Genomic DNA, 112,203 nt, shown 5'->3' with positions numbered 1-112,203 from the left:
GCTGCTGACCTTTTCTGCGGTGGCACCTGTCGCCGCAGTGTCGCAGCCCACGCATGGCATAGCTATGTATGGCGAGCCAGCCCTGCCCCAAGATTTTGCGCATCTGCCCCATACCAACCCCGACGCGCCCAAGGGTGGACGCATCGTGCAGGGCGAGGTTGGCAGCTTCGATTCGCTCAACCCGCATATCCTGAAAGGCAACACGCCATGGCAGTTGCAGTATCTTGCCTATGAAGGGCTGATGGGCCGGTCATGGGATGAACCTTTCACGCTCTATGGGCTTCTGGCCGAATCGATAGAGGTGGACGAGGCGCGCTCTTGGGTGGAATTCACCCTGCGACCAGAGGCCCGATTCTCGGATGGCAGCCCGGTCACGGTAGAGGATGTGCTGTGGTCATTCGAAACTCTCGGCACCATCGGTCATCCGCGCTACCATGGCACTTGGGCGCGTGTCGCCAAGGCCGAAGCGGTGGGCGCGCGCACCGTGCGTTTCACATTCACCGCACCCGACCGCGAATTGCCCCTGATCTTGGGCCTGCGCCCGGTGCTGAAGAAGGCACAATGGGAGGGCGTGGATTTCGCCGAATCGGGCACCTCTGTAATTCCCATCGCGTCCGCCCCCTATGTCGTGGACCGGTTCGAAGCCGGGCGCTCTGTCGTGCTGAAACGCAACCCCGACTATTGGGGCCGCGATCTGCCCTTCATGCGCGGTCAGGCCAATCTGGATGAAATCCGCATGGAGTTTTTCGGCGATTCCACCGCCATGTTCGAGGCTTTCACCGCGGGGCTTTTGACCACCATGCGCGAAACCAGCGCCAATGCATGGAACACGCGCTACGATTTTCCCGCCGTGCAAGCGGGCGAGGTCGTGAAATCCGAAATCCCGCATCGCCGCCCATCGGGCATTACCGGCTTCGTGATGAACCAACGCAACCCGCTTTTCGCCGATTGGCGCGTGCGCGAGGCGATGATCCACGCCTTCAATTTCGAATATATCGCGCAGGTGGTGAATGACGGGCAAGAGCCGCGCATCACATCGTATTTCTCGAATTCCGAACTGGCCATGCAACCGGGTGCCGCCACCGGGCGCGAGGCAGAGTTCCTTGCCCCCTTTGCCGACAGCCTGACGCCCGGCACGCTTGAAGGCTACACGCTGCCCGCCTCGGACGGATCGGTCGCCAACCGCCGCAATATGCGCGCGGCCATGGCCCTTTTGGCCGATGCCGGCTGGCAGGTGGATGATGGGGGCGTGCTGCGCAATGCCGAAGGTGTGCCCTTCGAATTTACCATCCTGATTCGCCAGGGGGCTAGGAATATTCCTGCCATCACCGAAATCTATGCCGAGGCCCTGAACCGCCTTGGAATGCAGGTCACGATCACCCAGATCGACAGCGCGCAATATACCGAACGCACCAATGCGTTCGATTTCGACGTCACGCATTACACGCGCGGCTTGTCGCTTAGCCCCGGCGCGGAACAGCGGCTTTACTGGGGCTCTGACGCGGCCGAAACGCCCGGATCGCGTAACTGGATGGGGGTGCAAAGCCCCGCCATAGACGCGCTGATCGAACGGCTGCTGACCTCGACAGAGCGCGCCGATTTCGTCGCCGCCACCCGCGCGCTGGACCGCGTGCTGACCGCCGGGCGGCATGTCGTGCCCTTCTGGTTCACCGACCGGGCCCGCATCGCGCATGATGCCGCGCTGAAATACCCAGACACCCTGCCCGCCTATGGCGATTGGATCGGTTTTCAGCCCGATGTCTGGTGGTATGCGGAATAAATCGCAAACTGCGTCAGATCGTCATGTTTGAATTGTTGCATGGGTAAGGCACACCAAAGTCGAACCGAACTTACCGGTTTGACTTTTGGAAAGGAATTATCCCATGTCCACCACCCGTTCCCTGATCGCCGCCGCCGCCATTGGCCTTGCCACCGCAGGCGGCGCATTTGCCGATAGTGCCGAAAAGCTTGTCACCATTGTGACCAGCGACAACGCGCAAACCCAGCTTATGTCCATGGTGTTGACCGCCGCCGCCGTCGAGCAAGGCGCAGAAGCGCGCATCCTGCTTTGTGGCCCCGGCGGCGATATTGCCCTTGCCGATGCGCCCGAAAGCGCCACCGCGCCGCAGCCCCCGCGCGATGCATCGCCCCAAGGCCTGATGAAAATGCTCATGGGTCGCGGTGTCACGGTCGAAGTCTGCGCCATCTACCTGCCCGGCCTTGGCGCGGATCAATCCGTGCTGATGGAAGGCGTGGGCGTCGCAGCCCCCCCGGCCATGGGTGCGGCGATGATGGCCACAGACGCCAAAATCTGGTCTTTCTGACCCTTTCATCCTTGCACAAATATCCAGACGCGGGCGGGGGCATTACTATACCCTCGCCCGCGTCAAGTTTCTTTGTCGCATGTCTCAAACGCAAAACCGCGTACCACTTTTGCGCGACATGCTCTTGCGGGGTGAGCCAGCCCCTCGGGCTGGCGAGGTGGGCGCGAGCGCCCCCCTTATCTGGTCCGGCAATCGCGCCGCACTTCACGCGCGCGCAGCCCGGTTTCGACCAGCAGGCACCGATCCCGCGCCTCGTAATAATAGCCGCGCGCATACCACATGACCGCGTCGTCCAGATCGCCATCTGCGACCAGATACGCGCCTTTCAGGTAGCGGCCGGCATATTCCAGATTGACCTCGGCGCGCAGCAGGTCTTCGGGCGGCCCGTCATGGCCCATCTGGCGCGCGGTTTGCGGCAAGATCTGCATCAGCCCCCAATACGGCCCGTTCCGGGCATCGGCGCGGTAGTCGCTTTCGCGTTGGATGACCTTGTGCAACAGCGCTTCGGGTATCTCGTGGCGCGCGGCGTATCGCTGGACCAGCGCGCGCATCTGCGGGGTCTCTCCGGGGTAAAGCGGTGCGCTGGGCGCGCGCGTCGCCTCTGTCCCGCCACCGCAGCCCGCAATCAGGCCCGCCAAGCATAGTGCGACAAGCCGTCTCATGGCTGCATCCGATCCGCCGGGACAACCCCGATCCTGTTCAGCATGGCCTCAAACCCGTCCGGTTTTGCGCCGTGCCGGGCCTTCAACGCGTCGAAGCGCGCGCGCAGCGCGTCTTTCTCGGCGCCTTTGCAATCGTTCCATGGGCGGCCCTGCAAGGCCATCTCCAGCACGTAATAGGCAATGAAATGCGGTCGCACGCCATGGGCCAGCAATCGGGCATAGGCGGCATCCGTTCCAAGCGCGCGCAGGTCTTCCGCGCTAGTAACACCGGCGCGGGCGAACGCGGCCTCTATCGCGGGGCCAAGGTTGCGGATGCTGGAAATGGCGGTGCTCATAGCGCCAGACTAGCGCAGATGCGCAGGGCACGCCAAGTCAGATCAGCGCCCAGTCGGTTATGCGGGCTGGGCTTTGGGCGGCATTGCGCGGATGGCCGGGGCGGCTATCGGCGCTGAGCGCCGGGACCGGGCCGGGGCGGCGCGGGTCGCGCGGTGTGCGGATCTTGAATTGTTCCGGGTCGGGGCGCATGGCAATCACTCCTGAAAAGAGACATGCCCATGATTTCACCCTGCGAATGTGGCAGGTTTCGGGCGGTAAACAGGTTTTTAACCAATTAGAGCGCCCATTTTGCAAAAACCCCGTGCGTTAGGCCAGCGCGCCCTCGGGCGTGATCCGGGTCTTGCCACCAAGGTAGCGGTGCAGCGCTTCCGGCAACTCGACCCCGCCCTCTGCGGTTTGCCCGTTTTCCAGCACCGCGATCAGGCAGCGCCCGACCGCCACGCCCGACCCGTTCAGCGTGTGCAGGAATTCGGGCTTGCCGCCCTCGCGGCGGAACCGCGCATTCATGCGCCGGGCCTGAAAATCGCCGCAGGTCGATATGCTGGAAATCTCACGATAGGCATTCTGGCCCGGCAGCCAGACTTCGATGTCATGCGTCTTTTGCGCGCCGAACCCCATATCGCCGGTGCACAGCGCAATGGTGCGGTATGGCAAGCCCAAGCCTTCGAGCACCGCTTCGGCGCAGCGGGTCATGCGGGTATGCTCGGTCAGGCTATCCTCGGGCGCGGTGATCGACACCATCTCGACCTTCTCGAACTGGTGCTGGCGCAACATGCCGGTGGTGTCGCGCCCCGCACTGCCCGCTTCCGACCGAAAGCACAGCGTATGGGCGCAAAAGCGCAGCGGCAGAGTGGCGCCGTCCAGCACTTCGCCCGCGGCGAAATTGGTCAGCGTCACCTCGGATGTCGGGATCAGCCACCAGCCATTGGTGGTCTGGTAGCTGTCTTCGGCGAATTTGGGCAATTGCCCGGTGCCGAACATCGCGTCATCACGCACCAGAACCGGGCTGTTCACCTCTGTCAGCCCGTGTTGGTCCACATGCAGATCGGTCATGAACTGCGCGAGCGCGCGATGCAGGCGCGCGACCGCGCCCCGCAGCACCACAAAGCGCGAGCCCGACAGTTTGGCAGCCAAGGCGAAATCCATGTCGCGCGCGATGCCGGCAATCTCGAAATGCTCTTTCGGGGCAAAGTCGAATGCGCGCGGGGTGCCCCAGCGGTGCAGTTCCACATTATCCGCCTCATCCGCGCCATCGGGCACATCGGCCAAGGGCAGGTTGGGAATGGTCGCCAGCAGCGCGCTCAGTTCCGCATCCTTGGCGCGTGCCACATCATCCAGCCGCGCCTGTTCGGCCTTCTTTTCGGCCACCAAAGCGCGCAGGCGCTCAAATTCGGCGTCATCGCCCTTGGCCTTGGCCGCGCCAACCTGTTTGGACGCTGCGTTTTGCGCCGCTTTTTCGGTTTCGGCCTGCGCGATGGCCGCGCGGCGCGCCGCGTCAATCTCCAGCACCGCCGCAGACAATGGCGCCAGCCCGCGCCGGGAAAGCGCCGCATCAAACGCGTCAGGGGTTTCGCGGATCGCGCGGATATCGTGCATGGGGCCTCTCGAAACTGGCGAATCGTGTCGTGCCCGTTATGCCGCAAGGCAAAGCCGCATGGTAGGGGCGTCGTATCGGTGATTGACCGCGCCCTGCCCCAAACGCTACAACGCTCCCGCAATGACTGTCAGACAGGACATGCCCAGCATGGATGGCAATTCGCCCCCGCAGACAGACGGCAAGCGCACACATGGCGCGGGCCTGTTCGACGAACCCTTGTTCCAAGATTCCGGCGCGCGCGATCTGAAACAGGTCGGCGTGATCGATGTCGGCTCGAACTCTGTCCGGCTTGTGGTCTTTGACGGGGCGGCACGCAGCCCGGCTTATTTCTTCAACGAGAAGGTTCTGTGCGGGTTGGGGCGCGGCTTTGTCGAAAGCGGGCGGCTGAACCCCGATGGCCGCGACCGCGCCCGCGCCACGATCAAGCGGTTCGCTCTGCTGGCGCAGGGCATGCGCATGTCGAATCTGACCATGGTCGCCACCGCCGCCATGCGAGAGGCCGAGGACGGCGCCGAATTCCGCGCCCAGATAGAACATGATACCGGCCTGCGAATGCGCGTTATCGACGGGGCAGAAGAAGCGCGACTGTCGGCCCAAGGCGTGCTGACCGGCTGGCCCGACGCCAAGGGGCTGGTCTGCGATATTGGCGGGTCATCCATGGAACTTGCGGTGATCGGCGATGGCCGGGTCCATGCGACCGTCACCTCGCCTCTGGGACCGTTCCGTTTGCAACAGGTCAAGGGCGGCAAGAAGGGCCTTCGCAAGCATATCGACGCGATATTGCGCGACTTGCGCGACGAGGTTGGAAGCCACCATGACGCGCTTTATCTGGTCGGTGGGTCATGGCGCGCGATTGCGCGGCTGGATATGGAACGCCGTGGCTACCCGCTAAAGGTTTTGCACGAATACGAGATGTCGACCAAATCGGTGCGCAAGACGCTGGATTGGATCGAAGAGGAATCGGTCGCCGAATTGCGCGGGCGCACTGGCATTTCCAACGACCGTATGAGCCTTGTGCCGCTGGCAAGCCAGGTTTTGCGCCAATTGGTGCATGTGTTCGGCCCAAAGCGAATTTTCGTGTCCAGCTACGGCATCCGTGAAGGCATATTGTATGAACAGATGCCCCCGGCCCTGCGCGCCCGCGACCCGCTGATCGAAGCGTGCAGCTTTATGGAAAAGCAAAGCGCGCGCATCCCCGGTTTCGGCGCGCAGCTTTACGCGTTTTTGCGGCCCTTGTTCCGCTCGCGCGCCCCGGCGCGGCGGCGGCTGATCCGCGCCGCCTGCCTGCTGCATGACGTGAATTGGCGCGCCCATCCCGATTACCGGGCAGATGCCTGTTTCGACACGGCAACCCGCGCCAATTTGGGCAGCCTAGACCATGCGGGCCGCGTCTTCCTTGGGATCGCGCTGATGTATCGCTACAAAACCGGCGGTATGCGTCCGCGTATCCGCGAGGTGGCGGGGCTGCTGACCGAAGCAGAACTGGAAGATGCCAAGACCATCGGCCGCGCTTTGCGTTTTGGCGCGATGTTCACGATGGACCATCTAAGCCGTGCGGGCGAATTGCGCTATTTCCCCAAGAAAGCCGAGGTGGAACTGATTCTGTCGCGCCCCATGGCGGGGCTTTATACGGAAGTGGCCGAGCAACGCTTCCGGGCACTTGCCAGCCAGTTGCGCGCGACGGCCAAAGTGCGGATTGCGCGCACCAATCACAGCTCCAAAGGGTCAGACGGCGGGGCGTCTTCTTCTGGCGGTGCGTCTTCTTCTGGCGCGTCCTCGTCTGGCTGACGACGGCGGATCAAGATGTCGCCATTGGGCAGAACTTCGGGCGGGTGGTAAAGGGTCATGTCCCGCATCCGGTCCAGAAACGCGTCCAGCTCTGGTTCGATTTCCGTCAAGCCACGCTCGAATTCACGCAATTGCGGTTCGGCCTCTGCCATGAAATCGCGCAGCAGCCGCTCCATAAGCGCCAACAACCCGTCATCCGCAGGCGGATTGTCCTGCGCTTGGGCGGGCTGCGCAAAGCCTAGAGCAAGGATGATCGCCGCAAGTCTGAACATGGGGACAGCCTAGCACGCGCGGCCTGCCCGGCTCAAGCGGCGCGAGCGGCCTGAATATCATCCCAAGCGCGGTTTATGTCGCGCAACCGATGCTCTGCCAATTGCACCGCTTCGGCCGGAATACCGCGCGCGGCCAGCCGGTCGGGGTGGTTTTCGCGCACCGCCGCGCGATAGGCCGCCTTGATCTGCGCCATGGGCGCGTCAGGTGCGACATCCAGCACCTGATACGGATCTGGCGGCACATCCCCCACGATCCGCGCGCGCAAGCAGTTGAAACAGCGCCCGTCCAACCCAAAAATCCGCGCCACTTCGGACAGGAACGCCTCTTCCGCCGGGTGAAAGTTTCCATCGGCGCAGGCCACTTCGAACAGGCCTTCCAGCACATCGACCAACACGGGCGCACCCGGCGTGAACAGCGCGGCAATTTTCTGCGCATATTGGTCAAACCCGGCCACGTCCTGCCGCGCGAGGTTGAAGACGCGGGCGGCATTGGCCTCTTCCTCTGGCGGGATGGTGAAGACACGGCGAAAGGCCGCCACCTCTGTGCGGGTGACCTGCCCATCGGCCTTGGCCAGTTTCGCGCCCAACGCGATGACCGCGATGGTGAAGCCCACACTGCGTTGGGGCGGCGTGCGCAACCGCTCGAACACCGATGACAGCGATTCGCCCTTGCGCAGAGCTTTCAGGATTTCGGCAATTTTCGACCAGATCGACATGGGGCCAGACTACGCGAAACGCGCAGGCGCGTCACAGGGTTTTCTGCATCAGCACAAGGTCGTGGTACTGGCCGAATTTCCAGCCCACTTGCGGCATTGTGCCAACATGGACATAGCCAAGCGCGGCATGAAACCGCACCGACCCGTCATTGGACCCGGTGATCGCGGCCACCATAATGTGATGGCCTGCTGCGCGCGCGTGATCTTCAAGCGTGGTCATCAGCTTTGGTCCCAAGCCCTGCCCGCGCGCAGCCGGGGCAAGGTTGATCGTATGCTCCATGCAGCGCGCATAGCCCAAACCACCGCGAAACTGTGCGTAACTGGCAAAGCCCAGCAGCGCGCCCGCGCGCTCGGCCACGAAAAACGCCCCCGGCCCGGCTTGGCGGGTGGCGATCATCTCGGCAATCTCTGCCGGGTCACGCTCGACCGGGTTGAAGGTGACCACCGTGTCCCGGATGATCGGGTTCCAGAGCGCACTTATCGCGGGCGCATCGGCGGCGGTGGCGGGGCGAATCTGTGGGCGGGTTTCGGGCATGGCGACCTCTGCAACGGCAAGCGCGCCGATGTGCGCCATGGCCTGCCCGCCGTCAAGACCCTGCACAGATGCACAGCCCATGCGCAGGCTTGGGGAATGGCCGCACCCCCTGCCCCGGCCCTATGTCGGTGGCAGAGAAACACCGCGAAAGGAAAACGAAATGACGAATACGCAACTGCTTGTGGCCCGCGTCCTGATGGGGCTTTTGTTCGTAATGGCCGGGGTCGGCAAACTGGGCGACGTGGCTGGTTTTGCCGGTTACATGGCATCGGGCGGCGTGCCGGCCTTTCTGGCATGGCCGGTTGTGCTGTTTGAAATTATCGGCGGCCTGGCCCTGATCGCAGGCTTTCAGACCCGCATCGTGGCTTATGCGCTGGCTGCGTTCTGCGTGGTGTCGGGCTTGCTGTATCACTTCGATCTGGCCAACCAGATGCAGGTCACGCAACTGCTGAAAAACCTGGCTCTGGCCGGTGGTTACGCGGCGATTGCTGCTGCGGGCGCAGGCGCGTGGTCGGTCGATGCGAAGCTGGGCCAAGGCAGCCCGCGCACAGCCTGACCGCTGTCACAGCCAAGAAAAACGGCAGGCCATTTGGCCTGCCGCTTTGCGTTTCCACTGCCTGCGCGCCTGGCGCGGGGGTCAAGCGTGACCGCGCGCCTGGCGCACAAGGTCAAGGATCTTCTTCGCCGCTTCGGGAATATTCGTGCCGGGGCCGAAAATGGCCTTTACGCCCGCATCAAACAGGAACTGGTAATCCTGCTGCGGGATCACACCGCCACAGATAACCAGAATATCCTCTGCCCCGGCGGCTTTCAGTTCCTTGACCAATTCGGGTGCCAAGGTTTTATGGCCCGCCGCTTGTGATGAGATGCCGATGATATGCACGTCATTGTCCACGGCATCTTGCGCAGCTTCGGCAGGGGTCTGGAACAAGGGCCCGACATCCACGTCAAAGCCGATATCGGCAAAGGCGGTCGCAATCACCTTCGCGCCCCGGTCATGCCCGTCTTGGCCCATCTTGACCACCAGCATCCGCGGGCGGCGGCCTTCTTGCTCGGCAAAGCGTTCCACATCGGCCTGAATGGCCGCGAAGCCGTCGTCGCCCTCATAGGCCGCGCCATAGACCCCGGCGAGGGTTTTCACCTCTGCCCGGTGACGCCCGAACACTTTTTCCATCGCCATGCTGATTTCCCCTACAGAGGCGCGCGCGCGTGCAGCTTCAACCGCTGCTTCCAGAAGGTTACCGCCTTCGGTTGCGCGGCGGGTCAATTCGGTCAGTGCCGCCTCGCAGGCGGCCTGATCGCGGCTGGCGCGGATATGCTCCAGCCGCGCGATCTGTTTCTCGCGCACGGCGGCATTGTCGATATCACGAATGTCGATCGGGTCTTCTTTTTCTTTGCGATACTTGTTGACGCCGACGATCACCTCGTCACCCCGGTCGATATCGGCCTGCCGCTTGGCGGCGGTTTCCTCAATCCGCAGCTTGGGCATACCCGAGGCCACGGCCTTGGTCATGCCGCCAAGGTCTTCGACCTCTTCCATCAGCGCCCAAGCCGTTTCCGCCAGATCATGCGTCAGCTTTTCCACATAATAGCTGCCCGCCAACGGGTCGACGACCTTGGTGACGCCGGTTTCCTCTTGCAGCACAAGCTGCGTGTTGCGGGCAATGCGGGCGCTGAAATCGGTGGGCAGCGCAATCGCTTCGTCCAGCGCGTTGGTGTGCAGGCTTTGCGTGCCGCCCAGAACCGCCGACATCGCCTCATAGGCGGTGCGGATCACGTTATTGTACGGGTCTTGTTCCTGCAAGGACACGCCAGAGGTCTGGCAATGCGTGCGCAACATGCTGGATTTCGGGTTCTTGGGGTTGAATTCTTCCATCACCCGCGACCACAGCAGGCGCGCGGCGCGCAGCTTGGCGATTTCCATGAAGAAATTTGTGCCGATGGCAAAGAAGAAGGACAAGCGCCCCGCGAACGCATCCACATCCATGCCGCGTGCGATGGCGGTGCGGACATATTCGCGCCCATCGGCCAGCGTGAAGGCCAGTTCCTGCACAAGGTTCGCGCCCGCTTCCTGCATGTGGTAGCCGGAAATCGAGATCGAATTGAAGCGCGGCATCTCGGCCGACGTATATTCGATAATATCCGCAATGATCCGCATAGAGGGTTCGGGCGGGTAGATATAAGTGTTGCGGACCATGAATTCTTTCAGAATATCATTCTGAATGGTGCCCGATAGCGCGGTGCGCTCCACGCCTTGCTCTTCCCCGGTGACGATGAAATTCGCCAAAATCGGGATCACCGCGCCATTCATCGTCATCGACACGCTGACATGTTCCAGCGGAATACCGTCAAACAGGATTTTCATATCCTCGACGCTGTCGATGGCCACGCCCGCCTTGCCCACATCGCCCATCACGCGCGGATGGTCGCTGTCATAGCCGCGATGCGTGGCCAGATCGAATGCCACCGACACGCCTTGCTGCCCGGCGGCAAGGTTGCGACGGTAAAAGGCATTGCTTTCCTCTGCGGTGGAAAAACCCGCATATTGGCGAATGGTCCACGGGCGGCCCGCATACATTGTTGCCTTCACCCCGCGCGTATAGGGCGCGAAACCGGGTATATTGCCCAAATGCGGCAGGTCGGCCACATCCTCTGCGGTGTAAAGCGGCTGCACGGGAATGCCTTCGAGCGTATTCCATGTCAGGCTTTCCAGCGGTCGGCCCCGTAATTCTTTCGTGGCGAGTGCGGCCCAAGCGTCTTTTGCGTCGCTCATGGCTGGTCCTTTCTGTGTGATCTGTGCTGCCGTTGGGGAAAAACCCAAACGCTAGTGGTGTTTTCGGCAAGAGAACGCCTATATGACTGCCAAGCAGGAGGCGTCATGAAACCGTTTTTAACCCTTGTTTTCGCGGCTGTTTTCGCAGCATCCACCAGCACCGGGCAGAATGTGCCGTCAGATACGGAAACACCGCCCGACCCCGCCGCGCAAGCGGAGAACGCGTTGCAAATCCTTGACGCGCGCGAGATTGATGTGCGCGAATATGTCTGGAACCACCGGCTGGTCGTGGTCATGGCCGACACCGATGGCAACCCGCAATTCGACCTCCAGCTAGAGGCAATCCGCGAACGGGCCGACGAGTTCGTGAAGCGTGACGTCGTGGTCATTTTCGACGCCAACCCAGAGGACCGCAGCGCGCTGCGGCAAGTATTGCGCCCCAACGGTTTCATGACCGCGATCATCGACAAGGATGGCGAGGTGAAGGCGCGCCGCCCCTCTGTCCGCTCGGGGCGCGAATTGATGGCCGTGATCGACAAATTCCCACTGCGCCGCCAAGAGATGCTGGAACGCAACCCCGCCGGGCGCTGACCGGGTCTGACCAAGGGGCGGCAGCGCCACGGCTTTGGCGTCAGCGGGCTGGTGCCCCCATGCGGGGCAACGCCCGCATTCCCCCATGCGACTTTGCGGCCAGATGCGATCATGAATAATAGCCGTTTTTTTCCGCATATTGCGAGATCATCCACCAGCCGGGGCCGAACACGCCCGCCAGCCAGATAACCAATGCGGCGCTTGGGTTCAGCAGGTTGGCATGGGTGGCAAGCACCACAAGCGTGCCCAGCCCGAACACAAGCCCCCCACCGAAGGTCAGGAAATTGGTGCCCAGCCGAATACGGCTGAGCAGCGGAAACAGCCCGTGAAACACGGCCATCCCCCCCAAGGGCGGCAAAAGCAGCAGCACGAAATGCCCGTCGCGCAGACCTTCGGCAATACGGCTGAGGATGATATAGGCCAGCACCAAGGCCAAGGCGAAGCACAGCAGGTAGATCAGGAATAGGCGCAGCGGGCTGCGTTTCATCCCTCGAACTCCATGATGATTTCATCCACTGCAAGGCTGTCGCCTGCCGCCACATTGATCTTGGCAACCACGCCCTTGCGCTCGGCACGCAAGATGTTTTCCATCTTCATGGCTTCAATGGTCGCCAGCGCCTGACCCTCATAGACCTCTTGGCCTTCTTCCACGGCTATAGAGACGACCATCCCCGGCATCGGGCACAGCAGCAGTTTCGACGTGTCGGGCGGCATTTTTTCCGGCATCAGCGCCGCCAGTTCAGCCTGACGGGGCGAGAAGACGCGCAGTTTCAGATCGGCCCCGCGCAGGCGCAAGCGGTAGCCGCCGGGTTGGCGGGCAACCTTCATCACCAAGGGGGTGCCGTTGACGGTCAGCCGCGCCAGCGGTTGGCCGGGCAGCCAGTCAGAGGTGATCCGGTAATCGCTGCCATCCAAGGTAACGGTCGCGCCCTCGCGGTCGGCCTGAATGCTGGCCTGAAAGCTCTGCGCGCCAATGGTGACAACCCAATCGGTGCCCACAACGCGTTCGTGGTTGTCCATCCGCCCCGACACGCGGGCCCGGCGAATTTCGGCCACCCGGTTCATGGCGCAGGCGCAAGCCGCAACACGGGCCAGCAGATCGTCGGGCAAGGTCGCGCCCTCAAAACCGTCGGGGTATTCTTCGGCAATGAACGCGGTGGTGATATTGCCAGACGCAAAGCGCGGATGGTCCATCACCGCCGACAGAAACGGCAGGTTATGGCCGATTCCTTCAACCTCGAACTCATCCAGCGCCAGACGCATTTCTTCCACGGCAGCGTCCCGCGTGGGCGCCCAAGTGCACAGTTTGGCGATCATCGGGTCGTAATACATGCTGATCTCGCCGCCCTCATACACGCCGGTATCATTGCGCACGGCGCGGCTGGCCTCTGCCACTTCGGCGGGCGGGCGGTAGCGGGTCAGGCGCCCGATAGAGGGCAGGAAGTTGCGATACGGGTCTTCGGCATAAAGCCGCGATTCAATCGCCCAGCCGTTGATCTTCAGATCGGACTGGGTGAAAGGCAGCTTTTCGCCCGCTGCCACGCGGATCATCTGTTCGACCAGATCGACCCCGGTAATCAGCTCTGTCACAGGGTGTTCCACCTGCAAGCGCGTGTTCATTTCCAAGAAATAGAAATTGCGCGCGCCATCGACGATGAATTCCACCGTGCCAGCACTTGTGTAGCCCACGGCGGCGGCAAGGGCGCAAGCCTGTTCGCCCATGGCTTTGCGGGTGGCTTCGTCCAGAAACGGCGACGGCGCTTCCTCGATCACTTTCTGGTTGCGGCGCTGGATAGAGCATTCGCGCTCGTGCAGATAGACCGTGTTACCGTGGCTGTCGGCCAGAACCTGAATTTCAATATGGCGCGGTTGGGTGACGAATTTTTCAATGAAAATCCGGTCATCGCCAAAGCTGGAAGCCGCTTCATTCTTGGAAGACTGAAAGCCCTCGCGCGCCTCATCATCATTCCACGCAATGCGCATACCTTTGCCGCCGCCACCGGCGCTGGCTTTAATCATTACCGGATAGCCAATCTCACCAGAGATTTTCACCGCCTCGTCGGCATCCGCGATCAGGCCCATATAGCCTGGAACGGTGCTGACCCCCGCTTCCTGCGCCAGTTTCTTCGAGGTGATCTTGTCGCCCATCGCCTCGATCGCGCCAGCGGGCGGCCCGATGAAGGCAACGCCTTCTTTCGCCAAGGCTTCGGCAAATTTCATGTTCTCGGACAAGAACCCATAACCCGGATGCACCGCTTCCGCCCCGGATTGGCGAATTGCATCCATAATCTTGTCAATCACGATATAGGACTGGTTCGCGGGCGCGGGGCCGATATGGATCGCCTCATCCGCCATCTGCACATGCAGCGCGTGGCGGTCGGCATCAGAATAGACCGCAACGGTTGCAATTCCCATCTTTCGGGCGGTCTTGATGACACGGCAGGCAATTTCGCCCCGGTTGGCGATCAGGATCTTTTTGAACATGCGGTCCTCGTTGATTGAAACTGGGGGCGGGCCATGGGCGTTACTCTTCCCATGTGTCGAAGGCGAATTCGCTCGACCCGTCGAAAAGTTGCGGGAAACTGGCTTGGGCGGCGCGCATATCGACCTGCAACAGCGCGTCATAGCTGGCGGGGTCGAACGGCTCTTCGGCGGGCACGACTTCGCGTCCGAAAAGCCATGACAGCCGGCCAGCATCCAGATTGCCGCGTTCAAAAGGCTGGTCGCCAAAATGCGCGATCAACGCACCCAGAAACGCCTCATCGGCGCGGCGGTCTGGGGCGCGCCGGTCGGAAAAGCGTTTGCGCGCCGTGATCGGCGTAACCCCCTTGGGGTTGGCGCGACGAATGGTGAATTGGTAATCGGTGCTGGGAAGACGACCGGGAAAACCGCGATGCTTCAGCATGCTGCCCCCTTAAATGTTGCAGAGGACAGAACGGCCACCGGCGCTGACTGCGCCGGGGCCGGGGTTACGAGACGAACGGAATTACTTGGTCGAAACGGGTTCGACCACGACAGGCGCCGGAACCGGCTCGGGTGCGGAATGGTGCTTCGAGCAAGCGCCCAGAACGAGCGTGGCGCCAAACACGGCCAAGATTGCAGCTTTGGACATAGGCATCTCCTATCCTGAATAACGACCGGGACAGTCCCCCCCGGCACATGATGGTCGAGGGTGCGGCAGCAACCCCTCTCGGCAAGCCTAGTCGAGGATAAAGAGTTTGGCCACAGAAATTCCGGCCTGTGCGCAACAGGTTGCGCGCAAGCAAAACGCCGGGATGTGGCTGAAGCGAAGGTTGCCCCCCGCTTCAGGCCAAGTTCTGAAAACCGGGGATCAGTATTTCTTGGTTGCGACCGGCTCGACATAGACCGGGGCCGGGATCGGCTCGGCATAGACGGTTTCGGTGTGGCCCGAATGCTTTGCGCAAGCGCCCAGCGAAACGACAGCAACCAGGCCAGCGGCCATAACAAGTTTGGACATGAATTTCTCCTGCTCATGTGTGCATGGCGCGGTTTCTTGATGTGGCGCTGCCATGCCAGTTGTGTGACGGACCCGAACCCCGGACCCGACCGGCAGAAGATACCCCGAAAGCGATTCGCTGACCACGAAAATTCAGGGGCTACGGGCACTTGTGGCGCAACTGCATCATGTAACACTGGTTGGGGCATATCAGTGCAGGAACTCTGTTTCGTCCAGAGCACAGAGACCGTCGCGGATAACGAAAGACTCGAAATACTGGATCACGCTGGGATCACTCAGCCCGAATTGAACTTCCTTGTCCATCAGCGTGACCACGACATTCGTACCCTCTGGCACGCTGGCGGATGCGACATGTCGGGTGCAGATATCCTGCATATCGGTGAACAGGCGCTTTGGGTCGCGCTGATAGCCCGCCACATCCTGCGTCAACCCTTGGCCGATCATTCTGACCCGCTGGACCCCCTCCTCCACGATAAGGTCCAGCGGGATGGCGCTTGCCCCGGACGGCAGGCGCAACCATTGCTCGGGCGCGCCCGAGTCAGAGATGAAGGCAAGACAGGCCAAGGGAAGCAACATCGCGCGCGATCCTTACAGCGGAATATTGTCGTGCTTTTTCCACGGCATCTTATCGGCCTTGCCCCGCAAAGATGCAAACGCGCGTGCCACCCGCTTGCGTGTGGATTGCGGCATGATGACCTCGTCGATAAAGCCTTTTTCCGCGGCCACAAAGGGGTTTGCAAAGCGTTCTTCATACTCGGCAATATGCGCGGCGGTCTTTTCCGCATCGCCCAGTTCGGACCGATACAGGATTTCGACCGCCCCTTTTGCGCCCATCACGGCAATCTCTGCGGTGGGCCATGCGTAGTTGATGTCCGATTTCAAGTGCTTCGATGCCATCACCACATAGGCGCCGCCATAGGCCTTGCGGGTAATCACGGTCACTTTCGGCACCGTCGCTTCGCCATAGGCGTAAAGCAGCTTCGCGCCATGCTTGATGACGCCTGCATATTCCTGCCCTGTCCCCGGCAAGAAGCCCGGCACGTCAACCAGCGTCAGGATCGGAATTTCGAACGCATCGCAAAAGCGCACGAACCGCGCGCCCTTGCGGCTGGAATCGATATCCAGACAGCCCGCCAGAACCATTGGCTGATTGGCGACAACGCCCACAGTGCGCCCTTCCAGACGGATGAAACCGGTGATGATGTTCTTGGCGAATTCTTCCTGCAACTCGTAGAAATCACCTTCATCGGCGATCTTTAGGATCAACTCCTTCATATCGTAGGGCGTGTTGGGATTGTCGGGGATCAGCGTGTCAAGGCTGGGTTCCACGCGGCTGGGATCGTCGAAGAATGGCCGCACCGGCGGCTTCTCGCGGTTGTTCAGCGGCAAAAGGTCCACCAAGCGGCGCACTTCGATCAGGGCTTCGACATCGTTTTCGAACGCGGCATCGGCGACCGAGGATTTGCGCGTATGCGTCAGCGCGCCGCCCAATTCCTCGGCGGTCACATGTTCATTCGTCACGGTCTTGACCACGTCTGGCCCGGTGACGAACATGTAAGAGCTATCTTTCACCATGAAAATGAAATCGGTCATGGCGGGGCTATAGACCGCACCGCCCGCGCAAGGGCCCATGATAACGCTGATCTGCGGCACCACGCCCGACGCGGTGATATTTCGCTGGAACACATCGCCATAGGCCGCCAGCGATGCCACGCCTTCCTGAATGCGCGCGCCGCCCGAATCATTCAGGCCAATGACCGGCGCGCCATTCTGGATGGCCATATCCATGATCTTGCAGATTTTCGCGGCATGAGTTTCGGACACTGACCCGCCCATGACGGTAAAATCCTGACTGAACACATAGACCACGCGCCCGTTGATCGTGCCCCAACCGGTCACGACGCCGTCACCCATGGGGCGGCTGTCCTGCATCCCGAAATCGATGCAGCGATGCGCAACGAACATGTCGAATTCTTCGAAGCTGCCTTCGTCCAGCAACAGTTCGATGCGCTCGCGCGCGGTCAGCTTGCCCTTGGAATGCTGCGCCGCAATGCGCTTTTCGCCCCCGCCCATCCGGGCTTCCTCGCGATAGGCCTCTAGCTGTTGCAAGATATCCTTCATGCGCTCCCCCTCCATGGCGGCAGATCGGTTTGGCGCAACATACTTGCGCAAAACGGGGTTGAAAAGGACAGTTTTGATAATTTGCAAAACCATCTGCAAATTTAATCGCTAATTTGCAAAACACAGCCGAAGCACTGGCGCTTGAAACCAGCGCAAATCGCGCTTACTGAACATGTTCAACACCAAGCAGGTGATCCATGCCAAGCGCCCAATCGCGGTTTCTGGACCGCAGCACCCCTCCGCATGTGGCAACCCTTGTCGCGCAATCGGCCATTGCTGCACTGGCGATGAACGTGTTTTTGCCGTCCCTGCCCAGCATGGCCGCCTATTTCCAGACTGATTACGCGGTGGTGCAATTGTCCGTCTCGCTTTACTTGGCGGTCAATGCGGTCTTGCAGGTGTTTATCGGCGCGCTGTCGGACCGCTACGGGCGCCGCCCGGTCATGCTGGCGGCGCTTTGGGTCTTCGTGCTGGCCACGATTGGCACGCTGTTGGCCCCGAATGTGGTCGTGTTCCTGCTGTTTCGGATGCTGCAAGCCGCCGTTGTCACCGGGATTGTGCTGTCACGCACGGCCATACGCGATGTGCTGGGCGAAGGCGACGCAGCTTCGCGCATCGGCTATGTCACGATGGGCATGGCGGTGGTGCCAATGCTGGCCCCGGCCTTGGGCGGCTTGCTGGACGAAGCCTTCGGCTGGCGCGGCAGTTTCGGGCTGATGCTGATCGCAGGCATCGCGGTGCTGGCGCTAAGCTGGCGCGACATGGGCGAAACCCGCCAAGGCGGTGCAGGCACCTTCCGCGCCCAGTTCGCCGAGATGCCGGAACTGATGCGCTCGCGCCGCTTCTGGGGCTATTGCGCAACCTCGTCCTTCGCCTCTGGCGCGTTTTTCGCATATCTGGGCGGTGCGCCCTTTGTGGGGGCGCAAGTGTTCGGGATGGAACCGGCCATGCTGGGGCTGTTCTTCGGCGCCCCCGCTTTGGGCTATGCGGCGGGCAACTTTCTGTCGGGCCGCTTTGCCGCGCGCGTGGGCATCGACCGCATGATCCTGATCGGTGCCTGCATCAATTTCGGCGGCATGGCGCTGCTGTCGCTGCTCTATTTCGGGGGCTTGCAGAACCGTTTCGTGTTCTTCGGCTGTTTCATCTTCGTGGGTCTGGGCAATGGGATGATCCTGCCATCCGCCACATCCGGCATGATGTCGGTGCGCCCGCATCTGGCAGGCTCTGCCAGCGGCATTGGCGGGGCAATCATGATCGGCGCGGGGGCGGCGCTTTCGGCCTTGGCGGGTGTGTTGTTAACGCCCGGCAGCGGCGCAGAGCCATTGATCGCGATGCTGTTTGTCACCACTGGGCTGGCGGTGGGCAGCATCCTTTATGTCATGTCCCGCGCCCGCGCGATTGGGGCTTGACCTGCAGAGCGCGCTTTGCAAACCATTTCAATAAGTTTGCAAAGGGTGCCCCATGGCGCAACAAAAGCTGTATGCCGGTGCGAAGCTGCGCGAGATTCGCAACCAGATCGGGCTGACGCAAAAGGATTTCGCCGCCAAGCTGGGCGTATCGCTGCCCTATCTGAACCAGATGGAGAACAACAACCGCCCGCTTTCGACCTCTGTCGTGCTGGCCTTGGCGCGCGAATTCGGGCTGGATGTGACAGAGCTGTCAGCGGGCGACAGCGAAAGGCTGGTGTCGGACCTGCGCGAAGCTTTGGCTGACCCGCTTTTCGCCAATGCCACGCCATCCCTGCCCGATCTGCGGCTGGTGGGGGCAAATGCATCCGGGTTTGCGCGGGCCTTTCTGGACCTGCATCGCGCCTATCGGCAAGCGCAGGAACAGCTTGGCGCGCTGGACGATGCGCTGGGGCGCGAGGATTCGTCGCTGCGATTGTCCCCTTGGGAAGAAGTGCGCGATTTCTTCCATTACTGCGACAATTACATAGATGCCGTGGACCGCGCCGCCGAACATTTCGCCGCCCAAGCGGGCACTGGTCAGGATATCACCGAACACGCCACCGCTACCTTGGCGCGCCAGAAGATCACCCTGCGCATGGTGCGCGGTGCACCCTTGCGCCGGTTTGACCCGGCCAGCGGTATTCTGGAAATCTCGGCCAAGGCCAGCCACGCCACGCAGACGTTTCAACTGTTGCATCAGGTTGCGCTGCTGACGCAATCCGACCTGCTGGATGCGACGCTGGACCTTGCGCGCTTTCAATCCGACGAATCTCGGGCGATTGCAAAGATCGGGCTGGCCAATTACTTCGCGGGTGCGGCATTGCTGCCCTATCGGCGGTTTCTATCGGCCGCGCAAAGCTGCCGCCACGATCTGGAAACGCTGGCCGACCAGTTCGGCGCGTCATTGGAGCAGGTGGCGCACCGTCTGTCGACCTTGCAGCGCCCCGGTGCCAAGGGCGTGCCGTTTTTCTTCGTGCGGGTCGATCAGGCGGGCACGATCACCAAGCGCCATTCCGCCACGCGCCTGCAATTCGCGCGCTTCGGGGGCGCTTGCCCCCTGTGGAATGTGCATCGCGCGTTTGAAACACCGGGCCGCTTTCAGCGCCAATTGGCCGAAACCCCGGATGGGGTGCAGTATTTTTGTCTGTCGATTACAATTTCAAAGGGCGGCGGGTCGTTTCACGCGCCAGTGCGGCGCTATGCGCTGGGCCTTGGGTGCGAGATCGACCACGCCGATGCGCTGGTCTATGCCGACGGGATGGACCGCGCGGGCGGGTTCGACCCGATCGGCATTTCCTGCCGCATCTGCGAGCGCGAAGATTGCCACCAGCGCAGCGTGCCGCCGCTGGAACGGCGGTTGCGGGTGGACCATGACCACCGCCACACCCTGCCCTACAGCATGGAATAGGCCCCGCGCGACCGCGCAGGGCCGACACGTTACTCCGCCGCTTCCGCGTAGCTTTCCACGGGCGGGCAGGTGCAGACCAGATTGCGGTCACCGAACACATTGTCCACCCGGCCCACGGGCGGCCAATACTTGTCGCCCCGAAAGCTTGCAGGCGGAAAGCAGCCCGCTTCGCGCGTATAGGCACGGTCCCAATCGGCGATCAGGTCTTCGACCGTGTGGGGAGCAAAGCGCAGGGGGCTATCCTTGGCGTCAATCTCGCCTTCCTCTACCGCCCGGATCTCGTCGCGGATGGCCAGAAGGGCGGTGATGAAGCGGTCAATCTCTGCCTTGGTTTCCGATTCCGTGGGTTCCACCATCAGCGTGCCCGCGACCGGCCAGCTCATGGTTGGCGCGTGAAAGCCGTTGTCGATCAGGCGTTTGGCAATATCATCAACCGTCACGCCCGCTTCGGCAAAAGGCCGGGTGTCGAGGATACACTCATGTGCGATACGGCCCTTGTTGCCCATGAACAATATGTCATAGGCCCCGCGCAACCGCGCGGCGATATAATTGGCGTTCAGGATGGCGACCCGCGTGGCCTGTGTCAGCCCCGCGCCGCCCATCATCAGGCAATAGGCCCAGGATATCAGCAGGATCGACGCCGACCCATAGGGCGCGCCCGACACAGGCCCTTCGGCCCCGCCGGTTTGCGGATGACCGGGCAGGAAGGGCGCCAGATGCGCTTTCACGCCAATCGGCCCCATGCCGGGGCCGCCGCCGCCATGCGGGATGGCAAATGTCTTGTGCAGGTTCAGGTGGCTGACATCGCCGCCGATGTCGCCGGGTTTGACCAGCCCCACCATCGCATTCAGATTGGCCCCGTCAATATAGACCTGCCCGCCGTGGTCATGCGTGATCTTGCAGACCTCGCGCACGGTTTCCTCGAACACGCCATGGGTGGACGGATAGGTAATCATGCAAGCCGCCAGTCTGTCGCCTGCCTTGGCAGCCTTCGCGCGAAAATCGTCCAGATCGACATCGCCATTTGGCGCGGATTTCACGACCACCACCTGCATTCCGCACATCTGGGCGCTGGCCGGGTTCGTGCCATGCGCGGACATGGGGATAAGACAGATATCACGCGCGCCCTGCCCGCGCGCGCGGTGATAGGCCTGAATGGTCAACAACCCCGCATATTCGCCCTGCGCGCCCGAATTGGGCTGCATCGACATATCGTCATAGCCAGTGATCTCGCACAGCTTGGCCTTCAGGTCGAAAATCGCTTCGGCATAGCCTGCTGCCTGATCGGGCGGGCAGAACGGGTGCAGGCTGGAAAATTCGGGCCAGGACAGCGGGATCATCTCTGCCGCCGCGTTCAGCTTCATGGTGCAAGACCCAAGAGGGATCATGGCGCGGTCCAGCGCCAAGTCGCGGTCCGACAGGCGGCGCATATAGCGCATCATCTCGGTCTCGGCCCGGTTCATGTGGAAGATCGGATGGGTCAGGTAATCGGATTGCCGCAGAAAGCTCTCGGCAAAGCCCAGATTGCCCCGATGCGGGGGAATGCCGTCAATCCCGAAGGCGCGCAGCACGCGCATGACCACGCGCGCGTCACTGGTTTCATCCAGCGAAATGCCCACATGGGTGGTGCCGATCTTGCGCAGGTTCAGCCCTTCGGCGCGCGCGGCGGCCAGAATGCCCGCTTGGCCCACGCCAACTTCGACCGTGATCGTGTCGAAGAAATCCTTGACCACGACCTGCGCCCCCGCCACGCGCAGCGCGCGATACAGACGTTCGGTCAACCCATGCACGCGCTCTGCAATCGCGCGCAGGCCTTTGGGGCCATGGAACACCGCATACATCGACGCCATGACCGCCAGCAGCGCCTGCGCGGTGCAGACATTGCTGGTCGCCTTCTCGCGCCGGATATGCTGCTCGCGGGTTTGCAGCGACAAACGATAGGCTTGGTTGCCGCGCGCATCAACACTGACACCGACAATGCGACCGGGCATGGAGCGTTTATAACCATCCTGACAGGCGATGAAGGCGGCATGGGGGCCGCCATAGCCCATCGGCACGCCAAAGCGCTGCGCAGACCCCACGGCAATATCGGCCCCTAAAGCGCCGGGTTCCACGATCATCGTCAATGCCAGCAGGTCGGTTGCCATGATGGCCAGCGCCTTGTTGGCATGCAGCGCGTCAACCTGCGGACGGAAGTCGCGGATATTGCCGTAGGTGCCGGGATATTGGAACAGGCCCGCGAACACGCGCTCGGCGGGGCAGTCTTCGGGCGCGCCGACGATCACCTCTATGCCCAAGGGGGCGGCACGGGTCTGGACCACGGCGATGTTTTGCGGATGGCAGTTTTCATCGACGAAAAAGGCCGTCGCCTTCGATTTCGCCACGCGCTGCGCCATGACCATCGCTTCGGCGCAGGCGGTGGCTTCGTCCAGAAGCGACGCATTGGCCACCGGCAAACCCGTCAGGTCCGACACCATGGTCTGAAAGTTCAACAGCGCTTCCAGCCGTCCTTGGGCGATCTCGGGCTGGTAGGGCGTATAGGCCGTATACCAAGCCGGGTTTTCAAAGATGTTGCGCAAAATGGCAGGCGGCGTGACCGTGCCGTAATAGCCCTGCCCGATCAGGCTGGTCATAATGGTGTTCTTGGCCCCGACCGCGCGCATGCGGTCCAGCAATTCGCCTTCGGACAAGGCGGGCCATGTCAGCGGATCGGACTGGCGCAGATCAGCCGGGATGGTCTGGTCGATCAGTTGTTCCAGACTGTCACACCCCACCGCCTGCAACATCGCCGCCATTTCATCGGGGGTCGGTCCGATGTGGCGGCGGTTGGCAAAATCGTAGGGATTATAGTCGCTGGGGGTATAGGTCATGTCGCACCGTTGGAAAAGGTTGCAAAATCAAGCGCCAGAGGGCCACACGCAAGGCGTGCAGTTGGGTGGGGCGGCCTGCGCGCCGCCCTACCCCTGCCCGATGTCAGCCAAGGAACTCTTTGTATTCATCCTCTGTCATCAGGTCGTCCAGCACGGACAGGTCATCCAGCTTCATCTTGAAAAACCACGCATCGCCCTGCGGATCTTCGTTCACAAGGCCCGGATTGTCGGTCAGTGCCTCGTTCACCTCGACAATCTCGCCATCGACGGGGGCCAGAATATCGCTGGCGGCCTTGACGGATTCGATCACGCAGACCTCGTCACCCTTGGCGACGACGGCCTCGACCTCTGGCAATTCCACGAAAACCACGTCGCCCAGTTGCTCGGCGGCGTGCTCGGTAATGCCCACGACCACGACATCGCCCTCGATGCGCAGCCATTCATGTTCTTCGGTATATCTCATGCGAAACGCTCCTCAGCGCTTGTAGGTGGAAGGTCGAAACGGAAGGTCAGAGACCACGACAGGCAGGCGCTTGCCCCGCACCTCGCCCCAAAGGCGGGTGCCGGGTTCGGCACTGAAATTCGGAACGTAGCCCATGGCAATCGGCGCGCCAAGACTGGGCCCGAACCCGCCAGAGGTAACGCCGCCCAGATTGCGCCCGCCCTCGGCTGCATCCCACAGCACCGTGCCTTCGCGCATGGGCGCGCGCCCCTCGGGGCGCAGGCCGACACGGGTGGCCAATGGCCCCTCTGACAATTCTTGCAAGATACGCTCGGCACCGGGAAAGCCACCCGTGCGCGCGCCGCCCGCGCGGCGGGTTTTCTGGATGGCCCAAGCCAGCCCCGCCATGACCGGCGAGGTCATTTCGGTAATGTCATGGCCATACAGGCACAGCCCCGCTTCCAGCCGCAAACTGTCGCGCGCGCCAAGCCCGATGGGCGCAACGCCGGGCTGGTCCAGAGCCGCGCGGGCAAAACCCATGGCCTGCGCGTCGGGCAAGGAAATCTCATACCCGTCCTCGCCCGTGTAGCCGGACCGCGAAACCCACAGCGCGTGGCCCTGCCAGTCAAACGTGGCCACATCCATGAAGCGCATCGCCGCCACGCCGGGCAAAAGCGCGTCCAGCGCGGCCTCTGCTCCCGGCCCTTGCAGCGCCAGAAGGGCGCGGTCGGTGATCTCGCGCACCTCCAACTCTGGCAGATGCGCACGCATATGGGCCAGATCCGCGGATTTGCGCGCGGCATTGACGACCAAAAACAGGTGATCGCCGCGATTGGCCACCATCAGGTCGTCCAGCATGCCGCCCTTGTCATTGGTGAACATCGCGTAGCGCTGTCGGCCCGTCGCCAGCCCCAGCACATCCACCGGCACAAGCCGCTCCAGCGCCAAAGCCGCCTCGGGCCCGCGCACAATGACCTGTCCCATATGGCTGACATCGAACAGGCCCGCGCTGGCGCGTGTGTGAATATGTTCGCCCATCACGCCCATCGGGTAGTGCACCGGCATCGCGTAGCCCGCGAAGGGCACCATTTTTGCGCCAAGCTCCAGATGTAGCGCATGTAGCGGCGTCTGGCGTAAGTCGTCCGACATGAAAGCCCCTTCGGTTTGCGCCCGTTTGCGCGTCAACCCCCTCTGTCCTTGCGCCTGAGATCGTTATCCCGTCGGCGGGTGCGATGAGCACCACTCTCCAGAGTGTGTCCGCAGACCGGTCCTTTTGCCTGAGAGTTTACCGGGGCGGTTGCTCCTTCGGCCTTGGCGCGGGGTCCAACGTCTCCCGTGTCTGCAGAGTGTTGGTAGCTGATTGCATGTCGGGTTTGCAAGCATTTTCATGGCCCTTGCCATTGCCCGACGCATGACACACATTCGCGCCATGGATGACGCTTTTTTCTTTGGCTACGGGTCTTTGGTCAACCGCCATACCCATGATTACCCCGATGCGCAGCCGGTCACGATTCGCGGCTGGCGTCGCGAATGGCGCATGGCGCGCAGCTTGGGGCGCACCTTTCTGAGCGTGGTGCCCGATGCGGGCGCGCAGATAGATGGGTTGGTGGCGCGGGTGCCGGGCAATGATTGGGCAGCGCTGGATATCCGCGAGACCGGCTATGGGCGGCACGCACTGGGCGCGGATGCTTTCGCGCGCGGCCCCGTGCGCCCGGCGCAGATATATGCGATTGCCCCGCAAAACGCGCAGCCCGCAAACCCGGATGCGCCAATCAAGCTGAGTTATCTGGATGTTGTCGTCGAAGGCTTCGCGCAGGAATTCGGTCTGGACGGCGTTGCGCGGTTTTTCGATACCACAACGGGCTGGGGCCCAGTGCTGGATGACCGGACCGCGCCACTTTACCCGCGCGCGCGGCCCGTGGCCCCTGCCCTGCGCCGCCTTGTCGATGACCAGCTTGCAAACATGGGCGTAGAGCGCCTGTCGCGTTAGGCCGCGACCGATTCCATCTCTGCAATAATGCCGTCCACCACCTGCACCATCAGCCCTTCATCTTCGCATTCGGCCATGACACGGACCAAAGGCTCTGTGCCCGATTTGCGGATCAGCAAGCGCCCACGCCCGGCCAGCATGTCGCGCCCCGCATCGATTGCGGCCATGACCTTGGCTTCGGCCAGCAGATCAACCCCCGGCGCGTAGCGCAGGTTGCGCAGAAGCTGTGGCACAGGGTCGAAGCGGCGCGTCAGCATGGAAGCGGGTTTACCCGATTCGGCCAGAACCGCCATGAATTGCAGCGCCGCGATCAGCCCGTCGCCGGTGGTGGCATAATCGGTCATCACGATATGGCCCGATTGCTCGCCGCCCAGATTCCAGCCGCCCTGCCGCATCCGTTCCACAACGTAGCGGTCACCGACCGAAGTGCGCTCCAGCCGCAGCCCGCGCCCGTCCAGAAACCGCTCCAGCCCCAGATTGCTCATGACCGTGGCCACCAAAACCCCGTCCCGCAAGCGCTGCTCTGCGGCCCAGTGTTCGGCAAACAGCGCCATGATCTGGTCGCCATCGGCAATCTGCCCACGCTCATCGACCAGAATCAGGCGGTCGGCATCGCCATCCAACGTGATCCCTAGATCGGCCCCGGTTTCCAGCACCTTGGCCGCACAGACCCGCGGATGGGTTGAACCGCAGTCAAGGTTGATGTTCTTGCCATTCGGGTTCACGCCGATCTCGATCACCTCTGCGCCCAGTTCCCACAGGGTTTGCGGGGCGACCTGATAGGCCGCGCCATGGGCGCAATCGACCACCACTTTCAGCCCGGAAAACAGCTTGCCCTTGGGCAAGGTGGTCTTGGCATATTCGACATAGCGGCCGCGCGCATCGTCAATCCGCTTGGCGCGGCCGATATTGGCAGGCTGCACAAGCGCGATCTCACCGGCAATAATGGCTTCAATCTCTGCCTCTGCCTCATCCGACAGCTTGAAGCCGTCGGGGCCGAAAAACTTGATGCCGTTATCTTGATGGCCATTGTGGCTGGCCGAAATCATGATCCCCAGATCCGCCCGCATGGAGCGCGTCAGGAACCCCACGGCAGGCGTGGGCACTGGCCCCAGCAGCAGCACATTCATGCCGGTGCTGGTCAACCCGGCGGTCAGGGCGTTTTCAATCATGTAACCTGACAGGCGCGTGTCCTTGCCGATGACCACCCGGTGACCATTGCTGCCATCGCGCCGGAAATACCGCCCCGCCGCAGCGCCCAGCCGCAGCGCGGTTTCCGCCGTCATGGGATAGGTATTCGCGGTTCCCCGCACACCGTCGGTTCCGAATAGTTTTTTGGTCATATTTCGCCTGCTTCTTCTTTTTCGTTCAAGGCTTGCCACAGCGACAGCGCCTGCCGGGTTTCGGCAACATCATGCACACGCAAAATCTGCGCGCCTTGTGCTGCGGCATGCAGCGCCACAGCCAACGACCCGCCCATCCGGTCGCTTGCCCGCTCTGCGCCCCCCAGCACACCAATAAACCGTTTGCGCGATGCGCCCAGCAAGATAGCACAACCCGACGCGTGCAGAAGCGCCAGATGTGTCAGCAAGGCAATATTATGCGCAACCGTCTTGCCAAAACCGATGCCCGGATCAAGGATCACATGCTTGCGGTCTATGCCAGCGGCTTCTGCGCGGGCCAGCGCATCCATCAGCCAATCCTGAACATCAAAGCGCACATCGTTGTATTTCGGGTCTTTTTGCATGGTCTGGGGCGTGCCTTGGGCGTGCATCAGGCAAACGGGAACCCCGGCCTCTGCCACCAGAGCGCCCATGTCACGATCCCATGTCAGGGCTGACACATCGTTCACGATATCGGCGCCAGCAGCAAGCGCTGCGCGGGCCACATCGGCCTTGCGCGTGTCGATAGAAATCGGCGCGGTGACCCCGGCATCGCGCAGCGCCGCGATGACCGGCGCGGTGCGCGCAATCTCGTCCGCATGCAGCACTTCTGCCGCGCCGGGCCGGGTGGATTCGCCGCCGATATCCAGAATATCCGCGCCTTCGGACACCAGCCGCTTGGCATGTGCGATGGCGCTGTCATGGCTGTCGAAGCGGCCCCCATCGGAAAAACTGTCGGGCGTGACATTGACGATCCCCATAATCCGCGGGCGCGACAGACACAAACCGGCAAGCGGCGCAGGCGGGTCAAGGAAAACCCGATCGCGGCCCGGATCAATGTTGCGGGCCGGCAGATTGCCCGCGCGCGTCAGGTCTTGCACGCCGGTCAGGCGCAAAGCGGTCTGGCCACGAAAGGCGGGGCTGTCATCGGGGGCAAGCGCGGCAGGGCGCAGCAAGGGCATGGCGTAACTCATGCCTGTCCTGTTGCCGCAGCAAGCGCGCGGGTGCAAGCCTTGTCAGAAGCGTTCCAACAGCATGTGGCTGCCCGGCGGCACGCGAATCCCCTCTGGTGCAAGGAAGCGGCTTGCGGCCATATGTTCGGCCAACCACAGCGCCAAAGCGGCACCGTCGCGCGGGCTGCAATTGGGGCTGTCGGTCGAATCGAGGATCAGCTTTGAGGGTGCCCAGACAATCATCTGACCCTGTTTCATGGCCCAGTCGATCTCTGTGCGGCTGGCGACCACCACACAGCGCGCATCCTTTGCGGCCAGCCGCCATGCATTTTGTTCAATCGCAAGCAGGTCAATGCGGCGCTGCACCGGCGACAAGGCGACCTCTGGCGCGCCTTCGGGGGGCATACCCACGCATAGAATGACCGGCGCGCCCCGCATCTGCACCGCATCCAGACAGGCGGTCAGGCCGTCAGACGCGATCATGTCATTGTCCAGATACACGACCAAAGGGTGCACGGCCTCTTCCGCGCCGCTGGATGTGACCTCGCGCAAAGGTGCCGCCGCGCGCGTGCGCACAATCTCGACCCCAAGCGCGCCCGGTCCCCGGTCCAGCTTTTCGACCCGCACGAACACCCGCATCGCCTGCGGTTCCAGCAGCACACGCGCAGCCACGCGCTCTGACAGGGTTTCCAGCAGGTTCAGACGTTCTTCGGCCAGCGCCGCCGAAATCGCCTCTGTGATACGGTCATAGGATAAGATGCGATCCACATCATCCTGAAGCGGTTCGGGATGCGGCCGCACCTCGACCACAACGTTGAAGCGCAGACGCTGGCGCACGCCGCGCTCGGCCTGAAAGGCGCCGATCTCGACCTCGACCAAATGGTCGCGCAAGGAAATGCGGTCGCGCGGGTCTGCCGGGGCCGATGCCTCGGCGCGCGCTTCGGGATGGGCGAAGGCCAGTCGAATATCTGTGCTCATGCGGTCGGGCTTTCCGAGTCTGCTATGCGCGCAGTCTTACCCGCCCGTCCCGGCCCGGCAAAGGGTGATTGCGCCGCATGGGTGCCCCGATGCGACACCCGCACGCGCCCTGCTGTTTATCCGCGAAAGAACAGATGCGCGCCGATCTGCGTGGTCTGGGTCATGCGTTTGGACCATGACGGGGCGACAGCCGTTGTGTGGAAATACAACGCGCCCCCTGTCAGACCACGATGCGCGCCATCCGACATCACCTGCGCGATACGCCGCGCAAGGTCAGAGGCCGACCCGTTGCGCATCTCGTCCGGTTTGCTGTCACAGGCAAAGCTGAACTGGCACCCGCCATAGCGCCCTTCACGCACGCCCTGAAACACGACGCCGCAAATGTCAGCGGGGAACCTGCGCGACGCGACACGGTTCAGGATAACCTCTGCCACGGCGAACTGGCCTTTCAACGTCTCACCCCGCGCTTCGTGATAGATGGCGGTGGCAAGGCAGGCTTCCTGTTCGGTCAACGGGCGCAAGGCAACCTTGCGCAGCCAACTGCGCGAATATTGCACCATGCGGCGCGACAGGCCTTCGGGGCGCGCAACCGGCACAAGGCTGACCCGCGGCGCTGTAACCTCTGGCGAGAGCGCGGCCGGGGCCGCGATCACACCGCTGGTCGACAGGCTGCGCGCAGGCGGCACCGGGCGCAAGGTCGGGCGCAGGGTTGCTTGCGGCGCAAACTGCGCCAGCCACGCGGTCTGCAAGCGGCTTAGATCCACCTCATGCGGCAGTTCGGGGCGGCCCGCCAGATCGGAAAACCCATCTTCCAACACCATCGGTGCGCCTTGCGGCACACCCAGATCAGAACGCAGCTGCGATTGGTCAAGGCGCACCATGCGGACCATGGGTGCCGCGCTTTCGGGAACATGCGCCATTACGCGCGGCGCGTTGTTGACCGAAGCCAAAACCAACGCACTTTGGGTCGCGCTCGACAAGGTCGCGTCCGCCACCGAAGACCCGGTGCCCGGCACGGCGATCAACAGCGACACGCTCCAGACCCCGACAAAGGTGGTTTTGCGATACCAACGGCGCGACGCGAACCGCACAACCGCGCCGGAACGGCGCACGGCACCCTCCGAGAACGCTCTCGAAACACCGGATCGCAGATTGCTGAACAGTCGTTTGACCATAAATTTTCATAGCACACCGGATGTGTGCGTCCCGCCCAAGTAACGTGCAACTTCACTATTTGGTGAGTGCTTACCCAAAACCGGGGCAAAAGTCCAGCCCGCGCTCTTAACCTTGCTCGGCAATCACCAGCTGCGCCGCTGCAAGCCGTGCGACCGGAACGCGGAAAGGCGAACAGGAGACGTAATCAAAGCCCAAATCGCGGCAGAACCGGATTGCTTCGGGGCTGCCGCCATGCTCGCCGCAGATCGACAGCGTCAGATCGTCGCGCGCGGCCCGCCCCCGCGCGGCCCCAAGTCGCAACAGCTCTCCCACGCCATCCTCATCCAGCGTGTGGAACGGGTCTTCGACGAACACGCCCTGTTGCACATAATCCGACATGAAGCGCCCGGCATCATCACGCGACAGCCCATAGGTCATCTGCGTCAAGTCATTGGTGCCAAAGGACAAGAATGCCGAATGCTGCGCTATATCGCCCGCCCGCAGCGCCGCGCGCGGGGTTTCGACCATCACCCCCAGCTTGTAGTCGAACATAACGCCCGCGCGCCCACGCACCTGCGCCGCGCAGGCGTCTATGCGCGATTTCACCAGTTCCACCTCGCGCATCGCCGACACAAGCGGGATCATGATTTCAGGCACGATGGGCGCACCACGGCGCGTCACTTCAATCGTGGCCTCGAAAATCGCGCGGGCCTGCATTTCGTAGATCTCGGGAATGGTGATCCCCAAGCGCACCCCGCGCATTCCCAGCATGGGGTTGAATTCCGCCAGCGCCTCTGCCCGGCGGGTGATTTCGGACAAGGGCTTGTCCAAGGCATCGGCCAGAAAGCGCATCCCTTCGCGCGAATGCGGCAGGAATTCGTGCAAGGGCGGGTCGAACAGGCGAATGCACACAGGTTGGCCCTGCATAATCTCGAACAGGTCGATGAAATCGGCGCGCTGCATGGGCAGCAGACGGTCCAAGGCGTCACGCCGGTCCTCGGCAGTGTCGGCAAAGATCATCTCGCGCATCAGCGTCAGGCGATCTTCCTCGAAGAACATATGTTCGGTCCGGCACAGGCCAATTCCCTGCGCGCGGAAATCGCGCGCAATGCGGGCATCGGCAGGGGTGTCGGCATTCGCGCGAATGCCAATGTCGCGGCGCGCATCTGCCCAATCCAGAAGCGTGGTGAAGCGGTCATCCAAGGCGGGTTCCAGCAGCGGCACCTCGCCGGCCAAGGCCAGCCCATTGGTGCCGTCAATGGTGATCAGATCGCCCTCGTTCAGCGTTTGGCCATTGGCGCGCAGGGTTTTGCGGCGCGCGTCGATGGTGATGTTGGACGCGCCCACAACACAAGGCACACCCAAGCCGCGGCCAATCACGGCGGCGTGGCTGGTCATGCCGCCGCGTTCGGTCAGCACCGCGCGGGCCGAATGCATGCCGCGAATATCCTCGGGCGTGGTTTCGCGCCGGGCCAGAATGCAAGGTTCGTCGCGGGCGGCACTGGCCAAGGCCGCAGCCGTGCTGAACACCAGCCGCCCAACCGCCGCGCCGGGGCTGGCGGCAATGCCGCGCCCCAGAACCGTGGCGCGGGCCGTGGGGTCAACCTGCCGGTGCAGCAATTCCCCCAGCGCCTTGGGCGCGATGCGGGAAATCGCCTCGTCGCGGATGATGACCCCGTCATTGGCCAGATCCACCACCACGCGAACCGCGGCGCGCGACGAGCGCGGCACTGTCACCGCATCAAGTATCCACAGCTTGCCATCTTCCAGCGTGAACTCGATCTCCATTTCCTCACGCAGGCGCTTGCGGGCATTGGCACCGTAGGCCAGAAGCTGCGCAAAAGCCTCTGGGCTGCGCTCTTCCAGCGACGGGCCGCGCGGGTCGCGAGTCAGGAACAACGGCGCTTCGTTGCGGTCCGTCCGAAAGCGGCCCATGACCTGCCGTTCGCCCGTGATGGCATCAATGAAGCGGATGGAGCCTGCGCCACAGGTGTCGGTCGTGCCGCAGCCCACACCCATGCCGCCCGCCATGGCCTGCACAACAAGGCCCAGCCCCGCATCGACCGGCGCGCCCTTGGCTTGGCGCAACAGCCGCGCCGAGGTGCCTTCCCATGCCCGCGCCATGGAGCGCAGCACATCGGCCAGTTGCTGCGCGACCGATTGCGGGAACGGGTCTTCCATCTCGTCCTCATAGGCGCGCAGGGCCGCATCAAGCGCGGCACGGCTGGGCGTGTCGGCATCGAACATGTCGGGGTCCAGCCGCGCGACATGCTGGGCAAAGGCCTGAACGAAATTCAGATACAGTGCGGTCGCGACCTCTTCGCCATGGGTTTGCGACAGCTTGGCATGCATTGCGTCATTCATGCCAATATTCAACACCGTCGCCGGGCCGCCCCATTGCGGGTGTTCGGCACTGGGGCGCACGGACAACAGCTGGCCTTCGGGAAAATGCCCCAGCAAATGCCGCAGCGTCATCTGCGCGCCGGTTGCGATTTCACGCACCACGCCGAATGACAGCGCAATCGTGACCGGCACCGGCATGTCCAACCGCACCAGCCGTTGCAGGCATTTTGCCCGCCAACCATGGGTTTCCCGCTTGATCGGTGCGGAATTGGTAATCAAGGCATAGTCGGTAAGGGTCAGATATTTCGGCATTGGCGCCCCTGTTTTTCTGCGGTGCAGGATAGGGGTTTGGCCTTGGAACTCAAGCAATTGTTACGGGCGCCTCACCTGAATGACGATGACCAGATTTCCATGCGCGGCATGGCGCAGAGGTCAGGTCACGCCACGCAGCAACATGCGCAACCACCCGCTTTGGGCGCGGCATACCAGACCAGCGCCCAGTCTGGCATGCGGCGTATGTGGCAACCCCGACCGCGCCCCACGGCAGAACGATTGGGCGCGGTCGCAGCAAAGCCTTGCGAAGCCGGGAGCTTGGCTAAAGCGTGATTACGCGGGTGCCAGTGGGCACGCGGTCATACAGGTCGGCCACGTCCTGATTTATCATGCGAATACAACCCGAAGAGACATATTTACCGATCAGCCACCATTCCGGCGTGCCGTGAATGCGGTAGCCCCGATCCGCGCCGCCGGTCATTAGGTAAAGCGCGCGTGCGCCCAGCGGGTTCGACGGCCCCGGCGGGTAGCCGCCCGCATATTGGCGCAGGGCCGGGTCGCGCCGGATCATGTTGGCGGTGGGCGTCCATGTTGGCCAATGCGCGCGGCGATAAATGGTGCCGGCGCCGCGCCAGGTAAAGCCCTCGCGCCCCACGGAAATGCCATAGCGCAGCGCGTGGCCGCCTTCCAAGATCAGGAACAATTGTCGCTTGCCATTGTCGATGACGATGGTGCCGGGCTTGTGCGGCCCGGTATACGGCACGACCTGCCGATGATGTTCAGGGGCCAGCATACTGACGCCCGCCGCCTGCATTTCATGCGGTCCATCGGGTCGCGCGGCATAGTCGACGGGCTCAATCCCGTAGCGCGCTGCAACCGCATTCAGCGGTTCGGCCCGCGTGGTGGCAATGGGGCGGCCATCGGATGTGGTGCGGGTGGTGGTGCCCGAATGGGTGGTGGTCTGGCAACCTGCCAGCGCCAGAGCAGAGGTGGCAGAGGCGATAAACCCGCGCCGGGAAATGAACTTCATGGTGCAACCTGTTGTGGTTGCCTGTTTTTGCCTGCCTCGCGCCGTTGATACTGCAAGTTCCGCGCCCCGATCCAGAGCGGAATTCCGCCGATCTGTGCAAGGCGGTCTGCCTGTGGCGCATGTGCCACCCGCGCCCCCTACCCCTCGAATGCAGCCCTCAGCGCAATCTCGATCATCTGGCCAAAGCTCTGCTCCCGCTCGGACGCTGGCAGCGCATCGCCCGTCAGCAGGTGGTCAGAAATGGTCAGCACCGCCAGCGCCTGCACACCATGGCGCGCGGCGACGGTGTACAACTCTGCCGCTTCCATTTCCACGCAGAGCACCCCGTGGCGCTGCATGATCTCGTTCAGGTCGGGGCGTTCGTCGTAAAACACGTCTGACGAATAGATATTGCCCACATGCACCCGCGCGCCGCTGTCTTGCGCAGCACGGTGCGCTGCCGTCAGCAGGTGAAAATCGGCCAAGGGGGCAAGGTTTACCTCGCGCAATATCCCGCGTGAGGGGGTCGAGAGCGCTGTGCACCCCTGTGCCAGCACGATGTCGCGCACGGCCACATCAGGTTGCATCGCCCCCGCCGAGCCAACCCGGATCAGCCGCTTCGCGCCATAATCGCGGATCAGTTCATTGGCATAGATCGACAAGGACGGCATGCCCATGCCAGAGCCTTGGATCGTGACCCGGTGGCCCCGCCATGTGCCGGTATAGCCCAGCATGCCGCGCACCTTGTTCACGCATTCGGGCGCGTCCAGAAATGTCTCCGCCGCCCATTTCGCGCGCAGCGGGTCGCCCGGCATCAGCACGGTTTCGGCAATCTGGCCCGGTTCGGCCCCGATATGGATGGTCATGCGGCGCTCCTTGTTTTAGGGCATGATTGCCCCCTTCCCCCGTGCCGCGCAAGCAGCATCCCGAGCAATCGCGGCTTGAAAATGACCCGATCACAGGCGCTCTGCCATTGCAAAATGGGTAGGTGTGATGTCAGAACCTAGTTTTTATCCACTCTGTCAGTCCGGCACCAGCCATACCGAACAGCGTGACACCGCCCGAAATCAGCCAGAGTTTCGTGCCGTTGCTCGTCGTGGGTTCAAATCCCAGAACCGCAAGGAACAGCCCGCCGAAAAAGCCGAAATAACCAACAAACATGATAGCGCCGAAGCCAAATTGCAGAAGCGCCGCAGGGCTGGTGAAGTCGAACGACCATTTTTCGTTTGGTTCACTGCTGTTATCGCCAGCCGCGCCAAGAAAAAACGGCAGCAAGGGCGCAATGCAGGCGCCTCCAAAAAGCAACAATATAAAAAGCTTATCGACCTGATCTGGAAAAAGATAAGCGACCATAACAAATGCGCCGAAGACAGACATTGACCAATTCATAGCGCGTTAAGCCTTTGCTCGTCTGACCAAATACCGCGCCCAGTGCATCAGGCCCAAAAGTGCGATCATGACGATGACCAAGCCCATAAACATCACCACGCGCTGATCCATGCTGGTCGGATCAATGCCAAGCCGCTCACCTTGATCGCGGTTGCGCACGATCGCGAAGCCTTGAAGAATGCCCGTGGCCACCACAACTGCAAACGCCTGCCAAACGAAGGGCTTGATCGCAAAGAACACGATCACGGTTATCAGGATCAGGGTCATAGGAATGCTCCTCGATCAAATACCGATAAAATCAAAGGAAACCTTGGGTCGAACAAAAGTTTGAAGCTTATACATGTCTAGCGCGGATACACGCGATGAGCACCGTTGGCATTGATATCGCGCTGCGTGCTGTGGTGTAAGTGCAACTCCCCCTTCCCCCGCAGCAATCAAGCGCCTATACCCGGCCCTGAGCGACAAACAGGTGATAGCATGCGCAAGGCAGAGATTTCCCGCAAAACCTCTGAGACCGAGATTTCGGTGGCCGTCACGCTGGACGGAACCGGAGCCTATGACTGCCAGACCGGCGTTGGGTTCTTCGACCATATGCTGGACCAGTTGGCGAAGCATTCGATGATTGATCTGACGGTGCGCGCCACGGGCGATCTGCATATCGACGATCACCACACGGTCGAGGATGTGGGCATCGCACTTGGGCAGGCGCTGGCGCAGGCTTTGGGCGACAAACGCGGTATTCGGCGCTACGGCGAATGCCGCTTGGCGATGGATGACGCGCAACTTGTCTGCGCGCTGGACCTGTCGGGGCGGCCCTTCCTTGTGTGGAATGTCGATTTCCCGACACAGAAGATCGGCATCTTCGATACTGAATTGGTGCGCGAGTTCTTTCAGGCGATCAGCACGCATGGCGGCATCACGCTGCATATGGACCGGGTGCATGGGGTTAACAGCCACCATATTGCCGAAGCCGCGTTCAAGGCGCTGGCCCGCGCGCTGCGCATGGCGGTGGAAGCAGACCCGCGGCAGGCGGATGCGATCCCATCCACCAAGGGCGCATTGTGAGGCGGTCATGCTGACGGTTCTGGTCGATTACGACAGCGGCAACCTGCATTCCGCGCAAAAGGCGTTCGAGCGTATGGCCGCCGAAGTGGGCGGCGGCGCGGTGATTGTCACCTCGCGGCCCGAGGATGTGGCGCGCGCCGACCGCGTGGTGCTGCCCGGTGACGGGGCGTTCCCGGCCTGCCGCCATGCGCTGGGCGCAGTCGATGGCATGATTGACGCATTGACCGAAGCCGTGCAGACCCGCGCCGTGCCCTTCATGGGCATTTGCGTGGGCATGCAGATGCTGGCGACAGTGGGCCGCGAATATGCGGATACCGCCGGGCTGGACTGGATCGGCGGCGAGGTGGTGCCGATTGCACCAGATGACCCAAGCCTGAAAGTGCCGCATATGGGCTGGAATGACCTTGTGGTCGAGCACCCGCACCCGGTTCTGGACGGTGTGACAAGCGGCGATCACGCCTATTTCGTGCATAGCTACCAGTTCCGCTTGGCAAACCCGGCGGACCGTCTGGCGCATGTTGCCTATGGCGGCGATGTGACCGCCATCGTGGCGAAGGGCAATGTGATCGGGACGCAGTTCCACCCAGAGAAGTCTCAGGCGACCGGGTTGCGGATGATCGCGAATTTCCTGCGCTGGCGCCCCTGAGGGGCGTTGTAAAAGGGGCGTTGCCCCTCTGGTCCCTGCGGGACCATTCACCCCAGGATATTTGGGCAAGGATGAAGGACAGGCCATGGCAGATGACGCGAAGCAAGGCGAACGGATTGCCAAGGTTCTGGCGCGCGCAGGCGTGGCGTCGCGGCGCGGGGCAGAGATCCTGATTGTAGAGGGGCGTGTGAAGGTGAACGGGCGCGTCATAGACAGCCCGGCGCTGAATGTGGGGCCGCGCGACCGGGTTATGGTTGATGGCAAGCCCCTGCCCGATGCCGAACCGACAAAGCTGTGGCTGTATCACAAGCCCTTGGGTTTGGTGACGACCGAGCGCGACGAGCAAGGCCGCCCAACCGTGTTCGAAGCCCTGCCACCCGAATTGGGGCGCGTGTTGTCAGTGGGCCGGCTTGACCTGAATTCGGAAGGGTTGTTGCTGCTGACCAATGATGGCGCCTTGAAACGCCGGCTGGAATTGCCCAGCACAGGCTGGCTGCGGCGCTACCGCGCGCGGGTGAATGGCGCGCCCACCCCGGCCATGCTGGAGCCGTTGCGCCAAGGCATCACGCTGGAGGGCGAGCGGTTTCAGCCAATGGAGGTGAGCATTGATCGCCAGCAAGGCGCGAATGCTTGGCTGACCGTGGGCATCCGCGAAGGGCGCAACCGCGAGATACGGCGCGCGTTGGACCATGTGGGTCTAAGCGTGAACCGGCTGATCCGCATCAGCTATGGCCCGTTCCAACTGGGCACATTGAAGCGTGGCGCGGTCGAGCAGGTCAAGCCCAAGGTCTTGCGCGAGCAATTGGGCGAAGATGCGCCCGGCCCGGACACCCAGCCCCCGTCGCGGCCCACAGCCAAGCGGCCCGCGCAACGCACGACCCGGCCCAATGCGCCGGGCGGCAAAACCCTGCGCAGCCCAAAGCGCCGCCCAAGCTGAACACAGGGCAGCGGTTTTTCAACTTTGGGGCTGGGCTTTGTCTTTTAATATGTGCGGTGTTCCCATATATCGAACTTGGTGCTTTTGTTTGCCAAGGATCCGGTTTCATGACGACGACAGGGTTGCAGAAAACCTCTTATGCGCTGTTGGTGGCCCTGATGCTTTATGTCGCACTGGTCGGAGGCTGACCCATGGCGCAACGGTTTGGTGGACGCTACAGCCCGGGCACAGCGCAGGGTGATGTCCCGGTAAGCACACCTGCCATGGCGCGGTTGCACCCGGTTGGCGCGCGGGTGAACTTACTGTTCGTGCTGCCATTTGCTTTTGCCATTCGCGCGTTTTTCCATGATCCCTTTGGCTTGGCGCTGAACCTTGGGGCCTTTGGCCTCTTGATGCTGGCCGCGTGGCTGACGCGCGAGGGCGTGCTTGCACAAGCCGCGTTCGATGCGCGCAAGGTTGCCCGCCGCCCCGCGATTCCGCGCAAGATATTCGCCTCGGTTTTGACCGGGCTGGGCCTTGGGCTGGCGGGGCTTGGCGCAAGCATGGCCGAAGCGCTGGTTTTCGGCGTTTTGGGCGCGGGGTTGCATTTTGCGGCCTTCGGGGCCGACCCGATGCGCGACAAGGGGATGGAAGGGATCGACGCCCATCAGACCGATCGCGCCGCCCGCGCGGTGGAAGAGGCCGAAGAGACGCTGGCAGAAATCGGCGATGCGATCCGCCGCGCGGGCGACCGCGCGCTGGTGGATCGTGTGGCGCGCTTTTCAGACACCATCCGCCCGCTGTTTCGCGCCGTGCAGGACGATCCGCGCCAATTGAGCGCGGCGCGGCGGTATCTGGGCATCTACTTGATCGGCGCGCGCGATGCGACGGTGAAATTCGCGGATTTCTATGCCCGTGGGCGCGACGCGCAGGCGCGCAGCGATTATGAAGCGCTGCTCGACGATCTGGAAAAGCAGTTCACGTTGCGGCGCACCGCGCTTCTGGAAGACAATCGCACCGAATTGGATATCGAGATAGAGGTGCTCCGCGAAAGGCTGGAGCGCGAAGGAATTCGCCGCGAGGGATAAGGTCGCGGCGGGCCAAGAGTGAAAAGTAACACGAAACACGAGGGAACCCATGTCCGACACGATTCGCGCCAAGGCTGAAAGCCTGACCAAGGAAATTGACGCGCTGGTCGCGCAGCCGCTGGCAGAGCCTGCAAGCGCGCTTGTCACCATCGACGACGCGCCTGCGCCGGAAGCTGAAGATATCCGCAAGCGCATGGGCGAGATCGACATGGGCGAAACGTCCAGCATCATCGGCTTTGGGTCGCGCGCGCAGATGGAATTGCAGCAGATCAGCCAATCCATGCTGGCCGATGTGAAGAACAAAGACCTTGGCCCCGCAGGCGACGGGTTGCGCGCGATGGTCACAACGCTGCGCGGCTTCTCTGTGTCGGAACTGGACACGCGGCGCAAGCGTAGCTGGTGGGAGAAGCTTCTGGGGCGCGCCGCGCCGATTGTGAAGTTCCAAGAGCGTTACAGCAATGTCCAAGACCAGATCGACCGGATCAGCGACAACCTGTTGCAGCATGAAACGACGCTGCTGAAGGACATCAAATCGCTCGACAAGCTGTATGAGAAGACGCTGGATTTCTACCACGAACTGGCACTGTATATTGCCGCCGGCGAAGCCAAGCTGCGCGATCTGGACGCGACCGATATTCCCGCCAAGGAAGCCGAGGTCGAAGCCGCACCAGAAGCCGACAAGATCCTGAAAGCGCAGGAATTGCGCGATCTGCGCGCCGCGCGCGACGATCTGGAACGCCGGGTGCATGACCTGAAGCTGACACGGCAGGTGACGATGCAATCGCTGCCCTCTATCCGGCTGGTGCAAGAGAATGACAAATCGCTTGTGACCAAGATCAACTCGACCTTGGTGAACACCGTGCCGCTGTGGGAAACCCAACTGGCGCAGGCGCTGACCATCCAACGCTCGCGCGAGGCGGCGCAATCTGTGCGCGCGGCCAATGACCTGACGAATGAGCTGTTGAACGCCAATGCCGAGAACCTGCGCCAAGCCAATCGCGAGGTCCGCGAGGAGATCGAGCGCGGTGTGTTCGACATTGAGGCCGTGAAAAAGGCCAACGAGACACTGATCGCAACCATCGAGGACAGTTTGCAAATTGCCGATGCGGGCCGCGCCAAGCGCGCCGCCGCAGAGGAAGAACTGGGCAAGATGGAACAAGAGCTGCGCAAATCGCTGTCATCGGCGACCGCGCGGGCCGACACCGGGACAACTGCAACACAAGGATAAAGCTGATGCGGGTGGTTGGCATCCCAATGACAGTGCTGGCCTTGGCCGGGCTGGTCGGGTGCACGGCGGCGCCGCCACCCGCCTCTCGGCCCGCACCAGCAGACCCGGTCGCGCCAGAGGTGACGGAACCGGAACCCGCGCAAACCTCTGTCGAGCGGTATTTCGCGCAGCTGCAAGAGCGCCGGATTGCGCAAGGGTTATTGCGCACCGAGCGCGCGCCGCGCGATCTGCCGATAACACGCACCCGGCTGGAACGCGCTTTCGAAGCCGTCGCCCTGCGCGACGAATACCAGTTCGTCGGGGGGCGCATCGTGCAGCAAAGTGCCCCTGCCCCCTTGCGGCGCTGGGAAGATCCGGTTCGGATCGCGCTGGAATTTGGCGATAGCATGCCGTCAGCACGGCGCATGCGCGACACAAGCCTTGTCACCGATTTCGCGCGACGCTTGGCAACAATCGCCCGACACCCGGTTTCCGTGACCCGCGGAGAGTGTAATTTCAACGTATTGGTCTTGAATGAAGACGAGCGCCGCGCCATTGCGCCGCGCTTGCGTGACCTTGTGCCCGGCATTGACGCAGCAAGCCAGGCGCTGGTGGAAGACCTGCCGCTAAGCGTGTCCTGCCTTGTGCTGGCCTTCTCTCGAGATGGCACAAGCACCTATACCGACGCCGTGGCGATCATTCGCGCCGAATTGCCGGACCTGTCGCGCGACGCGTGCTATTTCGAAGAAATCGCGCAAGGCTTGGGCTTGGCCAATGACAGCCCCGAAGCCCGCCCGTCGCTGTTCAACGATTCGGCCGAATTCGCTGTGATGACGGTGCTGGACGAGCAATTGCTGCGCATCCTGTATGACCCGCGTCTGGAACCGGGCCAGCGGCGAAATGACGCCCAGCCGATCCTGCGCCGCATTGTGGCAGAGTTGATGGATGGGCAGAGTTAAGCAATAGTTGTCCCGCGTTCGGGACCAAGGAGCACAAATATGGTTTTCAGCTTCCTCAAGGGTCAATTCATCGATGTCATCGATTGGACCGATGATAGCCGCGACACGATGGTGTATCGCTTCGAGCGGTATGGCAACGAGATCAAATATGGTGCGAAGCTGACCGTGCGCGAAGGGCAGATTGCGGTCTTCGTGCATGAAGGGCAATTGGCCGATGTGTTCGGGCCGGGGCTGTACATGTTAGAAACCAACAACATGCCCATCCTGACCAGCTTGCAGCATTGGGACCATGGGTTCGCATCGCCCTTCAAATCGGAAATCTATTTCGTCAATACGCGCCGGTTTCCGGGCCTGAAATGGGGCACGCAGAACCCCGTCATGCTGCGCGACCCGGAATTCGGGCCGCTGCGGCTGCGCGCCTTCGGGTCATACACCATCCGCGTGACCGATGCGCCGCGCTTTATGACCGAGATTGTCGGCACCGATGGCGAATTCACCCAAGATGAAATCGCAGGCCAGATTCGCAATATCGTGGTGCAGAAGGTCAGCCGCGTGTTGGCCGCCAGCGGCATTCCGGCGCTGGACATGGCCGCGAACACAACCGATCTGTCGCGCATGGTGACAGAGGCCGTGGCCCCCACCATTGACGCTTACGGGCTGGAGATGCCGGAGCTGTATATCGAGAATATCTCTCTGCCGCCCGAGGTTGAAAAGGTTCTGGATCAGCGCACCAGCATGGGGATTGTCGGTGATCTGAACAAATACAGCCAGTTTTCCGCCGCGCAAGCCATGTCCAAGGCCGCCGAAGCGGGCAATGGCAGCATGGGTGAAGGGCTGGGCGCGGGCCTTGGCATGGCGATGGGTATGGGCATGGCGCAGGGCTTTGGCCAACCGGCCCAAGCCGCACCGGCTGCAAGCGCCCCGCCGCCGCCGCCGTCCGAACCCATGTGGCACATTGCCGAAAACGGGCAGACGCGCGGACCGATCGCGCAAAGCCAGTTGGCCAGCCAGATCACCCGCGACACGCTTGTTTGGACCGAAGGGCAAAGCGGCTGGACCAAGGCGGGCGATGTCCCTGCCCTGCGCGGCCTGTTCGCCGCCATGCCACCGCCCCCCCCACCGGCGTAAGGGTGGCTTGTGACAGTGCCGTGAGTATTTTTGGCAAGATGAAGTTGGGCCGCGTTTCGCGCCACCTGCCCCCGTTCGGGCGACAAGGGTAGACAAGGACCGATGACCGACAGCGCGACAGACCACCGGTTTCCCTGCGGGCAGTGCGGCGCGTCCTTGCGCTTCACGCCCGGTCAGGGGCGTTTGACCTGCGCCTATTGCGGCTATGCCCAAGACGTGCCCGAAGTGTCAGACCATGCGCGCGCCAAGGCGCTGGCCACGCTTGATCTGCACGCCGCGCTAGAAGAACGGCTGGCCCCAGAGGCGATGGAAGAAACCCGCGTTTCGCATTGCGACACTTGCGGCGCAGAGGTGCAGTTCGATCCCAACATCCATTCCGCCGAATGCCCGTTCTGCGCCAGCCCTGTCGTGGCCGACACGGGCGCGCACCGGCATATCAAGCCGCAAGCGCTGTTGCCCTTCAAGCTGGGGCAATCCGAGGCGCAAGGCAAGATGCGCGACTGGCTGAAGGGGTTGTGGTTTGCCCCCAACGGGCTGGCAAAATACGCGCGCGACACGGGCAAGCTGAATGGCTTGTATCTGCCCTACTGGGCCTTCGATGCGGACACCCAAACCCGCTATACCGGCCAGCGCGGCACGCATTATTATGTCACCGTAGGAAGCGGCAAGAACAAGCGCACCGAGCGGCGCACCCGCTGGACCCCGGCCTCTGGCCGCGTGGCGCGCGCGTTTACCGATGTGCTGGTCGTGGCCAGTGACAGCTTGCCGCGCAAGAACCTGCGCGCGCTGGAACCTTGGACCCTGTCAGAGCTGACCCCTTATACCGCCGATTACCTGTCGGGCTTTCGCGCCGAGGGATATACGGTCGATCTTGGCCCCGGCTACGAGATCGGCAAAGAGCGCATGGCCGATGTCATCCGCGCCGATATTCGCCGCGATATTGGCGGGGATGAGCAGCGCATCGGCAGCGTGGCGACCGATTATGATGAAGAACGCTTCAAACATATCCTGCTGCCAATCTGGATGGCGGCCTATCGCTACAAGGGCAAAAGCTACCGCTTTATCGTCAACGGCCAATCTGGCCGCGTGCAGGGCGAGCGGCCCTATTCCGCATGGAAGATCGCGTTTGCGGTAACATTGGGGCTGGTTTTCGCCGCCACCGCCTTTTATGTCGCGGAAATGGGCGGATTTTAAGGGGAATAGCCATGATCCTGTGTTGCGGCGAAGCGCTGATCGACATGCTGCCACGCGAAACCGCCTCAGGCGAGGCGGCTTTCGCGCCCTATCCGGGTGGGGCTGTGTTCAACACCGCGATCGCGCTGGGGCGGCTGGGCGTGGCGGCGGGGTTCTTCTGCCCCATGTCGGACGATCTGTTCGGGGAGCGCCTGCGCGCGGCGCTAGACGATGCAGGCGTGACCCACGCGCTTAGCCCTGCGGTGGATCGCCCCTGCACTTTGGCCTTTGTCACGCTTACAGGCGGACAGGCGCAATACGCGTTCTATGACACCGGCACCGCGCTTCGTGACATGACCTTGGCGGAATTGCCGGTGCTGGATGACAGCGTGCGCGCGCTGTTCTTTGGCGGCATCTCGCTGGTGGGGGACCCGTGCGGCGCGGGCTTTGCCACGCTCTGCGCCCATGCCGGCGACCGGGTGGTAATGCTGGACCCCAATATCCGCCCCGGTTTCATCCGCGACGAGGCGGCCTGTCGCGCGCGGCTGGACGCGATGCTGGCGCGCGCGGACATCGTGAAAGTCTCTGACGAAGACCTGCACTGGCTGATGGGCGCGGGCGATGTGGCAGAACTGGCGCAGGGCTTGCGCGCCAAGGGGCCAAAGCTGGTGATCGTGACCGAAGGGGCCAAGGGCGCGCGCGCCTTCCACGCGGGCGGCATGGCGCAAGCGGCGGCATCGCCGGTCAAAGTGGTCGATACCGTGGGCGCGGGCGACACGTTCAACGCGGGCTTTTTGGCGGCGCTGGACGATGCCGGGTATCTGCGCGGCGATGCCGTGGCGGGTTTGAGCGATGAGGCCTTGAAGGCCGCGCTGTCCTTGGGTGCCAAGGCCGCCGCCGTCACCGTCAGCCGCGCCGGGGCCAATCCGCCGCGCCGGGATGAGTTGTAAATGCGCGCCTTGCTGCAACGCGTGGCCCAAGCCCGTGTCGAGGTAGCGGGCGCAACCATCGGCCAGACCGGGCCGGGCCTGCTTATTCTGGTCTGCGCCATGCAGGGCGATACCGTGGCAGAGGCAGAAAAGCTGGCGGCCAAAATCCACAAACTGCGCATTTTCCGCGACGCTGCGGGCAAGATGAACCTTGCGCTGAAAGATACCGGCGGCAGCGCGCTGGTGGTCAGCCAGTTCACACTGGCCGCCGATACGCGCAGCGGCAACCGCCCCGGGTTTTCCACCGCCGCCCCGCCGGCCGAGGGCGAAAACCTATATCTGCATTTCGCCCAAAGCCTGCGCGGCTTGGGCGTGGCCGTAGAGACCGGGCAATTCGGGGCCGAAATGGCGGTGCATCTGGTCAATGACGGGCCGGTCACGATCTGGATGGACACCGCCACCTTTTAGGCATGTCGTGCCGTGATGGCGACATCGCCCATGATCTCGCCATCCACCGCACCCACGATCCCGGCGGCATTGGCTTCGTCCGTGTCGATATGCATCTCGGTCAAGGCCTTGTCCGACACCCGCACCAGCACATGCGTAAAGGTCAAGCCGCGCGCGGTTTGGTCAAGGCTTACATCGACCATATCGCCATCTGCCAGCGCCCATGCGCGGGCATCATCGGCAGACATATGAATATGCCGCGCAGCCACCATCAGGCCGGTCGTGTCATAGGCCCCCGCTGGCCCATGCAGGCGAATGCGCGGCGTGCCGTCAATATCGCCCGATTGCCGCACCGGCGCATCCAGCCCCAGCGCGAAACTGTCGGTGCGCGACACTTCCACCTGCGTGTGGGGGCGCAAGGGGCCAAGGATCGCCACATGTTCCAGCCGCCCTTTCGGCCCTTCCAGCGCCACGCGCTCCTCTGCTGCCCAATGGCCCTTCTGGCGCAATGGGCGCGCGGGCGTCAGGTCGTAGCCCGCGCCAAACAGCGCATCCACCGCCGCGCGGTCCAGATGCACATGGCGCGCAGAAACGGCCACAGGCAAACGACGCTTGGGCATGGGCTGGGCGGCGCGCATGGCCTCTGCGACCTCTTGCGCGATCATCAACTGTTCGGCGGTTTGCGTGACCAGCACATTCACCCGCGCGCCATAGGCCTGAATTTGCGGCGCGGCGCGGTTATCCAGATCTACCGTCGTGTTGCGGTCGTCGTCCAGACGCAGGCCCAGAAATTCCAGCCCGTCGCAAATGCGCCGCCGCATCGAGGCCGAATTCTCGCCAATCCCTCCGGTAAAGACCAGCGCGTCCAACCCGCCCATCGCGGCGGCATAGGCCCCGACATACTTGCGCGCGCGGTAAGCGTAGATATTGATCGCCAGTTGCGCCGCCGCGTCGCCAGAGGCCGCGCGCGCCTCGACCTCGCGCATATCGGCCACACCGGCCAGCGCCAGCAGCCCGCTCTCGCGGTACAGCGCGTCTTCCACTTCCGCCGCGTTCAGCCCCATCTGGCGGTGCAGGAACCCGAACAGGCCGGGGTCCACATCGCCCGAGCGCGTGCCCATGACCAGCCCTTCCAGCGGCGTCAGCCCCATGGAGCTGTCAACAGATTGTCCACCCGCAATGGCGCAGGCGCTGGCACCATTGCCCAAATGCAAGCTGACCAGCCGTATTTCGCGCAGCGGGGTCTGCAAAGCCTCTGCCGTGCGCATGGCGACATATTTATGCGAGGTGCCGTGAAACCCGTAGCGCCGCAACCCAGCCGCGCGCCATGTTTCAGGCACGGCATAGGTGGTTGCGCGCGCCGGGTTGGCCAGATGAAAGGCCGTGTCGAACACGCCCCATTGCGGCAGATCGGGCCACAGGCGCTGCGCCATCTCGACCGCCGCCAAATTGGCGGGGTTGTGCAAGGGGGCAAGCGGTGTCAGCGCGCGTATCTGGTCCAGCGTCGATCCGTCCAACCGGGTGGCGCGGTCGAACCGCTCGCCGCCATGGGCAATGCGGTGGGCAATGGCGTCGAACCTGTCCAGCCCCGCCTTGGCCAACAGGTCGGGCACATGGGCGGCGGCCTCTGCCAGATCGCGCGGGGCGGCGCGGCCCTCTGTCTGCCCCGACAATTTCAGCTCGCAGCCTTCGGGCGAAAACCGGTCCAGCGTGCCGCGCAGACATTCCTGCACCTGCCCAAGCGCCGCACCAGACAGGTCGAACACCCCAAATTTCAGCGAGGAACTGCCCGCGTTGAATACCAAAATCCGCATAGCTCACCTTTATGGATACGTCCCGCGCCTGAATACACCGCAATGACTTCAATAATTTGACACAAAGCCTCAATACGGAATGATGTCACAACCCCAGAAAACACCGAGGCCAGCATGATCCAGACCATTGCCACCGCCCCGATCGCGGGCCAGAAACCCGGCACATCGGGCCTACGCAAGAAAACCGCCATTTTCCGCCAAAGGGCCTATCTGGAAAACTTTGTCCAAAGCATCTGGAACGGCATTGGCGGGATTGCGGGCAAAGTGCTGGTGCTGGGGGGCGATGGGCGCGCCTTTAACGCCGAAGCGGTGCAGATCATTCTGAAAATGGCCGCCGCCAGCGGTGCCGCGAAGGTGATCGTGGGGCAAAACGGGCTTCTCTCGACACCTGCCGCGTCACACCTGATCCGCCTGCGGGGCGCAGATGGCGGGATCATTTTGTCCGCCAGCCACAACCCCGGCGGCGATGACGGCGATTTCGGTATAAAATACAACACTGCCAATGGCGGTCCTGCCCCGGAAAGCGTGACCAATGCGATTTTCGAGGCCAGCGAGGCGATTGCCGAATACCAGATCCTGACCGCGCCCGATCTGGACCTTGCTGTTTTGGGCCTGTCGCAAATGGGCGACATGGCGGTCGAGGTGGTCGATCCGGTCAGCGACTACGCCGCATTGATGGAGCAACTGTTCGATTTCGCCGCGATCCGGGCCTTGTTCGCCAGCGGTTTTACCCTGCGGTTTGACGCGATGCATGCCATCACTGGCCCCTATGCCCGCGAGATCCTTGTCAACCGGCTGGGCGCGCCAGAGGCATCGGTCATGAACGCCGTGCCGCTACCCGATTTCGGCGGTGGCCACCCCGACCCGAACCCGGTATGGGCCCATGACTTGATGGAGATCATGATGGGCGCGCAGGCGCCCGATTTCGGCGCAGCCTCTGACGGTGATGGCGACCGGAACATGATCGTGGGGCGCGGCTGCTATGTAACGCCGTCGGATTCGCTGGCGGTGATCGCGGCCAATGCGCATCTGGCGCCGGGCTATGCCCAAGGGCTGGCAGGCGTTGCGCGATCAATGCCGACAAGCGCCGCGCTTGACCGCGTGGCCAAGGCGCGCGGCCTGCCCTGCTTTGCGACGCCCACGGGCTGGAAGTTCTTTGGCAACCTCTTGGATGCAGGCCGCGCCACGCTTTGCGGCGAGGAATCGGCGGGCACCGGGTCTGACCATGTGCGCGAAAAAGACGGGCTATGGGCGGTACTGATGTGGCTGAACATTCTGGCCGTAAAACGCCAGTCGGTGGCCGATGTGATGAATGCGCATTGGGCCGAATTCGGACGCAACTACTATTCGCGCCACGATTATGAAGGCGTGGACAAAGCCGCCGCCGAAGCCCTGATCGCCGATCTGCGCGGGCGTCTGGACAAGCTGGCGGGCCTGCCCGCCGGTCCGCTGACGGTTACGCAGGCCGAGGATTTTTCCTATACCGACCCGGTGGATGGGTCGGTCACCGCGGCGCAGGGCATCCAGATCATGTTCGAAGGCGGCGCGCGGTTGGTGCTGCGCCTGTCCGGCACCGGCACCGAGGGCGCGACCTTGCGCGTTTACATGGAAAGCTTCGAGAGCACCGATTTCGATATGGACCCGCAAACAGCGCTCGGCGATCTGGTGCTAGCCGCAGAGGCTCTGGCCGGTATCAAAATCCGGCTGGGTCGCGACGCGCCCGATGTTGTGACGTAAGGGGCGTTGCCCCTCTGGGGCCTTTGGCCCCATTCACCCCAGGATATTTATGCAAGGATGAAATCAGGATGTGGTTTCAGACGTGAGGCTTTCGGCAGCTTCGAGCGCGGCGTCGAGCGCCAAAAGGATAGAGGCGTGCCGATTGCGATACTCCCGCGCGGGCAGAAGCACTTCGTAGCCATCAAAGGGGGCATCGGGGATCGGGCCGTCCGCTGTCAGCATGGCGTGCAACTGGGTGCGGGCCTGCGCAAGCTCTGTGGCACTGCGCCCGATAACGACTTGACCCAAGAGTGCCGCCGCCGCTTGCCCCAAGGCGCAGGCTTTCACATCTTGCGCGAAACGGGTGACACGGCCTTCTTGCATATCCAGATCGACCGTCACGGTCGAACCACAGAGCGGCGAGCGCCGCTTCACGCTGGTTTGCGGCGCGTCAAGCCGCCCAAGATGCGGAATATCCGCCGCCAGTGCCAGAATGCGGGCGGAATAGAGCTTCATCATCTGGGCATTATCGCTCATGGCTTTTCCTTGGCGTCTGGGCACGGTATTGCTTTCGGAAAAGGACATAGCCCATGAAATTCGATCCGCAAACCCTGACATATGATCAAAAGGGGCTAATTCCGGCCATCGCACAAGATGCCGATAGCGGCGAGGTGCTGATGATGGCTTGGATGACCGCCGAAGCTGTCAGCCGCACATTGCAAAGCGGGCGCGTGACCTATTGGTCGCGCTCGCGGCAGGCCTTTTGGGTCAAGGGCGAAAGCTCGGGCCATGTGCAGGACCTGGTCGAGATGCGCGTGGATTGCGACCGCGACTGCCTGCTCGTGCTGGTGCGCCAGACCGGGCCGGCCTGCCACACGAACCGGCGGTCCTGTTTCTACACCGCGCTGCGCGACGGCGCAGAGGTCGAGATCATGGCGCCGATGGCAGACCCAAGCTGACGCGAATATCCGCGGGCGTGGCCCCTTCGGCGCGCAGGGTTGAGAGCGCGCGCGCATCATCACGCTTGGCCAGACGTTTGCCACCCTCATCACGGATAAGGTCGTGATGCCAGTAGGTTACGGGCGGAAGCTTAAGTAACGCCTGAAGCAGAACGTGAATCGCCGTTGCCTCGAACAGGTCAACGCCGCGCGTGACCTCTGTGATGCCTTGCGCCGCGTCGTCCAGCACCACCGACAGGTGATAGCTGGTCCCCATATCGCGGCGCGACAGGACCACATCGCCAATCTGGGCAATCATCCAATCGGGGTCGAGCACGTGCAGACCTGCGCGCAATGGCCCGTTTTCGACAAAGGACAACCGCCCAACCCGGGACAGCGCACGCCGCATGTCAAGGCGCAACGCATCTTGCGCATGTGCCTCTGCCATGCTGCGCCCTCGGCACGCCCCCGGATAGACGAACCCGTCCGGGCCGATCACCGGCGCGCCTTCTTGCGGGGCCGAGAGCGCCGCGCGAATATCGCCGCGCGAGCATTTGCACGGGTAAATCAGCCCCTGTGCCATAAGCTGTTTCAGGGCCGCGCGGTGGCTGCCCAGATGGTCGGATTGCCGCCAAACCGGCCCATGCCATGTCAGGCCCAACCATGTCAGGTCATCCATGATGGCGCGAATATAGCTTTCGCGGCAGCGTTCGCGGTCAATATCTTCAATGCGCAGCAAGAACCGCCCCTGCGGTCCGGCGCGGTCCGCCGCGATAAAGGCCGCATAGGCATGGCCCAGATGCAGCGGCCCCGTGGGTGACGGGGCAAAGCGTGTGACAGCGCCCTCAGGCGGCATCGGGGTGCGCTTGGGCAGCCAGCCAACCGCGGAACGCAGCCTTGGCACGGTCGGTATAGGCCTTGTAGCGTTCGCGCCGCCCGCGCCGCCCGCCGCGCGCGTCAATCGGCGGGAACAGCCCGAAATTGACGTTCATCGGCTGAAAGGTCTTGGCCTCTGCGCCACCGGTGATGTGATGCACCAATGCGCCCATGGCCGTGTCGCCCGGCGGTGCGGGCACATGCGCCCCCAGTATTTCCGCCGCCGCCATCCGGCCTGCCAGCAACCCCATGGCAGCGGATTCGACATAGCCCTCGACCCCCGTGATCTGCCCGGCAAAGCGCAGATTGGGGCGTTTGCGCAGGCGCAACTGGTCATCCAGCAAGGTCGGCGAATTCAGGAACGTGTTGCGATGAATGCCGCCAAGCCGCGCGAAAGAGGCATTCTCTAACCCCGGTATCATTTTGAAAACAGTGGTTTGCGCGCCATACTTCATCTTGGTTTGGAACCCCACAATGTTGAACAGCGTGCCAAGCGCGTTGTCGCGGCGCAGTTGCACCACAGCATGGGGTTTGACATCGGGCGCATGCGGGTTGGTCAGGCCCACGGGCTTCATCGGGCCATGGCGCAGGGTTTCGCGGCCACGTTCGGCCATCACTTCAATCGGCAGGCAGCCATCGAAATAGCCCGCCGTTTCTCCTTCGTGGAACTCTGTCTTCTCTGCGGCCAACAGCGCGTCGATAAACGCGTCATATTGCGCGCGATCCATTGGGCAATTTAGATAGGCCGTGCGCTCTTCTTCGGTTTCGCCCTTGTCATAGCGCGACTGGAACCAAGCTTGCGACATGTCGATACTGTCGAAATAGACAATGGGCGCGATGGCGTCGAAAAACGCCAATGCTTCGGCGCCGGTTTCCGCCGCAATCGCCTGCCCCAATGTGCCGGATGTCAGCGGCCCGGTGGCGAAAACCCACTGCCCCTGCTCGGGCAGCGCCGTCACCTCGCCGCGTTGCACGGAAATGCGCGGGTGCGCCAGTAGCCGTGCCGTCACGGCCTGAGCAAACGCGTCGCGATCCACGGCCAGCGCGCCACCGGCGGGCAGTGCATGGGCATCGGCCATTTCCATGATAATCCCGCCCGCCGCGCGCATTTCCCAATGCAACAGGCCCACAGCGTTGTTTTCATCATCATCCGAGCGGAAGGAATTGGAGCAGACCATTTCCGCCAAGTGCTGGGTCTGATGCGCGAAGGTGCCGACATTGGGGCGCATTTCGTGGATGACCACATCAACCCCCATTTTGGCGGCCTGCCACGCGGCCTCTGCCCCCGCCATACCGCCGCCCACGATGTTCAGAACCTTGTCCATAGCCAGCCCTTTCCTGTTTGGCCCCAGATAACCGCGCCCAAGGGCTTTGGCAAATGGCGCGCCTAAAAAATCGCCGCGCATGCGTGGGGGTGCATGGCGGCGACAGTCAGGTCAGGCGCGGGCAGGCAAACCCGCTGGCAGTGTAATCGGCTCAGGTCAAGAGCGGCAGATGAAAGGCGGCAACCACCAGAACCACAAGCGACAGACCGCCGCACAAATCCTGAATGAACATTGTGCGACCGGCTTTGCTGTTAAGCTGTGACATGGCAACCTCCTTTGCTCTGTTGCTTGAATGTTCTCATTTGCTCTGCATCTAGTCAAGAACAAATTTGGAACATTAACCAACGGAAAGGTATTGAATCGCCTTGTCCTGCTCCATCAGCCACAGCGCCACGCGCGCGGCGCGACCCCTTGGGCTGGTCAGGTCGGGATCGTCTGCCAACAATTTGCGCGCATCCGATTGCGCCAGTGCCATAAGCGCCGCTTGCCGTTCCAGATCGGCCACGCGAAACCGTGGCAGGCCGGATTGCGCCGTGCCAATCAGGTCACCCGCGCCGCGAATGGCCATGTCTTCTTCGGCAATGCGAAAGCCATCCTCGCTGTCGCGCAGCAGTTTCAGACGGCGCGCGGCGGTGTCACCCAAGGGCGGCTCGTAGATCAGCAGGCAGGTCGAGGCATCGGCCCCGCGCCCCACGCGCCCGCGCAACTGGTGCAACTGGGCCAGCCCAAAGCTTTCGGCGCGCTCGATCACCATGATCGTGGCGTTGGGCACGTTCACGCCCACTTCAATAACCGTGGTGGCGACCAGAAGCTGCGTGCGGCCTGCCGCGAAATCGGCCATGGCGGCGTCTTTCTCGGTCGGGGGCAGTTGCCCATGCACCAGCCCCACCGCGCCCGCGCCAAACGCCGCGCGCAGATGTTCGAACCGGGTCTGGGCGGCGGTCAGGGTGCTGACTTCGCTATCTTCCACCAGCGGGCAGACCCAATAGGCTTGGCGCCCTTCGGCCATCGCATGGCGCAGCTTGACGACAACTTCATCCAGCCGCGCAGACGAAACCAGCGCGGTCGTGATCGGTTTGCGCCCGGGTGGCTTTTCATCCAGCACCGCCACGTCCATATCGCCATATTGCGCCAAAGCCAGCGAGCGCGGGATAGGCGTGGCCGTCATGACCAGCACATCCGCGCCTTCGCCCTTTGCCGCCAGCGCCGCGCGTTGGGCCACGCCGAAACGGTGCTGTTCATCCACCACGACAAGGCGCAAATCGGCGAAATCGACACCCTTCTGGAACACCGCATGGGTGCCGACCAGAATGGCAATCCGCCCCGCCGCCAGATCCGCCAGCTTGGCCGCGCGCTCGCTTCCCTTGTCGCGGCCGGTCAACAACTCCAGCCGCACACCTGCCGCTTGTGCCAGCGGTGCAAGGCTCTCAAGGTGTTGCCGCGCCAAAATCTCGGTCGGGGCCATCAACACGCCCTGCCCGCCAGCCTCCACCGCGATCAGCAGCGCCAGCATGGCGACCAGCGTTTTGCCAGCACCGACATCGCCCTGCAACAGCCTGTTCATGCGGCGCGGGCTGGCCATATCGGCGGCAATCTCACCAAGTGCGCGGGTCTGTGCCCCGGTTGGCGCATAAGGCAGGCTGGCCAGAACACGGGCCTGCAACGCGCCGGTCCCGCGCGTTTCGCGCCCCGGTTTGCGCCGCGCGCGCGCCCGTGCCAAAGCCAGCGTCATCTGATGGGCGAACACCTCGTCATAGGCCAGCCGCGCCCGCGCCGGGGCGTCCAGCGCCAGATCGGCCAACCCTTGCGGGGCTTGCGCCGCGCGCACAGCTTCGGCCCAATCCGGCCAGCCCTTTTGCGCCTTCAGCGCGGGGTCAACCCACTCCGCCAGCACCGGCACACGGTCCAGCGCGCCCGCAATGGCCCGACCCATCAGCTTTTGGCTGACACCGGCACATAACGCGTGGACCGGCTCATATTGCGGCAGGCTCTCGGCCTCGTCAGTGCGCAGAATATGGTCAGGATGCACCATCTGCGCGATCCCATCGAACAATTCCACCTTGCCCGACACGACACGCCGCTGCCCCGTTGGCAGCAGTTTTTGCAGGTAATCGCCGCGCGCATGAAAGAAAACCAGTTGGAATTCCATCTCGGCATCTTGCACGAACACCCGATAGGGCCGCCCGCGCATCCGTGGTGCCTGATGCTGGCCCACCACAACCTCGACCGTGGCGATGGCTGGAAAATCAAGCCCGCGCAGGGTGTCCCGCCTGCGCCGGTCAATCACGCCATGCGGCAGGTGAAACAGCAGGTCGCGCGGCGTGGCAATGTCCAGCCCGTCAAAGGCGCGCGCGGTTTTGGGGCCGATCCCGTCCAGCCCATCAAGTGCTGCGAACAGCGGGAACAGCACTTCGGGCCGCGCGGCCATGTCAGGCCGCCCCGATCAGCGCAAGCCAGCCATCTTCGTCGATCACCTCGACCCCCAAGGCGGCGGCCTTTGCCGCTTTCGACCCCGCACCCGGCCCTGCGATCAGAAGGTCGGTCTTGGCGGAAACCGACCCTGCCACCTTTGCGCCCAAGGCTTCGGCGCGCGCTTTCGCCTCTGCCCGCGTCATGCGGTCCAGCGTGCCGGTGAAAACCAGCGTCTTGCCCGCCACGGGGCTGTCAGTGGCGGGGCGCGCTGCCTTCTCGATTGTCAGACAGTCTGCAAGCGCGTCAATCTCGTCGCCCTCGGCCTGAAAGGCGGCCAGAAGCGCGCGCGCCATGACCGGGCCGACACCGTCTATGGACAAAAGATCCGCATAGGCCGCGCTGTCCTCATCCTGCGCGGCGTGCATCGCCGTGCGCAAATCGGGCCAAGCGCCATAATGGCTGGCCAAAAGCGCTGCCGAGGTTTCGCCAATATGACGAATGCCAAGCGCGAACAAAAACCGCGCCAGAGAGATTTGACGTTTTTCGTCAATGGCATCGAACAGTTTCTTCGCGCTGGTTTCGCCCCAGCCCTCGCGGTTTTTCAACTGCCGCGGTTGGCCGGGGCCGAAACGGTCGGCCAGCGTGAAAATATCGCGCGGGGTGGCAATCCAGCCGTCGCGCCAAAAGGCTTCGACCTGTTTCGCGCCCAAGCCTTCGATGTCGAACGCGGCGCGGCTGACAAAATGCTTCAGCCGTTCCACGGCCTGCGCGGGGCAGATAAGCCCGCCAGTGCAGCGGCGCACCGAATCGCCCGGCTCGCGGATGGCAGGGCTGTGGCATTCGGGGCAGGTTTCGGGGAAAAGGTAGGGCGCGCTGCCTGCGGGGCGTTTGGACAGGTCCACATCGCGGATTTTCGGGATAACATCGCCCGCGCGGTAGACCTGCACCCAGTCGCCCACGCGGATATCGCGGCCTTCTCGGATAGGGGCACCTTTGGAATCGCGCCCGGCGATGTAATCTTCGTTGTGCAGCGTCGCGTTAGAGACGACCACGCCCCCCACCGTGACCGGCGAGAGCCGCGCCACGGGGCTAAGCGCGCCGGTGCGCCCGACCTGTATTTCGATGGCGTCCAGCCGCGTCCAAGCCAGTTCAGCAGGAAATTTATGCGCAATCGCCCATCGCGGCGTGGTCGAACGCAGGCCAAGACGCTCTTGCAACGCCAGATCGTCCAGCTTGTAGACGACGCCATCAATATCATAGCCCAGCGTGGCACGCTGCGCTTCGATCCGGGCATAGGTCGACAGCATCTCGTCCAGCCCGGCGCAGCGTGTCATCTCGGGGTTCACGGCAAAGCCCAGCTTTTCAAGCTGCGCCACTGCGTCTGACTGAGTTGTCGCAAGCGGGTCCGACAGTTCGCCCCAAGCATAGGCGAAAAAGCGCAAAGGGCGGGCGCGGGTGATGGCCGGGTCAAGCTGGCGCAGCGACCCGGCGGCGGCATTGCGCGGGTTGGCGAATGTCTTGGCCCCTTGCGCGGCCTGCCGGGCGTTCAAGGCGGCGAAATCGTCATGCGCCATATAAACCTCGCCCCGCACTTCCAGCAGGGCGGGCGCATTGCGCAGGCTTTGCGGAATATCCGCGATTTCGCGCGCATTTGCGGTCACATCCTCGCCGGTTTCGCCATCGCCACGGGTTGCGGCATGGCGCAGCTGGCCGTTTTCATACCGCAGTGACAGTGACAATCCGTCGATTTTCGGCTCTGCGGTGAAGGCGAGCGGGGCGTCATCGGACAGGCCCAGGAACCGCCGGATGCCAGCGACAAAATCCGCGATATCTTCCGCGTCGAACCCATTGGCCAAGGACATCATGCGCCGGGCATGGCGGATTTTGCCAAAGGCCTCTGCGGGGGCGCTGCCCACCCGGTCCGAAGGGCTGTCTGGCCGCCGAAGCGCGGGAAATCGCGCTTCGATTGCCATATTGCGTGCGCGCAGCGCGTCATAAGCGGCGTCGTCAAGGATGGGGGCATCTTGGCCGTGATAGGCCGTGTCGGCGCGCGCGATCAGGTCGGCAAGGCGCGCAAGTTCCGTGCGCGCCTGTTCCGGCGACAGATCCGCGACCGCAACCCTTGACCCATCTTCCGACATGCCTGCCCCTCTCGCACCGATTATGCCTGCCGACGGTGATAGGGCGCAGGGCGCATCCCGTCCAGTCCCGGCGCGCAGCGGTGCGGTCAGGCCGACAGCACCCGCGAGGGGTTGTTTTCGACCGCCGGCTGGCCGACCGGGTCGCGCAGCACATAGCCGCGGCCCCAAACGGTTTCGATGTAGTTTTCACCGCCCGTCGCTTCGGCCAGTTTCTTGCGCAATTTACAGATGAACACGTCAATGATCTTCAGTTCCGGTTCATCCATACCGCCGTAGAGGTGGTTGAGGAACATTTCCTTGGTCAAGGTGGTGCCCTTGCGCAGGCTGAGAAGCTCCAGCATCTGATACTCTTTGCCGGTCAGATGCACGATCTGCCCGTCCACCTCGACCGATTTGGCGTCAAGGTTAACGTTCAGCTGCCCGGTGCGAATGACCGATTGCGCATGACCCTTGCTGCGGCGGATAATGGCGTGAATGCGCGCGACCAATTCTTCGCGGTGGAAGGGTTTGGTCAGGTAGTCATCCGCGCCGCCGCCGAAGCCGCGCAGCTTGGTGTCGGTGTCCAGATCGCCCGTCAAGATCAACACCGGCGTATCCACGCGCGCAACACGGATCTGGCGCAGCACATCCAGCCCCGCCATGTCGGGCAGGTTCAGATCCAACAAGATCAGGTCGTAATCATACAGCTTGCTGAGTTCGACCGCGTCCTCCCCCATATCGGTGCAATAGACGTTGAAATTCGAATGCGTCAGCATCAACTCGATCGAGCGGGCGGTGGTTGGGTCGTCTTCAACAAGCAGCACGCGCATAAGGATTCTCCATTGTCGCCGTTAACCGTAAGGCTCACGCAAAATTGTTAATTCAAGGTTACCGTGCGCTTACAAAGACCACACTCTCCCTATGGTTGTCTATACTTTTGCAGCGCGGTCACTTTCAGCGCCTCTACCCCGTGGGTTTCGACGGCCTTGGCCCAAAGGTCGAATTCTTCATCAGACAGTTCATAGCGTTCCAGCGCGGCCTTGCGCGAGATCAGCCCCGCGCGCACAGCCTGCACCACCACCGCCTTGCGGCTGGCAACCCAGCGCCGAGTGTCGCTTGGCGGCAAATCCGCCAATGTCAGAACCGTTCCGTCGTCCAGATTAACCGCGCGCGGCCCTTCGACTTTCTTGATATACATGGCACCCTCCATGGTCCTTCACCAGATTGACCATAGAATTGCGCGTGAATGTTAAGCAGAGGTTGAATGCAGGGCTTGAGAATACAGAGCATTTTCTTATATTTCGCCCTTGATTTTCTGGAGACACCAAAATGCCCTTCGACCCGCCGCTCAGTTCGCTGGGATTGCCCAAGCCCGTGGCCGAAACGCGCGTGGTCGTGGCCATGTCCGGCGGCGTTGATAGTTCCGTCGTGGCTGCCGAATTGGCCGCCGAAGGCTATGACGTGGTGGGCGTGACCTTGCAGCTTTATGACCATGGTGCCGCCTTGGCGAAAAAGGGGGCTTGCTGTGCGGGCCGTGATATTCACGATGCCCGCCGCGTCGCCGAGGAGATGGGCTTTCCGCATTATGTGCTGGATTACGAATCGAAATTCCGCGACGCGGTGATCGACGAATTCGCCGATGCCTATCTGGGCGGGGCCACCCCGGTGCCCTGCATTCGCTGCAACGAGCGGGTGAAGTTCCGCGACCTGCTGGAAACCGCCAAGGACCTGGGCGCGGATTGCATGGCAACGGGCCATTACATTCAGCGCAAATCCGGCGCTTCGGGGGCGCAACTGCACCGCGCCGCAGACCCCGTGCGCGACCAGAGCTATTTCTTGTTTTCCACCACGCAAGAGCAGTTGGATTTCCTGCGCTTTCCCTTGGGGCATCTGGCCACCAAGGCCGAAACGCGCGCATTGGCCGCCAAGCACGGTCTGGCGGTTGCCGACAAGCCCGACAGTCAGGACATCTGCTTTGTGCCCGATGGCAATTATGCCGCCGTCATTGAAAAGCTGCGCCCCGGCGCGGGCGAGCCGGGCGAGATTGTCGATATGGCCGGGACCGTTCTAGGCGTGCATGAGGGTGTCATTCATTACACGATCGGGCAGCGGCGGGGCTTGGGCATAGGCGGGCTGTCAGAGCCTTTGTATGTCGTCAAGCTGGACCCCGATGCACGCCGCGTTATCGTCGGCCCGAAAGAGGCTTTGGCCACCCGCAAAGTGCCAGTGCGCGAGATCAACTGGCTGGGCGATGCGCCCTTTGACAGCCAAGCCGAATGGCATCTGTCGGTCAAGCTGCGCTCGACCCGGCCGCCCGCGCCTGCAATCATCCGGCCCCTGTCGGCGCATGAGGCCGAGGTGGAGCTTCTGACGCCCGAGGAAGGAATCAGCCCCGGACAGGCTTGTGTCTTCTACGATGGCGAGGGCACGCGCGTGTTTGGCGGTGGCTGGATCTGGAAAGGGCGGTAGGGCGACGGCGTGCGCCGCCCCAGTCCGCCTTCGCAGCGTATCTCTGGCAAGATGAAAAGGATGTCCGCGCATGGATAAGCGACCCTTGGTGATGTCCTGCGGCGACCCGTCGGGCATTGGGCCAGAGATTGCAGCCAAGGCTTGGGATGTGGTCGGGCGCGACTGCCCCTTTGTCTGGCTGGGCGACCCGCGGCATTTGCCCGGTGGCGTGGCGTATCGGGTTGTGCAGGATCTGGCCGATTGCGGCGGCGGTGCTATGCCGGTGCTGCCTGTCGCTTTTGCGGCCCCTGCCCGCGCGGGCCAGCCCGACCCGGCCAATGCGGCAGGCGTGATCGAAGCTGTTCGGCGCGGGGTGGAACTGGTGCAATCAGGGGCCGCGCGCGGGCTTGTGACCTGCCCCATCCACAAGGCGGCGCTGAAAGCGGGGGCGGGCTTTGGCTTTCCGGGCCATACCGAGTATCTGGCGCATCTGGCGGGTGTGGACCGGGTGGTCATGATGCTGGCATCGGGCGCGCTTCGCGTGGTGCCGGTGACAATTCACATTCCGGTATCGGAGGTGCCGGGGGCATTGACCCCTACGCTGTTGGAAGACACGATCCGCATCACCCACGCCGCCCTGATCCGCGATTTCGGGATTGCCGCGCCTCGCTTGGCGGTGGCCGGGCTGAACCCCCATGCGGGCGAAGATGGCACCATGGGGCATGAGGACCGCGATGTGATCGCGCCCGTGATCGCGCGGCTGCGGGCAGACGGGCTGGACCTGCGCGGGCCGCTGCCCGCCGACACGATGTTCCACGCCCCTGCCCGCGCCCGCTATGACGCCGCGATCTGCATGTATCACGATCAAGCGCTGATCCCGATCAAGACGCTCGCTTTCGACGAGGGTGTGAATGTCACGCTGGGGCTGCCCTTTGTGCGCAGCTCGCCCGACCATGGCACGGCCTATGATATTGCGGGACAAGGCGTGGCAAAGCCCGACAGCCTGATTGCGGCCATCCGCATGGCGTGGAATATGGGCGCATGATTGACGACTTGCCGCCCCTGCGCGATGTGATCCGCACGCATGATCTGCGCGCGAAAAAGAGCTTTGGGCAGAATTTTCTGCTGGACCTGAACCTGACGGCGCGGATTGCGCGCGCGGCGGGGGATTTGTCCGGCGCCGATGTGCTAGAGGTTGGCCCCGGCCCCGGCGGGCTGACACGCGGGCTGCTGGCGGAAGGCGCGCGCCGCGTGCTGGCAATTGAGAAAGACGCGCGCTGTTTGCCCGCGCTGGCGGAGATCGCCCAATCCTATCCGGACCGCTTGCAGGTGATCGAAGGCGACGCGCTGGCGGTCGATGCCTTGGCGCATCTGACCCCGCCGGTCAAAGTGGTGGCCAATCTGCCCTATAACGTGGGCACCGAACTGCTGATCCGCTGGATGACGCCCGACATCTGGCCGCCCTTCTGGGACAGCCTGACGCTGATGTTCCAGCGCGAGGTGGCCGAGCGGATCGTGGCCAAGCCGGGGTCCAAGGCCTATGGGCGCTTGGCGCTGATGGTCGGGTGGCGGGCGGATGCAAAGATCGTGCTGAACCTGCCGCCAGAGGCCTTCACACCGCCGCCCAAGGTCAGCTCTGCCGTGGTGCATATCACCAAGCTGAACGCGCCCCGCTTTCCGGCGGATGCAAAAGTGCTGGAACGCGTGGTCGCCATGGCGTTCAACCAACGGCGCAAGATGCTGCGCGCGGCGCTGAAAGGGCTTCACCCAGATATTGAAACGCTGCTACAGGCGTCGGGCATTGCGCCCACCGCGCGGGCCGAAGAAATCGGGCTAGAGCAATTCTGCGCCTTGGCGCGTGCGCTCAAGAACAACTGACAAGCGATGCGAGGGCAGATATGGCACAGGCACGGCTAGAGATAGATTTGGGCGCTTTGGCCGCGAATTGGCAGGCGCTTGACCGCATGACCACGGTCGAGACGGCAGCGACCGTAAAGGCCAATGGCTACGGTCTGGGTGCCGCGCGCGTGGCAGAGGCGTTGGCCAAGGCTGGCGCGCGGCGCTTTTTCGTGGCCGTGGCCGAAGAGGGCGCGGCGGTGCGCGCGGCCATCGGCCCTGATCTGCCCATCCATGTCTATGGCGGGCATATGGCGGGCGATGCGGCCGCGATCCGGGACGCGGGGCTGATCCCGATGCTGAATTCGGTCGAGCAACTGACGCGCCATTTCGAAGCGCTGCCCGCTGCGCCCTTTGGCATTCAGCTGGACACCGGCATGAACCGCTTGGGAATGGAACCCGGCGAATGGGCCAGCGTGGCAGAGATTGCTCTGGGTCAGGGCCCTGCGCTGATTATGTCGCATCTGGCCTGTTCGGACGAACCGGACCACGCCATGAACGCGCAGCAACTGGCCACCTTCCGCGATCTGACCGATGGCGCGGGCGTGCCGCGCTCTTTGTCGGCCACGGGCGGGGTGCTGCTGGGCCGCGACTATCATTTCGACCTGACACGGCCCGGCATTGGCCTGTATGGCGGGCGGCCCTTTACGGACGCGCAAGCGGTTGTGCGCCTGTCGATCCCGGTGATCCAGACACGGGTTGTGCAGGCGGGTGAAAGTGTGGGCTATGGCAATAGTTTTGTCGCCCCGCAAGATATGCGGGTGGCCACCATCGCGGCGGGCTATGCCGATGGCATCCAGCGCGCGCTGTCGGGGCGTGCCACGCTTTGGGCGGGCGATGTGCCCTGCCCGCTTCTTGGCCGCGTGTCGATGGATTTGCTGACAATAGATGTCAGCGCCGTGGATGGCCCGGTAGAGGCGCTGGACCTGCTTGGCCCGCATCAGGGGGTCGATGCCTTGGCCGATGTGATCGGCACCATCGGGTATGAGGTGCTGACCGGGCTTGGGCCGCGGTATGAACGGGTCTATTTGGCGTAAGCCATCACCGCCTGACAGCCCCCGAGGGCGCTAGCTTGTCGCGCGGCATATCCCCCCGACCTTCGGGGTTCACGCAAAAGATAGTAGATTACCCGACCACCCGGCCATCCTCCAGCCGCAACACACGGTCCATGCGGCGGGCAAGGTCAAGGTTATGGGTGGCGATCAGCGCCGACAGACCGGTTTCGCGCACAAGGTCCATCAACGCGCCAAAGACCTGATCCGATGTTGTCGGGTCTAGGTTCCCGGTCGGCTCATCCGCCAGCAACAGCCCCGGCGCATTGGCCAGCGCGCGGCAAAACGCGACGCGCTGCTGTTCGCCACCCGACAAGGCCGCGGGCCGATGGTCGGCGCGCTGGGCCACGCCCACGCGGTCCAGCAGCATGCTGGCACGGTCACGGGCCTGCGCCGCGCTCACGCCGTTCACCAGTTGCGGCAGCACGATGTTTTCCAGCGCCGTGAATTCGGGCAACAGGTGGTGAAACTGGTAGATGAACCCGATCCGCCCGCGCCGCGCGGCGGTGCGCGCATCATCCCCCAGCCGGGTCATGTTGGTGCCATTGACCAGCACATCGCCTGTATCGGGCGCATCCAGCAGCCCCGCGATGTGCAGCAGCGTGGATTTTCCCGCGCCAGACGGTGCCACAAGCGCCACCACCTCGCCCCGGTCCAGCGTGACAGATACATCATGCAGCACGCGCACCTCGTTCGGGCGGCCCACGTTATAGGTCTTGCAGATGTCGTTCAGGACAAGCGCCTGATCCAGCGGGTCATTCATAGCGCAAGGCCTCTACCGGGTTCATGCGCGCGGCACGCCGCGCCGGGAAGATGGTGACGATGAAGGACAGCGACAGCGACAGCGCCACGGATTTCAGCACATCCTCCAGCCGCAATTCGGCTGGCAGCGCATAGATGCCACGGATCTCCGGGTCCCAGACCCCGCCGCCAGAGGCATAGTTCACAAGGCTGAAAATCGGGTCGATATAGATCACGAACAAGCACCCCAGAACCACGCCCGCGACCGTGCCCAGCAGCCCGATGCTGGCACCGCAGATGAAGAATACCCGCAGGATGGACCCTTCGGTCAGCCCCATCGTGCGCAAGATGCCAATGTCACGGCCCTTGTTCTTGACCAACATGATAAGCCCCGAAATGATGTTCATCGAAGCGATCAGCACAAGGATCGACAGGATCACGAACATCACATTGTCCTCGACCTCTAGCGCGCGCAGGAACGATCCGGCGCTATCGCGCCATGTCCAGAGCATGGCCCTTTCCCCCCCCGCGCGCAGCAGGTCGGTGCGCAGCCTGTCAATCTGGTCCGGGTTTTCGACCATGACCTCCATTTCATCGGCCACGCCATCGCGGTTGAAATAGGTCTGCGCCTCGGCAAAGGGCATATAAAGCCGGGTGCGGTCGATATCGTAGCGCCCGGCGGTGAAGATATAGACCACCTCATAGGCCGAGATACGCGGGGATGTGCCAAAGGCGGTGCGCACCCCGTCCGGGGAAATCAGGCGGATCGTGTCGCCCACGCCAAGGTTCAATTCGCGCGCCACGCCAGAGCCGATGGCAACCCCATCCTTGAACTGCCCGATATCGCCCATGGCGGTTTCCGGATCGGCAATGCGCGGGATGGTGGACAGGTTTTCGGGGCTGATGCCGAACACCTCTACCCCGGTGTTGCGGCTATTGGCAGAGGCCATGACCTGCCCCTTTATCAGCGGCGCAACACGGGTGACCCCCTCGACCGCGGCCAGACGGTCGGCCATGTCGTCATAATCCTCGATCACGCGGCTGGTGCGGCCCGCTTCATCGACATTCACGGCGGAATAGACCGTGACATGCGCATTGGCCCCAAGGATCGTGCCCACGAATTCGGTGCGGAACCCAGAGCGCACGGCCAGCGTGGCAATCAGCGCAAACACCGCCAGCGTAATCCCGACAAAGGAAATTACCGTCATCACGCTGACGCCCCCCTCCGCCCGTCGCGCACGCAGGTAACGCCAGGCAATCATCCATTCGAATGGCGCGAAGGGCGGGGTTTGGTGCGACATGGCGGGCATGGCCTTGGGTTGAATTGCGGCGCTGCGCCTGTCTATCCGCTGCACGCCCCAAGCGCAAAGCCAAAGCGGCAGCAAGACGCTTGAACTTGCCCGGATTCTGGGTCACGCTTTGGTTAAGCTGGGTGTGCAAGGGCGTGCTATGAAATCCTATTTGCGCGGTGATCGCGGGATTCGCGCCAATATGGCAGAGCTTTTGGCACTCTATCGCCAGCAAACCCAAGACATTCCGCGCCGGGTTGCCGACCATCTGGACATTCAACGCGACACCGTGCGCCGGCTGGAAGATTTGCGCGGCGCGCCTTTGCTAGATTGCGATGTGCTAGAGCTTGGCCCCGGCCAAACCCGGATTTTCCTGATGGCGACGGGGCTGACCAACCGCGCGGTCGGGGTCGATATAGAACCCGCGCCCGACCGTCTGGGGCTGGCGGAACTGTGGCGCATCTGGCGCAAGAATGGCCCCCTGCGACTGGTCAAGACTGTGGGCCGCCACGCGCTGGGGGTGGACCGCCGGACCCGCGCGGAACTGACCCGTCAGCTTGGGGTGCCGCCGCTGAAAATGCCGGTGCGGATCGTCGAAGGCGATGCCGAGGCGCTGCCCTTCCCCGATGCCAGTTTCGACGCGGTCGTGTCCACATCCGTGTTCGAACATCTGACCCATCCGGACCGCGCTGCGGCAGAGGTGGCGCGCGTGCTGCGCCCCGGCGGCGTGGCGCAAATGATAGCGCATCTGTTCACCAGCCACACCGGCGCACATGATACGCGGCTGTTTGCAAACCTGTACGCGCTGCCGCCTTGGGCGCATCTGCGCGACACCACGCGCGGAATGGTTCAGTCCAATTCTTATCTGAACGAATGGCGTCTGGCAGATTATCGGCGCACCTTCGAAGATCACTGGCCGGGGCATACAGACTGGCTGGTGACAGAGGATTACCCGGCGCAAGACGATCTGGACGCGCTGCGCGTAGCAGGCGAATTGCAGGGCTTCAGCGATGAAGAATTGCGCGCCTCGGTTCTGGTGACAAGCTGGCGCAAGCCGGGGGGCCTGGTCGCGCAGTAAGATCCCCCCGGATTGAACCGGGGGGAAATGTCAGATCAGCCCTTCGGCCCGATCATGTCTTCGGGGCGCACGACGCGGTCGAAGGTTTCTTCATCGACAAACCCCAGCGCAATCGCTTCTTCCTTCAGCGTGGTGCCGTTTTTATGCGCGGTCTTGGCGACTGTGGTGGCATTGTCATAGCCGATCGTGGGGGCCAACGCCGTAACCAGCATCAGCGATTCCTTCATCAGCTTGTCAATCCGTTCGACATTCGCACGCGTGCCCACAACCATGTTGTCGGTAAAGCTGCTGGCCGCATCGCCCAAAAGCTGCATGCTCTGCAGCACGTTATAGGACATCATCGGGTTGTAGACGTTCAGCTCGAAATGGCCTTGGCTTCCGGCAAACCCCACCGCCGCGTCATTGCCCATGACATGGGCGCAGACCATGGTCAGCGCTTCGGCCTGCGTGGGGTTGACCTTGCCGGGCATGATGGAACTGCCCGGCTCGTTTTCCGGCAGGATCAATTCGCCCAGGCCGGAACGCGGGCCAGAGCCCAGCAAACGCATGTCATTGGCGATCTTGAACAGCGACGCCGCCACGGTTTTCAGCGCGCCAGAGAACATGACCATCGCGTCATGCGCAGCCAGCGCCTCGAACTTGTTGGGTGCGGTGACAAAGGGCAGATCGGTGATCGTTGCGATATGGGCGGCCACGCCCGTATCCCAACCCTTGCGGGTGTTCAGCCCGGTGCCGACAGCGGTGCCGCCTTGCGCCAATTCGTAGATATGCGGCAGGCACATCTCAATGCGCGCAATACCCATTTTCACCTGATGCGCGTAGCCACCGAATTCCTGCCCCAGCGTCAGCGGCGTGGCATCTTGCGTATGGGTGCGGCCAATCTTGATGATGTCCTTGAATTCTTCGGACTTGGCGGCAAGCGCGCTATGCAGCTTGGTCAGACCGGGCAGCAGCACATCGCGCGCCAACATCCCGATAGCGACATGCATCGCGGTCGGAAATGTGTCGTTGCTGGACTGGCCCATATTGCAATGGTCATTCGGGTGCACCGGATCTTTCGACCCCATCACGCCGCCCAGAATCTCGATCGCGCGGTTGGAAATCACCTCGTTCGCGTTCATGTTGCTTTGCGTGCCGGACCCGGTCTGCCAGACGACCAAGGGGAAATTGTCGTCGAACTTGCCCTCGAACACCTCGGTCGCGGCTTGCACAATAGCGCCGCCCCGGCGCTCGTCCAACGTGCCTTGCGCCATGTTCACCAGCGCACAGGCCCATTTGATGGCCCCCAGCGCGCGGATGATCGGCACAGGCTGACGTTCCCAGCCAATCGGGAAATTCAGGATGGAACGCTGCGTTTGCGCGCCCCAATATTTGTCGGCGGGCACGTCCAGCGGGCCAAAGCTGTCGGTTTCAACGCGGATATCGGTCATAAGCGGCGCTCCTTGCGGCTGTTTGAACACCGCTTAGCGCCAATAGGCTGCAAGATCAATCAGTATGCAAGTGCATACCGCTTACTTGCGAAATTGGTCGAGGCTGACCACATCAGCGCTTCGCTCGACCCGTTCGGCGTCTTCGATCATCGGGGCTTCGTCGTCGTCATCGTCGTCGAAATCCTCGTCCGCGTCGTCATGCTGCAACTCAAACCGCAGCCCGAATTCCACCGACGGATCCACGAAGGTCGAGATCGCATCAAACGGGATATACAAGGGTTCTGGCGCATTGCCAAAATTCAGCGTGATGGCAAAGCCGTTCGGGTCCACCACCAGATTCTCGAACCAATGCTGCACGACCAGCGTTATCTCTTCTGGGTAGCGGTCGCGCAACCAATCGGCCATCTGCATGTCGGGATGCTGCGTATCCACCGTGATGAAGAAATGATGCTCGCCCGGCAAGCCGTCCTGCGCGACACGCTCCATCACCGACCGGATCAGGCCGCGCATCGCGTCATGCATCAGGTTGCCATAGTCGATTTCGCCGCTCATTCCGGTCATGCCTTTTCCCAGTGCTCCCCCAACATACCCATCCTGAACCCGATTGAAAGGGGCGCGATAGAGGTGCAGTGAAATTTGGGAGTGAAAAGTGCAGGCTTCTGTTGCCAGGTGCCTGCGAACCCCGCCTTACGCTGCTAGGCGCAAGGGCTTAAGTTTCGGTCTTGTGACTGCTTACGCAGCGACTGCGACCGGAGCACGGTTGTCATTTGCAACTGTACGTTTTGCACCGATAACGGTGGTGGCTCACCGAGGCAAAGCTAACCCCTTTACACGTTCGTCGATCCTGTTTCGGCCCCATGATCCCCAAATGAAGGATGTTGGTGGAGCCGCCGGGTACCGCCCCCGGGTCCGATCCGCTTATTCCGAGCGCGTTTATGCCCATAGCCCCTTGCGGGACACCCCAGATGTAGGCGCATGCCGGGTCCGATGCAAGGGGGATCACCCTGCCCGGCTGTCGGGTTTGTGATCTTGATCCGCACGGTCTGTGCTTGTTTTTGAGAATGATTTGCATTTACGTTGACCTTGCGACTTATTCGCAATATATCCTCCATCAACCAAGGAGTAACGTCTGCCATGCGCGCCATGACACGTCTGTTTCACGCCATCGCCCTTGCGGGCAGCACCGCCCTGCTTGCCGCCCCCGTAGCCGCGCAAGACCGGCTGAGCGTGGTTGCCACGACCGGCATGATCGCCGACACCGCCCGCGCCATTGGCGGCGATCTGGTCGAGCTGCGCGCGCTGATGGGGCCGGGCGTGGACCCGCATGCCTTCCGCCAGACCCGCAGCGATATCGTGACCATGGCGCGCGCCGATCTGGTGCTTTGGAACGGGCTGTTCCTTGAAGCCCAGATGGAAGATTTCCTGTTGGAACTTGGGGAAAACAGCCATGTGGTGGCCGTGGCCGAAAGCCTGCCACAGGACCGCCTGCTGGCACATGAAGATTACGAGGGCCGGTTCGACCCGCATGTCTGGATGGACCCGACGCTTTGGTCAGAGGTTAGCCTGACCATCCGCGATGCGCTGATCGAAGCGCATCCAGAAGGTGCCGACACCTTCACCGCCAATACCGACGCCTTCCTGAGCCAGCTTGAAGAACTTGAAAGCTATTCGCGCGACGTGCTGTCCTCTGTGCCCGAATCCGCCCGTGTTCTACTGACCGCGCATGACGCGTTTGGCTATTTCGGTGCGGCCTACGGGTTCGAGGTGGTCGGCATTCAAGGCTTGTCCACCGCATCTGAAGCGGGGCTGAACCGCATTTCCGACATGGTCGACATGCTGGTCACGCGCGAGATTGGCGCGGTCTTTGTCGAAACCTCTGTCAGTGATCGCAACATCCGCGCGCTGATTGAAGGCGCCGCCGCGCAGGGCCACATCGTTGCCATCGGCGGCGAGCTGTTTTCCGACGCGATGGGCGAGCCGGGCAGCTATGAAGGGACCTATATCGGTATGATCGACCATAACGCGACCACCATTGCGCGCGCGCTTGGCGGCACCGCCCCTGCGCGCGGCCTGAACGGGATGCTTGCCGAATGACAGATTTGCCCGCCCAAAGCCCGTTATCCTTGCGCGGCCTGAGCGTAACCTATGGCGACAAACCCGCCCTAAGCGTGGTTGACGCCCGGTTTCCGCATGCTGCGCTTTCGGCCATCATCGGGCCGAACGGGGCGGGCAAATCGACCCTGCTGAAAGCCAGCCTTGGGATCGTGCAACACCTGTCGGGCGAGATTGCGTTCTTCGGCCAGCCGCTTGCCGCTGCGCGCTCGCGCGTGGCCTATGTGCCGCAACGCGCCAGCGTGGACTGGGATTTTCCCACGACCGTGCTGGACGTGGTGCAGATGGGCCAATATCGCCGTGCCGGGCTATGGGGGCGCTTGTCGGCTGGCCTGCGCGCGCAGGCACTGGAGTGCCTTGACCGCGTTGGCATGACCGATTTCGCCACCCGCCAGATTGGCCAGCTTTCAGGCGGCCAGCAACAGCGCGTGTTTTTGGCCCGTGCGCTGGCGCAAGAGGCAGAGCTATACCTGCTGGACGAACCTTTCGCCGGTGTCGATGCCGCGACAGAGCGCGCCATTGTCGATGTGCTGCGCGAGTTGCGCGCCGCGGGCAAGTCGGTCATCGCCGTGCATCACGATCTGTCCACCGTCGCGGAATATTTCGACCATGTTTTCTTGGTCAATGTCAGCCGCATTGCCGAAGGGCCGGTGGCCACGGCGTTCACCCCTGCAAATCTGCACGCCACCTATGGCGGGCGGCTAGGCACAGCGCCCTTCGGCCTTGCGGCGGAATGACAGACCTGCTGGCAGCCCTAAGCCTGCAAGCAGGCTATAACGCGGCATTGGTCGCGATTGGCGCAGCGCTGCTGGGCGTGGCGGCGGGCGTGGCCGGCAGCTTCATCGCCTTGCGCAAACGCGCGCTGGTGTCGGATGCGGTTGCCCATGCCGCGCTGCCGGGCATCGCGCTGGCCTTCATGGTCATGGTCGCGCTTGGCGGCGACGGGCGTTCCTTGGCGGGGTTGCTGCTGGGCGCGGCCCTAAGCGGCGGGTTGGGCCTGCTGGCCATGACATGGATCACCACCCGCACAAGGCTGGCCGAAGACGCTGCCATCGGCGCGGTTCTGGGCGTGTTTTTCGGCGCGGGCGTGGTGCTGCTGACATTGGTCCAGACCATGCGCGCGGGTCGTCAGGCGGGGCTGGAAGGGTTTTTGCTGGGCTCCACCGCCGGAATGCTGCGCGAAGATGCCGTGCTGATCGCGCTTGGCGGCGCGGTGGTGCTGGCACTGTGCTGGCTGATGCGGCGGCCCATGACGCTGGTGGCGTTTGATCCGGCCTATGCCGCAACACTGGGCTACAACACGCGCGCGATTGATCTGGCCATCATGGGGCTGGCCATGGCCGTCACGATCATTGGGCTAAAGCTGGTCGGGCTGGTGCTGATCGTGGCGCTGCTGATTATCCCGCCGGTCGCCGCGCGCTTCTGGACCGAACGCGTGGGCGCCATGGTCTGGATCGCGGGGGCAATTGGGGGCTTTGGGGCCTATATCGGGGCCGCGATTTCTGCCACGGCCCCCGACTTGCCCACGGGCCCGGTCATTGTGCTGGTCTTGGCGGCGGGTTTCGCGGTTTCGATGCTGCTGGCACCCGCGCGCGGGCTGCTGTGGCGGGCCTTGCGCCATGCACGGCTGCGCCGCCGGATGAGGAACGCGTGATGGGTGCCGAATTTGTGCAATTCTCGCTGACACCCATGCTGATCGGCACGCTGGCCGCCATGGCTTGCGCGCTGCCCGGCAATTTCCTGATCCTGCGCCGACAAGCCCTGATCGGGGATGCGATCAGCCATGTGGTGCTGCCCGGCATTGTGGTGGGGTTTCTGGTCAGCGGTAGCATTGCAGCCGGGCCGATGGGGCTGGGGGCCGCCGGGGCGGCGATTGTCGCTGTGGTGCTGATCGAAGCCATCCGCCGCTATGGCCGGGTCGAGCCGGGCGCGGCGATGGGCGTGGTGTTCACCACCATGTTCGCGGCGGGCGTGTTGCTGCTGGAACAGACCGGCAGCGCGCAGGTGCATCTGGATGTAGAACACGCGCTGATGGGCAATCTTGAACAGTTGATCTGGCTGCGCGCCTCTGGCTGGCAATCCTTGACCGACCCCTCCGCCTTGGCCGCCCTGCCCCCCGAATTGCCCCGCATGGCGCTGGCCTGCGCGGTGATCGCGGCGCTGGTGGCCCTGTTCTGGCGCTGGCTGAAAATCGCCACATTCGACGAAGGCTTCGCGCAATCTTTGGGCATTCCCACCAGCGCCTTGGGCTTTGGGCTGGTGATTGCGGCGGCGCTGGCCGCGGTAGCGGCGTTTCAGGCGGTGGGATCGATCCTTGTGATTGCCATGTTCATCTGCCCCCCGGCTGCCGCCCGGCTGATGACCAACCATTTGGCCGCGCAAATCTGGTGGTCGCTTCTGTTCGCCGCGCTCTCGGCCATTCTGGGCTATGTGCTGGCAGGTTACGGCCCGCTTTGGCTAGGCGCGCAGAACGCGATCAGCGCGGCGGGGATGATCGCGGTGGTGTCCGGCGTCATTCTGGCACTGGCGGCGCTTTTTGGCCCACATCTCAGACCGCTGGGCGGCGCGCGATAGCCCCTAGCCCGGCAGCTTGTCGCGCAGAAAGGACAGCGACAGCGACAGCCCGTCATGCGCGATGCCATGCGCGGTGCCCTTGGAGATATGGCTGTAGGTCTCGAACCCTGCCGCCACCAAGGCATCGGCCGCTGCGGGCAAGGATTCGACCGGCACAACCTCGTCCCGGTCGCCATGCACCAACAGCACTGGCGGGCGGCTGACAGTCTCGGTTTCCAGCATTTCAGGCAGCAGCAACCGCCCGGAAAAGCCCACCACCGCCGCCAAGGGCGCGGCGCGGCGCGGTGCGACTTGCAAGGACAGCATAGTGCCTTGGCTGAAGCCGACCAGCGCCAGCGCGCCGGGGGCAAGCCCCTCATTGGTCAGGATTTCGTCCAAGAACGCATTGAGATCATTCGAGGCTGCAAGCAGCCCCGCCTGCGCATCTTCCTCGGAAGAGCCATCGATCCACGGGATCGGGAACCACTGAAACCCCATCGGATTGGCCACGCTGCGTTCGGGCGCATCGGGCGCATAGAACACCGTTCCCGGCATATGCGGCGCCAAAGGGTCGGCCAGCCCCAGAAGATCGCCGCCATCGGCGCCATAGCCATGCACGAACACGACCGCAGAGGTCGCCTTGCCGCCGCTGGCCGGGCCGCGTTTGTCCGATTTCAACACCCGAGTCATATGACGCCTTCCCTGTCGGTTTCCACACGGTAATAGGCCCACAAAAGCCCCGCCGCAACCGTCCGCCATGGCGACCACGCCTCGGCCATCCGGCGCATGGGTGCTTCGCGCGGGCGGTCGGGCAGATTGAACAGGCGGCGCGCGGATTCTTGCAAGGCAAGATCGTTGGGCGCAAACACATCGGCGCGGCCAAGGCTGAACATGGCGTAAATCTCGGCAGTCCAGCGGCCAATTCCGGTAACCTGCACAAGCGTTGCCGTGACCTCTGCATCGGGCGCATGGCGCAGGGCGTCGAAATCGATCCCGGCGGCAGCGAGCGCGCGCGCATAGCGGATTTTCTGGCGTGACAGGCCCGGCGCGCGCAACGTGTCATCATCCGCAGCCAGAACCGCGTCGGGCGTGGTAAGGCCCGCTGCCTCCATCCGGTCCCAGATGGCGCGGGCGGCATGGGTGCTGACCTGCTGGCCGACGATCGCGCCCAGCAAATGCGCAAACCCTTCTGGCCTGCGGCGCAAGGGCGGCACGCCGGTCAGTTGCAGCGCATGGGCAAAGCGCGGCTCCTGCGCGGCCAACCACGCGGCCCCTTCGGCCATGCAGCCTTCAGATGTCAGGATGCGACCAACCGACGCCGGATCGTTGCACATGTAAAACACCACTTCCAAATGGAATGTCTCCGCGTTAATCCTGCGCCCATGAGCGACGTGATTGCAACCCCCGCCGATAACGCCCGCGCCAAGCGCAATGTTGCCGTTCTGGTCGCGGCGCAAGCCGTGGTCGGCGCGCAACTGCCGATCATGTTCATTATTGGCGGGCTGTCAGGGCAGATGTTGGCCCCGAATCCCTGTTGGGCCACACTGCCGATTTCCATGATCGTGCTTGGGTCCATGCTGGCGGCAACGCCGCTGTCGGCCATCATGCAAGCATATGGCCGGCGCGCGGGGTTCTGGCTGGCCTGTCTGTGCGGCGCCATGGGCGCAGTGCTGGCGGCTTATGGGCTATATAGCGGATCGTTCAAAATTTTCCTGCTGGGCAGCTTGTTGTCGGGCGTTTACATGTCGGCAAACGGGTTTTACCGCTTTGCCGCCGCCGACCAAGCCAGCCCGGAATTTCGCCCCAAGGCGATTTCCTTTGTCATGGCGGGGGGGCTTTTGTCGGCCATTTTCGGCCCGCAGATCGTGTCGGCCACATCCGACACTATGGCCGTGCCGTTTCTGGCCACCTATCTGGTAGTGATCGGGCTGAACATTGCGGGCATGCTGCTGCTGGCGTTCCTTGACATCCCCACCCCGCTGAAACCCGAAGACGGCGCGCCCAAGGGCCGCCCGGTGCGCGAATTGCTGACCAGCCCGGTGATTGCCGTGGCCATCATCTGCGGCACCGTGGCCTATGCGCTGATGAACCTTGTCATGACCTCGACGCCCTTGGCGGTGGTCGGCTGCGGGTTCGACACCGGCGATGCGGCGAATATCGTCTCGGCGCATGTTCTGGCCATGTATGCGCCGTCCTTCATCACCGGGCATGTGATCGCGCGGTTCGGGTCGCGCGCGGTGGTGGCGACCGGGCTTGTCATTCTGGCGCTATCAGGGGCCGTAGCCATTTCCGGGGTCGAGCTGGAGCAGTTCTATATCGCGCTTATCCTGTTGGGCATCGGCTGGAATTTCGGCTTTATCGGGGCCACGACCATGCTGACTGCCGCGCATTCGGTCGAAGAACGCGGGCGCGTGCAGGGCTTGAACGACATGATCGTGTTCGGTGGCGTCTTCCTTGCCTCGCTCAGTTCGGGCACGTTGATGAATTGTTCGGGCGGGACCACGCAAACCGGCTGGCAATTCGTCAATATGGCGATGATCCCCTTCCTTGTGCTGGCCGGTGGCGCGCTGATCTGGCTGGCCATGCGCCCGAAAGACGTTCAGGCCCCATAACGCCGCTTGTGACGCAACGTGATATCCAGTTTTGCTTGCGCGCCCCGTGCGCCGGTGCTTTTCTGTGCTTTACAATAAAAAGCCGGAACGGGAGGGGGAAGGCATGCGGGATTTCAGATCACCCGAAGATGTACGCACGGTCGAGGCTGAGGGCGCGTGGGAGGCGCGCGAATTGCCGGTATCCGTCTATGACGCGCTGACACGCGCGCGCAACATGTGGGGCGATCGTCCTGCGATCTCGTTTCAATTGTTTTCCGACCCCACGGCGCGTGCAGAAACCTATACATGGGCCGAATTGCACAACCGCGTCACGCAGGCCGCGAACCTGTTTCGCAGCCTTGGCGTGCAGGAAGATGACACTGTCGCCTATGTTCTGCCCACGCTGAATGACACGGCCATCGCGCTTTTGGGCGGTATGACGGCGGGGCGTGTGAACCCGATCAACCCGTTGCTGGAACCCGAAAAGATCTCTGCCATCCTGCGCGAGACGAAGGCCAAGGTCGTTGTCACGCTGCGCGCCTTTCCGAAAACCGACGTGGCGCAGAAAGTGGCCGAAGCCGTGGCCCATGCCCCCGACGTGAAACATGTGCTGGAAGTGGACCTGCTGCGCCACCTGTCACCGCCGAAAAGCTGGATCGTGCCGTTGATCCGCCCCAAGGTGACGGTGCATCACCATGCACGCGTGCAAGATTTCCATTCTGCGCTGGACGATTGCAGCAAGGCGCTGTCCTTTACCGCGCCAGAGACCGACCGCGTGGCCGCCTATTTCCACACCGGGGGCACCACGGGCACGCCGAAAGTGGCGCAGCACCGGTTTGGCGGCATGATCTACAATGGCTGGCTGGGCGCGGAATTGTTGTTCAACGAACGCGACGTGCTGCTTTGCCCGCTGCCGCTGTTCCATGTCTTTGCCGCTTACCCGATCCTGATGTGCTGCATCATGTCGGGCGCGCATGTGGTCTTTCCCACCCCGCAAGGCTATCGGGGCGAAGGTGTGTTCGACAATTTCTGGAAGCTGATCGAACGCTGGAATGCCACCTTCATGATTACCGTGCCCACCGCACTGGCGGCACTGATGCAGCGCCCGGTCAATGCCGATGTGTCCAGCCTGCGCACCGGTATTTCCGGCTCTGCGCCCTTGCCCAAGGAATTGTATCGCCGCTTCGAAGAGGCGACCGGTGTACAGATTTCCGAAGGCTACGGGCTGACCGAGGCCACTTGCCTTGTGTCCTGCAACCCGGTCGATGGGTTGAAAAAGGTCGGGTCCGTCGGCATCCCGCTGCCCTATACAGAGGTGAAGATCCTGCGCGCCGGTCCCGATGGTTTCAGCGAATGCGCCACCGACGAAGTGGGCGAGATCTGCGTCTCCTCGCCCGGTGTGTTCGAGGGATCGACCTATACAGAGCTGGATAAGAACCACAATCTATTCGCGCATGACCGCTTTTTGCGCACGGGCGATCTGGGGCGCATTGACCCGGATGGGTATTTGTGGATCACCGGTCGCGCAAAAGACCTGATCATCCGCGGTGGTCATAATCTGGACCCGGCAGAGATTGAGGAAGCCCTGCTGTCGCATCCGGCGGTCAGCTTCGTAGGCGCCATCGGCCAGCCCGATCCGGTTACGGGCGAAATGCCCTGCGCCTATGTCGAACTGGTCGCAGGCCAACAAGCCACCCCGGAAGACCTGCTGGCCCATGCCACCCCGCGCATTTCAGAGCGGGCGGCCATTCCCAAGCATATCGAAGTGTTGGCCGAACTGCCAAAAACCGCCGTGGGCAAGGTGTTCAAGCCCGATCTGCGCAAGCTGGCCATGGCCCGCGTGCTTAATGCCGATCTGGCAGAAGCCGGGCTGGACGCGCATGTGGCCGTCGTGTTCGAGGACAAAAAACGCGGGCTGGTCGCCAAGATCGCGGGCGCGGATGCCGCCGATCCGAAACTGGCCGAACGCATGGACCGCTTTGCCCTGCCTTGGGACAGGTAATCTGTCCAGAAACGCAGCTCGCATGATTGCCGCCGCTGCCCCGGACGCCGCTTTGGACCATTGGGATACAGCAAGGTTCCGACAGCGTTACAACACCCGGTCAAGGCATGTCATACGCTGTCGCACAAGGGCCGCAGACGCGGCCCTGCCTGTTGGCATCCGGCCACTTGTGCCGCTGCCAAGGCACCCAGAACCTGCCCACCTTGCCTGCACTCTTAGGAAAAATGGTCGGGGCGATAGGATTCGAACCTACGACCTACGGTACCCAAAGGCTGCCCCTGACATTGATTTCAAAGGGATTTCCGGTAAACCGCCCCTTCATGACCCCCCGAGAATCAAGGGGTTATGGCCGGATTGTAAACCGAAATTTCCGGTCGCAATGTTGCCCGTAGATCACGGTCAAGAAAATCCCCTCTTTTCATTTCTCGTATTCTCATCCCAGATAGCAGGAGTTTCCAGAATCGGTCAAGCGCAACCTGATGATTTCAATGGATTACCCGTGAATTTTTCCTGTAAACCACAACATATAGTATTTCACATCCTTACCCACACTTGTGGGGTTGGATTGTGGGGGCGGATCGTGGGGTCCGATTGTGGGGTTGCGGGCAGTTTTTCGCACCATGACCACATGATTTCCGATCCTTGATAGGGTTGGGTGCAAAACATGCCTCCGCAGCCGCCATGTCATCTTTCAATTTCCGGTCTTTTCCTTTACCTTTCGGGCATGGAAGTCATGACAAGATACCAGAGACTCAAGAGGGATCGGGCGCAGGCAAGAATGCTGGCTGCGCAACGGACTTGGGATGTCCTGTCAGCCTTCCTTGCGTCTCGCGGGGTCGAGGCGAAGGTTTTCGGATCGGTCGCCGAGGATCGATGCAGTGAGATGTCAGATCTTGATGTGATGATCCTTGGAGAGCCCCCTCTTGACCTGAAGCGGGAGATCATGCGCAGGGCCGAGCGGGCATCCAGCGACACCGGCATTCCTGTCGACATCGTTTTTGAGAATGATTTTCCTGATCTTGCACGGGCTATCTGACATGAAGATTTTGGGATCATCCCCCCTCATTATCCGGATCAATGTAAAGCTTCAGCGGATCGAGGCGGAACTGGAAAAGATCGATCGGAACCGAAGCGCCCTCCAGGGGATTGAGTCGGGCCAGGATCTTTCTGAAATCGTCAGCTCACAAACCGCACTTGCGATCCACAATGTCTATAACGGGATTGAGCAGATACTCGAGGATATTGCCCGTGATCTGGATGGGGGTCTTCCAGGCGGCACGACATGGTACAGTGACCTTCTGGATCAGCTTGGGTCTGAAACCCCTCTTCGTCCGGCCGTAATACCCGGTGACATTCTTGAAGCGACCCGGGACCTTATGAGATTTCGTCACTTCTTTCGTAACAGTTACGGGGTGAGTTTTCGGAAATCGGAAATTGAGGATAAATATGCCTCGCTTATCAATGAGGTTATTCCCCAGATCTTCTCGTCCCTGAAGGCCTTGAGTGAACATATCGACAAGCCGGATGAGCCTGACACTTCAAGGTCAGATATCGATGATGGTCCTCCGTAAATTCTCATTGGTTTTCGAAAGACAGGGTCAGGCACAACGCCTGAAGCCCCACGCAGACTGACCCTCTCCTTCGTCCGACGGGTCCGGGAGCCGGGCCGGTATTACGATCAGGACGGGCTGATCCTGACCGTCTCCAAGGGCGGCGGCAAGAGCTGGATCCAGCGGATCACCATTCAGGGGCGGCGGCAGGATATCGGTCTGGGCTCCGCCCACCTGATCACCCCCGCCCAGGCCCGCAGACAGGCCCTCAGGAACCGGGAGATCGCCCGGGCCGGCGGGAACCCCCTCGCCCCGCAGCCGGACGGGCGGCGCAGCCCCCGCACGGAGCCGAGAGAGATCACCTTCTCACGGTTCACCCTGACACGGCACAGGCGCCTCCTGGCCGCCGGCCTGGGCCTGACACGGATCAAGGAGGAGCGGAGCCGTATTGTGCGGCTCGTCATCCCCAGGATCGGGCGCATCCCGATGGCCAGGGTGAGCGTCGAGGATATCCAACGGGTCATCACGGAGATCTCGAAGACCAACACGAACACCGCGGACGCGGTGCGCCGTCAGCTCGCCATCCTCTTCGATGAGTCGATCGAGGCAAGGATCCGGCCGGATAACCCGGTCCGCTCCAGGGAGATCGTCATCGTCAAGAAGACGCGGCGAGTCACGTCCGAGGGGGATGCGAGAAATCGCCGGGTCCTCTCGGAGCTGCCCGCCTTTCTGGATGCGCTCCGCAACAGCGGGCGCCGGCCCGGTATTGTGCTGTTGATCCAGTTCACCCTCCTCAGCCTCAGACACCCCAAGGAGTGCCGGCTTGCAACCTGGTCACAGATCGACGGAGAGCGCCGTGTGTGGCGCTTCCCCAATATGCAGAAGGAGGACGGAGAGATCGTCGAGATCCGCCTGCACGACGGGCTATGGGACATCCTGCAGAAGGCAAGGCTGATCGGCCGCGGGGACCGGACCGGGTGGGTCTTCCCGAACCCCAACGACATCAACAAGCATTATACGGAGAATGCCGGGTACAAGGTGCCCCTGGAGTTGGGGTTCAATCTGGCGCAGCTCGATTTTCGGAGGGCGTATGAGTATTGGGCGGAGGGGCAGACGGGAGGGGTTGGGCTGGAAGAGTGGTTTCAGGTAATAGCATCACAACAAGGAGGTGATTTCATAAATGCAAATAAATAACAGAATATTGTAGGGGAGATTTTCACAGTATCTATTCACGATCCCTTCCGCAACTATGACAGTGGAAATCGCATTTAATATGAGGTGATGAAATTACGTCACCAGGACAACCGCAATCATCACATTTCTCTCGAATAATATCAAATCTCCCTTTGCACATGAAGCAATAAATTTGATCCTCCCCGTCTAAAAGATAAGCAGTCTTGCAGCTATCCTCAAAAAAATAGTCTTTGTAGTCACTTTTTCCCTTGGCAGTACATCTGAAGCAATAGTACCTTCTTTTTGATTTACTTACTCCTGTAATTTTTTTGAATTGACTTTTTGTGATTATCTCAAGAATTATATCAAGACTATCAAGAACTCGACTGCGTGAATCTCCACCAGATCCATCATCAAACAAGAAATGTGGATCTCTTGATGAAATCCTAACCCATTCAGAGAAAAAGTTACCTTCCCCCCAAAGATGATGAAAAAAATTCACCAGAACATCAACAACATATCTTGGATCTATTGATTCAGAGGCTTCACCGAGGTGAACGGATTTATTTCTAAGCCTCCTTACCTTGTTGAAATCTTGGATGAAGGAATCAGTTAATTTTTCAGGGCAAAAAGCATTAACAACCCCTGGAAGGTCAACTGAATCAATCGTTCTTAATTCAGAGAAATCCAATTCTCCATCGACCCTCTTGAAGGATAAACCTTGACCAAGTAGCAATAAAAATGGACTCACAGAGCAAAGCTTGCTTTTCATTGCAATTTCAGCGGACTGAGCGACTAAATTAATTATGGTTTCAAAATCTCTACTCGAGGCCTCAGTGTATTTTTTCCATTCATTAGGCCACGATGAAGCTTTTCCAGGATAAAAATTTAGGAACGATTCATGTATCCTATACAAACGTTCCCATGCATCAAAATACAAAGCCAAGGCGAGATCATTAAGCTTTTCTGCAGACGGAACGTTAACTATCGTCACAGATTACCTCCTTGATCCATAGCATCTTCATGAAAAGAGATCAGAACCACTGTCTTCTTGAGTGAACTTTGATCGTATTTTAGCTCGTCACCTTGCAGAATAGAATCCCTGCAGGTCATTGTTTATGTGGACAACCCGGATTGCCTTGCTCCCTTTCCTGTGCTTCCGTTGCTCCAAAAGCCTTAGGAGGAAAAATGCTCCGTTTTCAGGTCCAAGGCAGCGGCAAGGCCCCCCACTCCATCACCGCAGAGGGCGAAGGCCCTGACTTCCGCATATTCTGTTCCTGCCCGGCCGGTCGCAAAGGCGGGATGTTCTGCAAGCAAGTCGCAGCCCTTCTGGTCGGGGATGTCACCAAGCTGATTGGCCCCACAGGTGAGATGGCGGAGCTTGCCAGGCGGGCATCAGGAAGCCCCCGAATTTACCCATGAATCATCGGCCGAAACCTACCCTCCTCATGAAAGAGCAACCAAAAATCACTTTAAGCTGTTGTTTTTTATGCTTTTGGTATAATATGACCCATGATCGACACGTCAGGAAACCAAATTCATGTTTTTCAATGAGTTAGATGCAAGATCAATCAAGGAACAGGTTGATCAGGCCCAGCTCTGGTCAGCCTGGATCGATGCGGACCGGATGCGCAGACACAGCTTCATGGGGACGCTGGATTGGGAAGAGAGGAACGGTCGAAGGTATCTGTATCGCCGAAAGGGCGGAACGGTCAAATCCTTTGGTCTTTTCGGTCCTGAAACGGAACGGGCTAGATCCGCATTTCAAAAAGGCAAAGAGGAGAACGCGGAGCGGCTCCGGGTTTTATCCGGGGAGATGGACCGTCAGGCCGCGGTGCTTCGTGCGATTGGTGCGGGTCGTATCCCCGTCATGGCGGCGAGAATCCTGCGGACCTTCGCGACGCAAAGAGATCGCCCCCCTGCCCGGGTCATCGGGACAAACGCCCTTTACGCCTTTGAGGCGATGGCCGGTGTTCGGTTTGACTCTGCAAGTACAGCGACAGGGGATATCGATTTCCTGATTGATGATCGCAACCGGATGAAGCTTGTCACCGAGGAGCAGGAGCCGATCGGGCTGATGAGTATGATCCAGAAACAGGTCGATCGAACCTTCAAGTCCCGCGGCCCCCGCGATTTCCGGCTCACAAATGACAAGGGTTACATGGTGGAGTTCGTCCGGCCGGAACCACGTCCGATTTATCGTAAGATGCCGGGTGCAGAACCCCTTACGGAGGGGGATGTTGAGCCGGCGCCGATTTTCGGGCTTCAGTGGCTCGTGCATGCCCCGGCTATTGATGTGATTGTCATGGACGAGCGTGGCTTCCCCGCTCCGATGCGTTGCCCTGATCCACGTCACTGGGCTGCACATAAGCTATGGCTTGCCACACGAGAGGATCGTGACCCTGCGAAAAGCTTGCGTGATGATAAGCAGGGCCGTCTTGTCCTGAACCTGATCCGGGATCGACTGCCGCAGTTCCCCCTGGATGAGGAATTTCTGGCAAAACTCCCCGGTGAATTGCGAGTGATGATGTCCGGGAAGCCTCCATCCGGAGCGGACAGCACCTCCCCGGACTGGTGAAGAAATTTTCACCACCAAGAGGGTTTGCGTTAAGGTATATGTTGATAAGGCAATAAGGCCGCAATCTGCGGCCTTACATTGAGAAATCGGGACTTCGATCGCTGTCCTCTTTCAACTCGTCTCCCTCATCCGGCGCGACGTCAGGAACGACAGTGTTGAGGATGTGAAGAGCGGCTTCCGGATCACCCTTTGCAGCCCTGCGTCTCATATCGAGGACAGCCCTTCGGTGTCCAAGACCTTCCGCCACCAAAGAAAGGAGAAGCTGGTTGATGGAGGTGTTTTCTTGTTCAGAAGCCTCTCTCGCCTGTTCCATAATATGATCAGGCATACGAAGTGGAAATGCTTTCATTTTGGTTTCCTTTCCAGGCTCGTGTTATATACGTAGTCGCTCGCTTTCATCGCGGTCAGGCCGAATGCTGAAACGTCAGCATGATTGAAGACTTTGTCACCAGACAGGATGATCTGCGCATTCGCAGCCATGGCGCATTCAATGACGTGATCATCTTTCGGGTCATTCAGAAACGGCCTGAAGCGAAACCACGGAGATACCTCAACAGCCATCAAGCACAGTGCATCCAGAACGATGTCAATCTGATCATGGGAGATTGGCGAGTTCTGACCAAGCATCCCGGGCCTTTTCAACACGTCCTCATACTCCAAGACCAAAGCTGGCGATAAGGCAAATTGAGTTCTGCCACTCAACATGTTGTTGAGAATGAGGTTTGAAGCCCCTTGACGAGACCTCAATCCACTAACGACAACATTCGTGTCCACGACAATCATGATATCATATATATCATCACCTGTGATATTGTCCATACCTTCGGTAGCCTTGACCGTCCTCCGCACTTGCCCTCTTTCGAGCCTTTCACGGCGGATGCCATCTGTGACCTGGAAACCGCAACCGTTCAGCATCAGAACGTGAAGCCACGGGTGCGGCCTTGGGGTTTCGATGGGAAAACAACATCTTCCATCGCGAAGCTCATCCCTGATTTCAGGAAGAGGATCGGCCTGACCTAGTCAGGTTTGACCAGGCAATCCCCCCTCAGCCCGCCCTTGATTCTTATGGATAACTTATACACAAGCTTGACAAAAGCTCGAATCGATTCCATATGCGAAAAAGAATTTCGACATCAGGAGATATTCATGGCCACCCGCGGAGAGATGATCACCCGGCTGGCCGGGATATTCCAGACCCTTGAGGGCACGGTCGACGTGCTTGATCGGGCTCTGGCGGATGGCGGTCTCAGGGCAAGAAGCCCCCGGGGCCGGGCCCTTGCGGCCATGTCCGCTCTGGATGTCGTTCATGTCACCTTCGCCCTCACAGGGCGTCGGTATGTGCGCAACGCGGCCGCCGAGGTGAGAGAGATCACCGGGATGCCGTTGCGGCGTGGGGAATGTCAACTGCGGGTCGTCGACCCGGAAACGGAAGGGGTGAACTATGAAAAGCACGGCGCATCCCTCACTCCGGAGGGCATCCTGCATGGGCATTTCCTGCAGAATTACCCGCGTGACCAGATCCCGCTTGGTGACACCTTCGGTGAATCCCTCGCTCATATCGTCGATCAGCTTCCCGATATCCGGGATCTGAGCGGTCTTCGTGTGATCGTTCGCTGGGATCCGCTGGTTGCGGAGATCGGCTTTCGGCTCGAGGACAAGCTCTATCGGATCGAATTCGGCGATGTGGACAGCCCGGAGAACCCGGACCTTCCCTTTTTCACCTTTGGTTATCGTGAACCGTTCCTGAGAAAGATCGCCGGGATTCTTCGCGACTGAGGCCAGTAAGGGATCATTCCCAACACCAACCCATCAACGCCGGTGACGGTGATTGCACCCGTGACTCAGCAAAGGAGAAGCAGATGACCTGATTTCAAAAGCAAAAACCCCGAGGTGCGCCAACACCTCAGGGCTTTTCGAAAGGGTAGTCCCAGAAAACACCGTTTGGTTAGCATCAATCTGCGCCACACGCAAGGACTTCCCCGCAAAAAATCACGCGTAGACCCTTTATTTTCAGGGGTTTCATGACGTGTGGGCCGCCCCTGACCCGGGACGGCCGATCAATGTTCCCGTCGGCCGGATACTCGGCCGCCGGTTTCCTTGAGCATGAAAGGGGGGACCGATGAATCGTCTCCAGAAAACCACCGACGCCCGGAATGTCCATCAGCTTCCGGGCTATTCCGCCCCGGCAAAACGGACCCGGGCCCCGCGTCAGCGCAAGATCACCAAGACGGAGATCGAGCGTGCGATCGGCTGCGCCCGGGATCTCGGGCTGACGATCTACGGGCTGACCATCGAGGGGGAGAAGATCCACCTCGTCACGAAACCGAACGCCGAGCAGTGCCGCAAGGGGCTCTCGGAGGTCGACAGCTTCTTCGAGGCCGAAAATGGGTAAGTTTCGTGTGAAAGTGAAAGGGGTCCACCGGGTGCGCAAGCGCCTGGCGGACGGCCGCACCATGGAATACCACTACGCCTGGCGTGGTGGCCCGAAATTCTGGGACAGCAGCATGCCCTTCGGGAAGCACACGCTCGATTATGCGGGCGCCCTGAAGGATCGGCTGATGGAGCGCAGGGACCCGGGCGACAGCTTTCAGGCTTTGATCAACTCCTTCTTCGACTCGACCGATTTCCGGAGGCTCGCCCCCCGGACCCAGCGGGACCACAAGATCAACGTGTCCCGCCCCGGCGGTATCGAGGAGAAATACGGCAAGGTTCCCCTGAAGGTCTTTGACGATGTCCGTATTCGCCAGAATGTCCTGAAATGGCGGGACACCTTCTCCGACGGCACCGGTGACAACATCTTCGCGACCCTCCAGCGCATCTTGTCCTTCGGGCTGGATCGGGGGATCTTGCAGCACCATCACCTCCTGAAGGTGCGTAAGAAGGTCAAGAAGAACCGGGCGGAGATCGTCTGGACCCCGGATGAGCTGGAGACCTTCATTGCGGGGGCGCCGGCCTATGTCGGGCGCATCCTTCGGGTGGCGGTCGAGACCGGGCTTCGGCCGGGCGATATCCAGGTCCTGAAGCGCAGCCATATCGAGACGACCGGAAACGGCAATCGTCGCCTCCTGATGCGTACGAGAAAAAGCCGGGGGCGGAATTTCGCTTCCGTGCCGGTGACGGAACGGTTGGCCGAGCTGATCAAGGAGATCCCGGAGGATCAGGAACATCTGGTTCTCAATTCGGACGGGGAGCCGTTCAAGACCTCCGAGGCGCTTGGATCTGCGGTGTCGCAATGGCGGGACGAGCTGGGGTTGCGCAAGGAGCTTCGCCTCTATGACGCCCGCGGGACAGCCGCGACCCGGCTTGTGCGGGCCGGTTGCAACCTCTCGGAGCTTGCGACCCATATGGGTTGGAGCCTGGCGCATGCGGCGGCGATGCTGGAGCGGTATGCGGCGCTGGACCCGGATATGAGTGACGGGATCCTGGAGAAGGTGAAGCGGGAGGAGGAGCGCAGGAAAAAATAAAATAAATATTTCAGGTCGCCCGAGATTACTAATGTTTTTGGGCGACCTTGATTTTCTTGAAAGACGTGTTTCCCGGACATATTTCAGAATATCCTAAAAATGAGAGATAATCATGACTACCAATCAGAGAAGATCCCCGGGTATTGATCGCAAAAATGATCAAGGATTTTTTTCGGAAAGAACGCTCGGTGTTTCAAGGCCCTCCTCGATTGCGAGGGAACCGAAACAAAATCCACCTTCGACAGATAAAAACAAACAAAGCTCCCAGTAGGGAGCGACTGAAAGATGAATCAGGAAAACGACATATGTGATGAGCGCAAAAACGCTCAGTTGACGCAGTTCGACGTACTTCGGAATGCGATCTATCACTCTCATTGTCGAAGAATAATGGAGTTTAGAAGCAGACTCCTAGCACTTCTTGTGGTGGTTTTGGGGGCTTCTTCCGTGGGGGAGATCATCCCCAAAACAAGCATTGTGGATCAAGCCTGGGTCGGTCTCGTTATATCGATACTCGCTACCATCCACTTGGTCTTTGACTTCGGGCGAAGATCTGGAGATCATCAGTTTTTCCAGAAGAGCTACTACTTGCTACTCTCCGAGATGGAAGCTCAAACAAGCCCAAGTGCGTCTGATTTCGCACGATGGCGATCTCAGATGATTACCATAACATCTTCAGAACCGCCAGTTCTACGTGCGATTGACGCAAAGGCTCATAATGAAACGGTAAGTATTCTCGGGATGCCGAAAACTGACGGCCTGATAATACCATGGCACCACTGGTTCTTAGGCGGTATGTGGAGTTTTTCTGGTTATTTATACAAGAATATCGAAGAATAACAGGAAATTCGATTACGAAGTCACTTCAGCCCGAGCTGAGCGTTGATCTTCTGCGCTGCCGGTGCGGCAGCGAACCAGGATCCGGCCTTTGAGAACCCTTCCCGGATCTTCCCGGGCTGCCCCTCCAGGTATCGGACCATCTCGGTGACCCGATACAGCCCCCCGAGTGAGGGGGGCGGCATTTCCCGCTTCTGGAGCGCCTGGCGGCTCACCTGAAGACGTGCAGCGACATCCGCAAGGCTGACCAGGTCCGGACGGACCTCGCGCAGTGTGGCCCCTTCAGGAAGCGCCTTCAGCGCCTGTCCGACCGCTTCTGCGATGACAGCCTCCGCATCGGCGCCTTCCCGAATGAACCCGAGGGCGACAAGGCCGGCGGCGCCGGTGCCCACGATTGCATCATCGCACCCCGCCTCATAGAGGGCGTCCAGCATAGCGTCCTCATCACGCTCCCCAGCAGGAAGGGCAATCATGAGGTCAAACTCGAATTCCTGAACGTCACTCATCGGTCTCATCCTTCATTACACAGCCCTGAGCCCTTCCGATGAGACCCCGTGCGGTTCCCCGAGGGTTCTTTGGGGTGCTCCAGATCGACATCCGGCAGAAGGTCCCTGATCTACAGGCATCTCCCGCATTTGCTGGGCACAGGGCATAGCCCCAAGCGTGGGCGCTGCGCCCCTTTGCCATTTCGACGGTCCATCCCATCGCCTCAAGTTCAGCCAAGGCACTTTCGATGTCTTTGTCGGGATGCCTTGATCGCCCCATACATATACCTCCAGGTCTCGCGGTTGTCAATCGACAACCAGGTCACACGCAGTTACCGTTGATGGCGATCATGACTTCGAAGATATTGTGGTCAACCCCCTATCAGAAAAGGGTTTCCCGAGATTCGAGCGGTGAGATCGGGGATTTCGGGGTTTGTAAACCAAACTGTAAACCGCCCGATACCCGGTCATGGCTATCGGTTGAAAAAGGCTTGTAAAGCCATGTTTTCATGAGGTTTTCAATGGTCGGGGCGATAGGATTCGAACCTACGACCTACGGTACCCAAAACCGTCGCGCTACCAGGCTGCGCCACGCCCCGACAGGCTTCGTTTACAAGCCCATGACCTGCTAGGAAAGGGCGAAAACGCCCATTGTTGAAAAATCTTCTACCCGCGGTAAAGCGCGGCTCAAGGCTCGCAGGGCCAAAGCGCCAAGGACTGGTCCAAGCGCGGATGACGCAATTCGCTGCCCTCTGCGATGCCGAAGGTTTCGGCCAAGCCGGCGTTGATTTCCAGCACCATCAGCACGTTGTCACCGCCCGGAATGGGCGTTTCATCCATCGGCACCGCGTTGTGATGGACATGGCGCACCGCGCCATCCGGGCCAACAAAGATCATGTCCAGCGGGATCAAGGTGTTGCGCATCCAGAAACTGGCGGTGGTGGGCGCTTCATAGATGAACAGCATCCCGGCAGAGCGCGGCAGGCTTTCACGAAACATCAACCCTTGGGCGCGGGTTTCGGGGGTGTCCACGACCTCTGCGGTGAACCGCGCCTGCCCCCATGGGCCGCGCAGGTCCACCCGGTCGGGCGCGCAGGACGCGGCAGCTTGCGCTGCCAGCGACAGCAGCAACAGCGCCGCACCAAGCAGCGCCCCGACAAGCCCCCTAGCCTTCATGCAGCGCGGCCTCCCAGGGTTCGATGATTACGGCCATGCGCCCGCGCTCGCCGTCCACTACGCGGATTGCAATGGCTTCACCGGGCAGCAATTCGGCCAGACCCGCGCGGCGCAGGGTTTCCATATGCACGAAGACATCCTCGGATTTGCCGAAACAATTGGCAAACCCAAAGCCTTTGACCTTATCAAACCATTTGACGCGCGCAGCTTCCAGCGGGACGGACCGGTCCACCACAAGGGCCGCTTCGCCGCTTTCGGTATCCTGCCCGGCGCTGTCGATCGGCGGCAGAACCGCGAAAACCTCTGTCACCTGATACCCGCGCATGGTTTTTTGGACGGTGACGGTCATGCGCGCGCCGTCGCAAACCGAACTCAACCCAAAGTTGCGCAACGCATTGGCATGCAGTAAAATATCGGGGCCGCCCTCAGCGGCAACAATAAAACCGAATCCTTTCGCCGGGTCGAACCATTTCACCGCTCCCTGAACCTGTTCATCGGGATGATATTCGGACGCCATGCTGTCTCTCGCTCGTGGTCTAAGCGCTCTTCGGCGCAATTTCATGAGTTAGCCGGAACTCTGGCCAGAACAAACCCGTGCTGGGCGCTAAGGCGCCAGGCGCGTGACCGCCCAAGTATCGACGGACGCCCCTTTGCGCCATTGAAACCGGTCATGCAAGCGGAAAGCACCATCCGCCCAGAACTCGATCTCAGACGGCACAATACGAATGCCGCCCCAAAATGGCGGGCGCGGCGGATTGGTGCCATGGCGTGCGGTCTGCCGGGCGACCTCTGCCATCAGGCTGGCACGCGATGCAAGCGGTTGCGATTGCGGCGAGGACCATGCCCCAAGCCGACTTTTCAACGACCGAGAAGCGTAATAGGCATCTGCCTCTGGCCCCTCATATCGTTCCGCCCTGCCGCGCACGCGGATCTGACGCCGCAGCGATTTCCAATGCAGCACGAACGCCGCCTTGCCGCTTGCTGTAATCTCTTGCCCCTTAGCGCTGGTGTAGTTGGTGTAGAACACGAAGGAATCGTCCAGAATGTCTTTCAGCAGCACCATACGCACATTGGGCATGCCGTCAGGGTCCACACTGGCCAACGCTATGGCGTTCGGGTCGTTGGGTTCCAGAGGTTCCGCTTCCGCCAACCATCTGCGAGCAATCTTGAAGGGATCTTCCCCTGCAAAGATTCCGTCCCGTTCGTTCACGCTGCCACCATCACTTTTTGTGTTTTCGCGGGATGATCCGTGAACGGCTCCCGAACTTGCTATGGTTGTGAGTATTAACACTTAAGATGCACGATGCAAGCATAGCCCATGCGGGCGAGAACCCGCGCCTGTCGCTTGCAGCATTCCGGGCAATGCCCTAAAGCAGGCGCAGCGGGTAGTAGGAGCAAGATCATGTCCCTTTTGATGAGCGGCAAACGTGGCCTGATTATGGGCGTGGCCAATGATAAATCCATCGCCTGGGGCATTGCCAAAATTTTAGGCGAACATGGTGCCGAGCTGGCGTTCAGCTATCAGGGCGACGCGCTGAAAAAGCGGGTGCTGCCCTTGGCCGAAAGCTTGGGCGCTGCGCATTTGTTCGAATGCGATGTGACCGATATGGGCTCTGTCGATGCGATGTTCGCTGCACTTGAAGCGCAATGGGGCACGATTGATTTCGTCGTTCATGCAATCGGCTTTTCCGACAAGGCGGAATTGCGCGGTCGCTATGTCGATACCAGCCGCGACAATTTCGCCATGACGATGGATATCTCTGTCTACTCGTTCACCGCCGTGTGCCAACGCGCCGCCCGGTTGATGCCGAATGGCGGCAGCCTGCTGACCATGACCTATTACGGCGCCGAACAGGTCATGCCGCATTACAACGTCATGGGCGTGGCCAAGGCCGCATTGGAAGCCTCGGTCAAATATATCGCCGAAGATTTGGGCAAGGACGGCATCCGCTGCAACGCAATCAGCGCCGGGCCGATCAAGACGCTGGCGGCCTCTGGCATCGGCGATTTCCGCTATATCATGAAATGGAATGAGTTGAACTCTCCGCTGCGGCGCAATGTCACGCAAGAAGAGGTCGGCAAGGCCGCGCTGTATCTGCTGTCCGATCTGGGCACCGGCACCACGGGCGAGAACCTGCATGTTGATGCGGGCTATCACGTTGTCGGCATGAAAGCGGTGGACGCGCCCGATATCGACGTTGTCACCGGCAAGAAGGACGCCTGATATGTCTGACCGTCTGCCGCATGAAAAAGGCTTCCATATCAGCTGGGACCAGATCCACCGCGACAGCCGCGCACTGGCCTGGCGGCTGGACAAGCACGGCCCCGATGGTGGCGATTGGCGCGCAGTGGTGGCGATCACGCGCGGCGGGCTGGCCCCGGCGATGATCATCGCTCGCGAGTTGGATATCCGCGTGGTCGATACGATCAGCGTGAAATCCTACGACCACCAGACGCAGGCACAGGCCACGGTGCTGAAAGCCCCGCAGGCCGATATCATGGGCACGGATGGTGAAGGCGTGCTGATTATCGACGATCTGGTCGATACCGGCAAAACGCTGGAATTGGTGCGCCGCATGTTCCCCAAGGCGCATTTCGCCACGGTCTATGCCAAACCGCAGGGGCGTGGCATGGTGGACAGCTTCATCACCGAAGTCAGCCAAGACACTTGGATTTTCTTCCCGTGGGACATGGCGCTGCAATATGTCGAACCCTATCGCGGCACCTAAACCTGTAGGCCGCTAGGGCCAAGCGGGCTTCTTTGCACAATAGCACGGGCAGGCTTTACTCAACCCAAAGTTGCTTAACCGCACATTTAGTCGGGCAGCTATCCGCCCTGCCGTAACCGCCACGCCCCTTGGCCCTTTGCGCGGCAATTTCGGCATGGAACATGGTCTGGCGCGGCAAAACAACCTGCGATTCTGACCGCAGGTGCATTACGGGGCGCGGGGCAGCCTTGCCCCTGCCCCGCGCATTCTTTAGACAGGCGAAAACAACCTTTCCTCGCCAATCGAGAGTGCACGCATGTCGTCGAACAAGAATTCCAAGGGCAAGAAACTTGGCGCCGGGCTGCTGATGGGCCTGCTGGCACTCAGCTTGCTGGGCTTTGGGGTTGAGGGCTTTGGCACGGCGCGCCAAACCATCGGCACCGTGGGCGAACGCGACATCACCGCCGACGACTACGCGCGCACGCTGCAAAACGACATGCGCGCGCTGCAAGCGCAGATTGGCGAAACGGTCACACTTGAACAGGCGCGCCTGTTCGGGCTGGACCAGCGTGCGCTGCAACAGTTGATCGACCAAGCCGCGCTTGACACCGAAGCAGAGCGGTTTGGCGTTTCTGTGGGCGACGCGACCGTGCAGGCAGAAATTCTGGGCATCTCCAGCTTTCAGGGGATTGACGGGTCATTCGACCGCGAAGCTTATCGCTTCGCCTTGCAGAATGCCGGGCTGAGCGAGGGCGAATTCGAGACCTCTATCCGCGAGGAGATCGCACGCTCGATCCTGCAACTGGCCACAGTGGGCGGCGCCAGCGCCCCCGAGGGGCTGGTGCAACCGCTGCTGGACTACCAAGCGCAGACCCGCGATTTCACCGTGCTGACCTTGACAGCCGATGACCTTGACAGCCCTGTCGGCCAACCCGATGACGCGGCATTGACCGCCTATTACGACGCCAATCTGGACCGCTACACCCAGCCCGCTGGCAAGCGGCTGGACTATGCTTGGATCACCCCGGAGATGCTGCTCGATACGTTGGATGCCGACGAAGAGGAATTGCGCGCCGCCTATGAAGCGCGCGCGGCGCAGTATCGTCAGCCTGAACGGCGGCTGGTGGAACGGCTGATCCTGCCCGACATGAGTGCCGCGCAAACCGCGATGGACCGCATCCGCGCGGGCGAGGCCACTTTCGAAGACGTGGTGGCAGATCGCGGTCTGACACTGGATGACACCGATATGGGCGATGTCACCCGCGATGCTTTGGGCGACGCCGCGGAAGCTGTTTTCGCGCTGGAAGAACCGGGTGTCACCGGCCCGGTAGAGACCGACCTTGGCCCCGCGATTTTCCGGATGAACGCGATTCTGGCCGCGCGTGAAACCCCGTTTGAAGAGGCCCGCGCAGAGCTGCGCGATGCGCTGCTGATGGACCGTGCCCGCCGTATTCTGGCTGAAAACCTTGACCTGTATGAAGACCTGCTGGCAGGCGGGGCCACCGTGACCCAACTGGCGGCAGAAACAGAGATGCAGGAAGGCCAGATCGACTGGCGCCCGGATGTTCGAAGCGGCATTGCCGCCTATGAAGAATTCCGCGACGCCGCGCGCGACGTGCAAGCCGGGGATTTCGCAGAAATCCTGCTGTTGGACGATGGCGGCATGTTCGCGCTTGAACTGGTCGAAGGACTGCCTGCCACGCCGCGCCCCTTGGATGACATCCGCACGCAGGTTGTGCAGGATTGGCAAAGCGACGAGATCCGCGCGCGCCTGTCCACGCTGGCCGAAGCGCTGATGGAAGAGGTCGAGGGCGGCACCGCGATCGACGCTCTGGGCCTTGACAGTCTGCGCTTTGCCGACCTGTCGCGCTCTGACCCGGTGCCGGACCTGCCCGGCGCCGTGCTGGAACAGGCCTTCGAACTGGACGAGGGCGCGCTGGCAACCGTCGCCGATGGTGCGCGGGTGCATGTGGTGCAATTGCACGCCGTCAATGCCCCCGACCCGGATATGGACAGCACCCAACAAATTCGCCGCGCGCTGGACCAGCAGATCACCCAAAGCTATGCGCAAGACCTGTTCGGGTATTTTGGTGACGCGCTGCGCCAATCCATGCCGGTCACGCTGAACCAACAGATGATCGACGCTGTTGAGCAGAGCTTTTGACGCATGGCCAGCCTGACCCCCGACTTCGACCATTTCGAAGCAGCTTGGGCACGCGGTGAGAACCAGCTTGTCTATATGCGGCTGGCCGCCGATCTGGACACGCCGGTGTCGCTATATCTGAAACTGGCGGGCGCGGCGCGCGACAGTTTCATCTTGGAATCCGTCACCGGCGGCGAGGTGCGCGGGCGATATTCGATTATCGGGATGAAACCCGATCTGGTCTGGCAATGCCACGATGGCCGCGCGCGGTTGAACCGTCAGGCACGATTCGACCCCGACGCGTGGGAGGATCAGGCCGCCCCCCCGCTTGACAGCCTGCGCGCGCTTTTGGCCGAATCGCGGATCGACATTCCCGATGATCTGCCCGCCGCCTGTGCCGGGCTGTTCGGCTATCTGGGATATGACATGATCCGGCTGGTCGAACATCTGCCCGACGTAAACCCCGACCCGATTGGCGCGCCCGATGCGCTGATGCTGCGCCCGTCCGTCGTGGCGGTGCTGGATGGGGTGAAGGGCGAGGTGATCGTGGTCGCACCCGCATGGGCCGCCAGCGGCCTGCCTGCGCGCGCCGCCTATGCCCAAGCTGCCGAGCGCGTTATGGATGCCGTGCGCGATCTGGAACGCGGGCTTCCCGGCACCCCGCGCGAGCTGGCCGAAGGCGATGCCCCCATCGGTGCGCCAGTGTCGAATTTCAGCAAGCCCGACTACCTTGCCGCTGTGGAAAAGGCCAAGGATTACATACGCGCGGGCGATATCTTTCAGGTCGTGCCGTCACAGCGCTGGTCGCAGCGTTTTGCACTGCCGCCCTTTGCGCTGTATCGCTCGCTGCGGCGGATGAACCCGTCGCCTTTCATGTTCTATTTCGATTTCGCGCTGGCGGATGGCCCGTTTCAGGTGATCGGTGCCAGCCCCGAGATCTTGGTGCGGCTGCGCGATGGCGAGGTAACGATCCGCCCCATCGCGGGCACACGCCCGCGCGGGGCAACCCCGGAACAAGATCGCGCGCATGAGCAAGACCTGCTCGCCGATCAGAAAGAACTGGCCGAGCATCTGATGCTGCTGGACCTTGGCCGCAACGATGTGGGCCGGGTGGCCCGCATCGGGACCGTGCGCCCGACAGAGGAATTCGTGATCGAACGCTACAGCCATGTCATGCATATCGTGTCGAACGTGGTGGGCGAACTGGCAGAAGGGCAAGATGCGCTGTCGGCCCTGTTGGCCGGTCTGCCCGCGGGCACGGTCAGCGGTGCGCCCAAGGTGCGCGCCATGCAGATCATTGACGAGTTGGAACCGGAAAAGCGCGGTGTCTATGGCGGCGGCGCGGGGTATTTTTCCGCAGGCGGCGAGATGGACATGTGCATCTGCCTGCGCACCGCCGTGCTGAAGGACGAAACGCTCTACATTCAGGCTGGCGGCGGCGTGGTCTATGACAGCGACCCAGAGGCCGAATATGAGGAAACGGTCAACAAATCGCGCGCCCTGCGCCGCGCCGCCGAAGAGGCGGGCCGCTTTACCCGTGGCAACAGTTAGGCACCTGCCATGGTCCATGCCAGAACCACGCCCTTTGCCATGCCGCTGCCAAAAGCCTTAGAGCATGTGGACCGGTTTTTCGGGCTGGATACGATTTTGACGGATGAGGGGTGCGATATTCTGCGCCCCTATTACCAGCAATCCGAACCCGGCTATAAACGCGTGCATTCCGAGAAGGGCTGCATGCATATGGCGCTGAACCCCGACGGGGTTTACAGCGCCGACGGGTATTTCACACAAATCCGCACTGTCGCAGATCACATTCGGCAGGTGCAGGCCAAACGGGTGTTGGAATTGGGCAGCGGCATGGGGTTCAACACCATCGCGCTGGCGCCAGACCACCCCGATGTGCAGTTCACGGGCCTTGACCTGATGGCGCATCATGTCAATAGCGCCGGGAAAGATGCCCGTCATCTGCCCAATGCCCGGTTTCAACTGGGCAGCTATGCCGATATTCCCACGGATCTGCACGGGGCCGATGTGGTGTTTGCCGTGGAAACCCTGTGCTACGCGACCGATCTGGATGCGGTCGCGCGGCAAATTGCGGCTGCCATGGCGCCGGGCGGGCGGTTCATTATGTATGATGGGTTCCGCCGGGCCGATTTTCACCAAGCACCGCCAGATGTGCAGACCGCCGCGCGCCTGTTTGAGGTGACGACCGCCGTGACAGGCGGCTTTCACAGTGTCGAGGCTTGCGAGGCTGCGCTAGCCCGCGCAGGGCTTGTGGTGCTGCGCCGCGACGATCTGTCCGATCAATCCATTGCCGGGCTGCGCTATTTGCACCACCGCTCTGCGCGATTTTTCCGGTCATGGAAGTATCGCCTGCTGAAACATGTCTTGCCGGTTTACCTGCTGCGCAATGCCGTGGCCGGGCTGGTCGGCCCCTATATGATTGAAGGGGCCGGGCCGAATTCGGGCGATACGCAAGCTGCCATCACCTATTCTGTGCTGATGGCTGAAAAGCCGCACTGAGGATTTCACTTCCCTGCCCGCCCGCATGGGACTATATGGCGCGCATGTCGCAAAATCCGCCCTCGCTTCGCCCCGATATCGCCCCGCGCGCGCAACTGCGCGACGCCGCCCCGCGCCCCAACCAGCCGACCATCGGCATGGTCAGCCTTGGCTGCCCCAAGGCATTGGTGGATAGCGAGCGCATCCTGACCCGGCTGCGCGCCGAAGGCTATGCAATCAGCCCTGATTACACCGGCGCGGATGCGGTGATCGTGAACACTTGCGGGTTTCTGGACAGCGCCAAGGCCGAATCCTTGGATGCGATTGGCGAGGCGTTGACCGAGAATGGCCGCGTGATCGTGACCGGCTGTCTGGGGGCGGAACCCCATTACATAACGGGTGCGCACCCCAAGGTTCTGGCCGTGACCGGGCCGCACCAATATGAGCAGGTGCTGGATGCCGTGCATACAGCCGTGCCGCCCGCGCCCGACCCGTTCATCGACCTGCTGCCGGCCAGCAGCGTCAGCCTGACGCCGCGCCATTACAGTTACCTCAAGATTTCAGAGGGTTGCAACCACAAGTGCAAGTTCTGCATTATCCCCGATATGCGTGGGCGGCTGGTCAGCCGACCCGCCCATGCGGTGCTGCGCGAGGCGGAGCGGCTGGTAGATGCGGGCGTGCGTGAATTGCTGGTAATCTCGCAAGACACCTCTGCCTATGGGGTGGACCTGAAACACGCCGAGGACCGCGGCCACCGCGCGCATATCACCGATCTGGCGCGCGATCTGGGGTCTTTGGGCGCGTGGGTGCGGCTGCATTATGTCTACCCCTACCCGCATGTGCGCGATCTGATCCCGCTTATGGCGGATGGATTGGTGCTGCCCTATCTGGACATTCCGTTCCAGCACGCGCATCCCGACACGCTCAAACGCATGGCGCGCCCAGCCCATGCCGAACGCACGCTGGACCATATCGCGGCATGGCGCGACATCTGCCCCGATATCACCCTGCGCTCCACGTTCATTGTCGGCTATCCGGGAGAGACGGAAGCCGAATTCCAGACGCTTCTGGACTGGCTGGACGAGGCGCAACTGGACCGGGTGGGCTGCTTTCAATATGAAAACGTGGACGGTGCCCGCGCCAATGCCCTACCCGACCATGTGCCCGATGCGGTGAAAGCCGAACGCTGGGAGCGGTTCATGCAAAAGGCGCAAGCCATTTCCGAGGCCAAGCTGGCCGCCAAGGTCGGTCAGGTCATGCAGGTAATCGTTGATGATATCGACGCAGACGGTATCGCCACCTGCCGCACCAAGGCCGATGCGCCTGAAATTGACGGCAACCTGTTCATTGACGACGACACGGACGGGCTGGCCCCCGGCGATATTGTCAGGGTCACGGTGGACGAGGCCGGGGAGTATGACCTCTGGGGGCAGCGGGCCTAGCGGATGGCGGGGCGCCAGGCCCCGCCAGTGCCGCTCAGGGCACGATCTTTTGCGCCGTTTCCAGATAAGTCAGCCCGTAGTCGCGCAACCGCGCGCCATTGCTGCCTTCGGATGCCTGATGCACATATTCCAGCTGTTCCGCCAGTTCGGTGCTTTCGGCGATCAGCTTGGCCAAGGCCACTTCCAGCGTGTAGGTCAGTTGGTGCACATCTTCCATGTCATCCGGGGTCAGGCTGTCCTTGGCCATGATCCCGGCCATGATGGCGTTATACTCGGAAAAATTGGCAAGCGCCGCATCGAGCGTTTCTGACGGTTGCGGGGCGTAATGGTCAACGCGGTCTTGCGCCATGGCCGGCATGGCCGCGAATACGGCGACACAGGCGTATCGGACGAGGGTGTTCATAGGCAGGCTCCTTCAGCATGGAATTGAACAGCGTCAGGCGTGGCTGCGCGCGTGTGTTCCATGGCTGCACCTAACCCGACTTTATTAGTCTGGATTGGCACCAAGGACAAGCCCTGCGCGGTCCTATTCCGCTTTTGGTATCCTCCGCGGCGTGTGCGAGACGAATTGCGCTGCCAGCCAATCGGCGGCGCAGGCGCTGATCTCTGACAATTTCAGGCGTTCCGCTTCGCGCATCCGGGTCGATCGCATCAGCATGATCCGCCGCCCAAGCGCCGCGCGCCCGCGCGGGCTGTCGGCCAGCACCGCGTCGGGAACAAGGCTGTTCGCCGGGCTGCCATGCGCCAGCAACGCCTCGTAATTGCCAAGCGCATGATACAGGGCCAGCACGCACTGACCGGCTTCGGACGGGCAAACCGCCGCGCAGGCCGCGCGCAGATGAAGGGCAGCAGGCGCGGTCGACAGCCAGTCTTGCAAGGCGGGTTTGGGCGGCACCTGCCCATCCATGTAGCGGCGCTGCGGATCGCCCGGATGAAGCTTTTCGGCCTGTTCGGGGGCCAGCGTCCGGTTGCGCGACAGGAATGCCAAGGTTTCCGGATACCAGTCTTGCGCCAAAATATCGCGCCCAAAGCCCCGTTCTTGCCGCTTGGCTACGGTCAGCAGCGCCTGCGCCAACGCGCGCGGTTCGTTCAGCGCAGCGAATTGCGCGGCAACGTCCAGATCAGCCGCAACCCCACCCAAAGCATGCCATGCACGGGCCAGCTCATCGCCTTGCGCCGCGGCCTCTGCCAGCCAGTTGCGCCCTGATAGCCCGCCGGGCGCGCGCAACAGCGCAATCCGATCTGCCCGGGGCAAGGCCAGCACCGCCGGGCCTTGCAATGCCGCGTGACGGTCAATCAACCCCAGCAGGGTTTGCGCGGGCGCGTCACCCGCCTGCGCAAGCTCGGCCAAGCCACGCAGCCCTGCCAATTCGTCATCCGCCAGCCAAGCCGCGATGGCGGCATCACGCGCCGCACCGGCCGATTGTGCCTGCACGGCAAGCGGCGCCAGCCAAACCAGCACACAGGCCATAAGCGGCGCGATCCATTTGCGCAGCAAGTCAGATTTGGGGCTGGGTGGATAGGACATTATGCCTCTGGTTTCGATTATGGCGCGACTATGCCGCGCAACTGAGCGCACGGCAAGCCGTCACTGTTTTCGGCTTTGCGCACAGGGCGCGCGAAAAAACCCGCCCTTGCAATAAGGGCGGGTCAGTCACCCGCGTGTCGGCGGGACAGGGAGGAAAATGTTTCTGGCAGCGCCATAAACATGTATCTGGGTATAATCATTGCGTCGGGCGTTCCTTGATCTGAATCAAAAAATTGGCGCGCATCATGGTGAACACGGTGCTTGTTCACAAACAATCCAACCTGTTGCACGGGACTGGCACAGAACCGCGAACAATCGCTTTTCGGTTGCCATGATTTTGACAAAAATTCGCCGCGCCTTTGCCATACGATATTTGCCAGCGCCCGACCGGCTCTGTAGCCTGTAGACAGATTTTGACCGGGCAGGACCGCCATGACCAGTATTGATCTTTCGACCGCGCGCACCGACGCCGAATGGCTGGCACGACTGGACGAGCTGGGCGATGAGCTAGGCGCGTTCTCGCCTCTGGGCAGCCAACATGCGGCATTCTACGCCGATGGTGGCGACACGCTGATCGTCAGCTTCGAGACGGTGGCCGAGTGTCGCGCCACCGGCCCCGAACACAAACCGCTTGGCCTGTTAGTGGCAGAGGCGAATGGCTGGTCGCATCTGGGCCTAATCGCACGCGCGCCGCGCTGGTTTCGGGATACCGAAGTGCTGGATTTCTTCGATGCCCAGATTGACGAAGGTTTCTTCGACAGCTTCAAGCGCGTGCTGTTCTACGGTGCGGGCATGGGCGGTTACGCAGCCTGTGCGTTTAGCCTGACCGCGCCCGGCGCGACGGTTCTGGCGATTGCGCCACAAGCCACGCTTGACCCGGCAATCGCCCCATGGGACCGGCGATTCATATGGGCGCGGCGGCTGGACTTCCGCACGCGCTTCGGGTTTGCGCCCGACATGCTGGACGGCAGCCGCAACGCTTTCGTGCTCTATGACCCGTCGCTGCGGGCAGATGCCATGCATGCAGCCTTGTTCCGCCGACCCTTTGTCACCCTTCTGCGCAGCCCGCGCCTGTATGGTCCGACCCAAGACAGCCTTGCCCGCATGGGCTTGCTGGCCCCGCTGATCGAACTGGCCGCGACCGGCGCCTTGACCGCGCCGAAAGCCGCACGCCTGCTGCGCGCGCGGCGGCATGACCCGGAATATCTGCGCGCCCTCACCCGCCGGATCGCGCGCAGCGCGCGCCCCGGCCTGACCGCCATTGCCGCCAAGAGGTCGCAGGCCCTGTCGCGCAAGAGGGCAAAGCCGGGACGGGATGTACCGCAGCCCGAACCCGTCGCCTGAGCGCCCCCGCCCTAACAGGTTCTGTGCGGCGATAAACAGGACAGGCCGACCGGTCTGCGCTAAGTTCCCAAGCAAGACTTGCTCAGGGAGTTCACGATGTCAGACACGCAATACCGCAAGATACAGACCCAAGGGGTCCATCACATCACGCTGATCGGGGCGGATCGGCAGACATCGATTGATTTCTGGGAAGGGGTGCTGGGCATGCCCTTCATCTTTGACCAGCCCAATCTGGATGACGCGAACGAAGGGCATTTGTATTTCGACCCTGGCGACGGGCGGCTGATTACCATCTTCACCAATGAAACCCGCAAGCCCGACCCAAGAGCGGTGCCCGAAGACACGGGCAGCCTGCATCATCTGGCCTTCAACGTGTCGCAGGCGACCTTCTGGCAAATCGCCGCGCGGCTCGATGCGCGCGGAGTGCGCCATTCGGGGCCGGTAGATCGCGGGTTCATGGATTCGATCTATTTCCGCGACCCGCTGGGCCTGCGCATTGAACTGGCCAGCTACCGGTTTGAACCGCCCGAAGGCACCCGCCACGCCGACGTGATGATCGAAGCCCACCGCATCCGCGTGGCAAACGGTGACCGCAACATCCAGCGCGAACATCTGGCGGACGCGATAGAGCTGCTGGTCGAGCGGCGACAACAATCGCTCAGCGCGGATCGGGGCGCGAAGAAGGGGTATTGAGGGCGCTGGACAGATCGCCGCCCAAAGGTCAGACTGCCTGCAACATTTGAGCAGGCAGCATGATTTCAAACATCCTGACATGGTTCGAGCAAGAGGCGACGCTACTACAGGCCATCGCGGCCGGAACGGCGATCCTTGGGTTCGGTGGCGCGGTGATCTGGGGGGCGTTCCGGCTCATCCGTTGGGCGGTGACAAAGCCCAAACCGGTGCAGGTAGAAGCCAGAGTTACATTTGCTGACGAGCAAACCCGGCTGACCATGCCAGAATTCCTGCGCATGCGTAAATTGCTGCGCGACGACATCATCGCCGAACTGGACCGCGCGGATGACGAAGAGCGCAGGCGCCTGCAAGCGCGCATCGACGATCTGACCGCTCAGATCAACGACCCCGAAGGCGCGTTCGAGGCGGAGCGCAAACGCTTGGCCGATCTGGAAGACAAGCTGTTGCGCGAGGGCAATGAACTTGGGGCGGAGCGGCTGAACTCTGCCATTGCCAAGCTGCGCGCGGGCAATACGGATGAGGCGGAGGCGATCTTTTCCGAAATCGCGGCGCGCGAGGCGATGGCGGTGCAACGCGCCGCGCGCGCTGAATTCGGCTTGGGCGAAATCGCGGAATCGCGGGTGGAGTGGCGGGCGGCGGCGCAGCACTACGCACGGGCGGCGGAACTGGAACCCGACTATGAACCTTTGCTGGCAGCTGGTGAACTATTATGGCGTAGCGGGCAGTATGATGCTGCATTGAACGCAAACAAGCAGCTTGTCGAGTTTTCGAAAGACAAATTTGGGCCCAACAACCCAAGGACCGCGCTTGCCCAAAACAATTTTGCAGAAACCTTGCGAGCGCTAGGGCAGCATGAAGAAGCGCTTGTCCAATTCAAACAAGCGCTTACAGTTGTACAAAAAGCGTTCGGCGCAAACGATACCAAGGTTGGCGCATGTCTGAACAATATAGCCGAAGTTTTAAGAGAGCTGCATCATTACGAGGAAGCCGAGCCCTTCTATCAACAGGGAGTTGAGATTGGACGTGCTACGATCGCAATCGACACTCTCGGATACGCGACAAGCCTAAATAACTACTCTGTGTTTCTTCGCGAGGTTGGGCGGCACAATGAGGCAGAGCCTCTTATCAGAGAAGCGCTCAGATTAACCAAAGCTTCGCTAGGCGAGCGCCATCCTACCGTGGCAACACGGTTAAACAATTTATCGCTATTACTGGCAATCACTGGACGTAGCGGAGAAGCCGAAGAACTCTTGCGCGAAGCAATTGAGATCGGCCGCGAAACGCTCGATGTTCAGCATCCCGACTTAGCTGTCTGGATCAACAATCTTGCCGGGCTGTTAGAAAACACCGGGCGTGTGAACGAAGCGACGCCACTTTATTTAGAAGCGTTAGAGATTTTCCGCGCCGCTTTGGGCGACGACCACCCCGATACGCAAACAGTCGCCCGCAACACCCTCATCCACCTGCGCGAGCACGCCCCCGACCACCCCGACCGCGCGGCGCTGGAAGCCGTGTTCGGCACCCCGGACGCGCCATAACCCGCCTTGCCCCTGCGCGCGCCACGTCTTACACCGGGCGTTAATCGCAGATGCCAAAGGACACCCCCATGCGCCTGACCCGCTATTTCCTGCCCGTGCTGAAGGAAACCCCGTCCGAGGCGCAGATCGCCAGCCACCGGCTGATGCTGCGCGCAGGGCTTATAAAGCAGGCCAGCGCCGGGATCTATTCGTGGCTGCCCTTGGGTTACAAGGTGCTCAAGCGCATTGAACAGATCGTGCATGAAGAACAGATCCGCGCGGGGCATATCCCCATGCTGATGCCCACGCTGCAATCGGCCGATCTGTGGCGCGAATCCGGGCGCTACGATGATTACGGGCAGGAAATGCTGCGCATTACCGACCGGCACGGGCGCGACATGCTTTATGGTCCGACGAACGAGGAATTGATTACCGACATCTTCCGCAGCCATGTGAACAGCTACAAGGACCTGCCGCTGACGCTATATCACATCCAGTGGAAGTTCCGCGACGAGGTGCGCCCGCGCTTCGGCGTGATGCGGGGTCGCGAATTCTACATGAAGGACGGGTATAATTTCGACCTGACCAAGGAAGACGCGCTGCATGCCTATAACCGCCATCTGGTCAGCTACCTGCGCAGCTATGAGCGGATGGGCCTGCAAGCCATTCCCATGCGCGCCGATGGTGGGCCGATTGGCGGCGATTACACGCATGAATTCCTTGTGCTGGCCGAAACCGGGGAATCGGAAGTGTTTTATGATTCCGAGATCACCGACATGAAATTCGGGGACCGCGCGGTGGATTACGACAGCGTAGACCAATGCCAGGCGGTGCTGGAAGAATTCACCTCGCGCTACGCCCGCACGGACGAAACCCATGAGGAAGCGTTGTTCAACGACCAGGTGCCGGAAGCGCGCCGTCGCAGCGCCCGCGGTATTGAAGTGGGGCAGATCTTCTATTTCGGCACCAAATATTCCGAAGCCATGGGCGCCACCGTCGTCACCCCCGATGGCGGGCGCGTTCCGGTGCATATGGGCAGCCACGGGATTGGCGTAAGCCGCCTGCTGGGCGCGATTATTGAGGCGAGCCATGACGAGAAGGGCATCATCTGGCCCGAAGGCGTCACGCCGTTCCATTGCGGGATCGTGAACCTGAAACAGGGCGACGCAGCGGCGGATGCAGCTTGCGAAAGCCTCTATGCTGCGCTGACCGCCAAGGGGCTGGAGCCGCTATATGACGACCGCGCCGAACGCGCGGGCGCGAAATTCGCCACGATGGACCTGATCGGCCTGCCATGGCGTATTACCGTGGGGCCGCGCGGGCTGGAAAAGGGTGTGGTGGAACTGACCTCGCGCCGCACGGGCGAGAGCGAAGAGATGTCGCCAGAGGCGGCTGTGGACCGGATCGCCCAGATCTACAGCTAAACCCCCTGCCCCCATGCCTTGCGCTGGGGGCAGACATCAGTGCGGTAATGTCAGGATGACCGGCCCGCGCCGCGTGGCGATCACGGTATGCTCATATTGCACAACAGGGCTGCGGGGGGTGCTATAGAGCGTCCAATCGTCGCCTGCGACCGTGTCTGCCCAAAGCCCGCCGCGCGCCAGAAACGGCTCTACCGTCAGGACCATGCCATGCCGCATGCGGCGGGTATCGCGGCGGGTGGGCCATGTCGGAATTTCTTTCGGCGCTTCGTGCAACGCGCGGCCAATCCCATGGCTGGCCAGATTGCGGATCAGCGTATAGCCGCGCTTGCTGGCGAACGCACCGATCGCATTGCCAATGCCGGAGATGGGTTTGCCATGCCCGACCTGCGCAATCCCGATCTGCATCGCGCGCTGACCGTCGCGGCACAGCCTCTGGGTATCTTCCGACGCCGCACCAAGACAAAAGCTGGCCCCGGTATCGGCAAAAAAACCGTCCAGCGAGGCCGACACGTCGATATTGACCAAATCGCCCTCTGCCAATTTTTGGGGGCCGGGAACACCATGCGCAATGGCGTCATTGACGCTGATACAGGTCGCGCCCGGAAAGCTGTAAAGCGATTCCGGCGCAGACACCGCGCCCTCGCGCTCCAGCATCGCGCGGCCAATATCGTCCAGCTCTGCTGTGGTCATGCCCGGTTCCATGGCCTTGGCCATGCCCTGCAAGGTGCGCGCAACGATCCGCCCGATCTTGCGCAGCGCCTGCAACTCTGCGTCTTGTGAAATTGTCATTGCGTGCTTTGTGCCCCCTTTGGACTGGCCTTTAGCACGACACGGGCGGCGGGCACAGCCAGCCGCGCCTACGCCCCGTCAACCCGCTTTGCGTGCCGCCATCGCATCCGCAAACCGCTCGAACAGGTAGAAACTGTCTTGCGGGCCAGGGCTGGCCTCTGGGTGGTGCTGCACCGAAAAGACCGGCTTGCCCTGAAGCTGAATCCCGCAATTCGACCCGTCGAACAACGAGGTATGCGTTTCCACCACGCCTTCGGGCAGGGTCTGCGCATCGACCGCGAAACCGTGGTTCATGGATGTGATTTCAACCTTGCCGGTGGTGTGGTCTTTCACCGGGTGGTTCGCGCCGTGATGGCCGTGGTTCATCTTGATGGTTTTCGCACCAAGCGCCAAAGCCAGCATCTGGTGGCCAAGGCAAATGCCAAAGACGGGCAAATCGGCATTCAGCACGTCGCGGATCATCGGGACCGCATATTCGCCCGTGGCCGCCGGGTCGCCCGGCCCGTTCGACAGAAACACGCCATCGGGGTTCAGCGCCAGCACATCTTCGGCAGTTGCCGTCGCAGGCAGCACGGTCACATCACAGCCCGCGCTGGCCAAACAGCGCAGGATGTTGCGTTTCGCGCCGTAATCTATGGCGACAACCTTGTGTTTTGGTTCTGTCTGGCGGGTATAGCCCTTGGGCCACGCCCAGCGCATTTCATCCCAACGGTAAGATTGCGCACAGGTCACATCGCGCGCCAGATCAAGGCCCACCAGCCCTTTCCACGCGCGGGCCTTGGCCACCAAGGCTTCAAGGTCGAACACGCCATCGGGGTTATGCGCCAAGGCGACATGCGGGGCACCTTGCTGGCGGATCGCGCGGGTCAGGCGGCGTGTATCGACCCCGCCCATGCAGATGCGCCCGCGCCGTTCCAGCCACGCGACAAGCGTTTCCTGCGCGCGCCAGTTCGAGGGCGCGGTCGGATCCCATTTCACCACCATGCCTGCGGCGACGGGATCGGCGGTTTCGTCGTCATCTTCAGTCACACCGGTATTGCCGATATGCGGAAAGGTGAAGGTCACGATCTGCCCGGCATAGGACGGGTCTGTCATAATCTCCTGATAGCCGGTCATCGCGGTGTTGAAGCACAGCTCCGCCACCGTTTCGCCGGTTGCGCCAAAGCCGCGCCCGTAAAAGATGGTTCCATCGGCCAAGGCAAGGCATGCAGTGGGTTTGAGTGGCTGGGCACACATGCGACACGGACTCCGGGCTGGCTGAATTTGGCGCAAACTATGGGGCGTGGCGAAAAGAATCAAGCGAAACCGGCCCATTATGACAATCCGCGCAAGCCATTGTTTTAAAAATACTTTAATAGCCATTGCCGTGCCTGCCGTGCTTGCCTACTATGTGGGCTTGGCTTAACACAGCACGAAAAGAGGCCCCCCATGCTTATGCGGGACAAGATCACGACCGCGCTGAAAACCGCAATGAAGGCGCGCGATACGGACCGCCTTGCCGCCTTGCGGCTGATAAATGCCGCGATCAAGGACCGCGACATCGCCGCGCGGGGCGATGGCGGCGCAGAGATTTCGGACAGCGAGATCATCACCGTTCTGACCCGCATGGTCAAGCAACGGCGCGAATCGGCGCGCGCCTATGAAGAGGCCGCACGGCTGGACCTGGCCGAGAAAGAAAACGCCGAGATTGCCGTGATCGAGGATTTCCTGCCCCGCCAGATGGACGATGACGAGATCGGCGCAGCCGTCGATGCCGTCATTCGGGAAACCGGCGCCGCCAGCGTGCGCGATATCGGGCAGGTCATGGGCCTGTTGAAAACCCGCCACGCGGGCGAGATGGATTTCGCCAAGGCTGGCGCAGCGGTCAAGGCGCGCCTTGGTTGAGTCATCCTCTCTGTGGCAAGACCCTGACCATCGCGCCGCTTTGAGCGCCGATGCGCGTGCGCTGCTGGCCTTTCACAGTGCCAGCCTGTCGGCGGATGGCGGTTTCATGCCCTTGGGCACTGACGGCACCCCCCAGCATGGCGCCGCACAAGAGCTGCATGTCACCACCCGGATGGTGCATTCCTATGCCATGGGGCAGGCTTGGGGCGCGCCCGATTGCGCCGCGATAATCGACGCCGGGATGCGCGCATTATGGCACTGGCACCGCGACGCAGATCAGGGCGGGTATGTCTGGGCTGTTCACGGCCCTCAGCCGCAAGACAGTCGCAAACTGGCCTATGGCCATGTGTTCGTGCTGCTGGCCGCGTCCAGCGCGCAAGAGGTCGGGCATGAAGACGCCCCGCGCCTGTTTGGTGATATTGCAGCCGTGCTGGAGCGCCATTTCTGGGATGACGCAGCCGGTCGCCTGCGCGAGGAATTCGCCCGCGATTGGCAACCTATCTCTCGCTACCGGGGCATGAATGCCAATATGCACGGGGTCGAGGCGTTTCTGGCTGCCTATGAGGCCACGGGACAAGACATCTGGCTAGACCGCGCAGGGCGTATTCTGGATTTCTTCACCGGCCAGATGGCCGGGGCACATGGCCAGCGCATTCCCGAACATTACACCGAAAGCTGGCAGGTCGATCCCGATTTCCGGGGCGATCCGGTGTTCCGCCCGCCCGGCACAACGCCCGGCCACTCGCTGGAATTCGCGCGGCTGCTGTTGCAGCACTGGGATCTGACGGGCCGCACCGACCCAACCGCCCTGCCCCGCGCCCGCGCGCTGACCCAAACGGCGCTGAGCGACGCGTGGCTGCCCGAAGGGGGGCTGGCCTACACACTCACCCCCGGCCGCATGGTAGATCAGGCAGTGCGGCTGTGGTGGCCCGTGGCCGAAGGTCTGGGCGCGCTGGCCATGCTGCAAAAACTGGACCCGACCCCGCAAGATGCCGCGTGGTACGCCCGCCTACATGATTTCGCGCGCGCGCATTTCATCGACACCCGCCATGGCGGCTGGCACCCGGAACTGGGTGCCGATGGCCTGCCTGCGGCCAATATCTTCAGCGGCAAGCCCGATATATACCACGCGCTGCAAGCCGATCTGCTGGCGCTGGTGCCGGGTGTGTCGCGCGTTTTTGCGGGCTTGCGGGCGCTTGCAGCGAGGGGCTTGGACGGGCAATAGTGGCCTGCGCGGGCCAATTCCTGCCGATCCCGACAAGACGCCCCCTTTACCGCCTGCCCTGCACGGCCCTATAAGGCGCGAAAGAATCCGGCCAACTCCCCCATATCTTGGGGTGTCGCGGCACAAACACGGAAATATCAGCATGAACCCTTTTTCAAGCCTGTTCACATCCGACATGGCGATAGATCTCGGCACCGCCAATACGCTGGTCTATGTCAAGGGGCGTGGAATTATCCTGAACGAACCCTCGGTGGTGGCCTATCACATCAAGGACGGGCGCAAAGCGGTGCTGGCCGTGGGCGAGGACGCCAAACTGATGCTGGGGCGCACGCCGGGCAGCATTGAGGCCATTCGCCCCATGCGCGATGGGGTGATCGCGGATTTCGATGTGGCGGAAGAAATGATCAAGCATTTCATCCGCAAAGTGCATCGCAACACGCTGTTTTCCAAGCCGAAGGTCATTGTTTGTGTGCCCTATGGCGCAACCCCGGTGGAAAAGCGCGCAATCCGGCAATCTGTGCTGTCGGCGGGCGCGCGGCGCGCGGGGCTTATTTCCGAACCCATTGCAGCGGCGATTGGCGCGGGTATGCCCATCACCGACCCCACCGGCAGCATGGTTGTGGACATTGGCGGCGGCACGACCGAAGTGGCGGTGCTGTCCTTGGGCGATATCGTCTATGCGCGTTCGGTGCGCGTAGGCGGCGACCGGATGGATGAAGCCATCGTCAACTTCCTGCGCCGCAACCAGAACCTGCTGATCGGCGATGCCACGGCAGAAAAGATCAAATGCGCCATCGGCACCGCGCGGATGCCCGATGACGGGCGCGGCAAATCCATGCTGGTGCGCGGGCGCGACCTGCTGAACGGTGTGCCCAAGGAAACCGAGATCACGCAGGCCCAAGTGGCCGAAGCGCTGTCGGAAACCGTGACCACCATGTGCGAAGCCGTGATGATCGCGCTGGAAACCACCCCGCCCGACTTGGCCGCCGACATTGTGGACCGCGGCGTTATGCTGACCGGCGGCGGCGCGCTGCTGGGCGAGTTGGATCTGGCCTTGCGCGAACAGACAGGGCTGTCAATTTCGGTGGCGGACGAAGCGCTCAATTGTGTCGCCATCGGAACCGGCAAAGCGTTGGAATACGAAAAACAACTGCGTCACGCGATTGATTATGAAAGCTGACAGGTAGGGGTGGGTCTTGGCCGGCGAACGTCAGACAGACACCGACTATGTCCGCCCGCTGCGACGCATTTTCATGGGCGTGCTGGTCGTTGCGCTGCTGGCGGTGTTCCTTGTCTGGCGGATCGACAGCCCGCGCATCGAACGCTTCCGCATGGCCGTGATCGACACGGTCGTGCCTTCGTTCGACTGGGCTTTGGCACCGCTGACACAAGTGACCGCCCTGTTGGATGATTTCCGCTCTTATGCGCGGATCATGGAACAGAACCAGCAACTTCGCCGCGAATTGCAGCAAATGCGCGCATGGCGCGAAGCGGCGTTGCAACTGGAACAGCGCAACGCCGAATTGCTGGACCTGAACCAAGTGCGGCTGGACCCGCAACTGACGCATGTGACCGGCGTTGTCATGGCCGATAGCGGATCGCCCTTTCGCAATTCGGTGCTGTTGAATGTGGGCGCGCGCGACGGGCTGGTCGATGGCTGGGCGGTGATGGACGGGCTGGGGCTGGCCGGGCGCATTGCCGGTGTCGGACAACGCACCGCGCGCGTGGTGCTGCTGACCGACAGCGCCAGCCGCGTTCCGGTGGTGATCCAACCCTCGGGGCAGCGCGCCATGCTGTCGGGCGATAACAGCGCCTTTCCGCTGCTGGATTTCATCGAGGACCCGGACGATCTGCGCCCCGGCGACCGCGTGGTCAGTTCCGACGATGGTGGCGTCTTTCCCGCCGGGCTGCTCGTGGGCGAAGTTGTCATGTCGCGCGACCGGCGCTTGCGGGTGCGGTTGGCCGCCGATTACGGGCGGCTGGAATTTCTGCGCGTGCTGCGGTCGCGCCCGCAAGAAACGATCACCTCGACCGGTGATCTGATCTTGCCTGCGGGCCCCGACAGCCAGCCCGAAGCCACCGATGGGGCAAACCCGACCCTGCCCGACAATCTGGCGCCAGATATTGCGCCGCCCCTTGCCCCTGTCCCCGATGCGGCCCGGACCGATGGCTGAGCGCAGCCTGTCCAGCCGGTTGTGGTATATCGCGCTGTTCATCGGCATCGGGGCGCTGATCTGGCTGTTTCGCCTTTTGCCCTTGCAGGGGCTGGGCGATGTCACCCGCGAACCGGGCGCGACCGGGATAAGCTGGGATGGCTGGCCCGCCCCGGACCTGATGTTGGCGCTGATCTTGGCTTGGGTGGTGCGCCGCCCCGACATGCTGCCCGCGCCTGTGATCGCAGGATATGTCTTTGTCGAAGACATCTTGATGATGCGCCCGCCCGGTTTATGGGCGTTGATCGTTTTGGGTATGACCGAATTTCTGCGCAAGCGTAACCAGACCTTGCGCGGGTTGTCCTTTTGGCTGGAATATGCCCTGATTTCGGCCCTGATGCTGGGCATGTTCCTGTTCAACCGCATGGTGCTCGGAATTGTGATGGTGCCGCAAGCGCCGCTTGGCTTGAGCCTTGCGCAGTTTATCGGCACTGTAGCGATCTATCCGCTGGTCGCGGCGGCGCTGCATTTCGGTCTAAGCCTGCGCAAACCCGCGACAGGCGAAGTCGATGATCTGGGGCAGAAATTGTGAAACGCACGGACCGGGAAAAGGAACTCAGTCGCCGCCTGATTACCCGCCGGGCGCTGGGGCTTGGGGCCATAAAGTTGGTGGTCACCGGGGCACTGCTATGGCGGCTGCGCGACATGCAGTTGGAACAGGCAGATGCGTTTCGCCTGCTGGCAGAGGAAAACCGCATCAACCTGCGCCTGCTGCCGCCCACGCGCGGGCTGATCCATGACCGCAACGGCGTGCTTTTGGCTGGCAATGAGCAAAATTACCGCGTGGTCATAACGCGGGACGACGCGGGCGATATCGACCTTGTGCTGGGCCGCCTGCAAAAGCTGATCGGGCTGCCGGACGACACGATCGCCCGCGCCCGCGAAGATATGCTGCGCAATCGCCCGTTCGTGCCGATCACGGTCGCCGAGCGGCTAAGCTGGGAAGAAATAAGCGCCGTCGCCGCCAATGCCCCTGCCCTGCCGGGTGTGACGCCGGAAATGGGCTTGTCGCGGGTCTACCCGCTGACGGAAGATCTGTCGCATGTGGTGGGCTATGTCGGGCCGGTCTCTGACCAAGACCTTGCGCGCGAGCAAGACCCCGACCCGGTTCTGATGATCCCCCGCTTCCAGATTGGCAAAAGCGGGGTCGAGCGCGAGGCCGAGGCGCGGCTGCGCGGCAAGGCCGGGTCGCAACGGGTCGAGGTCAACTCTGTCGGTCGGGTCATGCGGGAATTGGACCGGGTCGGGGGCGAGCCGGGCGAGACCCTGCACCTGACCATCGACGCGCGCTTGCAAAATTACGCAATGGCCAGACTAGAGGGGCAAAGCGCCGCAGCGGTGGTCATCGATATCGAGTCGGGCGATATCCTCGCCTCTGCCTCTGCCCCAAGCTATGATGCGAACCTGTTCGTGCGGGGCATTTCGTCCAAGAACTATAACGCGCTGCTGGAAAACGAATATCGCCCGCTGGTCAATAAATGCGTTCAGGGCATGTATCCGCCCGGATCTACCTTCAAGATGGTGACGGCATTGGCCGCGCTGGACGCCGCCGAAACCGATGGGCGCGAGCGTGTCTTTTGCCCCGGCCATATGGATGTGTCGGGCAACCGTTTTCACTGCTGGAAGCGCAGCGGGCATGGCCGGGTCGATCTGGTGGCGGCATTGTCGGAAAGCTGTGACGTGTATTTCTACGAAATGTCGCAGCGTTGCGGGATCGACCGCATCAATGCGATGGCCGAACGCCTTGGGATTGGCATTCGCTACCAGCTTCCGCTGACCTCTGTCGCAGCGGGGCTGAACCCGTCGCGAGAGTGGAAAGCGCGCACGCGCGATGCCGATTGGCGCATTGGCGACACGGTCAATGTCTCGATCGGGCAAGGCTATGTTTTGACCACCCCGCTGCAACTGGCGATCATGACCGCGCGTTTGGCCAGCAATCGCGCCGTGGTGCCGCGGCTGCTGCGCGACCCGCTGGAACGCGCGGTTCCGCAAGCCGCCAGCCTTGATCTGCGCCCCGAATGGCTGGACATGATCCGCCGGGGTATGGCGCAATCCGTCAATGACCGGCGCGGCACGGCCTATTCCTCGCGCGTGGTGGAACCCACCATGGCGATGGCGGGTAAAACTGGCACAAGCCAAGTGTTCCGCATTACGCAGGCAGAGCGTGACGCGGGCATTCGGCGTCAGGAAGACCTGCCTTGGAACCGGCGCAACCATGCGCTGTTTGTCAATTTTGCACCGCTCGACAACCCGCGCGTGGCCGTGGCGGTCATCGTGGAACATGGCGGCGGCGGGTCCACGGCGGCGGCCCCCATCGGGCGCGACATTTTGCTTGCGGCGCTGAATGACGGGCGCCCGCCGCTGGCCGCCTACCCGACCGCGCAGCGCAACCGCATCAGCGCCGAGCAGACGGAGATGGAAAACCGCCTGCGCGATCTGGGATCGTTCCGGGTCAGCCGCGCATGAGCTATCTTGAATACAACACCCAACGCATGCCCAAGGGTGCCGCCAAGGTGCTGCATCTGAACTGGGCGCTGGTGGTCCTGCTGATCGCTGTGGCCTGTTATGGCTTTGTCATGCTCTACTCGGTTGCAGGCGGCAGCACGCGTCCTTGGATGGAACTGCAAATGCAACGCTTCGGCGTGGGGCTTGTGGTGATGTTCGCCGTCGCCATGGTGCCGATCTGGTTCTGGCGGTCTGTCTCTGGCCTTGGCTATATGCTGTCTTTGATCCTGCTGCTTGGGGTCGAGTTTTTCGGGTCGGTGGGCATGGGCGCGCAACGCTGGCTGGAACTTGGCCCTTTGCGCCTGCAACCGTCGGAACTGGCCAAGATCACCACCGTCATGGCGCTTGCGGCCTATTACGACTGGGTCGATATCAAGAAGATTTCGCGCCCGGTATTCGTGTTGGGCGCGGCGATCATTGCGCTGTTCCCGGTCTTTTTGGTCGTGCGCCAGCCGGACCTTGGCACCTCGCTGCTGATTGCAGCCGCTGGCGGTGCGGTGATCTTCGCCGCAGGCGTGCATTGGGGCTATTTCGCGGGTGTCATCGGTTCTTTCATAGGGCTGGTCGTGGCCGTGTTCGCCTCGCGCGGGACAGACTGGCAATTGCTCAAAGACTACCAGTATCGCCGGATAGATGCCTTTTTGGACCCCACGCTAGACCCTTTGGGCGCGGGGTATCACATCAACCAAGCAATGATCGCGCTTGGCTCTGGCGGCTGGTCGGGGCGCGGCTTCATGGAAGGCACGCAATCGCGGCTGAACTTTCTGCCGGAAAAGCACACCGATTTCATCTTCACCACGCTGGCCGAGGAATTCGGCTTTATCGGTGCGGGATCGCTTCTGCTGCTGTATGTCATGATCATTGGTTTTTGCCTTGTGACGGTGCTGCGCACATCGAACCGTTTCGCCGCATTGCTGGCAGTGGGGGTGACGGCGAATTTCTTTCTGTATTTCGCGGTTAACACGGCCATGGTCATGGGGCTGGCCCCTGTCGTGGGCGTGCCCTTGCCGCTTATCAGCTATGGGGGGTCGGCCATGATGGTGCTGATGGTGGGCTTTGGCCTGTTGCAATCGGCTCATATTCACCGCCCAAGGCTTCCAGCATGACACTGACGGTTCTGCTGGCCGCAGGCCACGGCGTGTTCGAGGAGTACGATGCCCCCTTGCGCGCGGCCTTTGCCGCGCAGGGGCTGGACGCGGCACTGGTCACGGATGCCGCGCCTGAAAGCGTTGACTACATCGTCTATGCCCCCTCCAGCCCGGTGCAAGATTTCGCGCCCTTCACACGCTGCCGCGCGGTGCTAAGCCTATGGGCCGGGGTGGAACGCATTGTCGCCAACCCAACGCTGACCCAGCCCTTGGCGCGTATGGTCGATCCCAGCCTGACCCAAGGCATGGTCGAATATGTCACCGGACATGTGCTGCGCTACCATCTGGGGCTGGACCGGCCCGCAAGCAAATGGGCGCCGCTCGTGCCGCCCTTGGCGCAGGATCGGCGCGTTGGCTTTCTGGGGCTTGGCGAATTGGGGCGCGCCTGTGCGCAGGCGCTTGTGGCACTGGGCTTTGACGTGGCAGGCTGGTCGCGCAGCCCGCGCGCGGTGGCGGGCATTGCCTGCCATCATGGGGCAGACGGGTTGCGCAAGGTGCTGCAATGCTCTGAAATTCTTGTCACGCTTTTGCCCGACACCCCTGCGACCGCGAACATCCTGAATGCCCAAACGCTTGCACAACTGCCCCGCGGCGCGCGCATTATCAATCCGGGGCGCGGCACCTTGGTGGAGGATGCGGCGCTTCTGGCGGCATTGGATACAGGGCAGATTGCCGCCGCCACGCTGGATGTGTTTCGCACCGAACCTTTGCCCGCAGAGCACCCGTATTGGGCGCATCCCTCTGTCACCGTCACCCCGCATATTGCCGCCGCCACGCGGCCCGATACGGCGTCAGCGGTCATTGCCGCCAATATCGCGCGGGTTCAGGCCGGTCAGCCGCTTTTGCACGAAGTGTCGCGCAGCGCCGGGTATTAGCGCTTCTCGCGCAAAAACAGGGTCCAGGTGCTGAGCGGCCTTGTTCAATCCGTGATTTCAGACAACCGTAACACGGCACGACTATCGTGCAGCGTATCGCCCAGATTTCCGATTTGCGGTAAATTTGCCCCATGAATGCCCGCCGTTCCATGCGACCCGCTCCGCAGCCTGTGCCAGAGCATCTGCGCCCGCTGCCCCCCGCCGCACCTGCACGCGGGT

Annotated in this window: 109 protein-coding genes, 1 tRNA gene, 1 other RNA gene, 2 pseudogenes and 1 riboswitch (2 of these 114 only partly in view); of the genes and pseudogenes, 59 read left to right on the top strand and 54 right to left on the bottom strand. The window is 62.0% G+C overall.

Features of this window, described 5'->3' with window-relative positions; translation table 11 throughout:
• On the top strand, window positions 1–1,780 hold the 3' portion of the coding sequence (locus AWT76_RS07925; RefSeq protein WP_072247585.1) for an extracellular solute-binding protein. 38 nt of this gene lie to the left of the window's left edge; the window shows 1,780 of its 1,818 coding nt (coding positions 39–1,818); its start codon lies off the left edge, out of view; it ends in the stop codon at window positions 1,778–1,780.
• A 103-nt stretch (window positions 1,781–1,883) separates the two neighbouring features.
• On the top strand, window positions 1,884–2,324 hold the full coding sequence (locus AWT76_RS07920) for a DsrE family protein (RefSeq protein WP_072245872.1): 441 nt from the start codon (window positions 1,884–1,886) through the stop codon (window positions 2,322–2,324).
• Between the two features lie 176 nt (window positions 2,325–2,500).
• On the opposite strand, the gene AWT76_RS07915 is transcribed toward AWT76_RS07920, so the two are convergent.
• From AWT76_RS07915 to serS, 4 genes are all read right to left on the bottom strand, one after another.
• On the bottom strand, window positions 2,501–2,986 hold the full coding sequence (locus tag AWT76_RS07915) for a transglycosylase SLT domain-containing protein (RefSeq protein ID WP_072245871.1): 486 nt from the start codon (window positions 2,984–2,986) through the stop codon (window positions 2,501–2,503).
• Window positions 2,983–3,321, bottom strand: a complete 339-nt coding sequence (locus tag AWT76_RS07910; RefSeq protein WP_072245870.1) for a TfoX/Sxy family protein — start codon at window positions 3,319–3,321, stop codon at window positions 2,983–2,985. Before AWT76_RS07910 ends, AWT76_RS07915 begins: the two co-directional genes overlap by 4 nt.
• 37 nt (window positions 3,322–3,358) lie before the next feature.
• Entirely contained in the window at window positions 3,359–3,511 is a 153-nt protein-coding gene (locus AWT76_RS16940) for a hypothetical protein (RefSeq protein ID WP_176699366.1), read from the bottom strand.
• 117 nt (window positions 3,512–3,628) lie between these two features.
• Complete coding sequence (serS, locus tag AWT76_RS07905) at window positions 3,629–4,918, bottom strand: serine--tRNA ligase (protein ID WP_072245869.1); 1,290 nt, start codon at window positions 4,916–4,918, stop codon at window positions 3,629–3,631.
• 148 nt (window positions 4,919–5,066) lie between these two features.
• Between serS and AWT76_RS07900 the strand changes: the two genes are divergently transcribed.
• Window positions 5,067–6,707, top strand: coding sequence for a Ppx/GppA family phosphatase (locus AWT76_RS07900; RefSeq protein ID WP_072245868.1), 1,641 nt, complete (start codon window positions 5,067–5,069; stop codon window positions 6,705–6,707).
• Here the strand turns inward: AWT76_RS07900 and AWT76_RS07895 are convergent.
• Genes AWT76_RS07895 through AWT76_RS07885 form a run of 3 tightly spaced genes read right to left on the bottom strand, consistent with a single transcriptional unit; the run spans window position 6,629 to window position 8,230 of the window.
• On the bottom strand, window positions 6,629–6,979 hold the full coding sequence (locus tag AWT76_RS07895; protein ID WP_072245867.1) for a hypothetical protein: 351 nt from the start codon (window positions 6,977–6,979) through the stop codon (window positions 6,629–6,631). The two genes, AWT76_RS07900 and AWT76_RS07895, sit on opposite strands and share 79 nt — an antisense overlap.
• 32 nt (window positions 6,980–7,011) lie before the next feature.
• The gene (locus AWT76_RS07890; RefSeq protein ID WP_072245866.1) at window positions 7,012–7,695 is read right to left on the bottom strand and encodes a molecular chaperone DjiA; all 684 of its coding nucleotides are present in this window, start codon (window positions 7,693–7,695) and stop codon (window positions 7,012–7,014) included.
• Window positions 7,696–7,726: 31 nt separating this feature from the next.
• On the bottom strand, window positions 7,727–8,230 hold the full coding sequence (locus tag AWT76_RS07885) for a GNAT family N-acetyltransferase (RefSeq protein WP_072247584.1): 504 nt from the start codon (window positions 8,228–8,230) through the stop codon (window positions 7,727–7,729).
• Window positions 8,231–8,390: 160 nt separating this feature from the next.
• Between AWT76_RS07885 and AWT76_RS07880 the strand changes: the two genes are divergently transcribed.
• Window positions 8,391–8,786, top strand: a complete 396-nt coding sequence (locus AWT76_RS07880; RefSeq protein WP_072245865.1) for a DoxX family protein — start codon at window positions 8,391–8,393, stop codon at window positions 8,784–8,786.
• Between the two features lie 81 nt (window positions 8,787–8,867).
• Here the strand turns inward: AWT76_RS07880 and scpA are convergent, their stop codons facing one another.
• On the bottom strand, window positions 8,868–11,003 hold the full coding sequence (gene scpA, locus AWT76_RS07875) for a methylmalonyl-CoA mutase (protein ID WP_072245864.1): 2,136 nt from the start codon (window positions 11,001–11,003) through the stop codon (window positions 8,868–8,870).
• 105 nt (window positions 11,004–11,108) lie between these two features.
• On the opposite strand from scpA, the gene AWT76_RS16475 reads away from it, so the two are divergent.
• Window positions 11,109–11,594 carry a DUF4174 domain-containing protein gene (locus AWT76_RS16475; protein WP_082700143.1) on the top strand — a complete coding sequence of 162 codons (486 nt, stop codon included), beginning with the start codon at window positions 11,109–11,111 and terminating at the stop codon, window positions 11,592–11,594.
• Between the two features lie 109 nt (window positions 11,595–11,703).
• Here AWT76_RS16475 and AWT76_RS07865 read toward each other — a convergent pair whose 3' ends face one another.
• The 7 genes from AWT76_RS07865 to AWT76_RS07840 all read right to left on the bottom strand — a co-directional run bounded on the left by AWT76_RS07865 (window position 11,704) and on the right by AWT76_RS07840 (window position 17,193).
• Complete coding sequence (locus AWT76_RS07865; protein ID WP_072245863.1) at window positions 11,704–12,081, bottom strand: hypothetical protein; 378 nt, start codon at window positions 12,079–12,081, stop codon at window positions 11,704–11,706.
• Window positions 12,078–14,078, bottom strand: a complete 2,001-nt coding sequence (locus AWT76_RS07860; RefSeq protein WP_072245862.1) for an acetyl-CoA carboxylase biotin carboxylase subunit — start codon at window positions 14,076–14,078, stop codon at window positions 12,078–12,080. Before AWT76_RS07860 ends, AWT76_RS07865 begins: the two co-directional genes overlap by 4 nt.
• Before the next feature lie 40 nt (window positions 14,079–14,118).
• Entirely contained in the window at window positions 14,119–14,499 is a 381-nt protein-coding gene (locus AWT76_RS07855; RefSeq protein ID WP_072245861.1) for a hypothetical protein, read from the bottom strand.
• An 81-nt stretch (window positions 14,500–14,580) separates the two neighbouring features.
• The gene (locus AWT76_RS17195; protein ID WP_281179091.1) at window positions 14,581–14,706 is read right to left on the bottom strand and encodes a hypothetical protein; all 126 of its coding nucleotides are present in this window, start codon (window positions 14,704–14,706) and stop codon (window positions 14,581–14,583) included.
• Window positions 14,707–14,925: 219 nt separating this feature from the next.
• On the bottom strand, window positions 14,926–15,072 hold the full coding sequence (locus AWT76_RS16935; protein ID WP_176699365.1) for a hypothetical protein: 147 nt from the start codon (window positions 15,070–15,072) through the stop codon (window positions 14,926–14,928).
• Between the two features lie 189 nt (window positions 15,073–15,261).
• The gene (locus tag AWT76_RS07845; protein WP_072245859.1) at window positions 15,262–15,648 is read right to left on the bottom strand and encodes a DUF6497 family protein; all 387 of its coding nucleotides are present in this window, start codon (window positions 15,646–15,648) and stop codon (window positions 15,262–15,264) included.
• A gap of 12 nt (window positions 15,649–15,660) precedes the next feature.
• Window positions 15,661–17,193, bottom strand: coding sequence for an acyl-CoA carboxylase subunit beta (locus AWT76_RS07840; protein WP_072247582.1), 1,533 nt, complete (start codon window positions 17,191–17,193; stop codon window positions 15,661–15,663).
• A gap of 197 nt (window positions 17,194–17,390) precedes the next feature.
• Here AWT76_RS07840 and AWT76_RS07835 point away from each other — a divergent pair, with 197 nt between their 5' ends.
• Both AWT76_RS07835 and AWT76_RS07830 read left to right on the top strand, forming a co-directional pair.
• The gene (locus AWT76_RS07835; protein ID WP_072245858.1) at window positions 17,391–18,602 is read left to right on the top strand and encodes a multidrug effflux MFS transporter; all 1,212 of its coding nucleotides are present in this window, start codon (window positions 17,391–17,393) and stop codon (window positions 18,600–18,602) included.
• A gap of 52 nt (window positions 18,603–18,654) precedes the next feature.
• Window positions 18,655–20,049, top strand: a complete 1,395-nt coding sequence (locus AWT76_RS07830; protein ID WP_072245857.1) for a helix-turn-helix domain-containing protein — start codon at window positions 18,655–18,657, stop codon at window positions 20,047–20,049.
• 29 nt (window positions 20,050–20,078) lie between these two features.
• Here the strand turns inward: AWT76_RS07830 and gcvP are convergent, their stop codons facing one another.
• From gcvP to gcvT, 3 genes are all read right to left on the bottom strand, one after another.
• Complete coding sequence (gcvP, locus tag AWT76_RS07825; RefSeq protein WP_072245856.1) at window positions 20,079–22,919, bottom strand: aminomethyl-transferring glycine dehydrogenase; 2,841 nt, start codon at window positions 22,917–22,919, stop codon at window positions 20,079–20,081.
• Between the two features lie 103 nt (window positions 22,920–23,022).
• Window positions 23,023–23,382 carry a glycine cleavage system protein GcvH gene (gcvH, locus tag AWT76_RS07820; protein ID WP_072245855.1) on the bottom strand — a complete coding sequence of 120 codons (360 nt, stop codon included), beginning with the start codon at window positions 23,380–23,382 and terminating at the stop codon, window positions 23,023–23,025.
• Window positions 23,383–23,394: 12 nt separating this feature from the next.
• Window positions 23,395–24,510 carry a glycine cleavage system aminomethyltransferase GcvT gene (gene gcvT / locus AWT76_RS07815; protein ID WP_072247581.1) on the bottom strand — a complete coding sequence of 372 codons (1,116 nt, stop codon included), beginning with the start codon at window positions 24,508–24,510 and terminating at the stop codon, window positions 23,395–23,397.
• Between the two features lie 106 nt (window positions 24,511–24,616).
• Window positions 24,617–24,708, bottom strand: a riboswitch (glycine riboswitch).
• 64 nt (window positions 24,709–24,772) lie between these two features.
• Here gcvT and AWT76_RS07810 point away from each other — a divergent pair.
• Window positions 24,773–25,351 carry a gamma-glutamylcyclotransferase family protein gene (locus tag AWT76_RS07810; RefSeq protein WP_245638793.1) on the top strand — a complete coding sequence of 193 codons (579 nt, stop codon included), beginning with the start codon at window positions 24,773–24,775 and terminating at the stop codon, window positions 25,349–25,351.
• Here AWT76_RS07810 and glmM read toward each other — a convergent pair.
• The 9 genes from glmM to AWT76_RS07765 all read right to left on the bottom strand — a co-directional run bounded on the left by glmM (window position 25,348) and on the right by AWT76_RS07765 (window position 35,100).
• Window positions 25,348–26,694, bottom strand: a complete 1,347-nt coding sequence (gene glmM / locus AWT76_RS07805; RefSeq protein ID WP_072245854.1) for a phosphoglucosamine mutase — start codon at window positions 26,692–26,694, stop codon at window positions 25,348–25,350. The genes AWT76_RS07810 and glmM overlap by 4 nt on opposite strands.
• A complete protein-coding gene (gene folP, locus AWT76_RS07800) occupies window positions 26,691–27,695 on the bottom strand; it encodes a dihydropteroate synthase (protein WP_407071417.1) in 1,005 nt (334 codons plus the stop codon). Before folP ends, glmM begins: the two co-directional genes overlap by 4 nt.
• A gap of 54 nt (window positions 27,696–27,749) precedes the next feature.
• The gene (locus AWT76_RS07795; protein WP_072245852.1) at window positions 27,750–28,664 is read right to left on the bottom strand and encodes a dihydroneopterin aldolase; all 915 of its coding nucleotides are present in this window, start codon (window positions 28,662–28,664) and stop codon (window positions 27,750–27,752) included.
• 116 nt (window positions 28,665–28,780) lie between these two features.
• A complete protein-coding gene (locus AWT76_RS16470) occupies window positions 28,781–29,776 on the bottom strand; it encodes a cell wall hydrolase (protein ID WP_176699364.1) in 996 nt (331 codons plus the stop codon).
• A 169-nt stretch (window positions 29,777–29,945) separates the two neighbouring features.
• Window positions 29,946–32,474, bottom strand: a complete 2,529-nt coding sequence (locus tag AWT76_RS07785; RefSeq protein ID WP_072245851.1) for a putative PEP-binding protein — start codon at window positions 32,472–32,474, stop codon at window positions 29,946–29,948.
• Window positions 32,475–32,757: 283 nt separating this feature from the next.
• Window positions 32,758–33,465, bottom strand: a complete 708-nt coding sequence (locus AWT76_RS07780) for a L,D-transpeptidase (protein ID WP_072245850.1) — start codon at window positions 33,463–33,465, stop codon at window positions 32,758–32,760.
• A 137-nt stretch (window positions 33,466–33,602) separates the two neighbouring features.
• Complete coding sequence (deoD, locus tag AWT76_RS07775) at window positions 33,603–34,310, bottom strand: purine-nucleoside phosphorylase (protein ID WP_072245849.1); 708 nt, start codon at window positions 34,308–34,310, stop codon at window positions 33,603–33,605.
• Between the two features lie 130 nt (window positions 34,311–34,440).
• Window positions 34,441–34,821 (bottom strand): hypothetical protein, encoded by a 381-nt coding sequence (locus AWT76_RS07770; protein ID WP_141655910.1) that lies wholly within the window; start codon window positions 34,819–34,821, stop codon window positions 34,441–34,443.
• Between the two features lie 18 nt (window positions 34,822–34,839).
• Window positions 34,840–35,100, bottom strand: a complete 261-nt coding sequence (locus AWT76_RS07765) for a hypothetical protein (RefSeq protein ID WP_072245847.1) — start codon at window positions 35,098–35,100, stop codon at window positions 34,840–34,842.
• A gap of 210 nt (window positions 35,101–35,310) precedes the next feature.
• Between AWT76_RS07765 and hisB the strand changes: the two genes are divergently transcribed.
• From hisB to dtd, 10 genes are all read left to right on the top strand, one after another.
• Window positions 35,311–35,898 carry an imidazoleglycerol-phosphate dehydratase HisB gene (gene hisB, locus AWT76_RS07760; RefSeq protein ID WP_072245846.1) on the top strand — a complete coding sequence of 196 codons (588 nt, stop codon included), beginning with the start codon at window positions 35,311–35,313 and terminating at the stop codon, window positions 35,896–35,898.
• 7 nt (window positions 35,899–35,905) lie between these two features.
• Window positions 35,906–36,544: an imidazole glycerol phosphate synthase subunit HisH gene (hisH, locus tag AWT76_RS07755; RefSeq protein WP_072245845.1), complete on the top strand. Its 639-nt coding sequence runs from the start codon at window positions 35,906–35,908 to the stop codon at window positions 36,542–36,544.
• Between the two features lie 85 nt (window positions 36,545–36,629).
• Complete coding sequence (locus tag AWT76_RS07750; RefSeq protein ID WP_072245844.1) at window positions 36,630–37,481, top strand: pseudouridine synthase; 852 nt, start codon at window positions 36,630–36,632, stop codon at window positions 37,479–37,481.
• A 191-nt stretch (window positions 37,482–37,672) separates the two neighbouring features.
• Complete coding sequence (locus AWT76_RS07745) at window positions 37,673–38,548, top strand: 5-bromo-4-chloroindolyl phosphate hydrolysis family protein (RefSeq protein ID WP_072245843.1); 876 nt, start codon at window positions 37,673–37,675, stop codon at window positions 38,546–38,548.
• A 49-nt stretch (window positions 38,549–38,597) separates the two neighbouring features.
• Entirely contained in the window at window positions 38,598–39,776 is a 1,179-nt protein-coding gene (locus AWT76_RS07740; RefSeq protein ID WP_072245842.1) for a toxic anion resistance protein, read from the top strand.
• 5 nt (window positions 39,777–39,781) lie between these two features.
• A complete protein-coding gene (locus tag AWT76_RS07735) occupies window positions 39,782–40,714 on the top strand; it encodes a DUF2927 domain-containing protein (RefSeq protein WP_072245841.1) in 933 nt (310 codons plus the stop codon).
• A gap of 39 nt (window positions 40,715–40,753) precedes the next feature.
• Window positions 40,754–41,842, top strand: a complete 1,089-nt coding sequence (locus tag AWT76_RS07730) for an SPFH domain-containing protein (protein ID WP_072245840.1) — start codon at window positions 40,754–40,756, stop codon at window positions 41,840–41,842.
• 102 nt (window positions 41,843–41,944) lie between these two features.
• A complete protein-coding gene (locus AWT76_RS07725) occupies window positions 41,945–43,036 on the top strand; it encodes a TFIIB-type zinc ribbon-containing protein (protein WP_072245839.1) in 1,092 nt (363 codons plus the stop codon).
• A gap of 11 nt (window positions 43,037–43,047) precedes the next feature.
• Window positions 43,048–43,965, top strand: a complete 918-nt coding sequence (locus AWT76_RS07720; protein WP_072245838.1) for a carbohydrate kinase family protein — start codon at window positions 43,048–43,050, stop codon at window positions 43,963–43,965.
• Window positions 43,966–44,412 carry a D-aminoacyl-tRNA deacylase gene (gene dtd / locus AWT76_RS07715; RefSeq protein ID WP_072245837.1) on the top strand — a complete coding sequence of 149 codons (447 nt, stop codon included), beginning with the start codon at window positions 43,966–43,968 and terminating at the stop codon, window positions 44,410–44,412.
• On the opposite strand, the gene AWT76_RS07710 is transcribed toward dtd, so the two are convergent.
• Window positions 44,409–46,205, bottom strand: a complete 1,797-nt coding sequence (locus tag AWT76_RS07710) for an acetate/propionate family kinase (RefSeq protein ID WP_072245836.1) — start codon at window positions 46,203–46,205, stop codon at window positions 44,409–44,411. The two genes, dtd and AWT76_RS07710, sit on opposite strands and share 4 nt — an antisense overlap.
• Window positions 46,206–46,319: 114 nt before the next feature.
• Here AWT76_RS07710 and AWT76_RS07705 point away from each other — a divergent pair, with 114 nt between their 5' ends.
• Window positions 46,320–47,942 (top strand): alpha-D-glucose phosphate-specific phosphoglucomutase, encoded by a 1,623-nt coding sequence (locus tag AWT76_RS07705; protein ID WP_072245835.1) that lies wholly within the window; start codon window positions 46,320–46,322, stop codon window positions 47,940–47,942.
• 63 nt (window positions 47,943–48,005) lie between these two features.
• On the opposite strand, the gene AWT76_RS07700 is transcribed toward AWT76_RS07705, so the two are convergent.
• Complete coding sequence (locus AWT76_RS07700) at window positions 48,006–48,458, bottom strand: iron-sulfur cluster assembly scaffold protein (protein WP_072245834.1); 453 nt, start codon at window positions 48,456–48,458, stop codon at window positions 48,006–48,008.
• A gap of 53 nt (window positions 48,459–48,511) precedes the next feature.
• Between AWT76_RS07700 and hisI the strand changes: the two genes are divergently transcribed.
• Window positions 48,512–48,880 carry a phosphoribosyl-AMP cyclohydrolase gene (gene hisI, locus AWT76_RS07695; protein WP_072245833.1) on the top strand — a complete coding sequence of 123 codons (369 nt, stop codon included), beginning with the start codon at window positions 48,512–48,514 and terminating at the stop codon, window positions 48,878–48,880.
• Here hisI and gluQRS read toward each other — a convergent pair.
• The 6 genes from gluQRS to sciP form a co-directional block, all read right to left on the bottom strand.
• A complete protein-coding gene (gene gluQRS, locus AWT76_RS07690; protein ID WP_072245832.1) occupies window positions 48,852–49,715 on the bottom strand; it encodes a tRNA glutamyl-Q(34) synthetase GluQRS in 864 nt (287 codons plus the stop codon). The genes hisI and gluQRS overlap by 29 nt on opposite strands.
• On the bottom strand, window positions 49,705–51,060 hold the full coding sequence (gene trmFO, locus AWT76_RS07685) for a methylenetetrahydrofolate--tRNA-(uracil(54)-C(5))-methyltransferase (FADH(2)-oxidizing) TrmFO (protein WP_072247578.1): 1,356 nt from the start codon (window positions 51,058–51,060) through the stop codon (window positions 49,705–49,707). The genes gluQRS and trmFO overlap by 11 nt, the downstream gene beginning before the upstream one ends.
• A 337-nt stretch (window positions 51,061–51,397) precedes the next feature.
• Window positions 51,398–53,488, bottom strand: a complete 2,091-nt coding sequence (gene recG, locus AWT76_RS07680; RefSeq protein ID WP_072245831.1) for an ATP-dependent DNA helicase RecG — start codon at window positions 53,486–53,488, stop codon at window positions 51,398–51,400.
• 1 nt (window position 53,489) lies between these two features.
• Window positions 53,490–55,613, bottom strand: coding sequence for an NAD-dependent DNA ligase LigA (gene ligA, locus AWT76_RS07675; protein WP_072245830.1), 2,124 nt, complete (start codon window positions 55,611–55,613; stop codon window positions 53,490–53,492).
• 86 nt (window positions 55,614–55,699) lie between these two features.
• Complete coding sequence (gene ctrA / locus AWT76_RS07670; RefSeq protein WP_072245829.1) at window positions 55,700–56,422, bottom strand: response regulator transcription factor CtrA; 723 nt, start codon at window positions 56,420–56,422, stop codon at window positions 55,700–55,702.
• Between the two features lie 89 nt (window positions 56,423–56,511).
• A complete protein-coding gene (gene sciP, locus AWT76_RS07665; RefSeq protein WP_072245828.1) occupies window positions 56,512–56,790 on the bottom strand; it encodes a CtrA inhibitor SciP in 279 nt (92 codons plus the stop codon).
• Between the two features lie 131 nt (window positions 56,791–56,921).
• Between sciP and mnmA the strand changes: the two genes are divergently transcribed.
• The 4 genes from mnmA to alr all read left to right on the top strand — a co-directional run bounded on the left by mnmA (window position 56,922) and on the right by alr (window position 60,973).
• A complete protein-coding gene (gene mnmA / locus AWT76_RS07660) occupies window positions 56,922–58,061 on the top strand; it encodes a tRNA 2-thiouridine(34) synthase MnmA (RefSeq protein ID WP_072245827.1) in 1,140 nt (379 codons plus the stop codon).
• Between the two features lie 70 nt (window positions 58,062–58,131).
• Complete coding sequence (pdxA, locus tag AWT76_RS07655) at window positions 58,132–59,085, top strand: 4-hydroxythreonine-4-phosphate dehydrogenase PdxA (RefSeq protein WP_072245826.1); 954 nt, start codon at window positions 58,132–58,134, stop codon at window positions 59,083–59,085.
• Window positions 59,082–59,918 carry a 16S rRNA (adenine(1518)-N(6)/adenine(1519)-N(6))-dimethyltransferase RsmA gene (gene rsmA, locus AWT76_RS07650; RefSeq protein WP_072245825.1) on the top strand — a complete coding sequence of 279 codons (837 nt, stop codon included), beginning with the start codon at window positions 59,082–59,084 and terminating at the stop codon, window positions 59,916–59,918. Before pdxA ends, rsmA begins: the two co-directional genes overlap by 4 nt.
• Window positions 59,919–59,938: 20 nt before the next feature.
• Entirely contained in the window at window positions 59,939–60,973 is a 1,035-nt protein-coding gene (alr, locus tag AWT76_RS07645) for an alanine racemase (RefSeq protein ID WP_072245824.1), read from the top strand.
• A gap of 88 nt (window positions 60,974–61,061) precedes the next feature.
• Here alr and AWT76_RS07640 read toward each other — a convergent pair whose 3' ends face one another.
• Entirely contained in the window at window positions 61,062–61,751 is a 690-nt protein-coding gene (locus tag AWT76_RS07640) for an ABC transporter ATP-binding protein (protein ID WP_072245823.1), read from the bottom strand.
• Window positions 61,744–63,030 carry a lipoprotein-releasing ABC transporter permease subunit gene (locus AWT76_RS07635; RefSeq protein ID WP_072247577.1) on the bottom strand — a complete coding sequence of 429 codons (1,287 nt, stop codon included), beginning with the start codon at window positions 63,028–63,030 and terminating at the stop codon, window positions 61,744–61,746. Before AWT76_RS07635 ends, AWT76_RS07640 begins: the two co-directional genes overlap by 8 nt.
• A gap of 148 nt (window positions 63,031–63,178) precedes the next feature.
• On the opposite strand from AWT76_RS07635, the gene AWT76_RS07630 reads away from it, so the two are divergent.
• Window positions 63,179–64,096 (top strand): class I SAM-dependent methyltransferase, encoded by a 918-nt coding sequence (locus AWT76_RS07630; protein WP_072245822.1) that lies wholly within the window; start codon window positions 63,179–63,181, stop codon window positions 64,094–64,096.
• Between the two features lie 35 nt (window positions 64,097–64,131).
• Here the strand turns inward: AWT76_RS07630 and fumC are convergent, their stop codons facing one another.
• From fumC to ssrA, 3 genes are all read right to left on the bottom strand, one after another.
• The gene (gene fumC, locus AWT76_RS07625; RefSeq protein WP_072245821.1) at window positions 64,132–65,526 is read right to left on the bottom strand and encodes a class II fumarate hydratase; all 1,395 of its coding nucleotides are present in this window, start codon (window positions 65,524–65,526) and stop codon (window positions 64,132–64,134) included.
• Window positions 65,527–65,607: 81 nt separating this feature from the next.
• Window positions 65,608–66,078: an SspB family protein gene (locus AWT76_RS07620; RefSeq protein ID WP_072245820.1), complete on the bottom strand. Its 471-nt coding sequence runs from the start codon at window positions 66,076–66,078 to the stop codon at window positions 65,608–65,610.
• Window positions 66,079–66,174: 96 nt separating this feature from the next.
• Window positions 66,175–66,523, bottom strand: a transfer-messenger RNA (tmRNA) gene (ssrA, locus tag AWT76_RS07615).
• A gap of 146 nt (window positions 66,524–66,669) precedes the next feature.
• Between ssrA and AWT76_RS07610 the strand changes: the two genes are divergently transcribed.
• From AWT76_RS07610 to AWT76_RS07595, 4 genes and pseudogenes are all read left to right on the top strand, one after another.
• Complete coding sequence (locus AWT76_RS07610; protein ID WP_072247576.1) at window positions 66,670–67,620, top strand: metal ABC transporter solute-binding protein, Zn/Mn family; 951 nt, start codon at window positions 66,670–66,672, stop codon at window positions 67,618–67,620.
• Window positions 67,617–68,375 carry a metal ABC transporter ATP-binding protein gene (locus AWT76_RS07605; RefSeq protein ID WP_072245819.1) on the top strand — a complete coding sequence of 253 codons (759 nt, stop codon included), beginning with the start codon at window positions 67,617–67,619 and terminating at the stop codon, window positions 68,373–68,375. Before AWT76_RS07610 ends, AWT76_RS07605 begins: the two co-directional genes overlap by 4 nt.
• Window positions 68,372–69,280, top strand: a pseudogene (locus tag AWT76_RS07600) (metal ABC transporter permease); the annotation flags it as partial. The gene AWT76_RS07605 and the pseudogene AWT76_RS07600, both read left to right, overlap by 4 nt.
• Before the next feature lie 11 nt (window positions 69,281–69,291).
• Entirely contained in the window at window positions 69,292–70,212 is a 921-nt protein-coding gene (locus AWT76_RS07595) for a metal ABC transporter permease (RefSeq protein ID WP_072245818.1), read from the top strand.
• Window positions 70,213–70,215: 3 nt separating this feature from the next.
• On the opposite strand, the gene AWT76_RS07590 is transcribed toward AWT76_RS07595, so the two are convergent.
• Both AWT76_RS07590 and AWT76_RS07585 read right to left on the bottom strand, forming a co-directional pair.
• A complete protein-coding gene (locus tag AWT76_RS07590) occupies window positions 70,216–70,881 on the bottom strand; it encodes an alpha/beta hydrolase (RefSeq protein WP_072245817.1) in 666 nt (221 codons plus the stop codon).
• The gene (locus AWT76_RS07585; protein ID WP_072247575.1) at window positions 70,878–71,525 is read right to left on the bottom strand and encodes a DNA-3-methyladenine glycosylase family protein; all 648 of its coding nucleotides are present in this window, start codon (window positions 71,523–71,525) and stop codon (window positions 70,878–70,880) included. The genes AWT76_RS07590 and AWT76_RS07585 overlap by 4 nt, the downstream gene beginning before the upstream one ends.
• 48 nt (window positions 71,526–71,573) lie before the next feature.
• Between AWT76_RS07585 and AWT76_RS07580 the strand changes: the two genes are divergently transcribed.
• The 6 genes and pseudogenes from AWT76_RS07580 to AWT76_RS17115 all read left to right on the top strand — a co-directional run bounded on the left by AWT76_RS07580 (window position 71,574) and on the right by AWT76_RS17115 (window position 77,528).
• Window positions 71,574–72,803 (top strand): MFS transporter, encoded by a 1,230-nt coding sequence (locus AWT76_RS07580; RefSeq protein WP_072245816.1) that lies wholly within the window; start codon window positions 71,574–71,576, stop codon window positions 72,801–72,803.
• A 103-nt stretch (window positions 72,804–72,906) separates the two neighbouring features.
• Window positions 72,907–74,784, top strand: coding sequence for an acyl-CoA synthetase (locus AWT76_RS07575; protein ID WP_072245815.1), 1,878 nt, complete (start codon window positions 72,907–72,909; stop codon window positions 74,782–74,784).
• A 664-nt stretch (window positions 74,785–75,448) separates the two neighbouring features.
• Window positions 75,449–75,820: a nucleotidyltransferase domain-containing protein gene (locus tag AWT76_RS17190; RefSeq protein WP_072245814.1), complete on the top strand. Its 372-nt coding sequence runs from the start codon at window positions 75,449–75,451 to the stop codon at window positions 75,818–75,820.
• A 1-nt stretch (window position 75,821) separates the two neighbouring features.
• Complete coding sequence (locus AWT76_RS07565; RefSeq protein ID WP_072245813.1) at window positions 75,822–76,355, top strand: ribonuclease toxin HepT-like protein; 534 nt, start codon at window positions 75,822–75,824, stop codon at window positions 76,353–76,355.
• Window positions 76,356–76,634: pseudogene (locus tag AWT76_RS17270) on the top strand (Arm DNA-binding domain-containing protein); the annotation flags it as partial. It abuts the gene before it with no gap.
• A gap of 150 nt (window positions 76,635–76,784) precedes the next feature.
• Window positions 76,785–77,528 carry a tyrosine-type recombinase/integrase gene (locus AWT76_RS17115; protein WP_072245812.1) on the top strand — a complete coding sequence of 248 codons (744 nt, stop codon included), beginning with the start codon at window positions 76,785–76,787 and terminating at the stop codon, window positions 77,526–77,528.
• 31 nt (window positions 77,529–77,559) lie between these two features.
• On the opposite strand, the gene AWT76_RS16705 is transcribed toward AWT76_RS17115, so the two are convergent.
• The gene (locus tag AWT76_RS16705) at window positions 77,560–78,501 is read right to left on the bottom strand and encodes a hypothetical protein (protein ID WP_141655908.1); all 942 of its coding nucleotides are present in this window, start codon (window positions 78,499–78,501) and stop codon (window positions 77,560–77,562) included.
• A 546-nt stretch (window positions 78,502–79,047) separates the two neighbouring features.
• Between AWT76_RS16705 and AWT76_RS07545 the strand changes: the two genes are divergently transcribed.
• A complete protein-coding gene (locus AWT76_RS07545; protein WP_072245810.1) occupies window positions 79,048–80,085 on the top strand; it encodes a GSU2403 family nucleotidyltransferase fold protein in 1,038 nt (345 codons plus the stop codon).
• A gap of 73 nt (window positions 80,086–80,158) precedes the next feature.
• On the opposite strand, the gene AWT76_RS07540 is transcribed toward AWT76_RS07545, so the two are convergent.
• Together AWT76_RS07540 and AWT76_RS07535 are read right to left on the bottom strand one after the other, a co-directional pair.
• The gene (locus AWT76_RS07540) at window positions 80,159–80,434 is read right to left on the bottom strand and encodes a hypothetical protein (RefSeq protein ID WP_072245809.1); all 276 of its coding nucleotides are present in this window, start codon (window positions 80,432–80,434) and stop codon (window positions 80,159–80,161) included.
• Complete coding sequence (locus AWT76_RS07535; RefSeq protein WP_245638791.1) at window positions 80,431–80,904, bottom strand: putative toxin-antitoxin system toxin component, PIN family; 474 nt, start codon at window positions 80,902–80,904, stop codon at window positions 80,431–80,433. The genes AWT76_RS07540 and AWT76_RS07535 overlap by 4 nt, the downstream gene beginning before the upstream one ends.
• 327 nt (window positions 80,905–81,231) lie before the next feature.
• On the opposite strand from AWT76_RS07535, the gene AWT76_RS07530 reads away from it, so the two are divergent.
• The 4 genes from AWT76_RS07530 to AWT76_RS07515 all read left to right on the top strand — a co-directional run bounded on the left by AWT76_RS07530 (window position 81,232) and on the right by AWT76_RS07515 (window position 84,386).
• The gene (locus AWT76_RS07530) at window positions 81,232–81,861 is read left to right on the top strand and encodes a hypothetical protein (RefSeq protein WP_072245808.1); all 630 of its coding nucleotides are present in this window, start codon (window positions 81,232–81,234) and stop codon (window positions 81,859–81,861) included.
• A gap of 343 nt (window positions 81,862–82,204) precedes the next feature.
• Window positions 82,205–82,477, top strand: coding sequence for a hypothetical protein (locus AWT76_RS07525; RefSeq protein WP_072245807.1), 273 nt, complete (start codon window positions 82,205–82,207; stop codon window positions 82,475–82,477).
• A 31-nt stretch (window positions 82,478–82,508) separates the two neighbouring features.
• A complete protein-coding gene (locus tag AWT76_RS07520) occupies window positions 82,509–83,549 on the top strand; it encodes a tyrosine-type recombinase/integrase (protein WP_176699361.1) in 1,041 nt (346 codons plus the stop codon).
• Window positions 83,550–83,834: 285 nt separating this feature from the next.
• Complete coding sequence (locus AWT76_RS07515) at window positions 83,835–84,386, top strand: hypothetical protein (RefSeq protein WP_141655907.1); 552 nt, start codon at window positions 83,835–83,837, stop codon at window positions 84,384–84,386.
• Window positions 84,387–84,406: 20 nt separating this feature from the next.
• On the opposite strand, the gene AWT76_RS07510 is transcribed toward AWT76_RS07515, so the two are convergent.
• The 5 genes from AWT76_RS07510 to pdxH form a co-directional block, all read right to left on the bottom strand.
• Window positions 84,407–84,889, bottom strand: coding sequence for a hypothetical protein (locus tag AWT76_RS07510; RefSeq protein ID WP_072245804.1), 483 nt, complete (start codon window positions 84,887–84,889; stop codon window positions 84,407–84,409).
• 501 nt (window positions 84,890–85,390) lie between these two features.
• Window positions 85,391–85,467 (bottom strand) — tRNA-Pro (locus AWT76_RS07500).
• 88 nt (window positions 85,468–85,555) lie between these two features.
• Window positions 85,556–86,044 (bottom strand): DUF192 domain-containing protein, encoded by a 489-nt coding sequence (locus tag AWT76_RS07495; RefSeq protein WP_072245802.1) that lies wholly within the window; start codon window positions 86,042–86,044, stop codon window positions 85,556–85,558.
• Complete coding sequence (locus tag AWT76_RS07490; RefSeq protein ID WP_072245801.1) at window positions 86,034–86,561, bottom strand: cold-shock protein; 528 nt, start codon at window positions 86,559–86,561, stop codon at window positions 86,034–86,036. The genes AWT76_RS07495 and AWT76_RS07490 overlap by 11 nt, the downstream gene beginning before the upstream one ends.
• 87 nt (window positions 86,562–86,648) lie before the next feature.
• A complete protein-coding gene (gene pdxH / locus AWT76_RS07485) occupies window positions 86,649–87,254 on the bottom strand; it encodes a pyridoxamine 5'-phosphate oxidase (protein ID WP_072245800.1) in 606 nt (201 codons plus the stop codon).
• Between the two features lie 192 nt (window positions 87,255–87,446).
• Here pdxH and fabI point away from each other — a divergent pair, with 192 nt between their 5' ends.
• The 6 genes from fabI (at window position 87,447) to rimO (ending at window position 94,839) form a co-directional block, all read left to right on the top strand.
• Entirely contained in the window at window positions 87,447–88,268 is an 822-nt protein-coding gene (gene fabI, locus AWT76_RS07480; protein WP_245638790.1) for an enoyl-ACP reductase FabI, read from the top strand.
• A 1-nt stretch (window position 88,269) separates the two neighbouring features.
• The gene (gene gpt, locus AWT76_RS07475) at window positions 88,270–88,773 is read left to right on the top strand and encodes a xanthine phosphoribosyltransferase (protein ID WP_072245799.1); all 504 of its coding nucleotides are present in this window, start codon (window positions 88,270–88,272) and stop codon (window positions 88,771–88,773) included.
• Between the two features lie 295 nt (window positions 88,774–89,068).
• Window positions 89,069–90,916, top strand: coding sequence for a peptidylprolyl isomerase (locus AWT76_RS07470; RefSeq protein ID WP_072245798.1), 1,848 nt, complete (start codon window positions 89,069–89,071; stop codon window positions 90,914–90,916).
• 3 nt (window positions 90,917–90,919) lie between these two features.
• Window positions 90,920–92,446 carry an anthranilate synthase component I gene (trpE, locus tag AWT76_RS07465; RefSeq protein WP_072245797.1) on the top strand — a complete coding sequence of 509 codons (1,527 nt, stop codon included), beginning with the start codon at window positions 90,920–90,922 and terminating at the stop codon, window positions 92,444–92,446.
• Window positions 92,447–92,455: 9 nt separating this feature from the next.
• Window positions 92,456–93,418, top strand: a complete 963-nt coding sequence (locus AWT76_RS07460; RefSeq protein ID WP_072245796.1) for a class I SAM-dependent methyltransferase — start codon at window positions 92,456–92,458, stop codon at window positions 93,416–93,418.
• A 44-nt stretch (window positions 93,419–93,462) separates the two neighbouring features.
• Window positions 93,463–94,839 (top strand): 30S ribosomal protein S12 methylthiotransferase RimO, encoded by a 1,377-nt coding sequence (gene rimO / locus AWT76_RS07455; RefSeq protein ID WP_072247572.1) that lies wholly within the window; start codon window positions 93,463–93,465, stop codon window positions 94,837–94,839.
• A gap of 34 nt (window positions 94,840–94,873) precedes the next feature.
• On the opposite strand, the gene AWT76_RS07450 is transcribed toward rimO, so the two are convergent.
• Window positions 94,874–95,242 carry a DUF6746 family protein gene (locus AWT76_RS07450; RefSeq protein ID WP_072245795.1) on the bottom strand — a complete coding sequence of 123 codons (369 nt, stop codon included), beginning with the start codon at window positions 95,240–95,242 and terminating at the stop codon, window positions 94,874–94,876.
• 123 nt (window positions 95,243–95,365) lie between these two features.
• Window positions 95,366–96,367, bottom strand: a complete 1,002-nt coding sequence (locus tag AWT76_RS07445; RefSeq protein ID WP_072245794.1) for a hypothetical protein — start codon at window positions 96,365–96,367, stop codon at window positions 95,366–95,368.
• Between the two features lie 432 nt (window positions 96,368–96,799).
• Here AWT76_RS07445 and AWT76_RS07435 point away from each other — a divergent pair, with 432 nt between their 5' ends.
• The 4 genes from AWT76_RS07435 to proS all read left to right on the top strand — a co-directional run bounded on the left by AWT76_RS07435 (window position 96,800) and on the right by proS (window position 101,345).
• Window positions 96,800–97,711, top strand: coding sequence for a hypothetical protein (locus AWT76_RS07435; RefSeq protein ID WP_072245792.1), 912 nt, complete (start codon window positions 96,800–96,802; stop codon window positions 97,709–97,711).
• Window positions 97,712–97,807: 96 nt separating this feature from the next.
• The gene (locus tag AWT76_RS07430; protein WP_072245791.1) at window positions 97,808–98,404 is read left to right on the top strand and encodes a VOC family protein; all 597 of its coding nucleotides are present in this window, start codon (window positions 97,808–97,810) and stop codon (window positions 98,402–98,404) included.
• 59 nt (window positions 98,405–98,463) lie between these two features.
• Window positions 98,464–99,942, top strand: a complete 1,479-nt coding sequence (locus AWT76_RS07425) for a tetratricopeptide repeat protein (RefSeq protein WP_072245790.1) — start codon at window positions 98,464–98,466, stop codon at window positions 99,940–99,942.
• 68 nt (window positions 99,943–100,010) lie between these two features.
• On the top strand, window positions 100,011–101,345 hold the full coding sequence (proS, locus tag AWT76_RS07420) for a proline--tRNA ligase (protein ID WP_072245789.1): 1,335 nt from the start codon (window positions 100,011–100,013) through the stop codon (window positions 101,343–101,345).
• A 36-nt stretch (window positions 101,346–101,381) separates the two neighbouring features.
• Here the strand turns inward: proS and map are convergent, their stop codons facing one another.
• Together map and carA are read right to left on the bottom strand one after the other, a co-directional pair.
• Window positions 101,382–102,134: a type I methionyl aminopeptidase gene (gene map, locus AWT76_RS07415; protein ID WP_072245788.1), complete on the bottom strand. Its 753-nt coding sequence runs from the start codon at window positions 102,132–102,134 to the stop codon at window positions 101,382–101,384.
• Window positions 102,135–102,212: 78 nt separating this feature from the next.
• A complete protein-coding gene (gene carA, locus AWT76_RS07410; protein ID WP_072245787.1) occupies window positions 102,213–103,370 on the bottom strand; it encodes a glutamine-hydrolyzing carbamoyl-phosphate synthase small subunit in 1,158 nt (385 codons plus the stop codon).
• 192 nt (window positions 103,371–103,562) lie between these two features.
• Here carA and AWT76_RS07405 point away from each other — a divergent pair, with 192 nt between their 5' ends.
• From AWT76_RS07405 to AWT76_RS07365, 9 genes are all read left to right on the top strand, one after another.
• A complete protein-coding gene (locus AWT76_RS07405) occupies window positions 103,563–104,018 on the top strand; it encodes a GatB/YqeY domain-containing protein (protein WP_072245786.1) in 456 nt (151 codons plus the stop codon).
• Window positions 104,011–105,243: an AGE family epimerase/isomerase gene (locus AWT76_RS07400; protein WP_245638789.1), complete on the top strand. Its 1,233-nt coding sequence runs from the start codon at window positions 104,011–104,013 to the stop codon at window positions 105,241–105,243. The genes AWT76_RS07405 and AWT76_RS07400 overlap by 8 nt, the downstream gene beginning before the upstream one ends.
• 142 nt (window positions 105,244–105,385) lie before the next feature.
• Window positions 105,386–106,423, top strand: coding sequence for a rod shape-determining protein (locus tag AWT76_RS07395; protein WP_072245784.1), 1,038 nt, complete (start codon window positions 105,386–105,388; stop codon window positions 106,421–106,423).
• Window positions 106,424–106,439: 16 nt separating this feature from the next.
• Window positions 106,440–107,417 (top strand): rod shape-determining protein MreC, encoded by a 978-nt coding sequence (gene mreC, locus AWT76_RS07390; protein ID WP_072245783.1) that lies wholly within the window; start codon window positions 106,440–106,442, stop codon window positions 107,415–107,417.
• Window positions 107,410–107,988 (top strand): hypothetical protein, encoded by a 579-nt coding sequence (locus AWT76_RS07385; protein ID WP_072247571.1) that lies wholly within the window; start codon window positions 107,410–107,412, stop codon window positions 107,986–107,988. The genes mreC and AWT76_RS07385 overlap by 8 nt, the downstream gene beginning before the upstream one ends.
• Window positions 107,985–109,922 carry a penicillin-binding protein 2 gene (mrdA, locus tag AWT76_RS07380; protein ID WP_072245782.1) on the top strand — a complete coding sequence of 646 codons (1,938 nt, stop codon included), beginning with the start codon at window positions 107,985–107,987 and terminating at the stop codon, window positions 109,920–109,922. Before AWT76_RS07385 ends, mrdA begins: the two co-directional genes overlap by 4 nt.
• On the top strand, window positions 109,919–111,067 hold the full coding sequence (gene rodA, locus AWT76_RS07375) for a rod shape-determining protein RodA (protein ID WP_072245781.1): 1,149 nt from the start codon (window positions 109,919–109,921) through the stop codon (window positions 111,065–111,067). The genes mrdA and rodA overlap by 4 nt, the downstream gene beginning before the upstream one ends.
• Window positions 111,064–111,984: a 2-hydroxyacid dehydrogenase gene (locus AWT76_RS07370; protein WP_072245780.1), complete on the top strand. Its 921-nt coding sequence runs from the start codon at window positions 111,064–111,066 to the stop codon at window positions 111,982–111,984. Before rodA ends, AWT76_RS07370 begins: the two co-directional genes overlap by 4 nt.
• Before the next feature lie 149 nt (window positions 111,985–112,133).
• A protein-coding gene (locus tag AWT76_RS07365) for a hypothetical protein (RefSeq protein WP_141655905.1) crosses the window boundary here: on the top strand, window positions 112,134–112,203 show its beginning. The gene runs 494 nt beyond the window's last position; 70 of the gene's 564 nt are visible here — the first part of the coding sequence; it begins with the start codon at window positions 112,134–112,136; its stop codon lies beyond the right edge, outside the window.

Origin of the sequence: Roseibaca calidilacus (assembly GCF_001517585.1) — a bacterium.
Classification (GTDB): Bacteria; Pseudomonadota; Alphaproteobacteria; order Rhodobacterales; family Rhodobacteraceae; genus Roseinatronobacter; species Roseinatronobacter calidilacus.
Note: the sequence above shows the minus strand (reverse complement) of the source record. Positions and strands in the feature narration are given on the sequence as shown.

What these genes read in the sequence shown, in the direction of transcription:
- AWT76_RS07725 (WP_072245839.1), top strand. Translation starts at nt 41,945, where the DNA reads ATGACCGACAGCGCGACAGACCACCGGTTTCCCTGCGGGCAGTGCGGC.
- gcvP (WP_072245856.1), bottom strand. Translation starts at nt 22,919, where the DNA reads ATGACCTATACCCCCAGCGACTATAATCCCTACGATTTTGCCAACCGC.
- AWT76_RS07510 (WP_072245804.1), bottom strand. Translation starts at nt 84,889, where the DNA reads ATGAGTGACGTTCAGGAATTCGAGTTTGACCTCATGATTGCCCTTCCT.
- AWT76_RS07580 (WP_072245816.1), top strand. Translation starts at nt 71,574, where the DNA reads ATGAGCGACGTGATTGCAACCCCCGCCGATAACGCCCGCGCCAAGCGC.
- AWT76_RS07525 (WP_072245807.1), top strand. Translation starts at nt 82,205, where the DNA reads ATGAATCGTCTCCAGAAAACCACCGACGCCCGGAATGTCCATCAGCTT.
- AWT76_RS07840 (WP_072247582.1), bottom strand. Translation starts at nt 17,193, where the DNA reads ATGAAGGATATCTTGCAACAGCTAGAGGCCTATCGCGAGGAAGCCCGG.
- folP (WP_407071417.1), bottom strand. Translation starts at nt 27,695, where the DNA reads ATGCCCTTGCTGCGCCCTGCCGCGCTTGCCCCCGATGACAGCCCCGCC.
- AWT76_RS07785 (WP_072245851.1), bottom strand. Translation starts at nt 32,474, where the DNA reads ATGCCGAAATATCTGACCCTTACCGACTATGCCTTGATTACCAATTCC.
- AWT76_RS07565 (WP_072245813.1), top strand. Translation starts at nt 75,822, where the DNA reads ATGAAGATTTTGGGATCATCCCCCCTCATTATCCGGATCAATGTAAAG.
- map (WP_072245788.1), bottom strand. Translation starts at nt 102,134, where the DNA reads ATGACAATTTCACAAGACGCAGAGTTGCAGGCGCTGCGCAAGATCGGG.
- rimO (WP_072247572.1), top strand. Translation starts at nt 93,463, where the DNA reads ATGTCGCAAAATCCGCCCTCGCTTCGCCCCGATATCGCCCCGCGCGCG.
- hisI (WP_072245833.1), top strand. Translation starts at nt 48,512, where the DNA reads ATGAAATTCGATCCGCAAACCCTGACATATGATCAAAAGGGGCTAATT.
- rodA (WP_072245781.1), top strand. Translation starts at nt 109,919, where the DNA reads ATGAGCTATCTTGAATACAACACCCAACGCATGCCCAAGGGTGCCGCC.
- hisH (WP_072245845.1), top strand. Translation starts at nt 35,906, where the DNA reads ATGCTGACGGTTCTGGTCGATTACGACAGCGGCAACCTGCATTCCGCG.
- AWT76_RS07640 (WP_072245823.1), bottom strand. Translation starts at nt 61,751, where the DNA reads ATGAATGACCCGCTGGATCAGGCGCTTGTCCTGAACGACATCTGCAAG.
- sciP (WP_072245828.1), bottom strand. Translation starts at nt 56,790, where the DNA reads ATGTATATCAAGAAAGTCGAAGGGCCGCGCGCGGTTAATCTGGACGAC.
- AWT76_RS07730 (WP_072245840.1), top strand. Translation starts at nt 40,754, where the DNA reads ATGGTTTTCAGCTTCCTCAAGGGTCAATTCATCGATGTCATCGATTGG.
- AWT76_RS07880 (WP_072245865.1), top strand. Translation starts at nt 8,391, where the DNA reads ATGACGAATACGCAACTGCTTGTGGCCCGCGTCCTGATGGGGCTTTTG.
- AWT76_RS07810 (WP_245638793.1), top strand. Translation starts at nt 24,773, where the DNA reads ATGACACACATTCGCGCCATGGATGACGCTTTTTTCTTTGGCTACGGG.
- dtd (WP_072245837.1), top strand. Translation starts at nt 43,966, where the DNA reads ATGCGCGCCTTGCTGCAACGCGTGGCCCAAGCCCGTGTCGAGGTAGCG.
- AWT76_RS07590 (WP_072245817.1), bottom strand. Translation starts at nt 70,881, where the DNA reads ATGACTCGGGTGTTGAAATCGGACAAACGCGGCCCGGCCAGCGGCGGC.
- AWT76_RS07490 (WP_072245801.1), bottom strand. Translation starts at nt 86,561, where the DNA reads ATGGCGTCCGAATATCATCCCGATGAACAGGTTCAGGGAGCGGTGAAA.
- AWT76_RS07705 (WP_072245835.1), top strand. Translation starts at nt 46,320, where the DNA reads ATGATCCAGACCATTGCCACCGCCCCGATCGCGGGCCAGAAACCCGGC.
- AWT76_RS07750 (WP_072245844.1), top strand. Translation starts at nt 36,630, where the DNA reads ATGGCAGATGACGCGAAGCAAGGCGAACGGATTGCCAAGGTTCTGGCG.
- AWT76_RS07585 (WP_072247575.1), bottom strand. Translation starts at nt 71,525, where the DNA reads ATGTGCAACGATCCGGCGTCGGTTGGTCGCATCCTGACATCTGAAGGC.
- AWT76_RS07780 (WP_072245850.1), bottom strand. Translation starts at nt 33,465, where the DNA reads ATGAAGTTCATTTCCCGGCGCGGGTTTATCGCCTCTGCCACCTCTGCT.
- AWT76_RS07920 (WP_072245872.1), top strand. Translation starts at nt 1,884, where the DNA reads ATGTCCACCACCCGTTCCCTGATCGCCGCCGCCGCCATTGGCCTTGCC.
- gcvT (WP_072247581.1), bottom strand. Translation starts at nt 24,510, where the DNA reads ATGTCGGACGACTTACGCCAGACGCCGCTACATGCGCTACATCTGGAG.
- AWT76_RS16935 (WP_176699365.1), bottom strand. Translation starts at nt 15,072, where the DNA reads ATGTCCAAACTTGTTATGGCCGCTGGCCTGGTTGCTGTCGTTTCGCTG.
- AWT76_RS07900 (WP_072245868.1), top strand. Translation starts at nt 5,067, where the DNA reads ATGGATGGCAATTCGCCCCCGCAGACAGACGGCAAGCGCACACATGGC.
- AWT76_RS07620 (WP_072245820.1), bottom strand. Translation starts at nt 66,078, where the DNA reads ATGAGCGGCGAAATCGACTATGGCAACCTGATGCATGACGCGATGCGC.
- AWT76_RS07835 (WP_072245858.1), top strand. Translation starts at nt 17,391, where the DNA reads ATGCCAAGCGCCCAATCGCGGTTTCTGGACCGCAGCACCCCTCCGCAT.
- AWT76_RS07890 (WP_072245866.1), bottom strand. Translation starts at nt 7,695, where the DNA reads ATGTCGATCTGGTCGAAAATTGCCGAAATCCTGAAAGCTCTGCGCAAG.
- AWT76_RS07450 (WP_072245795.1), bottom strand. Translation starts at nt 95,242, where the DNA reads ATGAACACCCTCGTCCGATACGCCTGTGTCGCCGTATTCGCGGCCATG.
- fumC (WP_072245821.1), bottom strand. Translation starts at nt 65,526, where the DNA reads ATGACCGATATCCGCGTTGAAACCGACAGCTTTGGCCCGCTGGACGTG.
- AWT76_RS07735 (WP_072245841.1), top strand. Translation starts at nt 39,782, where the DNA reads ATGCGGGTGGTTGGCATCCCAATGACAGTGCTGGCCTTGGCCGGGCTG.
- trpE (WP_072245797.1), top strand. Translation starts at nt 90,920, where the DNA reads ATGGCCAGCCTGACCCCCGACTTCGACCATTTCGAAGCAGCTTGGGCA.
- ligA (WP_072245830.1), bottom strand. Translation starts at nt 55,613, where the DNA reads ATGTCGGAAGATGGGTCAAGGGTTGCGGTCGCGGATCTGTCGCCGGAA.
- AWT76_RS07530 (WP_072245808.1), top strand. Translation starts at nt 81,232, where the DNA reads ATGGCCACCCGCGGAGAGATGATCACCCGGCTGGCCGGGATATTCCAG.
- pdxA (WP_072245826.1), top strand. Translation starts at nt 58,132, where the DNA reads ATGGATAAGCGACCCTTGGTGATGTCCTGCGGCGACCCGTCGGGCATT.
- AWT76_RS07535 (WP_245638791.1), bottom strand. Translation starts at nt 80,904, where the DNA reads ATGGACAATATCACAGGTGATGATATATATGATATCATGATTGTCGTG.
- scpA (WP_072245864.1), bottom strand. Translation starts at nt 11,003, where the DNA reads ATGAGCGACGCAAAAGACGCTTGGGCCGCACTCGCCACGAAAGAATTA.
- AWT76_RS07595 (WP_072245818.1), top strand. Translation starts at nt 69,292, where the DNA reads ATGGGTGCCGAATTTGTGCAATTCTCGCTGACACCCATGCTGATCGGC.
- AWT76_RS07895 (WP_072245867.1), bottom strand. Translation starts at nt 6,979, where the DNA reads ATGTTCAGACTTGCGGCGATCATCCTTGCTCTAGGCTTTGCGCAGCCC.
- AWT76_RS07395 (WP_072245784.1), top strand. Translation starts at nt 105,386, where the DNA reads ATGAACCCTTTTTCAAGCCTGTTCACATCCGACATGGCGATAGATCTC.
- AWT76_RS07720 (WP_072245838.1), top strand. Translation starts at nt 43,048, where the DNA reads ATGATCCTGTGTTGCGGCGAAGCGCTGATCGACATGCTGCCACGCGAA.
- serS (WP_072245869.1), bottom strand. Translation starts at nt 4,918, where the DNA reads ATGCACGATATCCGCGCGATCCGCGAAACCCCTGACGCGTTTGATGCG.
- alr (WP_072245824.1), top strand. Translation starts at nt 59,939, where the DNA reads ATGGCACAGGCACGGCTAGAGATAGATTTGGGCGCTTTGGCCGCGAAT.
- AWT76_RS07635 (WP_072247577.1), bottom strand. Translation starts at nt 63,030, where the DNA reads ATGTCGCACCAAACCCCGCCCTTCGCGCCATTCGAATGGATGATTGCC.
- AWT76_RS07915 (WP_072245871.1), bottom strand. Translation starts at nt 2,986, where the DNA reads ATGAGACGGCTTGTCGCACTATGCTTGGCGGGCCTGATTGCGGGCTGC.
- AWT76_RS07370 (WP_072245780.1), top strand. Translation starts at nt 111,064, where the DNA reads ATGACACTGACGGTTCTGCTGGCCGCAGGCCACGGCGTGTTCGAGGAG.
- proS (WP_072245789.1), top strand. Translation starts at nt 100,011, where the DNA reads ATGCGCCTGACCCGCTATTTCCTGCCCGTGCTGAAGGAAACCCCGTCC.
- AWT76_RS07830 (WP_072245857.1), top strand. Translation starts at nt 18,655, where the DNA reads ATGGCGCAACAAAAGCTGTATGCCGGTGCGAAGCTGCGCGAGATTCGC.
- AWT76_RS07515 (WP_141655907.1), top strand. Translation starts at nt 83,835, where the DNA reads ATGAATCAGGAAAACGACATATGTGATGAGCGCAAAAACGCTCAGTTG.
- gluQRS (WP_072245832.1), bottom strand. Translation starts at nt 49,715, where the DNA reads ATGCCGCCTGAGGGCGCTGTCACACGCTTTGCCCCGTCACCCACGGGG.
- glmM (WP_072245854.1), bottom strand. Translation starts at nt 26,694, where the DNA reads ATGACCAAAAAACTATTCGGAACCGACGGTGTGCGGGGAACCGCGAAT.
- carA (WP_072245787.1), bottom strand. Translation starts at nt 103,370, where the DNA reads ATGTGTGCCCAGCCACTCAAACCCACTGCATGCCTTGCCTTGGCCGAT.
- AWT76_RS07865 (WP_072245863.1), bottom strand. Translation starts at nt 12,081, where the DNA reads ATGAAACGCAGCCCGCTGCGCCTATTCCTGATCTACCTGCTGTGCTTC.
- recG (WP_072245831.1), bottom strand. Translation starts at nt 53,488, where the DNA reads ATGGCCGCGCGGCCCGAAGTGCTGTTCCCGCTGTTCGCAGCACTTGAT.
- AWT76_RS07855 (WP_072245861.1), bottom strand. Translation starts at nt 14,499, where the DNA reads ATGCTGAAGCATCGCGGTTTTCCCGGTCGTCTTCCCAGCACCGATTAC.
- AWT76_RS16940 (WP_176699366.1), bottom strand. Translation starts at nt 3,511, where the DNA reads ATGCGCCCCGACCCGGAACAATTCAAGATCCGCACACCGCGCGACCCG.
- AWT76_RS07540 (WP_072245809.1), bottom strand. Translation starts at nt 80,434, where the DNA reads ATGAAAGCATTTCCACTTCGTATGCCTGATCATATTATGGAACAGGCG.
- AWT76_RS07425 (WP_072245790.1), top strand. Translation starts at nt 98,464, where the DNA reads ATGATTTCAAACATCCTGACATGGTTCGAGCAAGAGGCGACGCTACTA.
- AWT76_RS07575 (WP_072245815.1), top strand. Translation starts at nt 72,907, where the DNA reads ATGCGGGATTTCAGATCACCCGAAGATGTACGCACGGTCGAGGCTGAG.
- AWT76_RS07460 (WP_072245796.1), top strand. Translation starts at nt 92,456, where the DNA reads ATGGTCCATGCCAGAACCACGCCCTTTGCCATGCCGCTGCCAAAAGCC.
- AWT76_RS07860 (WP_072245862.1), bottom strand. Translation starts at nt 14,078, where the DNA reads ATGTTCAAAAAGATCCTGATCGCCAACCGGGGCGAAATTGCCTGCCGT.
- deoD (WP_072245849.1), bottom strand. Translation starts at nt 34,310, where the DNA reads ATGACCATCCATATCGGGGCCGAACCGGGCCAGATTGCCGAAACCGTG.
- AWT76_RS07700 (WP_072245834.1), bottom strand. Translation starts at nt 48,458, where the DNA reads ATGAGCGATAATGCCCAGATGATGAAGCTCTATTCCGCCCGCATTCTG.
- AWT76_RS07430 (WP_072245791.1), top strand. Translation starts at nt 97,808, where the DNA reads ATGTCAGACACGCAATACCGCAAGATACAGACCCAAGGGGTCCATCAC.
- AWT76_RS07740 (WP_072245842.1), top strand. Translation starts at nt 38,598, where the DNA reads ATGTCCGACACGATTCGCGCCAAGGCTGAAAGCCTGACCAAGGAAATT.
- AWT76_RS07795 (WP_072245852.1), bottom strand. Translation starts at nt 28,664, where the DNA reads ATGAGCACAGATATTCGACTGGCCTTCGCCCATCCCGAAGCGCGCGCC.
- gpt (WP_072245799.1), top strand. Translation starts at nt 88,270, where the DNA reads ATGTCTGACCGTCTGCCGCATGAAAAAGGCTTCCATATCAGCTGGGAC.
- AWT76_RS07630 (WP_072245822.1), top strand. Translation starts at nt 63,179, where the DNA reads ATGAAATCCTATTTGCGCGGTGATCGCGGGATTCGCGCCAATATGGCA.
- AWT76_RS07545 (WP_072245810.1), top strand. Translation starts at nt 79,048, where the DNA reads ATGTTTTTCAATGAGTTAGATGCAAGATCAATCAAGGAACAGGTTGAT.
- trmFO (WP_072247578.1), bottom strand. Translation starts at nt 51,060, where the DNA reads ATGGACAAGGTTCTGAACATCGTGGGCGGCGGTATGGCGGGGGCAGAG.
- AWT76_RS07845 (WP_072245859.1), bottom strand. Translation starts at nt 15,648, where the DNA reads ATGTTGCTTCCCTTGGCCTGTCTTGCCTTCATCTCTGACTCGGGCGCG.
- AWT76_RS07610 (WP_072247576.1), top strand. Translation starts at nt 66,670, where the DNA reads ATGACACGTCTGTTTCACGCCATCGCCCTTGCGGGCAGCACCGCCCTG.
- AWT76_RS17195 (WP_281179091.1), bottom strand. Translation starts at nt 14,706, where the DNA reads ATGTCCAAAGCTGCAATCTTGGCCGTGTTTGGCGCCACGCTCGTTCTG.
- fabI (WP_245638790.1), top strand. Translation starts at nt 87,447, where the DNA reads ATGTCCCTTTTGATGAGCGGCAAACGTGGCCTGATTATGGGCGTGGCC.
- AWT76_RS07495 (WP_072245802.1), bottom strand. Translation starts at nt 86,044, where the DNA reads ATGAAGGCTAGGGGGCTTGTCGGGGCGCTGCTTGGTGCGGCGCTGTTG.
- gcvH (WP_072245855.1), bottom strand. Translation starts at nt 23,382, where the DNA reads ATGAGATATACCGAAGAACATGAATGGCTGCGCATCGAGGGCGATGTC.
- AWT76_RS07910 (WP_072245870.1), bottom strand. Translation starts at nt 3,321, where the DNA reads ATGAGCACCGCCATTTCCAGCATCCGCAACCTTGGCCCCGCGATAGAG.
- AWT76_RS16475 (WP_082700143.1), top strand. Translation starts at nt 11,109, where the DNA reads ATGAAACCGTTTTTAACCCTTGTTTTCGCGGCTGTTTTCGCAGCATCC.
- AWT76_RS17190 (WP_072245814.1), top strand. Translation starts at nt 75,449, where the DNA reads ATGCCTCCGCAGCCGCCATGTCATCTTTCAATTTCCGGTCTTTTCCTT.
- mnmA (WP_072245827.1), top strand. Translation starts at nt 56,922, where the DNA reads ATGCCCTTCGACCCGCCGCTCAGTTCGCTGGGATTGCCCAAGCCCGTG.
- AWT76_RS07770 (WP_141655910.1), bottom strand. Translation starts at nt 34,821, where the DNA reads ATGTCTGTCTTCGGCGCATTTGTTATGGTCGCTTATCTTTTTCCAGAT.
- AWT76_RS07745 (WP_072245843.1), top strand. Translation starts at nt 37,673, where the DNA reads ATGGCGCAACGGTTTGGTGGACGCTACAGCCCGGGCACAGCGCAGGGT.
- AWT76_RS07710 (WP_072245836.1), bottom strand. Translation starts at nt 46,205, where the DNA reads ATGCGGATTTTGGTATTCAACGCGGGCAGTTCCTCGCTGAAATTTGGG.
- AWT76_RS07445 (WP_072245794.1), bottom strand. Translation starts at nt 96,367, where the DNA reads ATGTCCTATCCACCCAGCCCCAAATCTGACTTGCTGCGCAAATGGATC.
- AWT76_RS07765 (WP_072245847.1), bottom strand. Translation starts at nt 35,100, where the DNA reads ATGACCCTGATCCTGATAACCGTGATCGTGTTCTTTGCGATCAAGCCC.
- AWT76_RS07385 (WP_072247571.1), top strand. Translation starts at nt 107,410, where the DNA reads ATGGCTGAGCGCAGCCTGTCCAGCCGGTTGTGGTATATCGCGCTGTTC.
- AWT76_RS07470 (WP_072245798.1), top strand. Translation starts at nt 89,069, where the DNA reads ATGTCGTCGAACAAGAATTCCAAGGGCAAGAAACTTGGCGCCGGGCTG.
- hisB (WP_072245846.1), top strand. Translation starts at nt 35,311, where the DNA reads ATGCGCAAGGCAGAGATTTCCCGCAAAACCTCTGAGACCGAGATTTCG.
- AWT76_RS07605 (WP_072245819.1), top strand. Translation starts at nt 67,617, where the DNA reads ATGACAGATTTGCCCGCCCAAAGCCCGTTATCCTTGCGCGGCCTGAGC.
- AWT76_RS07435 (WP_072245792.1), top strand. Translation starts at nt 96,800, where the DNA reads ATGACCAGTATTGATCTTTCGACCGCGCGCACCGACGCCGAATGGCTG.
- AWT76_RS07405 (WP_072245786.1), top strand. Translation starts at nt 103,563, where the DNA reads ATGCTTATGCGGGACAAGATCACGACCGCGCTGAAAACCGCAATGAAG.
- ctrA (WP_072245829.1), bottom strand. Translation starts at nt 56,422, where the DNA reads ATGCGCGTGCTGCTTGTTGAAGACGACCCAACCACCGCCCGCTCGATC.
- AWT76_RS07885 (WP_072247584.1), bottom strand. Translation starts at nt 8,230, where the DNA reads ATGCCCGAAACCCGCCCACAGATTCGCCCCGCCACCGCCGCCGATGCG.
- rsmA (WP_072245825.1), top strand. Translation starts at nt 59,082, where the DNA reads ATGATTGACGACTTGCCGCCCCTGCGCGATGTGATCCGCACGCATGAT.